The sequence below is a fragment of the Pseudonocardia sp. P-1 genome (genome assembly GCF_058111925.1).
In genome coordinates, this window is record NZ_CM176614.1 from 2,439,217 (window position 1) to 2,552,149 (window position 112,933).

Consider the following 112,933-nt stretch of genomic DNA (forward strand, 5'->3'; position numbering starts at 1 on the left):
ATCGGGCCTCGGCTAACGCCTTCCTCCGAGAAGCTGAGGACAGCGCTCACCGGATCGGGCGCGACACCAACGCGATGTGGACGGCGTTCGGACCAACGAACGTCGCGCTCCATCGCATGACTACAGCGCTGGAGCTCGGCGACGTCCAGGTAGCGGTCGACCTCGCCCCCACCATCGATGTCGCCGGCCTCCCGGCGGAGCGCCAGGCACGCCACGCCATCGAGACGGCCCGGGCCTACGCCGCCCGGAACCGGCGAGACGACGCGCTTGCCGTCCTGCTCCAGGCAGAACGGATAGCGCCCGAGCAGATCCGGCACCACGCCCTCAGCCGTCAGCTCGTCCTAAGCTGGGTCAAGGCGGCCCGGCCGCACCGGAATCCCGCGCTCGACGAGCTGGCCAGGCGTCTACGTCTCGCGTGAAGGCTGGGAAATTTCGACAAAGCGGAACGCGCGCAGAGCGCACGAGCCCGAACTTATCTAGTAACGCTAGTAACGAAGACCGAGCTGGCCGCGACTACCAGCAAGTGAACGCAACCACAAAGGCTACCGGACCCAGCGCACTGAAGCACGGGGAGTCAACCGGAGCCGACGAGAGTTCCGTGCTCGCCAGGAGAGCACGTCCTCTTCGACTTTCGTACCGTCTCAGTGTCGGTGTCGCACTCTCCCTCTTAATGGTCGCATGCAGCTCCAGCACAAACTCACCGCTCAACAACCCGCCTCAGACAGCAATTACCGACCCCTCAACGAAAGGCGCAAACGATACTCCCTCGAGCACTACGCCAGCTAACTTATTCAAGGAATCCGTAGACCTCGTCGACATGTCCGGATACTCCGTGAACGTGAGCTACGCGATCAGGTCCCTACCGTCAAACGTCACGATAGAAACGGCAGACTCTCCACCACAAATGGCACAACTTGAGGCCGATAAGGGATCGGCCCAGATTGAAGTCAGAAATACAACCCCGGGTCGCAACCTATCCCTGTTCGGATCTTTTCGAGTCGACGCCTTCTATGAATCCTCTAGGCCAGTCTGCACCTCCAAGGTGTCCAGTCTGGTAATCGAGTTTGAAAACCCGAAGGGTGCCTATTGTCACTACACTATTGAGTCAACCTCTCCCTACGACCACAGCTATAGCGTTGGCGAGATGCATTCGACAGAAAGTCAGAGTGATCGCCTTACGAGTCAGGTTGAAGAAAGCCAGGCAAAAGCTATTGAGAACGACCTCCTCGAAGGGCCTGACACGTACGGCATCATCACCGACTTCGCCGTGAAGGATGGGACCCTCACCTGCGACGATCCCGACTCACTGAGTCAAGTCTGGATTGCAAAGGTCGCGCATGTAGCGGCGCCTCGATGTTGAGCGGCCCAGCCTCAGAGGCGAGTCGAAGAGACCTTCAAGGTTACAGGGTTTCGGGATCTCACATTTCGCAATCTTGTCGAATACCCGATGGGCTCGTCCTGACTCCTACACGGGCCGTTCTGCCCAGTTTGTCATCCAAGGTACGACCGAATCAAGTAGAGACTACCTCCCATAGTTATACTCATAGTTCAGGGCGATCTGTCGCTTAGACGCGCCATTCGGTAGACGCCTCTTTCCGACCCACCGCTCACTCCACGCCGTTCCCGCATGGATATCGCGGATCCTGTCCATCTCGTGAAAGTCGTAGAGACGACCAGTCGGATGTCGGACCGAGTCCCGCGTGGTGTCGTAGAAGTGCCATCGGTCCGGGTTCGGCACTTTGGTCTCGAACACGTACTCGGTGCCGTCCGGACGGAGGTAGACCTCCTGTTGCCAATCACCCTCGCGCGGGGAGATCCCGGTAGGTGAGGTGTAGACCAGCCACCCGAAGAGCACCTCGCGGCGCCAGCCTCCGAAGGGCCCGTATCGGCCCAGTTCCTCGACGCGGACCCCGGTCGATGCGAACAATGAGGCGACGTCGCTGCTGTGCATCTCGTCGGGCGCACGACCTGCCTCCGGTGGAACTCCTCCCTGGAGCCAACGACCGAGTTCCGCCCCCTGCAGCACAGGCCGAGCCCGAAGGACTGCCAACCGCTCCTCTTCCTGCTGGCGTTCCTGCGCGCGTCGCTCGGCGATCGCCCGCCGGTTCTCATCGAGGAGAGCTCGCCTACCACACTCGCCGCATCGCCATTTCTCAACGTACAACCCGCCATGCAAACCACACAGGGTGCGGAAGCAGTCCTGACAGGGAGCAACACCGGGCAAGCCGCAACGACAGGTAGCAGTCTGCCCCGGACTGGTGTCAGCCAGGCCGACCACTATCCGCGTTCCGCAGACTCCGTACTCCGGGACAGAGGTCATCGCATAGGCATTCGGAGGTCCGAGCGGGAGATTGAAATCAGGCTCCAGCGTGTGGCCGGTCACTCGCCGAGTCTCACACACGTAGAAACTGTCGGACACCTTCGTGATATTCGTCCCGGGGCACCCCTCGGTAGGGCACGCTACGTTGGACACAGCTGACACCTCACACGCCTACAGTTCGGACGGATCTCGTTTGACTCAAATGCGGTTACAATCCTCATGCTGGATGTCGCCGTCCGCCCTTAGGGACGTTCCCGTCAGCAGAGTTGCGTCACATAGACACCAGTTGCATGAGTCAGCGCGCGGACTCATGGATCTGGTGTCAGATGACACGCTGCACGACTGGCACCCGAAAGAATCTCCTACAGTTGAGCGCATATTTTGGGCGATGCCATCGACCTAGGCCGGCAGCAGCAGACAGAAATCACCTCATCATGCTCCGGCGAAAGTTCGACACCGAGCGACCCGGCTGGAATGGCGACCATCATCACTGATTCAGTCCGAACTGATGCAGGTCCATTCTCTTCAGTAGCGACCAGGTAAATGCCTTACCGCTCTCATCGACCCCTTCACCAAAGAAGCTGCCATTCGGGGTCACATCCGCACTGACTCGAGTTTCGACGCAGCCTGTGAAGCATAGAGTCAGGGTCGTTCCTTCAACTTTCCATTCACCGCGCCCGTTGGAATTCAGCGGTATTCCACTGCCCGACGGTGTACCGACGAACGTCCCGTCCTCATAGAAGACCAGATCGGACTGGGACTTGTTGCTGACGTTGTACGTCCACGATCCGTCCAGCAAACTCGATCGGACGATCTGCTCGTTCGAGCTACACGAGCTGGAAGCCAAGAGCACAAGTACGGTGGCGATAACCCCCAAGTAGCGGGCGACCGGCTTCACGGTGCTACCTCCGGGTCGGCAAAGGAGACCTTCGCCTTGTCCACTTTGCAGCCGTCGGTCAGGACTGACGGGTCGTTCATCTGCAGACGGAGCCGCAGGACGCCGCTGACAGGAACTTCAACGGGGATTGCCTGGCCGAGCGACAGGTCTCCGGTCGAGATGGGCTTTCCATCCGCGAGGATCGTGTACGCAGCGCGGGACGCCGCTGGCGAGCCGTCCTCGAGTCCAACGACCGCGGTGAACGTTGAGTAGGAGCGACCTAGGTCGTAGTCGACCCAGTAGTCGCCACCGTCGCTGTTGCTGCACTTTGCTGAGAGGCTCATGGCTCGTCCGTATTGGACGCCGCTCACCCGGGCCGATCCTGAGACGTTGAAGCCTGCGGAGGCATTCCCGTGTTCGACGACGTCGACGTCCGTCAGATAAATCGCTTCGCGTGCTCGCCCGTCGGTCCCGGTCGGGGCGGGATCGGTGATCGCGGGGGGCGTCGTCCCGGATCCGGCCGTTCCGCCGGCGGCGGCGGAACCGGGTGTGGGCGACGCTCCTCCAGGCGAGCCGATCAGAAGCGCCAGTCCGATGACGGCGACGGTCAGGAGCGCGACAACGGAGCCCGCGAAGACGGCGAACCGGTTCTTCTTCCGACGCGATGGTGGCTGCGGAGGCTGAGGTCCGTCCATGGGATCGGTGACCGTCGGCCGCTCCGGAATCTGCGGCGACGGCCCGGAAGGAGCATTGGTGACCTGGGAGAGGGACTCCGACGCCGAGTCGAGCCAGATCCGCAGTCCGGTTGGCCGCGCGGCGGGGGGAGCCTCCAGCGCGGTCAGGACGTGCTTGACCAGTAGCGGACGCCTCATGGTCGCCGGGCTGCGCCGCAGATTCTCGGCCAACGCTGCCAGGTCGAGCCATCCGTCCGGCCCGGTCGGCACCGGCGTCCCGGTCAGGATCTGGGCGGTGGTGACGGCGAACGCGTAGCGGTCCGATTCCGGTGTCGCGGCGGGGAGACCCTGGCGCAGTTCGGGAGCCGCGTAGGGGGCGCTGAACCCGGCGACTCCAGTGCCGTCGCTCAGCCGGGCGAGACCCATGTCGACCAGCACTGTTCCGCCATCGGCGGATCGGACCACGATGTTGGCAGGTTTCACATCACCGTGGGCTACCGGGACGTTCGTCGCGGAACCGGAGTGCATGACGTCGAGTGCAGAGGCGACGGTGCGGAGCATGCCGAGTCTGGTGGCGGCGGTCGCGTCGGGGTTCTCGTCGCACCACTCCCTTAACGTCATGCCGGCGACGTGGTCCATGACTACGTAGTTGGCCCGACTCGCGGGATCAGCTCCGCCGCCACGGTGCAGGGCCGGGCCGCTGAACACCTCGACGACCCGGACCAGGCCGGGGTGGTGCAGCGAGCGCAGGAGCCGCCCGAACCCGTCGAGCTCGCGCTCGTCCCCGGGGCGGGCGGGAAGGATCTTCACCGCGACCCGGCTGCGTCCTTCCTGGGAGAGCTGGAGGACCGCGTCCCATACCTCGCCCTCGCCGCCCCCGCCAAGCAGGGAGACGAGACGGTAGCGATCGGGGTCGGCCGGCGGCCCGACCCAGAAGTCAGCGGAGGACAACGAGACTCCTCGAACGGCAGGCCCGCGGGCGGCGGGCAGGATGTGGATGAAGCGGAAGGGGTCCGGGGTGCAGCGGGACGAGCGGTGGGTGCTGGTTCACGAACACGGCGGCGGCCGTGTGCATGGACCGGTGGGGATGCCGGTTCAGGTCGGGGCAGAGGTGATCGTCGGGCGTGAGGGGGACCTGTCGCTCGGGATCGAGGTGGAGGACCGCGGAATCTCCCGACGGGCCGTGGTCGTCACCGCCGAGCCGGACGGCTGGTCGGTGGACGTACGCAACACGAACCGCGCGGTGCTCTACGCATGGGGTCAGCGGCCGGTGATGATCTCGGGGGTGCACCGCCTCTCCTGGCCTCGGATCGCGATCCACGTCCTGAACGGGAAGCCGCACGGTCGTGCGGATCCCCGCGTCCATTGGCTTCTCCTCGACGCGGACGCGATCTCCGTTACGCGAAACGGAGCCGAGTCGAAGCCGCTGTCGAGCCAGACGTTCCAGCCCGAGGACCCCTACCCATTGACCCCGGAGCAGGAAGAGACCGTCCGCGAGCTGTTCGCCGAACATCTGACATGGCCGCCCCGCATCGACCCCCGACCGGCGAAGATCTCGACCGTCGCGAGACGGCTGACCGTCTCGGAGGCGGCAGTGAAGGACCGGATCAAGAGGGTGCAGGCCAAGGCACAGCAACTGGGGCTGCACCGACACTGCGGAACGACCGATCCGGAGTACCTCCACACAATCGTGCGGGCCGGTCTCCTCGCTCCGCCGCGCGGGCGCACCACCGTCGAAGTGAAGCGCCGATCGGACTGAGCGCCCCTGCCGCGCAGCAGTCACCCGGACGACCCCTGCTGCACAGCAGGGTCGCGGCAAGGGGGTATTCAGCGATCTCCTTGCGGCATGACGAACACAACCGCATCCACCCCTGTTCCGATCCGTCGACGGGCGGTCGAGCTCCTCGTCGCCGCGCTGGCGGCCACCGCGGCGTCCGGGCTCGCTGCCGCGGCCCCGGCTGAGGCGGCCACGGGGTACTCGATCGGAGGGACCGGCGGTGACGGCGTCGCGCTCCGCTCCGCTCCGGCTGCGAACGCACGGATCTCGCCGCTGATCGTCCTGCGGGACGGCACCCCGATCTCGATCGTCTGCCAGGCCTGGTCCGGCGACGCCGTCGGGCCGCGGGCGAACCACGTGTTCAACCGGATCTCCTACCCCGGCCGCGCCGAGGCGTGGGTGCCCGACGCCTACGTGGCGGGCACTGCACCGGCCAACCAGTTCACTCCGGGTCTTCCGCGCTGCGGATCCGCCCCGGCCGGCAGCCCGACGGCGAGCCCCGCCGCGGAGCGGGCGATCAACTGGATGCGGGCCCGGCTGGGGAGTCGCGCACTGGACGGGCAGTGCCTCGCCGCCGTTTACCAGGCGTACCTGGCCGGTGGTCGCGACATCACCGCGGGGCTGCCCTGGGCCGCCTCGCACGGCTCGGCGTACAGCTACTGGACGGTCGCGCGGAACAAGCACGTCGGGGACCGCAACGCCCCACGAGGAGCGCTGGTGTTCTTCCGTTCCGGAGGCGGCGGGGCACCCGGACACGTCGCGATCAGCCTCGGTGGCGGCCAGATGATCACCACCTACGACGGCCGCACCCCGGGCATCCACATCATGCCGATCAGCGGCTACGACCCGAGCCGCTACCTCGGCTGGGCCGGGGTCTGAGCGATGGATCGACACCACTCGTGGCGCCGCAGCAGCTTCAGCCAGGGCTCCGACCAGACCTGTGTGGAAGTCGACTTCGAGCAAGATCGGATCCTGGTCCGTGACTCGAAGGACCCGGACGGTCCAGTTCTGCGCTTCAGCCCGATGGAGTGGGACGTCTTCCTGCTCGGTGTCGGGAACGGCGAGTTCGACCTCTCCACCTTCTGAGCACGTCACCACCCCTGTCTCCGCCAGGTGGAGAGGTAGGACCGGGACGCCGCCGCGTCGAGCGCGATAGCGGCGGCGTCCCGCAACGCCTCCTCGTAGCTGCGGGTCTCGTCCGGGTCGTCCATGAAGGCGTTCCGGGTGAGCTGCTCCCCGAAGACGACGGGCGTAACGCCGGGGTCGTCGAATCCGAACACCGTGAAGCTCACCCCGGCGGCCGCGTGGATCCCGCCCGAGAACGGCACCACTCTGATGTCCACAGTAGATTCGTCAGCGAATTCGAGGAGATGGTCGATCTGCTTGCCCATCACTTCCGGACCACCCACCGGACGGTGCAGAACGGCCTCGTCCAGAACCACATGCAGTGTCGGCGGGGACTCGCGGCGGAGGATCCGCTGCCGACGCAGCCGCAACTCCAACCGACGCTCGACGATCTCGCCTGGGACGCCACGCACCGACCCCAGGAGCGCCGAGGCGTACTCCCGGGTCTGCAGGAGTCCCGGCACCAGCGACGTCGAGTGCTGGGCAATCCGGTCCGCACCGTCCTCCAGCCCGTAGAACATGGCCGAGTCCGGAGGCACGACATCGGAGAAGTCCTGCCACCAGCCGCGGCTCCGCGCCGCCCGGACGAGTTCGACGAAGTGTTCACGCTCGGGACCGGGCAGATCCAACACGTCCGAAATCGCCTGGAGATCCGGGAGCCGCACCCCGACCGCGCCGGTCTCCATCCGACTGATCTTGGCCGGCGAACACTCGAGCGCACGGGCCATGTCCTCGATCGTCAGCCCTGCGCTCTGACGCCGCCGGCGTAATACCGAAGCCAACCGTCGTCTGCCCACCACGGCGTTGCTCGCCACAACGACCTCCTTGATCCCGTGCCCTGAGCACACCATACTGAGATGCAATTTGCATCGTGCACACTGCAGAAGCGAGGAAACATGAGTGTCCAGACCCGCGCCCAGCTACGTCTCACCGCGTCGACGGCCCTGAACCCCGACGACACCTTGAAGCACGTCAAGATCGCCGCAGGTCGCGTTCGAGGGGGCGGAGCCAGCCTTCTCACCACGGGCATCCAGAACGCCGGAGCCCAGGTCCACGTCGAACGTGAGACCTCCGGCCACCTCGCACTGTCGATCACGAGCGGCAAGCGACTCGTGGAGCTGTGCACCTTCGACGCGCGCGCCACCACGGACGGGTCTCGGACGACCGTGACCGTCGGCGGCCTCGAGACCTACAAGACGACCCAGTCCACGGTCCTCGGATTCATCCCGGTCGGGCCGAAGATGATCGCCGGCTACGCACCGTACAAGCGCCTGCTCGACGAGATCGCCACCGAGCTCCGCGCGGCCGATCCAACGGTTCAGGTGACGATCGGATGAGCACCTTCATCGGCACCGTCATCGGCGTGCTGGTGATCGGTGGCGCCCTCGCCGCGCCCCTGTCAGTGCTCCTGACCCGCCGCTACCCCCGACGACAAGAGAGGGACGACGACGGCCGGTGACATCCGGAGAGGAGTCACTCCCTGCGGGCGACGGCCGCCGATTCCGCAGGTCGATGCTGCACCACAGGCATGCCTACAAGCCGTGACGAGCACCGACCCGGCCCCCGAGGCGGCCGCCGCTACGCGCAAGCCAGTCCACAACAGTGGCCGCGCTACGAGTGCCGTGGTGATAATGCGTCCCTCTCAGGCACGAGCCTTGGAACGCCCCAGGATCCGCCGAGTCGCCGGATAGCGTGGAGCCGCAGCGTGTACGAAGCGGCGTCGTAGGCTTGAAGAGTGCCTGACCCCAGCGAATCCTTCGCGACCCCCCGCGTAGCCGCAGGTGCGCTGTTCCTCGACGAGGTCGGCCGCATACTTCTCGTACACCCCACCTATAAGGACACATGGGATATTCCGGGCGGGTACGTAGAGCGCGGCGAGTCGCCGGCCGCCGCGTGCCGCCGTGAGATCGCCGAGGAACTCGGTCTGGACCGGAACCCTGCCGCGCTGCTGTCGGTCGACTGGGCACCGAGCGATAAGGAAGGCGACAAGCTCCTGTTCGTCTTCGACTGCGGCCAGCTCGGCGACGACGCCGAGCGCATCCGGCTCGCCGACAACGAACTCGACCGCTGGGAGTGGGTCGCTCTCGAGGACCTGGAGTCGTACGTGATCCCCCGTCTAGCGCGGCGTATCCGGACCACGGCGTCGAGCGATGTCCGGTATCTGGAGCATGGAGAGGCGCTGACTGCGCGCTAACCAACGGTTCAGCACAGGGGAGGACCCCCGGTTGTGAAGTGGAGCTGTCTAGGAACCGCTTCACCAACCGGAGGCCCTCGTGACCCACGCTAACGCTGCGCTGACTCCGCGTGCCCGGCTACGGCTGGCCCGTCTGATCGTCGACCAGGACTGGACCTGCTCCACCGCGGCCAGAATGTTCATGGTCGCCCCTCGCACCGCCCGAAAGTGGGCTGACCGCTACCGCGCCGAGGGCCCGCCCGGGATGGTCGACCGCAGCTCCCGACCGCGGTCGATGCCGGCCAAGACCCCGCCCAGGCTGGTGAAGCAGATCGTGCGACTGCGGTGGCGCCACCGACTCGGACCAGTACAGATCGGCGGCCGACTCGCTCTCGCCGCCTCGACCGTGCACGCGGTCCTGCGCCGCTGCCGGATCAACCGGCTCTCCCACATCGACCGGGTCACCGGCGAGCCCCTGCGCCGCTACGAACACCCACATCCCGGCTCGTTGATTCACGTCGACGTCACCAAGTTCGGCAACATCCCCGACGGAGGCGGACACCGCTTCGTCGGACGCCGACAAGGCGCTCTGAATAAGCGGTCCACTCCCGGACTGCCCAAGGGAACCGACTACAAGCCGCGCACCGGCAGAGCGTTCGTCCACACCGTCATCGACGACCACTCCCGCGTCGCCTACGCCGAGATCCACAGCGATCAGAAAGCCGACACCGCCACCGGTGTGCTCCGCCGAGCCGTGGACTGGTTGAACGCCCGCGGCGTGACCGTGGAACGGGTCCTGTCCGACAACGGCAGCTGCTACCGCTCACACGCCTGGCGTGACACCTGCACCGAACTGGGCATCACCCACAAGCGAACCCGGCCCTACCGGCCTCAGACCAACGGCAAGATCGAACGTTTCCACCGCACCCTCGCCGACGGGTGGGCATACGCCCGCTTCCACCCCTGCGAAACGGCTCGGCGAGACGCGCTCCCCGGCTGGCTGCACTTCTACAATCACCACCGGCCCCACAGCGCAACCAACGGCCTACCGCCGATCAGCCGCCTGACCAACCTGCCTGGACATCACACCTAGGGCGTGGTCAGCCGGTTCGGCCAGCAGATTCTTGTAGTTCGATCTCGGCCTCTGTGTCGCGCGCGAGGTTCGCAGCGTGGTGGTGGGCGCGGATGATCGTAAAGTCCATCCTGGCGTCCCAGTTCACGACCCCCGCGGCGGCGCTGGTCAGCAGGGCAGCGAGAACCCGGTCCTGGGTCCCGTCGCCGGAGTACCGGCGGTGCCGCTTCCACAACCTCTGTCGCGGGCCGAACTCGCCGGGCACGTCACGCCAGGGCAGCCCGCATCGGTAACCGTAGATGATTCCTTCGACCACTCGGCGGTCGCCGAGGGCAACAACGGAGCGATCAGCGCCCACTGGGCGCCGGTCAGCAGCGCAGTCCGCGGCACCGATCAAGCATCACGCAGAAACCCGCCGAGCTTCGAGAGACACGCCCTAGCCTAGATCGGTCTCAGAAGAAGGGCGGTCCCATCGTCACCATAGGCCTCGACCGCGTCGTCAGCGCCGTGGGGGGATCGCGGTATTGCGGCAGCCCTACTCTGCGCTCTGCCGATATCCGCGGAATCTCCGAAGGACAAGGCATCATCGACGAAATCGAGCACACCGAGGACGGCCTCCAATCGCCCCCCTGGCAGCGTGACCGTATTTGATACACCCCGGATCATCGTTCCGTCTGGACGAGGGAACTCCTCCCGCGGGCGCCGAAGTTCCTCACCTCTCGAGCGAGCCGACAACGATCCCCACCGCCGCACACCATCGTCATTTCCGGACAAGTCTGCGATTTAAGCCCACGATGCAGACATTACCACTGCGGCGAGCGACTCCAAATCGTCGCTCGAACGATCAGACCAAGCTTCATCCACGGATTCGAAAGCTCGAACCTCAACATCAATCCGTTCCCGATCCAACGGCGGCTCCTCCAGCCCCCAGCCGGGAATTGCTAACCCGAAATCGCCTGCCACTCTATACGTTACGTCTCGTGAGCCTGGATCGCGAGCGATCGCGTTATACTTTATTCCGCCGTCTGCAAAGACTGAGCTTACAGCGAGGCCCGGCAGTTCCTCTGCATTTACCAGAAGACCCGCAAGCTGGTCGACGCCGCGTCCAAGCTGCCTGAGCGAGAGGCCCGGATTGCGAGTTCCCTTACATTCGAGTAGGCCAATTCTTACACTTGAATCGCTCGACTGACGAATGAGCAGGTAGTCCGGGCGCCGACTGCTCTGGGCCGAAAGCCGGAATCTAGGGTCACCGCCGCCAAGGAGAAGATCTACATCCATCGGCGTGACCGCCAGTTCCCCATAGAAACTCTCCGGCGCGAGCCATGAGCCAGCAAGTAGAACGGATAAGCCGATACCTAATTCTTCACTCATGACTCGTCGCTGATTGCCAGAGACGCGACTTCCGGCATCAGACAGGCCTAGAGCGGCAGGCCGCACGCCTTCGAGAGCTTGGAATACGCCGAGGTAGCGGAGCAGCCCCCACTGAGCATGAACATCGTGCACGTCGGCGTCGTATAGAGGTCGCGTCGCTATCGCAAGGGCAAGCAAGACATCAGCACCCCTGACCTCACCCCCACCAGCGAGTCGCGGAACCGGAACGAGGCGATGGGATGACGATGCAAGGGGGCGCACCTGCTCCGCAAGCTGCTGATCGCTCCGTCCGGGAAGACGCAGGGGGGTATGGACCGTCCGGAGCGCAGTTTCAAGATCCACAAGATTCGTCCTGCTCAGCTTCAGGCGCCGTCAATGGCGCCGGGGTAACGGGGGCTCAATCACACCAGGATCGTGTCGCTGATCAACGGCTGCGCAACTGCTGCAGCGCCGTTGGGCGCGGCGGGCACCAACTCTTGCGCTCCGTTCAGGTGACCGCCTGCCGGATGCCCTCGATCGCTGCTCGCAAGAGCGAAGCGGAACCACTGCCGTCCGCGTACGCGATACGCGCCGTGCGACTCGCATTCTCGGTAATGAAGCCAGTAGCGGCGTGCGTCGCACAGCGCGTAGCCAGTACTACGACGTCCGCACCGCGCGCCTTATGCCGCAGCGACTCGGTACCGACCTTGTCGTGCGAGCTCACCACCTTTACCGCGCTGGCCCGCTTGCCCAGTTGATTGGCCACCCGCGCCAAGACGGCCTCATCAAGGGAGTAGAGCAGCACCGATAGTCGTGGAACTCCGGCGAGGTCGAACCCGTCGTCTTCCTGGGAGGGAGTAAGCCACTCGAGCGCGACACCTAATTCGTTGCAGAGCCTTTCGGCAAGTGAGGCGTCTTCAGGAGCGAGCCGGCGCTGGTTGCGGTGAAGGGGCTCCAGCAGGGCTCTTGCAGTCTCGACCCTAGCGTCCTCGTCCGGGCTGGCGGCAATGACAAGTCGATCAGCGAAGTCGAGAACGATGTCAGCAGTTTGCACGCTGGCCCATTGCGCCGCCGACGCCCGCACGCCGTCGAGTAACTCGACGTAGTCCGACCGACTGGGGGCCGACCGAAAGACGATCTCAGTAAGGGCATAGAGGGACAGAAGGTCGCCTCGGCTCAGGTGGTCGAAGGTAAGCGCTGCGCCAATCAGGTCCATCGCTGTGCCGGGCGCCACCCCGCGGTCGCCGAGCGCATCGACGAACACGCCGACGACCTGCCAGATTTCCGCCCACTGCCAGTCCGTTAACGAGCCCAACAACTGGCGCACGCGCGCGTCTTCACGGGCGAGCGGGGGCCACGCGATCCAACTCTCGTCGCGGATCACCGCCGAGACCCGCTCGTCGTGCTCGACCACGGCGGTGACGAAGTCGGTCCAACCGGCCAACGGCCGTTTGTCAGGCGCCCTCTCCTTCTCGTTATCGGCATCGGTATGCGGCGCTGACTCGGCCTTCGCGCCGACAACCTGCACCGCATGCTCCCAGAGCACGTCGGCTGGCTCCGGGACTGGCCAGGATTCGCGCAGTGCGAGAGCCTCGGTCAACGCTGCTCGGTCGGCCCGCCCGATTGCTGCTACCAAGAGGACCGTTGGCGCCGGTCCGTTGTAGTCGCGAATCGCGTCATGCACTGGCAATCGCAGGGCCGGTTCTAGATCACGCAGGCGTTCGACGGCCGCTGCGACGTCCCCATCAGCCAGCGCCGGCGCCACCACCACCTGGTATACGGCGCTCAGCACCGCCTCGCGGATCCGGACCGGCGGGTCCTGCAGCAGTACCCCCGGCAGTTCGGGGAGCGCGAGGAGTTCAGCGCCCCGCCCTAGCCGATTGAGGCGCTTAATGCGAAGGTGAGCCAGGTTGCTCGCATTCAAACCGCCCCTGACGACAATCTCGGAGAGGACCGCCTCCGAGGTCGCCTCGCCCCCGCTGACGAGCGCCGCGTCGAACTCGCCGAGCAGTCGCCCCAAGGACTTGTCGACATGTCGGAGCCGGGTCGGTCGCAGCGACAATGTCGACTGCATGCGCTGCAGGGCGCTTCGGAGGTTTCGCCGGTGCTGAGCGTTGCTCCCCGCGCTGAGGACGTAGGTGTCGACGTCCGGGCCGTAGTGCTCGAGAAGCGCGGCCTCGACCGGATCGTCCGGGTCCAGCCCGGCCGGGACCAGGTCGACGGTCCTGCAGTACGTCGGACCTGCGAACGCATTGATCAGCTCCGGTACGTGCGGAGCCATCAGTGGGTCGTCCGCGATCACGTACATCGTGGCTTCCTGAGTGCTAGCGACGAACCGCGGCAACACGACCGGTGTGATCTTGTTGTGGACCGCGAACTGCTTGAAGACCTCGGTCACACCCGGGTACTGGTCGGCGTCGTTCCCCGGGCCGAAGAACACCCGCAGGAAGTCCTCGACTGCCGGCCGGCCGGACGACTCGACGCTCGAGACGTCGCTCATCGATCGGCACCGCCCCACCGGGCTGCGAAGTCCAGCCGCGCCTGGGCAACTTCGGCGTCGTCGACGACGTAACGGACATACTCTTCATTAACACCGATCCCGCTGACGGTGAAGTTCATGGAACCGCCCAGCATCCAGTCCCGTCCGCAGACCGTCTTCTCGTGCTCGACCGGGTCGAAGACGACCGAGATGGCGCTACTCGCGGCCGCGGCGGCCTGCAGGTGGTCAACGAAAAGGCGGTTGTGAGGGGTCGGGCGGGTCACGACGCGCACCGGGCTCCCGGCTCGGGCGATGCGCGCGAGGACGTCAGCCAGCCGGTACCGAGCGATGCCCTCGTCACCGAGCAGGTCGTCGAAGGCGCCCTGGGTGTTGTCGAGCACCTCGACGTTGCTGATCCAGGCCGATACGACCCAGACTACGGGTCCGGGAGCGACCACCTCGGACAGCAGCGCGTCAGCCAGGATCGTGTCCGCGCTCAACTGCAGCCTCGGTCCGGTCCGGACCGTCCGTTCCAGGGCACTCACCCTCCGACTCCACGCAACTCCACCCGCATGTGAAAGTCCGCGCCGTGTCGCACCACCTGGGTGACGGTGCCATACACACGCAGGACGTCCGCGTCGACCGCGAGCGCCGGGATCCGAGCCATGGCGCGCCCGAGCGCGCTGCGGTCGCCCGCCGCGCAGGACAACCACAGCGCTCCGGATCGCGGAAGTTCGACGCGGTAGCGGGCCTGCCAATCGGGCCAGCCAAGGTGAATCACTGGCAGGTCCTCCTCGAAGGCAGCAGCGAGCAGCAGCCGGTCGTGCACGGACGGGCGGTCGTGCGGGACGTAGGGCTGATAGTTGGCCAGGTGCTGGTTGCGGACCTGCGAACCCCGAGGCCACAGCAGGCTGAAGATCTGGTCGGCGTCGAGCGCCGGGCCGGACGCTCCGACCGACAGGCGCCCGGAGCCCACCGCGTACGCCAGCACCCGCGCGTCGACCTCCACGCCCAGTCGCTGTTCGAGCGCGGACCAGGCACCGAGCAGGGCAGCTGCGGCGCGGTCGGTCTGCCGGGTGCTGCCGGGGCGCAGCATGCGGACAGACAGCGCGGCCATCGAAGCCCTGCTAACCGGGCCGTCGAGATCGGACCAAGCTGCAAGCAGGTCGTGCAACGCTCGGTCAGTGTCCTGCGCGGAACCCGCCGCACGGATGTCGGCAATCGCCGACGCCGCTCGGCCGTTCGGTTCGGCGGTGACATGCTCGACCAGTCGCGTCAGCGCGACGTCGGTCCGCTCGAAGTCATTCGGCCGCAGCGCCCCCAGGACCAGCGACGAGAACCTGGCGGGGTCCTCCGCGTAGGACTCGGCCAGGTGCTCGACAACGCCGACGCCGCCAACGGCCGTCTCGGTCAGCCAGATCGTCGCCTCCTCGTCCTCGGCGGATCCGGGGACGACGTCGACGACCAGATCCTGCTCGCTGGCGTTCCGGCACACCCGGAACACGGCGTCGAGCACCGCAGCGGCGAAGGTGTCTACGTACGCCCGGCGCGCCAGCCCCCAGGTACGTTCGACGACGTCGTCGGCGAAGAGCAATTCACCGGCCCGGTTCAGCGCCTCCACCACAGCCCGGTTGTGGCTCAGTTCGGTCAGGCCGGCGAGCAGTCGGTCGGTAGCGGCCGGCTGGCCGTTGGTCGGCTCGTCGCTCCGGTACAGCACCGCGAGCACCTCGGGCAGGCGGTTCCGCCAGGAGCCGTCCCGCAGTCCGTTCCACAATTCCTCCGGACCGGCCGCCGAGTCGGTGCCAGCCAGGGCGAACGTGGTGAGGTAAATCAGCGCCAGCCAGGTCCGCTGGAAGTGGTTGGTGTCCTCGGCCAGTTGCGGGTCCTCGGTGACCGCCCGGTGGAAGGCGAGAGCACGCCATTGCGGTGAGCGCAGGTGCTCGCGCACTCGGGGGTCGGCCGGGTCGAGGTGCGCGATGCGCAGGCGCAGGCCGTCGACGTCAAGTTCGAACCCCATCGCGGCCGGTGCGCCCTCGTGGGTGTACGAGATGGTGTGCCGCTCCCCACCCGCAGTTGTAGTGACCTCGGACCGGGCGCTGGGCGTCATCCGGCGCATCAGCACAGGGTTACCCGCGGCGTGGGTAGCGAAGCCGACCGACCGGACGCAGCCGCTCAGCGGGGACGACGTCGGCGCTTGGGCGTCGACCAGGCCGTGTGCGGACAGCACGACCTGGGAAGCCCAGCGCGGGTAGCCCTGTGAGCTGTTCTTGACGTCCGGAGGCGGTGCGCTCAGCGTGATCCTGGTCGGGCGCAGAACGCAATAGCTCTCGTCGCCCTCCCCCCAAGGCCGCCACTGCCCGGCGACTGGCGCGTCCGGGGCGATTGTCTGCACCTCGATCGCGTGCTCGCCGGCTCCCGGAAGCGGCAGCCAGGTGCGGTGATCGTCGCGCTGGTAGCCGTAGCGCAGGCTCACCCGGCCGGGCACGGCTTCGCGTAGCGCCTTGCCGATAGGCAGGTGCTCGTCCTGGTCCGTCTCGAACGGCAGGTCCAGCACCACCTCGGGCAGGTTCAGCGGCTCGAACAGCGTGCTGGTCACGAACTCGGGGAGGAACCGCCCAGCGACAGCTCCAGGGTCCGCCCGCAGCGGTCGCCACTCGCTCTTCAGCCGACGCAAGACGGTCGGCACGACCGCCAGCAGGAGCGAGCGCGGCTGCTCCCACAACAGCGCCTGAACCGCCGCGTCGTCAAGTTGTAGGGCGGCCTTGAGGTGCCGCGCCAAATCGTCTTGACGCGCGGCGTCGGTGAGCAGTTCTTCAAGACGTCCGGCCACCCACTCCCACTGTTGGACGGCGTGCTGGTCCCGCCGCAGGGACGATCCCGGCGCCTGCAAGAGCTTGCGCAGGTCCGATCGCGGGAACCGCTGGTGGAAGTAGCGCGCGATCCAGTCGAAGAGCGACTGTGTGGCCTGGATCTTCAGCACATGGCGGTTCGTGACCGGCAGGGCGCGAGCCGCAATCTCGGGGGCGAAGAGCGTGTCATAGGCCTGGTAGCTGAGCCGGTCCCGGCCATACTCGGAAAGCACGACGACAGTAATTGGTCGGGTGCCCCGCCTGCGGCCCGCCCGACCGCGGCGCTGGACAAAAGCGGCCGTGTCGTGCGGTGCCTTGTGCTGCAGAACCAGGCCGACCCGCGCGTCGTTGAAGCCGACCTCCAGCGCCGCGGTCGCGACGATGAGCGCTGCGCGAGCGTCGACCCCGGTGTCCTGCGACGTCGTCCGCCCGACCGGCAACGCCCTGGTGGAGCCCGGGTCGCGGCCGAGGACGTGCCCAATCCGCTCCACCAGGTCCCAGGACTGGCCGTCGGCGTAGCGAGCGGACCGCTGCGGGAGGTCCGACGCCCGCAACCCCGCCAGCACCGGCTTGCGGCCCGAGGCCCCCCACCGGTTCTGCCCGCCCTCGGCGTCCCGCAGGTCGTTGTAGAAGCGGTTGGACACGTCCAGGTCGTCGGTGAAAAGGAAGCCGGTCGACCCGAAGGGCGAGCGCCGACGGTCGTCGGGTTCGAGGACGCGGCCGAACAGCATGGCGGTCTGGATGGACGTGGACAGCACGCTAGCTCCAGAGACTGGGTCGCTGCGAAGCGCGATCGCGTACTCGCGCCCCTCAGACTCCATGTCGGCGAGCCGCGGTTCGACGTGCACGACGTTGTCGAACGGCAGCCCGACCAACTCGGCGAAGAAGGCTCCCGCGTCGCGGAGGGTGGCACTCAGGCCGACGAACGACATCGGCGCGGCGACGGCGTGGCGCCACCGGCGCAGCACCAGCCCGGTCTGGGCACCGTGCGTACCCGAATAGGTGTGGACCTCGTCCAGCAGCACCAGTTCGGGGCCGCGCCCCGTCCAGCCGAGCAACTTGCCCAGGCGCGGGTCCGTACTCGACCGGTTGAGCATCTCGGTCGTCGTGAATAGCAGGTCCGGGGGGTCCTTCAGCAGCGAGTCACGGGTGAGCGCCAGCCGGCCGTTCGGGACACGGTGCCTGCACGACGTGCAGGTAAGCGTCTCGTCCGCCCCCGCGTCGCGGTCGGCCCACTTGAGCTTGCCTTGCTCGCAGGAGGGACAGGCCAAGTACGGACAGATCACCCCGTCGCGCTGGAACTCCCAGTTGCGGTACCAGGTCTTCGCGTTTTGGTGCAGGCTCTCCCGGGACTGGGGGGTATCGCCGTAGAGGACCCCAATGCGCGGTGGACGCCGTCCCGTCGAGGCCGCGTCCCGATCCAGGGCCGCCACGTTCTGGACGGCATCGCGCAGCTGGTCGCGCAGTAGTTCGGTCCTCGGGTACAGCGCGACTGTGTGCACCCGGCCGCTCGGGCGCTGGGTCGCGTGCTGCCGGATCGCGGTGAACGCCGGCAGATAAAAGGCCATCGTCTTGCCGCTGCCGGTACCCGCACCGACGACAACACCCTGGTTCCGGCCCGAACTCAGCCCGGTAAGCACGGCAGCGGTCGCGTCGACCTGGAAGCGGGCGAGGCGCAACTCGCCCACCAACTCCGTCACCGTCGCCTTGGCGACAGCGTCCCACCCCGGCACCTGCTCGAGTTCGGCGAGCGCTACGTCGAGGGGGATTTCCCGCTTCGGGTACCGGCGTTCGGCAACGTGCAGGCGGTAGTCGGCCACGAGCGACCGGTAGCGCCGCCACCACGGCGAGCCGTCAAGGTCGGCGCCCCGGCTAGGGAACACCTGGCGCAGGTGGGTCAGCAGCCGCAGGGCCTCCGCCATACGAGTGCGGTAGTGCAGCGGAGCGCTGTCCGGGACTGGGAAGATCAGTCCCGCGTCGATCAGCCCCTGCACGACGTGGGACGCCGGAAGGGCGGGTGCGTCCGAGCACGTGGCGAGCGCGGTCTCGACCGCCTCCAGCACCTCCTCCTCGGCGAGCGAGCCGGTGGTGACGCCCCATGACAGCAGCGGAAGTTCGATGTCCTCCAGCGCGTTGAGCAGGTGCGCAACGAACGGGCCGCCGGGATCGAGGGTCACTGCGGCTTCCTCCTGACCTCGACCTCGTTGTCCATGCCGTGCTCGCGCAACAGCGCGATGTCCGCGTCGGACAGATCCCGCAATGTCGTGGTCCGCGAGTCCAACCGGCTCAGCAAATCCAGCAACTCGTCTGACGCATCCGCTGCGGCGTCTAACTCCTCGAGCAATGCGGCGTGCTTGGCGCTGAAATCCTCGATGTCGGTGGCCGTCGGCTTCGGCCGGCCGCGTAGCCGGTCGAGTTCGTTGATCAGTCGCCGTGCAGTCGCCTGGTGCTCGCGATCGAGTCCGGCCACTCGATTCGTGGGGATCTGCGCGTGCGCATCCGTCGTCCACTCGTGCCAGGCTCGTTGGATGCGGTCAGCCACCCGCTCTGCCGTGGCAGCCACCTTCCGCCTGGCGGTGGAGACGACGCGGTCCTTCGGCAGCCCGACGGCCGCGTGCCGCTGCAGCTCCGCCAGACCGTCGTGCACGTCGTCGAGGTCGACCTCGACGCCAGCGCGCGCAGTTAACGCGCGCCCGACGCGAACGTGCGCGGCCAGATCCCCCAGTGCCGCCTCCAGCTCCCCGACGCGCTGGGCGGTACTGCGGGCCGCCTGCTCCTCGCTGGCGCTGGCGTCCAGCCGGCGCACTTCAGCCTGCATGCGCAGTGCTCTCTCGAATACCGAGCCATCGACGAGCTCAGTCATGATCGACTCCGATCTCTGACCAAGTCTGCAGCACCACCTGCACGGCCTTCAGCGCGGTGTCCCCCTCGGTCGAGGTGCGACTCGTCGCCTCGGGCAACTTCGCCGACAGCCAGTGGTCCGCAGCGACCAGGAACTTCGCAATGACGCCGAGGAAGGGACCGCGATCCTTCGCAGCGACCTGAAGCCCTACAACGGCTCGCCGGTCCGGATCAGCGTCGGCGTAGCGGCCCAGGTCGGCGCCCAGGTTCGAGACGGCCCGCCAGTCCGCGTCACCCGCCTTCGCGATCAAATCGCGCAGCTGCGCCTCCTCCTCGCGGCTGGCCGGAGCTAGTCCCACCCGGGGCGCCTCGTCCAGTGCGGTCTGCACTGCCTTGACCGTATTTGCTCCGCTGTCCTGCTCGGGCAGCAACTCGCGGATGCGCTCATACCGCGACGCCAAATCAGCCACCTGCGCGGCGGTCCACGCGTCGAGATTGCCGAACCCGATGACGCCCTGTACCCAGGAGGGTGTCGCCTGAGGCTGCCATCGCCACTCCGCCGTAGCCCGCTGCAGCAGCGGCAGCGCCCGCGCGGCATCGATCATGCGCGTCTCGCCGGTGCCCTGGGCCACTCCCAGGCTCGTGCGTAGGACCTTCACCAGCTCGGGGCGGGCGAGCAGGTGGCGGGCCAGCGCGTCGTTCCACTGGGCGGTGCGGACGTCGGAGTCCGTGCGCGTCCACTCCTGCCCATCATCGAAGACGACCGCGAGCAACTGCGCGCGGTTCATCCCAGGCCACGCCCGGCCCGCGAGCACGCCCCCCAGCAGCGCGGCGCGCATGCCAGTCACAAGGTGGTCGTCGGTGATGTCGCCGGACCTCGCTACGGCTGCAGTGAAGTCCGCCGCCCTGGACTCGGCGACGGAGGCCAATCTGCGCTGGTCAACCGCTCGCAGCCGGCCACCGGCCTCCGCCTGCAGGAGGCCCTTGAAGAACTGACCATGGACCGCGGTGCGGCCGAACTGCAGCGGAGCCGCCGCCCCGCCCTTCTGCCCGTACGCCTTCTCGATCCACACTGTGCGGCCGTCCTTCGGCCAGGCCTTGTTGGCGGCCGTCTTCGTCCATTCGCGCATGGGCGGGTCCAGCCACGGGAACCTCCGCTGCACCGCCTCAGCGATAATCCTGCGCAGGGTGCTGGCCACCGCTTGGTCGAGGTCATCGCCCCGGCCGGCCCACCTCTCGACGGCGTCGAGCCTCGACTGGACCCTCGCCGGCAGTTCACCGGACTGACGGCTCGCGCCGCTGTCCCGAGGACGGCTCGGCTCGGGATCCGCCGGACGCGGTCGTGGGGGGACCCCCGTCGGGGCGGCGACTGGTTGCGCGCGGAAGGTCCGCAGGACGTCGTTCAGGGTGCTGTCCACGGCGTCCGGCGAGTCGCCCCAGAACTCCACGACAAACTTCTGCCGGTCGGTGTCGGCGTCGTCGACCACCTCCAGCAGGCTCGACACCTCAGTGCTGAGCGCGGTGTCCTGCGACGCTCTTGGAAACCGTCGGCGCGCTTCGGCGTCCGGAAAGGTCCCGTCCTCCAGCGACTGCGCGTGGTCGACAAGGGTCGGCCGGATGATCTTCCCGAGGACCGTGCGCGGCACGAACGAGCCAGCCTTGTCCGCGGTCGAGTGCACCATCCGCAGCAGAGCGGACTTATTGAACGGGTACAGCCCGTACCCTTCGGTGGAACGTCCGAACTGCTCGTGGCACTGGGCCTGGAACGAGCACGCGTCGCACTGGTTCTTCCGCAGCCGCTCGGCGTCGGGCTCGACTCCGTCGTCCCCGACGCGAGCCACGTTCAGGTATCGACCGGCGAAGGAGGCGATCTGCTCGGCCTCGTCCTCGCGGTCGCTGAAGGTGACGTCCAGGCGAAACACGTGGCCCCCGCTGGCCGCCCCGACCCGAGTCAGCGCGGTCTCGGGCAGCAGGTCGGTGAAGTACCCGGTGGTGACCGCCATGAGCGTCCTGATTTTGGCCAATCGCTGCTCGCCGTGGCGGACGGCGGGCTCGGTCAGCGCGTCCAGCAGTTCGCCCTGAACCCCCTGGATCAGGGCGAAGTCCTCGATGAGGAGCAGGATTTCCCGCCCCTGCGCGGCGTAGACCTCACGCACCCGCAGGAACGCGTCGGTGAGCCGCCCCGCGGCGAGGTTTGCCGCTGAGCGCAGCGCTGCTTCGAGGTGGTCGTTGAGCAGGCCGATGGCTGCGGCCTTCAACCCCGGCTTGGTGTTAATGATCCCGACCAGCCGCTTGGACGCGTCCGCGGCCTTCTGCACGTCCTTGACGTCAAAAGGAAGGTCCTCAACTGAGAATCCGGGTGGCCGCTCGGAGAACTCGCCCGCGCTATCGCGAAGCAACTGATCGGCGAGTTGCATGATAAACCCGCCGGGCTTGAGGAGGTAGCCCTGGAACAGCGGGTCCTGCAGGACGAGCGCCAACCCGTTCGGCCCGACCAGCCCGCGTTCCGCGGCCGGCAGGCCAACCGGTCGGGTGCCGGCCAGTGACTCGTTGAGCGAGTTGACGATCCGCCGGGCTAGCGCCGCGGAGTCGACCTGGGCGCCGAACGAGGACACCTCGCGCTTAAGGCTGTCGAGCGACTCGTCGTCGACGTCGGCGAGCAGTGCGGTGATGACCGCCTTGAGGCTCGTCTGCGTCTTCTCGAGGTAGATCACCTTCTGCTCGGGGTTGGGATCGAGGTGCTCGTAGACCCAACGCACCAGGTGCGACTTGCCCGAACCAGACTCGCCGACCAGCGGCATCATCAACGCGCCGCTGTCGGCTTTACGGCCGGTGAACTCCCCCAGCACCGTGCGCTCGTCAACGATGTCGCCCGCGTCCACCAGGCCACGCTGGACCAGCCGCGAGCGACTGATTCGCAGGGGCGTGTGCGTGGCGAGAAACAGCGGTGAGGAGGGGATCACCGCTTCGGTACTGATCCGGGAGACTGCAGCGCCCGGCGTCCAGCACAGGTAGCCTGCCATCTCAGCCACGGAGCGCCTCCAGGACCGTGATCGAACTGAACGTCCTTGGGAAGCCGGGCTGGTCGGGATCGTGGAGGTACAACAGGGAGCGGGCGTCGTCGTCCTGTTCCAACCGGATCCACCGCTCGTCGTGGCCGCGCAGCAGCGCGAAGGATAGGGCCGCGCCGGCGTGGTTCGTCTCGGGCGCGGCCAGTCCCACCGCGCGCGAGTGGTCTCCGCCGGGCAGCACTGGCAGCGCGGTCCGCAGTTCGCGCAACGCCGTGGCCGGGTCAAGGGACTGGCCGGGCTGCCAACGCGCCCGCACTGTCCGGCGCACGGCCGTGGTGCAGTCGGGCGTGAGCCGGGCGGCCGTCGAACTGTCGGCGGAGGTGGTCAGCGCTGGCGTGCTGAAGCCGAGCGCGCTCGACCACGAGCAGAACGGGTTCCAGCGCGTGTCGTTCGTGATGGGGTTCCCCAGGTGCTCGTGGATCGCTCTGGACTGCCGGGACTGCACCTCCGACCACCCGAGCGCTGGCGCCGTCGGATCGTTCGTCAGGAACCAGCACAGCGCGCGGATCAGGTCCCGCGGGCCGACCTGCGTGGCGTCCTCACCGACGCCGGTGTTGTTGTCCGGAGCGAGCACCGCGAGGCGCAGCGCGTCGACGACGTCGTCGGGCTCGATCGTCGCGCAGCCCACCGACGTGATCCGGTCGTCCTCCCTGACCATCACGCCGAGCCTGGTGAGGCTGGACAACGACGTGTCGAAGACCTTCCTGCCGTCGACGGAGGGTGGGGTGAGGAGGGCTCGCGCCTCGTCGACGGGCATCGTGCCCCCCGCATGGACTAACAGCCGCAGCATCACCACGACGTACTGCGGCAGCGGGTCGTCAACGTTCAACAAGCTCACGTCAGAGGACCTTTCCCGCTACGTCGACGGAGATGCTGGCCGGGTGGATGTCGCAGAAATACCCCGGTTTGGCCGGGTGCGGCAGATCCCGAGGATGGAGCAGGTAGGTCGGGGCGGGTACCTCGAGCCGTGCCTCTAGGTGCGGGGTCCACCCGTCGCGCCCGACGACCCAGACGACGGGGGCGTCACCGGCCAGGAGGGCTTCGTCGGCATCCATGATCACCGGGTGCGGCCGCGCCAACTTCTGGACTGCGGTGCTCTCCTGCTCGGTGAGTCCGGGACCACCGACGATGACCATCCCCCGCTGGCACAGGCGGCCCACTAGGCCCGGCACCCGCTGCTGGCGCTCGGTGGCCGTGTCCCACCGGATACTGAGCAGGGGGGTCTTCGCGGACCGGAACCGCGCGAGCGGATCCGGTGAGCCGACAGGGAGCCAGGCGACGTCGGGGACCGGTTCCCACGGCGTGCGATACAGCCCGTCCGAGGCCGGCCCGCCCTTCCGGCACCGCGGACACCCCCGGCAGGCGGCGGCCGTGCTCAGTTCGAGACCGCGGTAGGCGGTTGTGTAGTAGTTCGCCAACTCCTCACCCATGCAGTGGTCGCCCGACATGGCTTGCCGCAAGCGCTCCAGCGCGGCCCACTGGCCGGTGAGGATCACGCTCCGGATCTCCTCGATGCGCTCCGCGAAGTACACCCGGTCGTTGGTCCGGCCGCCCAGCGAGACCCGCACCTTGGTCGCGAGGTCGGCGAAGTGCTGCCGCATGCGGGCGTCCCGGTCCTCGCCAGTCGCGTCGACGACTGGCGGGGCGGTGTCCGGCGGGTGCAGTTCGACGAGGTTTGCGCGGACCATCAGGTTGAGCGTTCGGATGTTCCACATCCGGTTCGCTTCCCCGGTCTCGGACAGGTGGGGCGGGCGGCTGTCGAGGTCGAGGTCGAAGATGACCTGCCCTTCGTCGTGGCGGCACTGCCGGAACATCGCCTCCCACCGGTCCCAGGCCTTGACCGGCCCGATGATGGCGTTGGCGTTCAGAGTCCGCGCGACGGGCTCGTCGGACTTCGCGGTGGCGATGTAGGCGAGCGACGGCCGGCCGTCGCGTCCGCCCCGGCCGACCTCCTGGTAGTAGCGGTCCACGGTCTCGGGCAGGCAGGCGTGGACCACCGACCGGACGTCGGGGAGGTCGATCCCCAGGCCGAACGCAGACGTGCCGACGATGACATCGAACCTGGTGGGGCAGGCACCGGCAGCCGACTGCCCGCCCCAGCCCTCGAGCGCGGCGCGTCGGTCCGCGGAGTCCGAGCCGCCGGTCACCGCGGCGACCCGCTCGCAACCGGCCTCCCGCAGCATTCCGACCCACCGCTGCGCGTCGTCGACCTTGGACACGTACAACGCCAGTGGTCGGGGGAGCCTGGTCACCGCCCCGAGGACCGCGGCGTCCCGCTCCCCCACCGTGGCGAACTGGTCCACGTACAGGCTGGGTTCGGTGCGGATCTGCGCCGCCCAGACGACGCGCGCCGGGTCCGATCCACCAAACAGTTGAGCGATCGTGTCCAACTGCAGGCCGGTGAGCGTGGCGCTCAACGCCACCACGCGCGGCGCGGACCCGGCCGGCGCGTGGCGCCGCCAGTTGCGCAGTTGGCTGGCGATGGTTTGGAACTCTGGGCGGAAGTTGTTTCCCCACTGCTCGACCAGGTGCGCCTCGTCGAGCACCAGCGTGTGAAAGGTGCCGGCCTCGGCGGCGGCCTGCAGGTGCCGCGACAGGCTGGTGCTGACCGCCTCCGGCGAGGTGAACAGGACGCGCTGACGACCGGCGCGGATGGCGTCGACGACACCGCGCTTCTCGTCCGCGCGCATGTCCCCGCTGTAGGCGAAGGCGTCGTTCGTGTCGGTCAACTGCCGCACGCGCCGCTCCTGGTCGATGGCCAGGGCAACCGTCGGCACGACGACCAGAACCAGGCCCGGGCGTCCGAGCATAGCCGGGGCCAGCACCGTCTCGGTCTTGCCCTGTCCGGTCGGCAGGCACACGACGGTGGTGCTGCCCGGCGGAGCCAGCACCACCGAGCGAGCGGCCTGCTGCTGCCCCGCGGACCGGTAGTGGGTGTACTTCGGTCCGAGCGCGGCGGTCCAGAAGGGGTCCGCGGCGGGACCAGACACGGACCTGCGCAGCCTCGAGTGCAGGCCGCGGTGCACCTCGCGCAGATCGGTGCGGGCCGCCTCGGCCTCTTCCGTGGACGCGTCGAGCGGCCGAGGCTCCCATTCCTGGGCCCAGACCCGCATGTCGCCGTCCGGCCCGGGCAGCGCGCTGCACCCCGCGCGCTCCCACTCGCGCTTGCTCGGCAGGTCGTTCCCGACCGGGACTGTGAGCGGCGAGTCGTTGCCCACGGCCGCGGCTTCCAGCAGCACCTGGCGCACGAGCAGGGCCACATCGAGGCGACCCGCTTCCCCGCTGGCTAGGCCGGACAGCGCATCGAACAGTCGGCGCGACGTACCGGCGAGTCCGGCCGGGTCGACGGGGCCCGGCCACCCGGTGCCAGCCCTCCACTGCGTGAACATCCGCTGCGCGGTGTACCAGCTGTCATCGGCCACGGAAGACCCCCGGGACGCGCACCACGCACACCGCCGCGACCAACTGGGTGGTGGGCCGGGACAGCCCACCGACCAGAGCGGCCGTGACCTCGGTGTCGACCAGGTAGCTCTCCACGTCGCCGAGCAGGTGCCCCGCGGCGCTGCGGGCCTTGGCCTGGGCGCGGGCGATGGCCATCCGCTGCTCCGCCGCCGCCTGCGCCTCCGAGCAGCGCCGGTGCAGGTCGGTCACCGCGGCCATGTGGGCCCTGCCCGTCCGCTCCGCACCTGTGAGGCAGGACTGGTACTCGTCCTGGCCGCCGAAGATGTCCAAGAACTCCCGCAGGCGTTCGCCGCTGTAGTTGCGGTCGCGTGTGTTCTTGTCGTAGGGGCGCTCGAGCCACCGCCGTTGGCCCTCGTCGACCACGGGCTCGCCGCCGAAGGCGGGCACCCACACGCGCACGACGAACGGCGGCAGGAGCCGATCCGCCTGGCGCCGCAGCGCCCGTTCGACCCGTGCGTCCCGCAGCGAGAGCGCCACCGCGGGGCCCGTGTCGGCGGAGACGAGGTAGTCGAAACCGAAGTAGGGGTCCGCTCCGCCGGTCTGGTGCGCGTACGGCCTGCTGAACGCGGTCGCCTGACCGCGATCGTCCTGCCACGCCCAGTCGGCGAGCGCATCGGTGAGCGGGTTGCCAGAGCGGAACAGGCGGGTCCCCGGCCTTCGCAACGAGACCGACCGGTTGAACACGCCGTTCACGACGGCTGGGGTGAGCCCGGCCCGCTTGCGCCTCCAGTGGTGCGGGTCGATCGACGGGCGGGAGTTGACGACGTCGTACGACTCGACCTCACCGCTCGAACGGTGGCGCACCCGGACACCGCCGTCGTGCTCCGAGGTGAAGCCGTGGAACGCCGTCCGCCACCGCGCCCAGTCGGTCTCGAACCGGCTCAGCCGGCCCGCCACGCCAGCGTCCGGGTCGGGCTGGTTATGGATGGATTCGAGAAGGTCCATCTTCTCAATCTCCAGGCGCGCCGCCTCAAGTGCGGTGAGGACGGACCCGGTGCAGGCGCCGAGGCCGGCCGGGCCGAGGTCCAGAGCCTGAGTCCACACGTCGTCAATGCCGTCGACGATGGCGTCCTGTAAGGGGGACACGGACTTGTCGAAGACCTCGTACCCGTCGGTGAGCAGTTCCGCCCAAGCGTCGCCAATGCTCGTCTCACCGTGAGCTGAGCTCAGCCGGTACTGCTCGGCGGGGGCCGACTGACTCACCGCGTCGACGCTGCGGTAGCGGTCGAGGCGACCGAGTCTCTGCTCGAGTTGGTTCGGCGACCAGGGCAACCGCAGGTGGAAGGCCGAGTGGGCCAGTTGAAGATTCAACCCGTCTTCGCCCGAACCGTCGAGCACAAGGAGCCGGGCGTGATCCTCCGGTCGTATCGATGCGCTCCACGTGCGCACAGCATCGTGGGAGTTCTCCGGCCCGGCGCTGCTCGTATGCGTCCCGACAACGACCATTGGGAACCGTCGGCGCAGGTGCGCCGCGAGAAGGTCTCCCAACTGCCCGGGGCCGCAAAAGAAGGCCGCACGGCGGCCCTTCCGCAGTACACGCGCCACCGCGCGGCAGGCGCCGTCGAGGGCCGACCTACGGATCTCACCGTCGTCAAGTTTCTCCAACTGCAGGACGAACTCCGGTTCGAACGGCAGCGCCGGCACAGCGCGTAAGGTCCGCCGCTCGTCCGCCGTGAGGCCGGCCCGGTCGGCCGCCGTGCGATCGGACCGGATCCGCCAGCGCAGGCTGTCGAGCAGGTCATCGACAATGATTCCCGTCCGCGACGCCAGGACCCGCAGCACGCCGCCGTAGGCGCCGCGATCGCCCGCCACGCCCTCCTGACCCAGGTGGTCGGCCGACTCCCGCTGCCACTCGAGCAGGTAGCTCTCCGCCGCGTCATGCGCCTCGGAGTCCAGGCTGAGCACAACGGGCGGACGCCGTCCACGGACCTCGTACTCGGCGAACTCGCCGTCCAGATCATCGGTCAGGACGGTTGCCCGGCGATGCCGGATGATCCGCCGATGCAGCCGATAGGTCTCGCTCAGGTGCGCTCGAAGTTCCTCCACGCGCACGGCCAAATCCGACTCAGCGACGCCTGAGCGCAACTCGCCGTCCCCGTCGATCGCTTCGAGCACCCGGGCGGCCAGGCCCTCGAAGAGGGGGTCGGACTCGCCAAGGATCTCCCGCACCTCCTCTATGGAGGACTCCAGGAACACCGAGAATCGCGCGTCGAGCGAGTAGATGCTGTCGGCCAGGGCGATTCGGCGCTCGTACCTCTCGGCGAACTGCTGCGCCCTCTCCCACGGGTAGAGGCCGGGGTCGAGCAAGTGCAGCAGCCCCAAGTGCGTCGTGTAGTGTGACGTCGTCGGGGTCGCTGAGAGCAACAGGACCTTGGGCACTGAATGCGCTAGCGCGCACAGCGCAGCGTAAGTCGGGTTGGCAGGCCCGTCGACCTGCGTGATCCGATGCGCCTCGTCAACGACCAGCAGGTCCCAGTCGTGGTGGTCCGCCCAACTGCCCGGATCGTCGTGCGACCGAAACTTGACCTTCGCTTGCGCGAAGTCGTCGATGAAGAACTTGGACAGAAGTTCCTCCACCCACTGCCGGCGCAGACTCTCCGGCGTCAGCACCACTACGCGCGCACGCGGGTCGTCCAGCAGCGTCTGCCGGATCACGTACCCGGCCTGCACCGTCTTGCCCAGGCCCACCTCGTCGGCCAGCAGGTAGCGCTGGACCGGGTCCGACAGCACCGTGAACGCGGCGTTGATCTGATGCGGGTAGATCTCCACCGCCGAGGAGAGGAAAGCCGCCGTGCTGGCACTCGCCCCGCGTTGCGCCACCAACCCCTCTAGAAACGGCAGGCGCGTGTTGCGGAAGTACCCCGACTCGTGGGCGCCCACGCCGAGCACCGCGAGAGGGTCCGAGCGGCCACCATCCCACCGGACCTGCAGGTGGACCTGAGGGATCGGGAAGTCATATCCGTGATTGGGGAAGTTGACGAAGTACTCGCCCCGACCGCCCGAGGTCACCCGGCCCGGCAGCCACCGGCCCGTGTCCGGGTTGCGCCAGTACACCCGGGTCGCCGGGTCGAGTACGACGGGCACGCATTCAATGGACGACACCCAGGTCGACCGCGCTACCGGCGTCGCGACGGAATTGAAGAAGTCGACCCGCACCATGGGGCCATCCACCTCGCCCACGGAGCCGATCCCGGGGCTATCCGGGTAGGAGACGAAATCCCCGACGACCAGCGGCGCCGTCATCGCGCGTTGGCGCTCGCGAGGTTCCGCTGGTGCCGACGCCGATATAGGCGAACCGTTCCAGTGGCGGTAGTGAAGGCCGTTCCCGTCATCTGCGCAACACCATCGAGACTCCGCCGGTACACGTGGATCATGCGACCTCTACCCCCACGGCTCACTGCCGACCACCCTAGTACAAGCGTCACCCGGAGTGACCGATGCAGCGAGGTCGCCGAGTAAGCCAGGCGATCCTATGCAGGACGAGCACGACGGATGACACCCGCATCATCACACACAGGATCGGCGTCGGACGCACTCGGGGCACGAGTGGGTGATAGGCCTGGTGCTGGTAGACCCGGGGCATCGCCCAACTCCCGCCGCCGCACTGCTCGCTCTCCGAGCAGTTTTAGGCGGGTCCGAGTGATAGAAAAACGACCGTTAAGGAGCTAGCCCCGCTCTACTAGTGTGACGGCAGGAGCAGTTGCTCGGTGCCCGCCGCCCGACGAAGGGCTTGCACGAACAGGTTCGTCAACTTCCGAACGTCATTCGGTGTATTCTGCAGGCCGTTCCATCGACGCTCGTCGCCAGGCGACAGACGCCAAGTTCCGTCGGTCCAAGCAATGACGGGGTCAAGAGCGTCCAGGCTGGTCTTGATATGCTCGAGCGAGATCTCCGAGACCGACCCATCCGAGGTTAACATGTCCATGATGTAGCCGATGGCTTGAATTCCAACGCCGTGCGTAAGTCGTGACTTGCGCGGCGGCAACTCCCACGCGCCTTGCCACCGCTTCCGGACCTGGTCCCAGAAGGTTACGAGATGGCGCAGCATCAGTTCTTCATCGCCCTCACCAGTTCGAGGGTCACGGTACTGATAGAGCGAGCCTTCGTAAAGACTGTTCTCAATCATCTTGAGAACACTATTATCTTTAATGTAGCCGTCGGGAGTCGTCGGAGTAGCGATGGCACCTTTGAAAGGACTGCCGTCAGCAGTATTGAGCTGCGTCATCAGTGACGCGGGCAGGCGGCGTCGCGCATAGCGTGCTGGCAACTCTCCAGACGTCTCGGGCAGGAGTTCGTGGATGAGGCCCTTGGGAAGTGGCTTTGTGCTATTGACGAGGATGAACTGCGATCGCTGTTCCTGCTCGCCCGCTGCGATGAATCCGACTGCAGCCACCGGGAACTCGGCAAGGTCTGCATCTCTGATGGCAGCAGTTCGCTGCTGGCCGTCGACGAGCCAGGCTGGTTTGTCCGCCTCGTCGCACGCCTCGTCAATGGGGATCACCAGCTCGCCGGGTTGAGAGTAGGTGACGAGGTTCTCCCCTGTCGTTGGCGCAAACGGTTCGAAGCGAACCTGCTCCGTGAACGCCAGGACTATCGCGTTCGGCAGCATCGCTCCGTCAGACTCAAGGTAGCGCCGGATCGCCCTGATGTGGGCAACGACCTCGGGCCTCTGGTAGCCCTGCAGGCCAGCATCGTCGCGGCGAGCGCGTGAAACGGTGGTAAAGTCGTCGAGGCGCTTGCCGTCAATACCGAAGACGTAGATGTGCTTGTGTCCCTGGGTGAGGCGAAGCGCTGGTACGCGCAAGAGGTATTGATCAGCCACTGATGCTCCCCACTTCGGCTAAGTTCGTCTGGCTTCCCGCCCGCCGCTCTGCGACTGCAGGTATCGCGTGCATCTTGGTGGCAAGTACCGACAGATTGTGGAAACCCCGCCGCTTGTTGCGCTCAGTCCCACGGAAGATGATCATTTCGATGCCATGGTGTTCGCAGAGCCCACACCGGCATCGTCTCCACGGGGCCGCTTCTAGGGTCCGGCGGTACTCCGGGACTCGAGACTTCTTGACGTTGATGATCGCCTCGTAGTCGGCGAGGACGGCGAGTACGTCGTCCACGTCGAGTCCTTCTCGGTCGTAGCGACGTAGGCGACTGAGGCACTCACGTTCTGTCTTGATGGCGTCGCGCTGGACCACTTTCCCAGCCAATATTGCACGCTTCAGTGAGGCATTACCGTCCACCTGAGGCACGCGGATGGCCACGAACGGCCCGGCCTCAGTGTGAAAGTTGTCGCGGTCATCCATGAAAGCTTGCTTGAATGGACTGGTGCTGTCGAAACTTGTCACGCCGTAGCGGGCGAACTCGCTCATGGACTCGAATCGGCTCACTCCCAGCAGATGGAGTTCTGACTCAGGCGCGCGGACCTCTGCAATCGCGTCCAGACACGCCAAGATGTCGGGAGTCCTTAATGGAACCATTCCACCGAGCGCGATCCGACGGAAGCCCAATTCTTGGAGCACACGGACCGACTCGGCATAACTGGCTGGCGACCAGCCTTGGGCCGAGGCTACCGGTTCCACCCCTGAACTCCGGCGACTTAGCGCCGAGATGAAGTCTTCTGCTAGACGTAGGGTTATGCCTTGTCGGCCACGCCAAGCCGGGTCAGCGGTTTCATCAGTAGCCTTCGCGTCATAGGCGAGGATGACGTGATCGACGCTAACGCCTGAGTCGAATCCGCAGCCTTCATAAAAGTCAATGACCTCGTCAACCGTGTAGGGAGGCTCGTACTCACTCACGTAGTTGAAGGCGCCACAGTCGCCAATGGTTGCCATATAGTCCGGCAACCGGAAGTAGCGCCGCACACCGAGCCGATAGATGCGTTGCCGTTGAGACTCAGAGTACTTGCCGGCGCCGTTGACAGAGCCATCCACGATGGCTTTCGAAACCAAGATTCCATCGTAGGGAACCTTTGTTAACACTTCGTGCGCATAGAGGTCATCACGCTGCCGAACTCGAAGGGGACTGTACTCATCATGCACAAAGTCGTAGCTCGGAGAAACCATGTCCTGGCTATCGGGGAAGTAGAACTTCATCGACCCGCCCCTCTGGACTCGATATATGCCCTTATGAGGTAGTTCGACAGGGCGTTTATATGCCTCGAAACATTCTGCACGCCGTTCCATGGAAGGCCGAGGTCCGCCCAGTCTCCTTCAGTCCAGTGACACAACGGCGCGATGCGCGCCAACTCCTTCTCGACAGCGGCTACAGGGTCCTTGCCGCGGAGGTCGACGTGGACGATTACCCGTTCTAACAGGCGAGACATCGCTCGGATTCCTGCTCCGTGCATGAGTCGCGACTCCGTCGGAGGGACACCCCAAGCACTAGGGAAGGTGTTCCGGACGGCTGTCCAGTACACGGTCAGGAGGTGACGTATGCCGTCCGTGTCAGTTGTACCTGCCACGATATTCCGGTATGGGAAGAGTGCGCCCGAAGGTGAGTCAAGGGACTCCTTGAGTGCTTCGATCAGGCTATTGTCGGTAACTACACGCAGCCGCGTCGACTCCGACTCACTGGATGCACGCTTGATCAGTCCATGGAAGGGTGACCCTGGATCTTGATTGAGCATGTCAACGAGCGCGGACGGCAGACGACGGGCCGACAAGCGAGGCGATGGGGGGGTGAAGATCTCCGGCAGCAACTCCGTCACGAGGTTCGCCGGAAGCGGATGGACATTGTTGACCCGCAGGAATTGATCACGTTGAAGTTCGAGATTGGAAGCCGCGAAGCCCGAAACAGGGACAGGGAAACGTCGATTCGCGGCTTTGGCTAGCGCCAGACTGCGCTGCTGTCCGTCGACGATCCACCCAGGACGTGGCGCCGCTGGGTCGTTAGGGATCGGGATCTCGAGCGTGCCGGCAGTTGCGAGCCCGTCCGACGTGCCGGGTCCGCGGCTCGACTTGAACTTGAGGTCATCGGGAAGTGCGATGATCAAGCCGTTGGGGAACAGGACATCCCCTGAGTCGAGGTAGTTCTGGATCTGGCGGACGTGCTGCTTCTTCTCGGGCCGCTGGTAGCCGATCAACCTGCCCGCCTCGTCGCGTGAGATTCGGGCGACGTCTGCGACTTGATCAATCTCCTCCGCAGCGAGGGTGAAGAGGTAGAGGGGCACCTCATTGTTCTGGAGAACTCGTAGCGCTCGGCGCTCCAGGATGCGGTACCCGTGGAGATCGTTCTTGGGGCTCACGGAGTATCGACCGCCTTCGAGTACAGGGCAGCGAACCTTCCCTGCTCGCACGCTCTACCGCTGTCACGAAGTCTACGGAGCGCCCTCGTACGCGACAGACTCGGCTCCTCAGCCAGAGCAGCGCGAATGAAGGCCAGCACCTGCTCGTCGTCGAGAGGTTCCCGGGACCAGAACTCCTCGCGTCGCACATGCTGTACCCAGCGCGACCAGTCCTCCAGCCTCGCACTGCTGGTCAAACGGCCGTGTTCGAGCCTCGCCAGCCACTCACGGGCCATCCGGATCGTCAGGCCGGTCGCAGTGCCGCCAAGGGCCCCCCGCAAGGCGCGATCCGCAGCAATCCTCGTGATCCCAGGGACGTCGACGGCTCCACCGAAGAGCAAGACATCGTCCCCCCGCGCGCCGAGTCGGAGGAGGTCCTCGTGGAGTGCAACCGCATAGGCCTGCGACAAGACGAGGAGAACGCTGCCTCGCAACTCGACGTCCGGGTCGAGGGCATGGGGAGCCCTGCGCAGGAGGTGCCACCACCTCCGCACCTCAGGGGCGCTGCTACCGACGCTGTCAGATTGTCCCGTTGCGAACGTGGCGGAGTAGGACGGCGCCGGGGCGTTGATGCACTGCAGGCCTAGCCCAGCAGACGCGACCAGCAGACGTGATACGAAGCCTGCTCGATGTGCCGCTTCGAGCAGAGTCGGCACGACGCTCCAACTCTCACCTCGGTACAGGTCACGCAGCACATGAGTCGGCGAACTCCCGCGGAGGTGAGATCGCCATACTGCCGACCGCGTAGGCAGGCCGGACGGAGGAAGGTTGCGGACCTGCAGTACCTCTCTCGGGGCTGCAGCCTTACGGTCGGTGCAAGGTACCACGATGGTCAGTTCTGCCACTCATTGACTCCCTCACGCGACACGGAAACTACGGTGACACCCTGACGCAGCCTACCGACAGTTTCCCGCTACGCTGCGGACAGCTGCCACCAAACTGCTGAGGAGCCCGCATGTCGAAGCCAGCGATCGTGCTGCTGTCCGGGGGCCTGGACTCCACCACAGTCCTCGCGATGGCCCGAGCGCAGGGGTTCGAGCCCTACGCGCTCTCCTTCAAGTACGGCCAGCGCCACAGCATCGAGCTCGACGCCGCCGCACGGGTCGCGAAGGCCTTCGATGTCAGCAGGCACGTCGTCGCCAACATCGACCTTCGCGCCTTCGGAGGGTCCGCCCTCACGGCTGACATCGACGTGCCGAAGCACTCCTCCGCAGCTGACCTGAGCGGCGAAGGCATTCCTGTCACCTACGTCCCCGCCCGGAACACCATCTTCTTGTCGTTCGCGCTCGCCTACGCCGAGACCGTCGACGCCTCGGACATCTTCATCGGTGTCAACGCTCTCGACTACTCCGGATATCCCGACTGCCGTCCCGAATTCATTGCGGCGTTTGAGAACCTGGCCAACCTGGCGACACGAGCCGGAGTCGAGGGCGCGCGCACGACCGTCCACACTCCTCTCATCAGCCTCTCAAAGGCCGAGATCATCCGTGCCGGCTTGGAACTCGGCGTTAACTATGGAATGACCTGGTCCTGTTACGATCCGACAGCAGAGTCCAAGGCCTGCGGCCAGTGCGACTCCTGCCTTCTCCGCCTGAAGGGCTTCAGCGAGGCCGGCGCAGAGGACCCCGTACCGTACCGGAACCGCTAACGATGTACCGCGTCAAAGAGATCTTTTACACCCTGCAGGGCGAAGGTTCACACGCCGGAAGGCCCGCCGTCTTCTGCCGATTCAGCCTGTGCAACCTGTGGACAGGACGGGAATCCGATCGGCACCGAGCCATCTGCCAGTTCTGCGACACAGACTTCGTCGGAACTGACGGCGTGGGAGGGGGTCGCTTCGACGATGCCGAGCAACTAGCACTGGCAGTGGCTAGGACATGGCCGCACAGCGACATAGAGCATCGGATGGTCGTGCTCACCGGCGGCGAACCCCTCCTTCAGGTCGACGAGACGCTCACCAAGGCTCTGCACGACCACGGCTTCTACGTAGCGGTGGAGACGAACGGCACGCGCCAGCCTCCACCGGGGATCGACTGGCTCTGCGTCAGTCCAAAGATCGGAGCCGACCTCGTCGTCTCACGCGGCGACGAGTTGAAACTCGTGTACCCACAGACTGGTGGGTCCCCGTCGCAGTTCGAGGGACTGGACTTCCGCAACTTCCGCCTGCAACCCATGGACGGCCCGGCAAGGGCAGCCAACGAAGAGGCTGCCGTCGAATATTGCCTCAAACACCCGCGCTGGATGCTCAGCCTTCAGACCCACAAGTACTTAGGGATACCATGACGAGCACCCATGAGATCTTCCGCGAGTTCACGTTCGAGGCGGCCCATCGGCTTCCATCTGTACCGGATGGACACAAGTGTGCCCGCCTGCATGGGCATTCCTACCGCGTTATCGTCTACGTGCAGGGAGCACTGGACCCAGAGAACCATTGGGTTCAGGATTTCGGCGAGTTGAAGGACGCGTGGAAGCCCATTGGTGATCAATTAGATCACTACTACTTGAACGAGGTCCCCGGGCTCGCTAACCCGACGAGCGAGGTTCTCGCCGCGTGGATCTGGGAGAGACTTATCAGTAGGCTTCCTGGGCTATCGGCCGTCACGGTGCGAGAAACGTGCACCTCAGGAGCGACGTTCCGCGGGTAGCGACCCCAGGTACGCTAACAGCAGCGCTCATTGGTCGTCTCACGCTCCGCCCTTACTCCGCACTAGTACTGCAACGGCGTTTCGGCGTGTCGTGAGAGGCTGATCCGGGTTCGGCGGTGATGATCGCCGGGTGGTGGATCTTGCTGGATGGGTAGCGGCGTTGGACCAGGTCATCGCGTCGATCGGGCCGCGGTTCTTCCGTCGTGAGCCCCGCGCGCGGGCCGGGGCGTATGTGCGCGGCCTGCTGGCCGGGTTGGAGCGCAAGAACGGGTGGACTCTGGCCGAGCATGCGGGGGCGGTCTCGCCGGACGGGACGCAGCGGATGCTGCGCACCGCTGACTGGGACGTCGACGGGGTCCGCGACGACGTGCGCGACTACGTCCTCGACGCCCTCGGCGACCCCGCAAGTGAGGTGTTCGTGGTCGACGAGACCGGGTTCATCAAGAAGGGCCTGCGTTCGGCGGGAGTGCAACGCCAGTACACCGGTACCAGCGGCAAGGTCGACAACTGTCAGCTCGGGGTGTTCCTGGCCTATGCCAGCTCGAAGGGGCGGGCGCTGATCGACCGCGAGCTCTACCTGCCGACCTCGTGGACCGAGGACCGGGACCGCTGCGCCAGAGCCGACGTGCCCGATGAGGTCGGGTTCGCCACGAAACCCCAGCTCGGGCTGGCGATGCTCGACCGCGCCCACGCCTGCGGGGCCCTCACACCCCGCTCGTGGGTGACCGCCGACGAGATCTACGGACAGAATCCGACCTTCCGCACCTGGCTGGCCGACCGGGAGATTCCGTTCGTGCTGGCCACTCGCAACGACGACGTCCTGACCAGCCCGGACGGGCATCGCCGCCAGGCCAAGGTCCTCGCCACGATCGCCGGCGCCCGCGACCCCGACACCGGCCGCAGCGGGTGGGAACGGCGCCAGGTCGGCGCGGGCGCGCACGGAGAGCGGATCTATGACTGGACCACCGTCGCCCTCGACCCGGCCGGCCTACCCCACGGCTGGGGACACTGGCTGCTCGTGCGCCGCCAGACCGAACCCGGGCAGGGCAAGACCACCCGGGAGCTGGCGTTCTACCGCTGCGCCGCCCCCGCGGCCACGCCGCTGCGCGAGCTGGTCCGCGTCGCCGGCGCACGCTGGGCGATCGAGGAATGCTTCCAGACCTCCAAGAACGAAGCCGGCCTCGACCACTACCAAGTCCGCTCCTACCGAGCCTGGTACGCCCACATCACACTGGCCATGCTCGCCGCCGCCTACTTGTCCGTCACCCGCGCACAGGAGGCCGAAAAGGGGATCTCCAGCCGAGCGGACCGGCCTGATCCCGCTGAGCGGCAACGAGATACGGCGTCTGCTCGCCACCCTCATCCTCACCCCAGCCGCCTGCCTGGCCAGCACACTCGCCTGGTCCACCTGGCGCCGACGACGCCAGCACCAGGCCCGGACCTGCCACTACCGCCGCCGCGGCCAACGCCCACCAGCCTGACAAAACGCCGTTGCAGTACTAGGCCCGAAAGTCGTCGATGAGGAGCATGTCAAGGTGCAGTGCCCGCAGCGCAGCGAGGACGAACGACCTTGACGTGTGACGAGCGACGACCACGATAGAACAGCGGAGAGGGACTCATAAGGCTTGTAGCCACTGGGCGGAAAGCCGCCCGAAGGTCCATGGGTCTCGACCACCTGCGCGCCCTTGAGCGTGTCGGCACCACCGAGGCGGTCCGGCTGTCGGCTTATGAGTTGCCCCGGTGCTCACCTACCGGGGCGCGTTTCTACTGAGGACCGGGCCGACGTCCGGCGATCAGGAATAACTAACGCAGGAAAGGAACAGCACTTCCCTTCTGCAGCAGTAATACCAAAGCACTCCCCCAGGCAAGCTACTAACACCTTAGGGGAGTGCTTTTTATATGGCCTACAGCAGGGCAGGGGACTAAGAGAACTTGCCCTCCATCACGAGCATAGCCGTACCTGAGTACGTCACGCCCCACGCTATGCAGCCGACATAACCGAACATCCGCACGACTGGGTTCTCGTTCGCGACCAGGAAGCCGAAACCAAGACCGCCCAAGTAGAACAGGCAGACAAACGCAAACAGCGCCAAGATAATCAGAACCGAGATCAAGGCGACGAGCGCTCCATCATTGCCGCTCGCGGGGGCAAGCAACGCATCCGGTGCGCTCAGAAGCGCATACACGATGTCGCGGTTCTGCTGCGGAAATGCGAGGGCTAGGAATAGCCCGATGGCCGGGGCCAGGATCGCATCTCGGACCACGGACCAGTCACCAGTCGCGATGCCTACCGCGAACGCTATGCCACCCATGATCAGGTAGATCACCGAGCCGATGACCACCACGACGATGCCCACCAGTACCGCAGCCATCACCATCGCCGCGCCCACTGCCAGCCAGTAGACGAAGCCGACCGCTACGAACGTGCCTACCGCCGCACCGAGGCCGTCGTCATCGCTCACTTGGTCCTCCTAGACCACACGCCGGTGCTGATCACCGGATGCGCGCAATATAGCGGCACGCATGAAACATGCCTAGATGATCCAGGCTATATTTCGGCAAGACTGCTTGGCATGTTAAACGGCGCGTTCATCATCCTGATCGTTGCAATATATATAAGACGCGTTCATTATATCCATATGAGCAACACCGACGAAGACACGCAGAAGCACCCTGACGGCCGGCCATTGAAGTTTGCCACGGCAGAAGAACTTAGATCACAAATCGACAGCTACTTTGCAATGTGCGATCCGCACATCGTTAAACGTCTTACTGACGCAGGAGTCAACGAGCGTGGGGAGACGATATGGGTTACCCGTGAGGTGATGACCGAGCAACGGCCGTACCTGATATCCGGACTAGCCAGGGCACTGAAAACTACGCGTGAAACTCTCCTAGATTATGAGTCTGGCAAGTATGATGATCGTGATAAGTCGGCCGCAGCTAATGCGAAGTTTTCTGACACGATACGCGAAGCCAAGCAGCGATGCGAAGAGTACACAGAGGAACAGCTCTACGGTCCTTACTCTGCCGGCGCTCGGTTCAGCCTGTCCAACAACTTTCAAGGTCGCCATCAACCATGGTCAGAGCGCCAGGTCGTCTCAGGTGACCCGGAGGCTCCACTTAGCAACCCCATGGCAGCACTGACAACCGAACAGCTCATGAAGCTTGCTAACAGCAACGTCGAGCTCATCTACGACCAGACTGGCCGGGAGTCCGCTATCGGACTCACCAGGTCCGTCCTGCTCCGGCACCTGGCTGCGACCCATCCCGGCGACCTACAGATCACCTTCTTCGACCCCGTCGGGCTTGGACAGTCCGTCGGGGAGCTGCTGGACCTCGCCGAGTACGACCCCGCGTTGGTCGGGGGCAAGGTCTGGTCCGCTGCGGCCGATCTAGCCACCCGGCTTGCCGAGCACACCGCACACATCGAGCTCGTGATCCAGAAGTACCTACGGGCGACCTACGACTCCATCGACGAGTTCAACCGCGAGGCCGGTGAGGTAGCTGAGCCCTACCGCCTCCTCGTCGTCTACGACTTCCCGCTCGGCTTCAGCGAGGAGACCGTGCGCGCTCTCAGCTCGGTCATTCAGAACGGGCCGCGTTGCGGAGTGGACACCCTCCTGCTGCGCAACACCGCCATCGAAGCCCCCCACGGCACGGATGCCGCCCTTCCCGTCGACAGCACCTGGAGCATCGACCTCCGGCTGCCGTTCATCTACACGCACGAGAGCTACAAGCTCGTCTCCCAGTTCGTGCCGGACGACAGCATGGTCCCGTCTGCTGTGTCCACAAGGATCGTCGACACGGTCGGCAGGCTGGCGATCGCGCGAACCGAGGGCACCGTGGCCTTCGCCAAGTCGATGCGGATGTTCACCGAGACCCGCCGGCGCGGGCTCCGCCCCGAACTCTCCGGAGTTCCAGAGAACGTGTCCCCGCAGGAGCCGGGAACCTGGTGGGCGGGCGACAGCACCCGGGGTCTCTACGCCCCTGTCGGGCAGAAGGGCGCCCGGGACGTGGCCGTACTCGGCTTCGACTCGAGCGACGCCTCCGGTGCGTTGCTCGTCGGCAGACCGGGCTCCGGTAAGTCGACACTGCTGCACGTCTACATCGCAGGGCTCACCACCGTCTATGGGCCGGACCAGCTGGAGCTGCACCTGATCGATTTCAAGGAAGGCGTCGAGTTCGCGGGCTACGCCGCCGAGGGGCTCCCGCACGCTCGTACTGTCGCGATCGAGTCGGACCGTGAGTTCGGTCTATCGGTCCTGCAGTCGCTGGTCGACGAGCTGGCGCGGCGAGGCGGCCTGCTCCGGGCCACCGGGGGCCGACACACCGGGCTTCAGGCGTTGCGCGAGGCGACCGGGGAGACCCTGCCCCGGGTATTGCTTGTGTTCGACGAGTTCCAGGTCCTGTTCGCGCGTAACGACAAGGTCGGCATCGCCGCATCGGACCTGCTCGAGACTCTCATCCGTCAGGGCCGCGGGTTCGGCATCCACCTGCTGCTCGGCTCGCAGAGCCTGTCGGGTCTCGACGCGCTGGGTGCTCACGTCCCGCAGCTGCTGCCGACCCGGATCCTGCTCGCCGCCGCCGATCTCGACCAGCGGAGGGTACTCGGCGACCACAACGACGGCGGACGCTATCTCACGACCCGCGGCCAGGGGATCCTGAACACGGCAGGTGGCGCCGTCGAAGCCAACGAACGCTTCACCGGTGCCCTACTCACGGAGACCGAGCGCCTCGACCTCCTCCGCGCCCTACGGGCAAAGGCGGACGCGGCGGGCTTCACCCGCACACCGGTGGTATTCGAGGGCAACACGCGGGCGCGGCTCGACGCTGTCGAGCCCGTTGTCTTCCAAGAGGAGCTCGCTTCGTCTGGCGCCATGCCCGTCCGGCTCCGCGTCGGCTCCGCGTCGACGCCGAATGGGATCGGGGACATCCAGCTCCGTCGAGAGGCAGGTGCCCACGTCCTCGCCGTGGTGCGGGACAGCGAGTCGGAGGCTGCTGAGCTGGAGCCGAGCCAAGGGCCGGCGTACGCCCTGCTCACCGCGGCCGTCAGCGCGGCGGCCCAAAGCAATGCGCTCATCACCGTGATCGACTTCCTCTCCGCAGACGACGGACTCGACGCCACCCTTGAGCCGCTGCTGGAAGCGGGCCGAATCACCCTGCGCCGTCGCCGCGCGTTCGCCCCCCTCGTCCAGGACACCCTCGCCGAGGTACGCGGGCGCGTCGAATCAGACGATGGCCGCGCGCCCGCGCGCATGATGTTCCTCTTCGGCATCCACCGTGCGCGAGACCTCGACTCGGACCTCTCCAGCCTCGACGCGGACTCCGAGCTCGCGGACGCGCTCAAGGAGATCCTGCGGGACGGACCGGAGGTTGGCGTGCACGTGTGGATGTGGGCGGGCAGCGTGAGCGGGGTGTCACGACGGCTCTCCTCCCGGATGATCCGGGAGTGCGGCTGGCGGGTGGCGGGGCGAGTGAGCGCGGACGATTCACACTCCCTGCTCGGCACGGAGATCGCGGCGGATCTCAGAGAGACCCAGCTCGTCCTTTCCCACGACGACCACGGCGTACTCAGCCGCGTCGTCGGATTCGAGGTCCCGCCCACCTCGTGGCTCCGCGCCATCTCCGCTGGGAGGAACACTCATGCCGTCTGACGTCCACGCCGACCCCGAGAAGCTGCGCCAGTTCGCCAAGACGCTGAGCTCATCGGCGGGGAAGATCGATGAGATCGCTCGCCAGCTGCGCCGCAGCCTCGACGCGACCCAGTGGAAGGACAGCGAGCGGCAGCGGTTCGAGGACGGCTTCAAGCAGACGCTCAAGGCGTTGAGCTCGGTCAGCAGCCACCTGCGGGACACGGACGCGCCGGGCATCCACAAGAAGGCCGAGGCCCTCGACCGGTTCCGCGGGTAGCGGCATGGCCGAGATCCGCACGCGGGACGAGGCGTTGACGGCCGTCGCGCGCGCCATGAGCCGGTGGTCCGACACCTCCGCTGGCGTTCTCGTCCAGGCCGCGACCGCGGCCGCGGCGGCACAGCGGCAGGGAGAAGACGTCGTCCGGCGCTTGCAGAGCAGGGTCGGTGCACTGCAGAGCAGGCTCGCCGCCCTGCCCGAGGACGCCGATCCCCGACCGCTGCTGGGCCAGCTCGCCGAGGCCCGTCGGTCGTTGGCGACGGCGAAGGACGCCGTACGTCGGCTGGCAGGCGTCTGCACTGGTGCCGTTGCCCTGGAACGGGCCCACGCCCGAATGACCCCGAGCCTCGCTGACGCGGCTCGTGCCGACCTGGCTCGCAAGGGGGCCGACCTCACCTCCTACCGGGCTGCCGGGAGCGGTGGGGGGTCGGCGTTCTTGGCGCCTTCCGGTGGTGGAGGAGCCTGGTTGGTGGGGCACGCGATGTCGAACGTCGACCTCGCGGAGGTGGACTACTCGGATAACCCGATACGCCCGCCGTTCTCAAAGAGCCAGGACGTGTCCCGCGCGGACTACCGATGGGCCGTGCAGACCTGGGACGAGGTCGTTCAGCCGGGCCTGGACAAGGGCATGACCAGGAGCGACTTCGTCGAACGGGACGCCGAACGCAGTGCCCCTCCGCTACGTCGGACCGCGGACGTCTACGACATGTTCCTCGGCAGCGACCCGATCGCATTGAGCCGCAGGTCGGACGGCAGCCTGGGCGTCACCTCGGGTAGACACCGCATCGAGATCGCACGTGACCTCGGCGTGACACACCTCCCCGCGAAGGTCTTCGGCTGATGCGCGTACTGGCTTCTGCCGCAGGGGCGTTCGAGGAGGCGTGCCGTGTCTTCGACCGCGCCCTGGCAGAAACCCGCAGCCAGTGGGACGACGCGACCCGGCGCTCCTTCGACCGGGAGTTCTCCAAGGTCTTGCTGTTCGAGGCCAAGCGGACCGCCACCGAGCTGCAGAACTTCGCCCAGGAAGCCGACGCGGCCCTGGCCGCACTCGACAGCCTCCGCTAGCACTTTGATCGATAGGAGATTCACGTGGTGTTCTTCATTCTCGTCGCCCTGACAATCATCCTCGGCCTCTTCTTGTTCCGGGTGCTCACCCGGCGAAACGCGCCGAGGTCCGTCCCCCCGGCCCCGGTAATCGCGCAAAGCACCGTCGGCACCACCACCCCTGCCGTCTCAGCGCCTCAGGCGCTCGACGCCAAGTGGCTCGGCCCGCTGACCGACGCCGGTTTCACCCCGTCCCTAGCCCCGTTCGTCCGAGTCATCGAGCACGGCAACCTCATCGCCGACCGGGGTAGGCGCTTCTCCGACGGGAGCCCCTTCCTCCGCGCCGCTCCCGCGGTCCTGATCGTCGAAGACAATCGGGTGGCCATCGCAGCCGAGGACGGCCAGAAGATCCGCGTCATCACCCGCAACACCGCCGACGGCCGACTCATGGTCAGCCGCTTCGGAGCCCTCCAGATCGTCTTCGGCAACAACGCCGGCGTCGACGGTTGGACTTTCGATGGACTCCGCACCGACACCCCAGAAGGCCGCGAGGTCGGCAACGCCCTAAGAGAATGGATTGTCAGCGGCTGACAGGGCAGTCCCAGAGACCACTTGCGAGATCCTCACGGAAAGCGTCGCCAGCCTCGCGCCATGGGGGCGATCGTGGGGCGAAGTGCAGCGCACCAGGGATCACCATGGACAATCGGCGAGAACCCTGGCCCCTGGCAGGACCGCCGAGGGCGGTCCAGATCACGCACCGTCCCGGCCTCCTAAAGCGGGTGCCGCAGGTTCGAATCCTGCCGGGGGCACTACACCGTGACCAGCGGCAACGCTGTTCGCGATCGCGAACGACTTCGCGCCGTGGAACGAAACCCGCCTACGCTGCGGCGGGGAAGCGCAGGTCACGGGGACACATCGAGGAGCTGCCGAGCGGCGCGTCCCGAGCCATCGTCGTCGCGGGCGTCGATCCGCTGCCGGTGCGCAGCCGCCGGCTCAGGGAGACGGCGCGGACCCGCACGGAGGCCGAGAACAGCGCTGAACTCGTGAGTCGGGCGGGGAACGGGTCCGCGGGCGCGGCCGGAACCGTGGTGCCGTGCTCGGCCCGTGTGTGCCGACCCGATCGAGCAGGCCGGGGACGCCGCGATCCTCGACACGCTGCGGTCCTGCGGCTGGGAGACGAAGGCTGCGGCATCGTCGACGGCCGCGCTCGGGGTTACCGCACGAGTTCGCCGCGGGCACCACTCACGGCAAGCACGGGTACGACTGCGTCACCTGCCTGCCGCCCGAGGCCGGCGACACCGCCGGCCGGTCCCTCGGGGAGCGGACCGGCGTAGCCGATCGCCGATTACACCCCGTCCGCAGTGGCGGTCACTCGCGACGACGTCTGCTCGGCGTGACCGAGGCGGTCAGTCCCTCTCGTGCGGTCGCGCGGCGTGGCCGGGGCGCCCGCGCGTGCGGCGCTGCTCCTTCATCTCCGCCTCCATCAGATGCCGCCGCCCACCGACCAACTCGTCGCGCACCGCGCGGTCCAGGTCCAGCGTGGTGCGGTAGTAGCCGTCGTCGTACTCCTCCACGACCTGGAAGCTCCACCGCCCCGCGACGACGTTCAGCCCGATCAGCTCGGTGGTGATCCGGTCCGCCAGGTCGTCGCGACCCATCCCCCGCAGGCCGCCGACGACCTCGTCGAGCATCTCGTCGGCGTACCCGGTCATCTGGTGGAAGGCGTAGAGGTGCCCGCGGGCCCGTTCGATCGTCTCGACGGCCTCGGCCAACTTGCCCACCGTGGCCACCGCCTCGTCCGACACACCGTCCGGTCGGCGGTGTTCCGGGGCCGGTCGGTCGTCGTCGCGGCGGTCCTGCTGGTGGTTCTCGGACATGCGGGGGTCTTCCCGGTTCCAGCGGCCGGGAACCGTCCTGCCGACTCGAGCAGGGACCGTCATCGCTCCGTCCAGACGAATTGCCCGGACCGTTCCTGCTGGTCGCGAGGCTGAACTGCGTGCGGCGGGCCGGACGGGCCGACGCCGGTGCCGGGGGGCCGCGGTCCGGCGTCCAGCCGGTGTCAGAGCCAGCCGCGTTCGTGCGCGTGGCGCGCGGCGTCGTGGCGGGTGGCGGTGCCGGTCTTCTGCATCGCGCTGGACAGGTAGTTGCGAACGGTCCCGTGGGCGAGGTGCAGCCGGCGGGCGATGTGTGCCACGGAGTAGCCCTCGCGGGTCTCGGCGAGGGCGTCGATCTCGCGGTCGGTGAGCGGGCAGTCGTCGATCACGGATGCCTCGAGGACCTCGTGGGCGATCCACCGACGCCCGGCCCGCAACTCGTGGACGACCGCGACGATGTCCTCGGGGTCGGCGCTCTTGCTCATGAACCCCTGCACCCCGAGCTTGAGCACCCGGCGCAGGACACCCGGGCGGGCGTGCCGGGTGAGCATGAGCACCGCCTGCCCGGGGTGGTGTTCCCGGATCCGCGCGACGGCGTCGAGGCCGTTGGCCCCGGGCATCTCCAGGTCGACGACGAGCACGTCGGGACGGTGCTCGAGGGTCTCCCGCACGGCCCCGTCGCCGTCCTCGGCCTGGGCTACGACGACGATCGTCCCGTCCTGGGGCAGCAGCGCCGCCATCGCGGTGCGCAGCAGCTTCTCGTCGTCGGCCAGCACGATGCGGACGGGCTCAGCGCCGGTCATGGTCCCCGCCTCCCGTCGGTCGGGCCGCGCCGCCACCGCGCGTGCCCGCCCCGGGGCTCGCGAGCCGGGCCGCGACGGTGAACGTCGTCGGGGTGGTGGTCACGTCCAGGTCGCCGCCGGCCGCGGCCAGGCGGTCCCGCAGGCGGGCGAGGCCGCGCAGCTCCGGCCCGGCGTCCGCGGCGGGGGCGACCCCGTCGTTGGTGATCTCGACCCGGGTCGCCGACGTGGTGATGCGCACGGTGCTCGGGCGGGCGTGGCGGAGCAGGTTGGTCGTGGCCTCGCGCAGCACCTGGGCGAGCAGCGGGTGGACGGGGGCGGCGCCGGGGTCGTGGTGGACCTCGACCGTGATCCCGGCGGCCTCGCCCAGCCGACGGGTGTTCTCCAGCTCGGCGGTCAGGTTGAGCTGGTGGCGCGCGTGGGCGAGCTCGCGGGTCCGGGTGAGGGCGTCGTCGACGAGTCCCCGGATCTCACCGAGCTCGGCGACGGCCGTCGCGGCGGCGTCCTCGCCGCCGCCGCGGACGAGGGTCTGCGCGTAGGCGGCCTTGAGTTTGATGACGTGCAGCGAGTGTCCGTGGATGTCGTGCAGGTCGCCCGCGAACCGCATCCGCTCGTGGCGATCGCCAGCTCGCGCTCGGCCTCGCGGGCCCGTTCCAGACGACGCACGACGACCCACGCGTACTCGGAGACGACGATGACGCCGGCGACGAACAGGGTGCCGAACAGGGGCAGGAGCACGTACTGGCCGGCGAGGGTCACGGTGGGCGGCCGGGGCAGGAGCGCCGCGGCACCGGACGCCGCGACGACCACGGCGAGCGCACCGACCCACATCCGCCGGTGACGCGGGCGGGCGGACACCAGCAGCGACCCGATGAGCGCGAAGGGCACGAAGGTGATCGGGCTCGCGGCGCTCAGGGCCGCGACGAGCCGGTTCACCCCGGTGAAGCCCAGGGTGAACACGGCGCCGCGCGAGTAGCCGTCCAGGCTCCACTGCCGCAGCACCCCGAGGGCCAAGACCAGCCCCACGGCGACGATCAGGCCCTCCCACCAGCTGTGCGCCGTGAGCACGACACCGACCACGCACAGCGGGGCGAGGGCGGCGAGGGCGGTGAGCATCGCGGCCCGGCGCGCCCGGGCGGCCGCGGTCCCCGCTGCCGCGCCGGTGTCGGCGCCATCGCTCACGACGACATCGGTCACGGCGGCGGCATCGGAGTCGGTCACGGGGCTCCCGGTGGGGCGGTCGGTCACGACCGCGTCGGCTGCGGGCGGCGCTGCTTCAGCGTGCGCCCGACCAGAGTCTTGCCGATCAGCCCCACGACGAGCACGGCGAGCGCCACCCACTGCAGGGATCCGTTCCGCAGGAAGAACGCGGTGACCGGCTCGGGCAGGACGGTGAACAGCCCGGTGTCGTAGGCGAGTCCGACGTAGGCGATGACCACGGTCACGGAGAGGACGGTGACGGCGGTGAGGACCAGGTCCAGCAGCTTCATGGTCGTCAACGGTCCGGCACGCTCCTCGGCGACGGTAGTGACACGGCGTCATGTGCTGCGGTGACCTCACGCCACTGTGCCACCGGTGCGTGCGCGGGTGCGATGGGACACGACCCGATCGACCCGAGGAGACGACATGTTCCGGTCACACCTGCTCCGGCTCGCCGTGGGAGTGGTGTCGCTGACCGCCGTCGCCGCCTGCGGCGCCCCCGCCCCACCCGGAGCAGCCGCCGCGGCCGCGACCAGACCGCCACCACAGCTCGCCGCCGTCCACGACCAGCAGATCACCTGGCAGCCCTGCGACGGGTTCGCCACCTCGGCGGCCGACCGGGCCCTCTACGCGAACGAAGCAGTTTCCACGAAGTGAGAGAGACGGTCGGCCCGTCCCCGGCTCGCTGGCGGGACGGACCGACCGTCCGGTCCGAGGCGGCTCGGCGGACACCGCCCCGGAGCGTTCCCGGGGAGGGCGGTCAGCCCTTCAGCTCCGGGAAGTCCTCGTAGCGCCACTCCCCGCCCGCGGCCGCCCCGGCCTCGTCGCGCTCGCGGGCCCGCAGCTCCACCCGCCGGATCTTGCCCGAGATCGTCTTCGGCAGCTCGGAGAACTCGATCCGCCGCACCCGGAGGTAGGGCGCCAGGTGGTCCCGGGCGTGGGCGAAGATCGCGGCCGCGGTCTCCCGGGTCGGCTCGTGGCCGGGGGCGAGCGCGACGTAGGCCTTCGGCACGGCGAGCCGGACCGGGTCGGGCTGGGGCACCACGGCCGCCTCCAGCACCGCCGGGTGCTCGACGAGCACGCTCTCCAGCTCGAACGGCGAGATCTTGTAGTCGCTGGCCTTGAACACGTCGTCGGTGCGGCCGACGTAGAACAGGTAGCCGTCGGAGTCGCGGGTCGCGGTGTCACCGGTGTGGTAGAAGCCGCCCGCCATGGCGTCGGCGGTCTTCTCCGGCATGTCCAGGTACCCGACCATCAGGCTGGTGGGCCGCCGGGACAGGTCGATGCAGATCTCGCCCTCGGTCCCCGAGACCTCGCCGGTGAGCTCGTCGACCAGCACCACCGGGACACCGGGCAGCGGACGCCCCATCGACCCGGGCTTCACGACGGAGCCGGGCGTGTTGCCCACCGACGCCGTCGTCTCGGTCTGGCCGAACCCGTCGCGCAGGGTCAGGCCCCACTGCGCCCGGACCTGCTCGATGATCTCCGGGTTGAGCGGTTCGCCCGCCGCGATGACCTCGCGCAGCGAGCCCGGCCCGCCGGACAGGTCGGCCTTGATCAGCATCCGCCAGACCGTCGGCGGGGCGCAGAACGTGGTGACGCCCTTGTCCCGGATCTGGCCGAGCAGCGACGCCGCGTCGAAGCGGGTGTAGTTGTAGAGGAAGATCGTCGCCCCGGCGATCCACGGCGCGAAAAAGCAGCTCCAGGCGTGCTTGGCCCAGCCCGGCGAGCTGATGTTGAGGTGCACGTCGCCGGGGGTGATGCCCAGCCAGTACATGGTCGACAGGTGCCCGACCGGGTACGACGCCTGGGTGTGCTCGACCAGCTTCGGCCGGCTGGTGGTGCCGGAGGTGAAGTACAGCAGCAGCCGGTCGTCGGCGGTGGTGCCCGGGTGCTCGACGGGCGCGTCGTCGACGTCGTGGGAGTCGGCGAGGTCCAGCCAGCCCTCGGCGGACCCGCCGACCGAGACCGCGGTGAGCCCGTCCAGCAGGCCGTCGAACTTGCCCGTGCAGGACGCGTCGGCGATCACGAACCGCGCTCCCCCGCGCTCCAGCCGGTCCGGCAGGTCGACGGCGCCGAGCGCGGTGGTCGTCGGCATGATCACCGCGCCGAGCTTCATCACCGCCAGCATCGACTCCCACAGCTCGACGCGGTTGCCGAGCATGACCAGCACGCTGTCCCCGCGGCCGACGCCGTGCGAGGCGAGCCAGCGGGCCACCCGGTTGGAGCGGCGGCGCAGCTCGTCGAAGGTCCAGGCGCCCTCGGCGCCGTCCTCCTCCACGATGCGCAGCGCGGTCCGCGACTCGCCGTCGGCGATCACGTCGAACCAGTCGTGCGCCCACTGGAACGCGCCGTCGAACTGCGGCCAGGTGAAGTCGGCGACGGCCTTCTCGTGCTCGCCGTGCAGCGCGACGAGCCGGTCACGGGCGTCGCGGTAGATGTCGTGGTTGGCCATGGGGCGGACGACCTCCGGGTCGGTGGTGCGGGTCAGACCGTCGTCGGGGCGGTCGCGGGGCGCTCGTGCTCGAGCGCGACGTTGCGGGTCTCGTGCAGCAGCGACACGCAGACCAGGGAGATCACGCCGATCAGCGAGAGCATCACGCCGATCGCGATCGAGCCGTACGCCGCGGCCAGACCGGGCGCGACCAGCGGCGGGATCGCCCCGCCGAGGACGCCGGCGAGGTTGTAGCCGAGCCCGGCGCCGGTGTAGCGGTGCCGGGCCGAGAACAGCTCGGGCAGGAAGGAGCCCGCCGGACCGTAGGCGACCGCGAAGATCACCAAGGTCCCGCAGAGGCCGACCGCGAACGCGGTGGCGCTGCCGGTGTCGAGCAGCGGGAACAGCACCAGCGCCCAGACGATCCCGGCGACGCAGGACGTCCGGATGACCGCGCGACGCCCGAACCGGTCCGACAGCATCCCGGCGGCCACGGTCGCGAGCCCGAACACGGCGGCCGCGGCGATGCCGATGCCCAGCACCACCGGGCGGTCCAGGGCCGCACCCTGCGGGTTCGTGCCGTAGGCGGTCAGGTAGGCCGTGCCCATGTAGAAGAACGCGAACAGCATCGACAGCGCACCGGCCGACAGCAGGACCTCACGCGGCTGCGCCCGGACGGCCTCCAGGAACGGCAGCCGCTTCGAGCGGTCGAGCGCGGTCGCCTCCGCGGCCGCGCGCCGCCGGGCCTCGGCGAACGCGGGGGTCTCCTCGATGGAGAGCCGCACCCACAGCCCGACGCCGACGAGCAGGATCGACAGCAGGAACGGGATCCGCCAGCCGTAGGTCAGGAACGCGTCGTCGGTGTCACCCATGACCAACCCGGTGACCAGGAAGGTGCCCGAGGACAGCGCGAACGCGATGGCCGGGCCGAGCTGGGGGAACACGCCGTACAGGCCGCGCTTCTCCTTCGGCGCGTACTCCGCGGTCAGCAGGGTCGCACCCGCCCACTCGCCGCCGACGGCGAAGCCCTGGCAGAACCGCAGGAAGACCAGGATCAGCGGGGCCGCGACGCCGATCGTCTCCGCGCCCGGGAGCAGTCCGATCAGGACGGTCGCGATGCCCATCAGCAGCAACGTCGAGATCAGGGTCTTCTTCCGGCCGATCCGGTCGCCGTAGTGGCCGAACACGATCGCGCCGACCGGGCGGGCGAAGAACGCCACGGCGAACGTCGCGAAGGAGGCGACGGTGCCCGCGGTGGAGCCCAGGGCCGGGAAGAAGACCTTCGGGAACACCAGCGCCGCGGCCGTCCCGTAGATGAAGAAGTCGTAGAACTCGATGGTGGTGCCCGCGCAGCTGGCCGCGGCCACCCTTCTCAGTGGGACCGGTGCGGGGGTGGTGGTCATGCGTGGCTCCTCGTCGAGCGCGGCCTGGTGGGAGCACCGAGACTCGCCGCAGCGGTCCACCGTCCGCTACCAACCGAAGTCAGTGTTCGGGTCCACGGAGCGGGTCCCACGGCCCGGACGACGTGCCCGCCGCCGTGAGGTCGCCGGTGGCAGGTGACAGGCTGGAATCGACCGGGCCGATTGACGCGCCGGGGCGTGTCTGGCACAACAACCCCGCCGGGCATGACTCGTTGCACGTGACGAGGTGGTCCGGAGCCGGCGACGACGCCGCCAGGACGGGGAGGAGCACTCGTGCAGGACGACGACGCAGTCGCGCGGGCCCTGGACCGGGTCATGCCCCGGCGTCTGCACGAACTCAGCGCGACGACCGGCCTGCCCGTCGTCTTCGGCGGGACCACCCGGACGGTGGGCGACGAACAGCAGCTCTCGATCAACCAGCTGATCGGCACCTTCGGCGACTCACTGCGACTGCTCAGCGTCCTGACCGGACGCGGACTCGGCGGCGCCGCGATGGCCCGCCGGATCCCGTGCCGGGTGAGCGACTACGCCTCGACCCCCGGGATCACCCACGACTACGACCACGTCGTCGTCGAGCACGAGCGGCTCGCGTCGATCCTGGCGTACCCGATCGTCGTCCGCGGCTCGGTCCGCGGGGTGATGTACGCGGCGATGCGCGAGCACCGGCCGATCGGCGACGTCGCGGTCCGCAACGCCGGCATCGTGGCCGCCACCATCGCCCGGGACGCCACGACCCTGCTCGACCAGCACGCTCCCCCGGCCGTTGCGTATCCGGCCGCCGCGGACGCCGGGAGCCGGACCGACGCACTGCTGGAGCTCGCTGCGCTGATCGAGAGCACCGGTGACCCGGAGCTGCGCGAGAGACTGCGCCGGATCCACACCGGCCTCGCCGGGGTGCGCCCGACCGCGGGCCGGACGGTCGGGGAGACACCCGCACTCTCCCCACGGGAGATCGAGGCGCTGCAGCACGTCGCGGTGGGCGCGACCAACGCCGAGATCGCCGCGCAGCTCGGGATCACGGTGGGGACGGTCAAGGCCTACCTGCACAGCGCGATGCGCAAGCTCGACACCCAGAACCGGGCGCGGGCGGTCATCGCGGCCCGCGCGGCGGGCCTGATCTGACCGCGGCACACGGCCGGGGCCGCCCGTGACCGGATCCCGGCAGCATGCCGCCACCGGTCCCCCGGGGGGACCGCCGTCGCCGGGGCCCGCCGGGTCCGTCGCCGGGCCGGGGTGAACCCCTCGCGCCCCGCGCACGAACCCAGGGGTGGAGGTGAGGCGGATGCTCCTGACCCGCGACGAGTCACGGGCCCTGGAACTGCTCGACGCGCGCGAGGTGGACGTCGACCTGCTGCGCCCGGCGGTGGCCCGGCACCTGCTCGCCCTCGGCCTCATCGACGCCGACGGGAGCGTCACCGCGGCCGGCGCGGCCGCCGTCGAGGAGGTCTACGCGAGGCGGTTCGCCGACGGCGTCGCCGAGATGAAGGCCCGCATCCGACACCACGAGCTCGGCCACCCCGGGGGCTGAGCTCCGCCGCACACGCTCCGCTGCCCGGGGTCCGGAACACGTCACCGGCAGTGATATCCGGGCCCCGGGACATTCTTTCCCGCATTTCTCCGAACCCCCGCGCTCCGGCCGTCGAATACAGGAGCAGAGGTCGCCGGGAATCGCCCGTCGGTCGGTGTGATCCGAGGAGAACCACCATGGCGAATTCAGTTCGACGTGTGATCGGTCTGGCCACGATCGGCCTGGTCGCCGCCGCGACGACCGCGCTGGGCGCCGGGGTCGCCTCCGCGCAGGAGACCCCTCCCCCGGTCGCGATGATCTCCAGCCTGACCGGCAAGAGCACCTCGGTCGCGCTGGACAAGGGCTTCACCGACGCGCTGACCTCGCTCGACGTCACCCCCGGCCCGTTCGGGTCCGCCTCGATCTCCGACGGCACCGCGTCGTTCCCGATCACCGGTGGCAACGTGACCGTCTACAAGCCGAACGAGGTCCTGCCCTACGTGCAGGGCAGGATCGAGCACATGGGCAGCGGGCTCACCCTCACCAAGGGTGACACCGAGGTCACGCTCGACAACTTCGTGATCGACCCGGGCGACCCCGCCGTGCTGACCGGCCGGGTCCGCGCCGGCGGCCAGACCGTCGCCGAGTCGACCACCCTGTTCGACCTCAACGGCTCGACCCTGAAGCCCATCACGATCGACCAGTCGGCGGGCACCGCGACGCTGACCGGCACGACCGTCACCCTGAACGCCGGGGCCGCCGAGGCCCTGAACGGCGCCTTCTCCACCGACGCCCTCAAGGGCGGCACCACCATCGGCATCGCGACGATCGTCGTCAACACGACGAGCGGGTCCATGCCGATGCCGCAGGGTGGCGTCGAGACCGGCGGTGGCAGCACCTCCGGCACCGACACGGCGCTGGTCGTGACCGGTGTCGCGCTGCTCGCCGGCTCCGCGCTGGTGCTCGTCGTCCGCCGTCGCGGCGTCCGCGGGCACTGATCCACCCCGGGTGTGCCGTCCGCACAGGCGGGCGGCACACCCGGCTCCGGTCGTGGTGGACCACCACGACCGGTTCCCCGACCGGCACCAGGACCGGAGCACCCGATGACCGCACCACACCCGTCCCGCGTCCGGCGGCTGCTCGCTCCGCTGGGCGCGCTGCTGCTGGCCGTCGCAGGTGTGGTCGTCCTGGTGTCGGCGCTGACCGCGGGCGGTCCCCCGGAGCCGGTGGCCGCGGCCGCAGGCCCGGTGGGACCGGCCGTGGTGGGCACCGCGCCGGCCGGGGCCCGGCCGGTGGGCGAGGTGCTCCCGCCCTCCCCGCCCCGGTCGATCTCGATCCCGTCGATCGGGGTCGAGTCGGTCGTCGACCAGTCCGGTCTCGCTCCGGACGGCACCCTCGAGGTCCCGGCCCCGGGCCCCGGCTACGACCGGGCGTCCTGGTACCGCGGGTCGTCGGCGCCGGGCTTCCGCGGCCCGTCGGTCATCCTCGGCCACGTCGACTCGGCCGCCGAGGGACCGTCGGTGTTCTACGACCTCGGCCGGATGCGTCCGGGCGAGGACATCGTCGTGACACGGGCCGACGGGATCGCCGCGACGTTCCGCGTCGACGAGGTCCGGTCGTTTCCCAAGAATGCGTTTCCGACCGACTCCGTCTACGGCGACGTCGACCGCGCGGAACTGCGCCTGATCACCTGTGGCGGATCTTTCGACTCGAGCGCGCGGAGTTATCGGGACAACACCGTGGTGTTCGCCCATCTCGTCGGCAGCAGCCGCGCCTGATCATTACGGTCGGTCCGCGGACGGCGCCTTGACGCCCCCTCCTGCGGCCGGGTTGTCTGGTACGCCCGGCGCACCACGTCCGAGGTGCCGCCCGCCACCCCGTCGGAGGCACCATGCCGCCCCCTGCCACCGACCGGCTCCCGGTCCTCGACCTGTCCCGCTCCCGTGCCGATCCGGATGAGCGGGCGGCCTTCCTCGCCGAACTGCGTCGCGCCGCGCGCGAGGTCGGGTTCTTCTACGTCACCGGTCACGGCGTCCCCGACGACGTCCTGACCGGTATGGACGCGCTCGCCCGCCGCTTCTTCGCGCTGCGGACGGAGGACCGTCTCGCGATCGAGAACGTCCACTCCCCCCAGTTCCGCGGCTACACCCGGGCCGGGACCGAGCACACCGGCGGCACCGCCGACTGGCGCGAGCAGATCGACATCGGGCCCGAGCGCACGGCCGTCGAGCCCGGTCCCGGGGACCCGGACTGGCTGCGGCTGATCGGACCGAACCAGTGGCCGGCCGCCCTGCCCGAGCTGCGCGAGGTCGTCCTGCGCTGGCAGGCCGAGGCGCTGCGGGTCTCCCGCGAGGTACTGCGTGCGCTCGCCGCCGCGCTCGGCCAGCAGGAGGGCTACTTCGACGGCTGGTTCGACGAGGAGTCCTCGCTGCACCTCAAGATCGTGCGCTATCCCGGGCGGCCGGACCCGGACTCCGACCAGGGCGTCGGCGCCCACAAGGACTACGGCTACCTCGCGCTGCTGCAGCAGGACGACGTCGGCGGTCTGCAGGTCGAGGGCCCCGACGGCGGCTGGATCGACGCCCTCCCGGTGCCGGGCTCGTTCGTGGTGAACATCGGCGAGATGCTGGAGATCGCCACCCGCGGCTACCTCACCGCGACGCGGCACCGCGTGGTGTCGCCACCGCCCGGCGTCGACCGGATCTCGGTGCCGTTCTTCCTCGCGCCGCGCCTGGACGCCGTCGTCGCGCCGCTCGACCTGCCTGCCGAGCTGGCCGCGGACGCCCGCGGGATCAGCGAGGACGCCGACAACCCGCTCGACGCGCGCTACGGGGAGAACGCGCTGACCGGCTGGCTGCGCTCGCACCCCCGGGTCGCGCAGCGGCACTGGTCCGACGTGCTGGCGCGACGTGTCTGACCCGGCGCCGCCGTGGGGCGCACCGTCACCCGGCCCCCTCGGCGACCGCGCGCCGCAGTCCGCCCCCGATGCGCTCCATCGTGGCGCCGTAGGCCTCGGGGAGGTCGACGTCGAGCCGGTCGGCGAGCACGAACAGCCACCACAGGCACTCGGCGAGCTTGTGCCGCAGCTCGGCGTCGGTGTCGCCGTCGATGTCCCAGGTGCGCTCGGCCGCGAGCACCAGCCGTCCGACGTAGGCGGCGTCGTGGGTGAACCCGAGCGCCAGCTCCGGGAGGGTCCAGGTGCGCCCCAGCAGCCGGTCCTCGAGCTGCTCGTAGAGCGCCCGCACCTCGCGGGCGCGGCTGCGTGCGTCGGCCAGTCCGTCGTCGGCCGGCCCGGTGTCGTCGGTCATGGTCACGCCCTTCGTCTCGTGTGACCACGACGCTAGGTCCGGTTCCGGACCGCTCCTGTCCGGAACCGGCGACGATGGCCCGCGTCACGGGTCGCCCTGCAGCGCCAGCAGCCCCTCCAGCCGGGCCACCACGTGCTCGCGGACCTCGTCGGGTCCGAGGACCCGGAACGGGACCCCGAGCCGGAGCAGGAACTCCGCGATCCACCGGGCGTCGAAGCCGCCGACAGTGCTCAGGGTCCGGTCCGGGCCGTCGGCGCGGTGCCGCGCGATGGTGGCCGGGAGCAGGGCTCGGGTCTCGTCGAGGGAGCGGTGGATCTCGACCTCGGCGTAGGTCGCGTAGGGCGTGGTGGTGATCGCCTCCTCGACCAGCGCCGTCGCGTCGACCTCCCTGCGGCGCGGGTCCGCCGGCCGGTGAGGGCGACGGCCGCGACGCGGTCGACCCGGAACACCCGCCAGTCCCGGCGGTCGAGATCCCAGGCGACGAGGTACCACCGGTGCGCGCTGCGGACGACCTGCTCCGGCTCCACCGCGCGGGTGCTCTCCGCCCCGCTGCGGTCGTGGTAGCGGAACCGGACCCGGTCGCGGGTCCGGGAGGCGCCGGCGAGCGCGGTCAGGGTGTCCGGGTCCACCTCGCCGGGGGCGTCCGGCCGCACCCCGGCCTCGGCGATCGCGAGGTCGAACCGGCCCAGTGCCTCGGCGGCCCGGGGCGGCAGGGACCGGCGCAGCTTGAGCAGGGCCGCCGGCGCCGCGCGTCCCTCGCCGTCGGGGTGGCTCCACGCGAGCCGGCGGAGCGCGATCGCGGTGGCCAGCGCCTCGTCGTCGTCGAGGCTCAGCGGGGGCGTCCGTGACCCGGCGACGAGCCGGTACCCGCCGAACGGTCCGGTCGACGTCTCGACGCCGTACCCGAGCTCACGCAGCTTGACGACGTCGGGTCGCGGCGGACGGTCCGCTCGTGCACGCCCAGCCGGTCCGCCAGCTCGGCACCCGACCACTCCGGGCGGGTCGACAGGACCGTGAGGAGCTGGAGGAGCCGGTGCGAGGCGCTGAGCACCGTCGCAGGATAGGTCCGGGTTCCGGACGGGAACGGTCCGCAACCGCTCCTACCGTCGGCGGTACCGCGACTCCCCACCGGAAGGACCCCGATGACCACCGACGCCGTGCCCACGACCCCGCACCTGGCCGCCGCCGACGAGCCGGAGCTGGTCGTGGCGCCCGCCACGACCTTCGTCTCGCTGCACGGCAGCGGGCGCCCCGGCACCGAGGCGTTCCACCGGGCGAAGCGGACCGTGCGCACGGTGGAGCGCGCGCTGCCTCCCGCGCGGCGGGTGCCCGGTGCCGGGGCCGTCGTGGAGATCCTCTACCGGTACCCCGAGGGCTCGGTCCCGGTCGGGATCGCGGACTTCTACTGGGTCAACCCGGTCGACGACCTGGAGTACCTGGTGCTCGCACAGGTCGACCCGGCGACGACCGACGAGGAGCTCGCCGCCGCGGCGGACGGGGCGGACGTCGAGCTGTACACGCTGCCCGAGCGCCTGGTCGTGCAGGTCCTGCACCGCGGGCCGTTCGCCGACGAGCGGCGGACCCTCGCCGAGCTGGGCTCGTTCGCCGCGGGCCACGGCCTGCGCCGGGTCGCCGACCACCACGAGATCCACCTCGATCCGTTCACCGCGAGCACGCCGCAGGACCACCTGCGGACGATCCTGCGCGACCCCGTGGCCCGGTGAGGGCCCGTCGTCCCGCCCGTGGCGGTCGACGACCCGGTGACGACGGCGGGCGATGCAGCCGGGGGCGGCCCGCCGGATGGTGACGATCGCCGTCACGATGATCGAGTTCCCGGTCCGCTCATACCGAGGGTGCGGTGGTGCCGAAGATCGGCCAGCAGATCTCCGTGGCGGTGAACCGGGCCGGATCCGTGGGCGTACCGCCGCGATAGTGCTCGCGGATCGGCCCCTGGCCGCTGATCAGATGCTCGTTGACGTAGATCCCCAGGGCTGCGTAGCTGCGGTCGATGCCGTCGTGGCCGCCGGGATGGGTGAGCACCGCGAACTCGGTCCGGGGGAGCACCTCGGCCCGGACACCCTCCGGCGGCTCGACGGAGGGTGGCGCGGGGACGAACAGGGTGGCGCGGCCGTGCTGTTCGAGGAACAGCGCTCTCTCGTAGAGGCCGCCCGGCACCACCGCGCCAGGCGCGCCCGTGGCCGCGGCGACGGCCCGGTGCAGTGTCCGCAGTGCCGCTGCGAACCAGTCGTCGATCCCGAAGACGTCGACGGTGGCGCCGACGGACCACACGGCGAGCGCCGGCTCGCGGCGCAACGTGACGTCGGCGGGAGGGCTCGCCGGGGCGAGCAGTTCACGCAACGCCCCCACGGTGTCACGGGTCTGCGCGAGCGCTGCCTCCATCTGCTCGAGATGGGTGGTGATGATCGCGGTGCGGGCCCCGGCGTCGTCGGTGCTCAGGAGCGCCTTGATGTCGGGGATGGACATGCCCAGGGAGCGGAACCGGCGGATGATATGCGCACGGTCGACCTGGCCGGTGTCGTAGAAGCGGTAGCCGGTGCCGGGGTCGACATGGGCCGGTTCGAGAATGCCGATGTCGTGATAGTGGCGTAGTGCCTTACGGCTCAGACCGGTCATCAACGCGAAGTCACCGATCGAGACCTGGGCCCCCATGGCGCCCTCCTCCACGTCGCGTCGCCTGCCGGACGAGGCGATCCTGAAGCCTCCCCCCGGGGCAAGGTCAACGTCGCGGGATGCTCGCGACCACGGGTTGACCTTCCCCTGACAGGAAGCTCCATCGTGGGGCCATGTCCACAGCAGAATGGGAAGCACTCCCGGAAACCGTGCAGACGTTCATGACCGCACTCGACTCCCAGGAGTTCGATCGGGCACTCGCCACCTTCGCCTCCGACGCCGTGGTGACCGACGACGGGCGCGACCACGCGGGCACCGAGGAGATCGGGGCCTGGCTGGCGACCGCGGTCACCGAGTACACCTACACCGCCGAATTCACCGGTGCGTCCACGACCGACGGAGGCGTCGACGTCGGGCAGCATCTGGAGGGCGACTTCCCGGGCGGGGTCGTCGACCTGAACTACCGTTTCACCCTCGATGGTGCAGTGATCAGTCGGCTGGTGATCGAGCCGTGACGCGGCGATGGTTCATCACCGGTGGCACGCCCGGCAACTTCGGGATGGCCTTCGCCGAGGCGGCGCTCGACACCGGTGACCGCGTGGTGGTGACCTCCCGCCGCCCGCAGGAGCTGGCGACGTGGGCGGACCGGTTCGGTGACCGCGTTCTCGTCGTGCCGCTGGAACTGACCGACGCGGCACAGGTGCAGCGCGCGGTACGAGCGGCCGAGGAGCACTTCGGCGGTATCGACGTGCTGGTCAACAATGCCGGCCGAGGCTGGTACGGATCCATCGAGGCGATGGACGAGTCCGCGGTGCGGTCGATGTTCGAGCTGAACTTCTTCGCCGTGCTCTCCGTGACCCGCGCAGTGCTGCCGGGGATGCGCCGCCCGCGGCGACGGGTGGATCGTCACCGTGTCCTCGGTGGCCGGGCTCGTCCCGGCGCCCGGGTTCGGCTACTACAGCGCGACCAAGTTCGCCGTCGAAGCCGTCACCGATGCGCTGCACGACGAGGTCGCCGCACAGGGGATCTCCGTGCTGACCGTCGAACCGGGAGCGTTCCGCACCAACGCCTACGCCGGATTCGCCGACGAAGCCGTCGAGGAGGCGATCCCGGTGTACCACGGGATGCTGGAGCAGGTCCGGGCCGTCTTCGTCGGAATGGACGGCGTGCAGCCCGGCGACCCGCACCGCGGTGCCCGGTGTGCTCGCCGGGAACGTACGGCCGGGCGACACCGTCGCCGTCGTCGGCGCGGGCGCGGTCGGCCTCTCGGCGATCCTCACCACCGGCCTGTGGGGCGCGTCGAAGGTCATCGCGATCGACTCCAACAAGTTCCGGCTGGAGAAGGCCGTCGAGTTCGGCGCGACCGACAGCGTCGAGGTCGGGCCGGGCACCGTCGCCGACGTGACCGCGCTGACCGACGGGCTCGGCGTGGACGTGGCGATCGAGGCCGTCGGCTACCCGGAGACGCTGCTGACGGCGGCGTCGCTGGTGCGCCCGGGCGGCACGATCGCCAACGTGGGCGTCCACGGCACCCCGGTGGAGCTGCCCATGCAGGACATGTGGATCTCCAACGTCACGCTCACGATGGGCCTGGTCGACACCGTGTCCATCCCGACGCTGCTCAAGATGGTCGCGGGCGGGCGGATCCCGGCGGAGAAAATGGGCACCCACTCGTTCACCTTCGACCAGATGGACGAGGCGTACGACGTGTTCAAGAACGCCGCGGCGAACCAGGCGCTCAAGGTGGTCATCACGCCGGGCTGACGCCGATTCACCGGGGCCCCGCCCGCGTCGGGGCCCCGCACCCGGCAGCCGTCCACCGGCCGGCGGTCGCCCGGACATGTGAGGACCGCTTGCGCTCCCGGCGCGACGGACTTGACCCTGACACCGTGACAGGTACTGGGGTGGCGGTCATGACACCACCGGAGATCACCGCGTCCCTGTCCGCCGCCGACCCGTCGGTCCGGCTGCGGGCCGCGCTCGCCGCCGGGTCGGCCGCCGACCCGGACCTGCTCGACGCCCTGGTCGAGCGCTGCGGGGCGGAGCCGGACTTCTTCGTCCGCGACATGCTGTCCTGGGCGCTGACCCGGCTTCCCGCCGCGACCGTGCTGCCCCGGCTGGACGTCGAACTGGGCTCGCCGCGGCCGCGGGCCAGGGCCCAGGCGCTGCACACCCTGTCCAAGATCGCCGATCCGGCGACCGCGGACCGGGTCTCCCCCGCCCTGCTGCGCGACCCCGACGACGAGGTCGCCCGCACCGCGTGGCGCACCGCCGTCGTGCTCGTCGCCGCGGGCGGCCGTGCCGCGCTCGCCGCGGAGCTGGGTCGTCAGCTGGGCCGCGGCGACCGGGCGGTCCGGCTGAGTCTGTCCCGGGCGCTGGCCGACCTGGGTGAAGCGGCCGACGGCGTCCTCGACCGGGCCGCGACCGACCCCGACCCGGTGGTCGCGGCGCACGCACGGGCCACCCTGCTCCTGCGCGCCGATCCCGACGCCGGGTTCGACGACGCCGTGGAACAGGCCCGCCGCGTGGTCGCGCTCGGCCCGGGACACGAGGTGGCGTCGTGCTGATCGGCGCCGTACCGGGCGGGCCGCCGTGCTGATCGGGGAGGTCGCCCGACGCAGCGGGGTGAGCGTGCGGATGCTGCGCCACTACGACGCGGTCGGACTGCTGCGACCGACCGGGCGCACCGTCGGCGGCTACCGGGAGTACTCCCCCGGCGACGTCCGCAGGCTCTTCCACGTGGAGGGCCTGCGGACGCTCGGACTGTCGCTCGCCCAGGTCGGCGAGGCCCTGCACGACCCGGGTTTCGCCCCGTCGGCGCTGGTCGCGGACCTGGTCCGGGCCACCGAGGAGCGCCTGGAACGGGACCGGGAGCTGCTCGCCCGACTGCGCACCGTGGACGCCGCCGGGCCGGAGACGTGGGCGGAGGTCGTCGACGTCGTCGGGCTGCTGCGGGCGTTCGGCTCCCCGACGGCGGGGCACCGCCAGCAGGCAGCGCTGGCCGCGGGGGACTGGCCCGCGCTGCCCGCGGAGATGCTGGCCCGCACGCTGCTCGCCGAGACCGATCCGCACGCCGCGGGCGCGCTGCGCTGGGCCCTGCGCCGGACGGTGGCCCGCGCGGGCGACCCGGACGGGGCGGCCGTGGCCGCGCTCGCGGCGGGTCTGCGCTCGGGCGAGCCCGGGGTCCGGCGACGGGCGGCCGACGCGCTGACCGACGCCGCACCGGCCGCGGCCGCGGCGCTCGCCGACGCCCTGGCCGACCCGGACCCGGGGGTGCGGCGCCGCGCCGCGACGGTCGTCGGGCGGGGCGGCGGCGCCGGGGCCGTCCCGGAGCTGGTGGCGATGGTGCGCGCGGGCGTCGACGACGTCGAGGCCGCGGAGATCCTCGCGGCGCTGTCGCACGACGATCCGGTGACCTCCGGGATCGTCCTCGACGCCCTGACCCGCGACCTGGCCGGCACCGACCCCGCGACCCGGATCCGGGTCGCACAGGCCCTGGTCGAGCTGCCCGGTTCCGGCCCGGAGAAGGTACTGCGCCGGCTCGCCGACGATGCCGACCGGACCGTCGCGCTCGTCGCGGGGGCGTTCGTCCGGCGCCGCACCTGAGCGCCCCGGACCCGCCCGTGGCTACCTGCGGCCGTGGCCGGCGCAGCGGGCCCGACCGGTCAGGCCACCGCGGTCCCCTCCAGCTCGACCAGCTGGCCGGGGACCGCGAGCCGGGTCACCCCGAGCAGCGTGGTGGCCGGGGCGACATCCGACGCGCCCAGCCGGCCGGCGAGCACGCCGTGGTGACCGAGCAACTGGTCGACGTCGGTGGTGTACACGGTCAGCCGCACCAGGTCGGTCAGGCCCATGCCCGCGGCGGCGAGCACGCCCTCCAGGTTGTCCAGGCTCGTCGCCAGTTGTGCCGCCAGGTCGCCCTCGTGCAGCGGGACACCGTCCGCGCTCATCGCGGTCTGCCCCGAGCAGTACAGCGTCCGGCCGCCGGACACGAGCACCGCCTGGTCGAAGCCCATCGCCGCCGACCAGGTCACCGGGTTGATCGAGGTCCGTTCCACTGTGATCTCCGTTCGTCGTGGTCCGTGCAGCTCCAGCCTCGCCGGAGATCACGACATCTCCTGTCGGGTACGGCGGCTACGTTTCCGGCGTGCGCGCCGACCGGTTGGTCTCGCTGGTCCTGCTGCTGCGTCAGCGCGGCCGGATGCCGGCGTCCGCGCTGGCCCGCGAGCTGGAGGTGTCGACGCGCACCGTGCTGCGCGACATCGACGCGCTGTCCTCCGCCGGCGTCCCGGTGTACGCCCGGCGCGGGCCGCAGGGCGGCTTCGCGCTGCTGCCGGGCTTCCGCACCGAGCTCACCGGGCTGACCCACGACGAGTCCGTCGCGCTGCTCGTCGCCGGATCGCGGCGCGGGGTGCAGGCGTTCGGCCTCGGGTCGGCGCTCGCCTCGGCGGTGCTCAAGGTGGTCGACGCGCTGCCCGACGGGCACCCGGCCGTCGCCGTCGCGGAACGGCTGCTCGTCGACCCCGACACCGATCTCCTCGCCCGGCGTCTGCACCCCGACGAGGTGCCCGACGACGTCGCCGGACCGGTCCGGCGAGCCGTCCTGGACGGGCGCCGGCTCCGGATCCGCTATCGGGCCGCCGACGAGGAGCCGCGCTGGCGCACGGTCGACCCGGTCGGGCTCGTCACGGTCCGCGAGCAGGGCTATCTGCTGGCCACCCGGGCCGGGGAGGACCGCACCTACCCGGCTCCGGGCGGTTCAGACCCCCGGGCGCCCATTCTGTGCGTCTTGTCGGACCGTCCTGGGCTGGTGCGCGTCCTGGTGGTCGAGGACGACGACCGCGGGGTCAGCTCGGGTCGATCCGCAGGATCCGGTCGTCGTCGCCGTTCGAGGTCGTGACCAGCAGCGGACCGCCGGGCACGGCGTACACCCCGCGCAGCCGGCCGGAGTTCCCGTCGAGCGCCGCCGGGATCTCGACGTCGGAGACCGCGCCGTCGGTGCCCTCCGGGCCGACCCGCATCAGCAGCAGCTTCTGCCCGCGCAGCGCGGCGACGGCGAGCATCCCGTTCCGCTGCCCCCACGCGGCGCCGTCGAGGAACGCGGCGCCGGCCGGCGCCTCGGGCGGGCTGCCGGAGGCCCACACGGCGGGGACGGCGTCGGGGAAGCGGTCCCGGTCGGTCATCGGGACCGACTCGTCGTAGGTGGTCACCGTGCCGCCCTGCGAGGGGTCCCAGCCGTAGTTGCCGCCCGGGCGCAGCAGGTTCACCTCGTCGTCGCGGGTGGGGCCGTGCTCGGCGGTGAAGACCCGCCCGGTGCCCGGCTCGACCGCGACGCCCTGCACGTTGCGGTGCCCGGAGGTGTACACGAGCCGCTGGGCCGGGTCGGCGGCATCGGCGAAGGGATTGCCGGCCGCGGGCCCGCCGGTGGCCGGGTCGACCCGCAGCGTCTTACCGCCGAGCGAGGTGAGGTCCTGCGGGGTGGCGGGCATGGCCGCGTCGCCGGTCCCGACGACGAGCGCCCCGGTGTCGTCGACGGCGACCCGGCAGCCCGAGTGCCGTCCGCCGGAGGCGATCGGCAGTCCGCCGACCAGCGGGTCCGCGACCCGGGTCGCGGTGGCCCCGTCCGCGGACAGCGTCCACGTGACCAGCCGGACGTCGACCGGGCTCCCGTTCTCGGCGTGGGTCTGGCAGGTGGTGAACCGGTTCGACGTCGCGAAGTCGGCGTGCACGGCCAGGCCCATCAGCCCGCCCTCGCCGCGGGCGAACACGTCGCCCAGGTCGGCGGCGACCGGGGTGACCGCGGTGCCCGGGTCGAGCGAGGCGAGCAGCGACAGGCGCCCGTCCCGCTCGGTGACCAGCGCGCGCCCGTCGGGCAGCACGCCGACGCTCCAGACGTGGGAGAACCCGGCCGCGACGGTGGTGATCCGCAGACCGTCGGTCCGTGCCGGGACCGGCGCGGGCGGTGCAGGGGCCGGTGCCGTGGGCGACGCGGCACCACACCCCGCCGCGCCCATCAGGACGACGGCCGCCACCGCCGTCCCGGCGCGGCGGACACGGGATACGAGGTGATCACGGGGCACATCGGACATCCTGGCCGACACCGCCCGATCCGGCAGGGTGGTCGTCGTCGTGCAACGACCACCACCCGGCGCGGTGGGATTCCGGCCACCCGGAAGAGGGGGTCGTTCGTCCCGGACCGCTGCGACGGTCGGGCGTGACCCACCCGCTCGTCGACGGAGCTGAGCAGCCATGCCCGAGATGATGAACGCGTTCGTGATGCCGGAGGTCGGGAAGACCGCGGTCACACAGAAGCCCGTCCCCGAACCCGGCCCGGAGGAGGCGATCGTCCGCACGACGGCCGCCCTGATCTGCACCTCCGACGTCCACACCGTGAAGGGCGCCCTGCCCGTCGCCGCCGGGGTGACCCTCGGGCACGAGGCCGTCGGCGTGGTCCACGCGCTCGGCTCGGCCGTCGAGGGCTTCACCGAGGGCCAGCGCGTCGCGGTGAACGCGGTGACCCCCTGTTTCCGCTGCCACTACTGCCAGAGCGGCTTCACCAGCCAGTGCGGCGGGCCGCTCGGCGGCTACCGCTACACCGCGCAGATGGACGGCAACATGGCCGAGTACTTCGTCGTGCCCGCGGCGCAGGGCGACCTCGCGCCGATCCCGGACGAGCTGTCCGACGAGAAGGCCGCCTACTGCTGCGACATGCTCTCCACCGGTTTCCTGGGTGCCGAGCACGCCCGGATCGGGCTCGGCGAGACCGTGGCGGTGTTCGCACAGGGCCCGGTCGGGCTCTGCGCGACGATCGGCGCAGGCCGGGTGATCGCCGTCGAGGCCCGACCCGAACGCCAGGAGCTGGCCCGCCGGTTCGGCGCAGACGACGTCGTCGACTTCACCGCGGGCGACCCGGTCGACCAGATCATGGACCTGACCGGCGGCGAGGGCGTCGACGCCGCGATCGAGGCGTTCGGCTTCCCGCAGACCTTCGAGGCGTGCGTACGCGTCACCAAGGCGGGCTGGCGCGTCTCCGACATCGGCTACCACGACGAGAACCCCGAACCGCTGAAGCTGCCGCTCGACGCGTTCGGACTCGGTATGGCCGACAAGTCCATCCATCGGACTCTGCCCGGGCGGCAACACCCGGATGGCGCGGCTGTTCCAGCTACTGCTCTCCGGCCGGGTCGATCCGACCCCGATGACCACCCACCGCTTCGGCTTCGACGACATCGAGAAGGCCTTCACGATGATGCAGGACAAGTCGGACCGCATCGTCAAGCCGCTCATCACGTTCCCGTGACCCCCCGGACCGACCAGCAGGAGGGTCTCCGATGAACGACCCGACCACTCCCACCCGGACCGTCGACGCCGTCGTGCTCGGCGCCGGCGTCGCCGGGCTCTACCAGCTGCACCAGCTCCGCGAGCAGGGACTGACCGTGCAGGCGTTCGACGCCGCCGGCGACGTCGGCGGGACCTGGTGGTGGAACCGTTACCCGGGCGCCCGCTTCGACTCCGAGGGCTACATCTACCAGTACCTGTTCGACGAGAAGCTGTACAAGGACTGGTCCTGGAGCCAGAAGTTCCCCGGCCAGCCCGAGATCGAGAGCTGGCTGCACTACGTCGCCGACCGGCTCGACCTGCGCCGCGACATCCGCTTCGACACCCGTGTCACCGCCGCGCACTTCGACGAGGACCGCGACCGGTGGCTGGTCCGCACCGACCGCGGCGACGTCGTCGACTGCCAGTTCTTCGTCTCCTGCGCCGGGATGCTGTCGGCTCCGCTGCACAACATCGAGGGCGCGCAGGACTTCGCCGGGCAGCTGGCCTACAGCTCGTCCTATCCCGCCGGGGGGCTCGACCTCGCCGGGAAGCGGGTCGGCGTGATCGGTGTCGGTGCGACCGGTATCCAGATCATCCAGACGATCGCCCCCGAGGTCGGGCACCTCACGGTGTTCGCCCGCGGCCCGCAGTACGCACTGCCCATGAAGAACCCGAGCTACTCCACCGAGGACAAGGAGCGCTACCACGCCCGGTTCGACGAGCTGCGCGAGACGATCCCGCACACCTTCACCGGGTTCGAGTACGACTTCGAGCACGTGTGGGCCGACAACACCCCCGAGCAGCGTCGCGCGATCCTCGAGGAGATCTACGCCGACGGCTCGCTCAAGCTGTGGCTGGCGAGCTTCGGGGAGATGTTCTTCGACCAGGAGGTCAGCGACGAGATCTCGGAGTTCGTGCGCGAGAAGATGCGCGCGCGGCTGCGCCACGACCCGCACCTGGTCGAGACGCTCGTGCCGACCGACTACGGCTTCGGCACCCACCGCGTCCCGCTGGAGAACGGGTACTTCGAGGTCTACCACCGGGACAACGTCGACCTGGTCAACTGCCGCACGAACGCCGTCGCGCGGATCCGGCCCGAGGGCGTCGAGCTGGCCGATGGGACCGTGCACGAGTTGGACGTGCTGATCCTGGCCACCGGGTTCGACGCCGGGACCGGCGCGCTGACCCGCATCGACATCCGCGGCCGCGACGGACGCTCGCTGGCCGAGGAGTGGGGCCGCGACATCCGCACCACCATGGGCCTGGCCAAGCACGGCTACCCGAACCTGCTCACGACCGCGACCCCGCTGGCACCGTCGGCGGCGCTGTGCAACATGACCACCTGCCTGCAGCAGCAGACCGAGTGGATCACCGAGGCGATCGCGGCGCTGCGCGCCGAGGGGAAGTCGGTGATCGAGCCGACCGCAGAGGGTGAGGACGCCTGGGTCGCCCACCACGAGGAGACCGCGGGCGCGACGCTCGTGGCGAACACGACCTCCTGGTACCTGGGCTCGAACGTGCCGGGCAAACCGCGGCGCGTCCTGTCCTACATCGGTGGGGTGGGCACCTACCGGCAGAAGTGCGCCGACGAGGCCGCACACGGCTACCCCGCCTTCACCCGGACCTGAGAGGAACGCGCCATGGGAACAGCCATCCACGGCTCCGTCGACCGCGCCGCCGTCGACGCGGTGCTGCGCAACGGCGTCGACGGCGGGGCGGTGCCGCACGTCGCGGCGATCGTCGCCGACCGCGACGGCGTGCTCTACGAGGGCGGCGCGGGCCCCGCGACCGTCGGTGGGACCGGCGGCGACGTCGGCGCCGGCACCCAGTTCCGGATCATGTCGATGACCAAGATGGTCGCGACGACCGCGGCGCTGCAGCTGCGCGACGCCGGGACACTCGACCTCGACGCCCCGGTCACCGAGTACCGGCCGGAGTTCGCCGAGGTCCAGGTCCTCGACGGCTTCGACGGCGACACCCCGCGGCTGCGGGCGCCCCGGACCCCGGCGACCGTCCGGCACCTGATCACCCACACCACCGGCCTGGGCTACTGGTTCTTCGACGCCGACCTCGCCCGCTACGAGCAGGTCACCGGGACGCCGAACGTGCTGGGCGGTCTCGGTGCGTTCCGCGCGCCGATGCTGCACGATCCGGGCGAACGGTTCACCTACGGCATCAACACCGACTGGCTCGGCAAGGTCGTCGAGACCGTCGCCGGGGCCGGCCTCGACGTCGTGGTCAAGGACCGCATCACCGGCCCGCTGGGCATGGACGACACGATGTTCCTGCTCGACGGGGCGCGCACCGCGAACGCGGTGACCGTGCACGTCCCGGGCGAGGACGGCGGGTGGGTCTCGGCAGGTGAGCTGCTGCCGCAGGAGCCGGAGTGGTGGGCGGGCGGGCACGGCCTGTACTCGACCCCGCGCGACTACGTCCGCTTCCAGCGGGCGCTGCTGCGCGGCGGCGAGCTCGACGGCGAGCGGATCCTGTCGGCGGCGTCCGTCGACGAGGCGTTCAGCAACCAGATCGGCGAGCTGGACTTCCCGCCCGCGATCCCGTCGGCCGACCCGGCGATCACCTTCCCGTTCGACGCCGGGCCCGGCTGGAAGTGGGGACACGGCCTGCTGCTCAACACCGCCGACGTCCCGGGTGGTCGCCGGGCAGGCTCCGGCGCGTGGGCGGGCCTGTTCAACACCCACTTCTGGGTCGACCGCACCGCCGGCGTCTGCGCGTCGATCTACACGAACTCGCTGCCGTTCGTGTCGCCCGGGGCGTTCGCGCTCTACGGCGAGTTCGAGCAGGCGGTCTACGCCTCGCTCCGGTGACGCACCGGCCCGCCGCCGCGGTCAGCCGAGCAGGCCGCGGCGGCGGGCCACCGACACGGCCTCGGTGCGGTTGCGCACGCCGAGCGCGCCGTAGATGTGCTTCAGGTACCACTTCACGGTGTTGACGGTGACGCCGAGCCCGTCGGCGATACCGCGGTTGTCCCGGCCGAGGTCGAGCATCACGAGGATCTCCCGCTCCCGCGCGGTCAGCCCGGCCTCCTCGGCCGATCCGGCCGCGGCGGCCCCGCCGTCGAGCAGCGACGCCAGCCGATCCGGCGCCGGATCGCCCGCACCGTCGGTCGCCACGCGTGCCCGCAGCCGGGCGACGACCGCACGGACCTCGCGCCCACCGTCGAGGACCAGCTGGGGGGCGCCGGCGGTCACCGCCCGTTCCAGCGCCGGGGCCAGGATCCGCTCGGCCGCGAGCCGCCGTGACGCGCTCTCCAGCACCCCGGCCAGGCGTACGGTCAGCTCGGTCTCCTCCCGCACCCGGCCCCGGCGGCGGGCCTCGGCGGCGAGCTCCTCCAACAGCGCGATCGCGCGGTCGGTCTCGCCCTCGGCCGCGAGCACCGCGGCCAGCGCGGCGACGCGGACGGAGTCCACCCGGACGGCGATCCCGCCGTCGAGGTCGGCGCCGGTCGGCAGCTCCTGCGCGGCCCGGCGGGCCTGCCGGATGCGGCCGCGAACGATCAACTGGTCGATCCGCTCCGCGCCGACGGCGGCCCGCAGCCGGGGCAGCCCGAGCCGGTCCGCGACCCGGGCCCCCTCGGCGAGCAGCTCGGCCGACTCGTCCCCGGCGCCGGTTGCGGCCCGGATCCGGGCCAGCAGCGCGTAGCTGGCGACCATGAAGTCGACGACGCCGCTCTCCGCGCCCAGCTCCGCGCTCTCGGTCAGCAGCCGCTCTGCCTCCTCGCGCTCGCCCCGCAGGTGGCACAGCTCCCCCAGCAGCGCCCCGGCGAGCTGTGCGGCGTGCGAGCGCCGCCCGGCCATCTCCCGGGCCAGCGCCACCGCGTCGCGCAGCTGCCGTTCGGCCCCGTCGACGTCGAGGGTCGACAGCGCGGCGATCCCGGCGAAACAGCGGCCGTAGACCCCGGCGAACGGTCCGCCGGCGCGGTCGTGGACGCGGCGTGCCCACCGCTGACGCTCCCGGGCGCGCTCGAAACGTCCCGCGTGCAGGTCGCAGAAGGACTGGATGTTCGCCGCGACCGCGACCACCCACGGCCGGTACACGAGTGACCGGTCCAGGCTGCGCCGGACCAGCAGCTCGGCGCGGTCGGTGCGGTCGGCGTAGACGTCGATGCACGCCTGTACGACGTCGGCCTCGCTGTGCAACTCGTCGTGGGCGTCGTCGGCCGGCAGCGCCGCGCGCAGGACGTCGAGCGTGGCCTGCGCGGCGTCGCTGCGTTGCAGCAGGCAGTTCGCCCAGGCCACGGCCATCAGCAGCCGCGGACGCCCGTCGGCGGCGGTCGGCGGCAGCCGACGGACCAGCCCGAGCAGGCTCACCATCCGGCTGTGCTCGACCAGCGGCATGGCGTGCCGTTCGACGAGGTCGGTGGCCCCGGCGACGTCGCCGCCCGCGAGCGCGTGGACGACGGCCTCGGTGACCAGGTCGTGCCCGGCGAACCAGGCCGAGGCACGCCGGTGCAGCTCCGCGGCCCGGCCCGGGCGGTCGCGCTCCAGCCTGCGGCGCAGGTACTCGGCGAACAGGTGGTGGTAGCGGAACCACTCCCGCTCGGGATCCAGCGCCCGCAGGAACAGGTCCCGCGACTCCAGCTCGGCCAGTGCCACCCCGCCGTCGGGCCGCCCTGCCAGCGCCCCGGCGAGGCCGCCGCAGAGCCGGTCGCACACCGAGGTCGCCAGCAGCAGGTCGAGCAGGTCGGCGGGCAGCGCGTCGAGCACGTTCTCCGCGAGGTACTCCCCCACCGAGTGGTGGCGGCCGGAGAAGCCGCGGATCAGCGTCTCCGGGTCGTCGGTGTCGCGCAGCGACAGCGACGCCAGCTGCAGGGCCGCGACCCAGCCGTCGGTCCCCTCCGACAGCCGGGCGACGTCGTCGCCACCCAGGCACAGTCCGTTCAGCTCGACCAGGAACTCCCGGGTCTCGACCAGGTCGAAGCGCAGGGCGTCGGCGTCGATCTCGGTGAGCCGGGCGCCGACCCGCAACCGGCTCAGCGGCAGCCGTGGCCGACGGCGGCTGGTCAGCACGACGACCAGGTTCGGCGGGGCGAGGTCGAGCAGCTGCATCAGCGTGCGGTGCACCTCGGGGCTCTCGACGAGGTGCCAGTCGTCGAGAGCCAGGACGAAGGGCCCGGGGTGCGCGCCGAGGATCTCCAGCAGGGCCGAGACCGTGTACGTGCGGGTGTCCTCGGCGTTCTGCTCGATGAGCCCGAGCAGGTCGTCGACCGAGGCGGGGTCGGGCAGGACCCCGCGGACGGTGCCCAGCAGGTGCGAGAGGAACCAGTGCGGTGTGTCGTCGTCGCGGTGCAGACCCATCCAGGCGACGGTGGCGCCGCGGGCGTGGAGCATCTGGAGCCACTGGACGGCCACGGTGGTCTTGCCGTACCCGGCCGGGGCGTGGATGACGGTCAGCGGGCGCGGCCCCTCCCGGTCGAGCAGGTCGGTCAGCCGCCGCCGGGCGATGACCTTGTGGACATGGCCGGGGCCGCGGAAACCCGCGGGCCGGGCCGGATAGTCGTGGACCGCCCGCACCACCGACGTCGCCGTCATCCCCGACCGCCCCCGCTCCGGTCCGACACCCGGCCGCCGCGGCGCGACCGGTGACCCACATCACTGTCTCAGGACGGCGGTGGATGCGCGCCACCCGAACGGGTGGGGACCGGGTTCACCCGCACCTCCACCGCGCCGGTCCGCACGAACCCCAGGTCGGCGGGGCCGTCGGCGGGTTCGGCGAGGCGGAGGGCGGGGAACCGGGTGACCAGCGCTCGCAGCCCGATCTCGAGCTCGGTACGGGCCAGCGCGGCCCCCAGGCAGTAGTGGGCGCCCTGGCCGAACCCGAGGTGCCCCTCACCGCGGCCCGGGTCCCGGGTCACGTCGAGCTCGTCGGGCCGGTCGTACCGGCGCGGGTCGAAGTTCGCGGTGACCAGCCCGGCCGTCACCGACTCCCCCGCCGCGATCCGGGTGTCGCCGACGACGACGTCGGCGCTCGCGTACCGGGGCGTGCTCACCGGGACCGCGCCGCAGGTCCGCACGATCTCGTGCACCGCGGTGGGCCACCGCCACGGCTCGGCGCGCAGCGTCGCGAGCTGGTCGGGGCGGGTCAGCAGGGCCAGCGTCGACCGGGACAGCACGTGCGCGGTCGTCTCGAACCCGGCGACGACCAGGTCGAACAGCAGGACGTCCAGCTCGTCGGCGGTGAGCCGGTCGCCGTCGTCGTGCACCGCGACGAGCACGTCGACCAGGTCGTCGCGCGGGTCGGCCCGCCGGGCCGCGACGAGCTCGTGGATCTGTGCGACGACGGCGCGCGCCACGTCGGGCATCCGCTCCGGGTCGGGTGCGACGAGCAGGGCGGCCAGCTCCCGCCAGAGTCCGCGCTGCTCCACCGGGACGCCGACGAGCTCGCAGATCACCGCGATCGGCAGCGCGCGGAACACCGTGGGCAGCAGGTCGACCGGGCTGCCGTCGGCGCCGGCGGCCGCGACGTCGTCGAGCAGCTCGGCGGTGAGCTGCTCCACGCGCGGGCGCAGCGCGGCGACCCGGCGCACGGTGAACGCCCGCGAGACGAGCCGGCGCAGCCGGGCGTGGTCGGCGCCGTCGCGGACGAGCAGGCCCCGGCCGAGGTGGTCGAGCTCCGGCGGCAGCCCGAGCCCCGTCAGGAGCGGGCCCATGACGTCCCCGGCGCCGGGCACCCCGGTGGGGTCGTTGCGGAACCGCGGGTCGAGGAGCAGGGCGTGCACGTCCTCGTGCCGGGTGACGAGCGATGCGGCGATCATCGGCGACTCCGGCATCGCGACGACGGGCCCCTGTTCGCGCAGGCGCCCGAAGGCGGCAACCGGGCAGGTGGTGCGGTCCACGACGTACTCCCTCGACGGCGTCAGCAGGTCCGGGCCATCGGACACCGTGCCGTCGCGGCAGGGTCAAGCCCGCGGCGCCGACCCGTCTTCGTGGCGCCACACTCTTGACGATGGCGCCATCGTGCGCCATCAATGCGCCATGGAGTTGGACGGATATGTCGACCGCCTGCGCACCGAGTTCGCCGCACTGGGCGAGGCCGCGGGCGAGGACACGCGGGCGGCCGCGGAACGGCTGCTCACGCCCCTGACGTCGACGACCCGTCTGGTCCTGCTCGAGGCGCTGGCCGCGGCGGCCGACGAGATCACCCTCGAGCTCGCACCGGGGTCGGTGCACGTGCGGCTGCGCGGCAGCGACCCCGAGTTCGTCGTCACCGCAGGGTCGGCCCCGCCGTCGGCACCCCCGGCGACGACGGAGGCGCCACCCGTGGCGCCATCGCCACCGGCGGGCGCCGACGGCGAGTCCGGGCCGGTCGCCCGGATCAACTTCCGGCCGCCGGAGACGCTCAAGACCCGGATCGAGGAGGCCGCCGGGCGGGACGGCCTCAGCGTGAACACCTGGCTGACCCGTGTGGCCGCGGCCGCGCTGGACCGCCCCGCCACCGCGCCCGACCGTCCCGACGCCGCCCGCCGCGGCCGCGTCGGCTGGTTCGGCTGAGCCACACGACCTCTGCCACCCACCCCTGACTCACGGCGTCACCGCGACGCCGAGGAGGCGATGCCCCGTGCCCACCTACGACACCCCCGAGCCCGTCACCGCGATCGTGGACCTCGCCATCGGCGAGCTGCGGGTGACCGCGTCGGACCGCACCGACACCGTCGTCGAGGTCCGCAGCGCCGACGCCGACCGCGCCCACGCCGACCGGGTCCGGGTCGAGCTGACCGGGCGGGAGCTGCGCGTCACCGGCCCGCAGCTCGGGCTGCTGCAGAAGCTCACCCCGCGCACCCCCGGCCGCTCGATCGAGGTCGGGATCGCCCTGCCCGCCGGGTCGGCGCTGACCGCCGCCACCACCTACGGCGGGATCGTCGTCGAGGGCCCGCTCGGGGCCTGCGAGGCCCGCACCCGCTTCGGCGACGTCCGCGTCGACGACGCCGCCTCCGCCGACCTGAGCACCGGCTTCGGTCACGTCCGGATCGGCGGAACCGTCACCGGGGACGCCACGGTCCGCTCCGACCACGGCGGCATGCAGATCCACCGCGTCGGCGGAACCGCGACGCTCAGCAGCAAGCACGGCGGCATCCGCGCCGACGAGCTGACCGGCGACGCCGAGCTGACCGGCACGCACGGCCCCATCGACGTCGACGAGCTCGGCGCGGGCGCCCGCGTGCGCACCGCCTACGGCGACGTCCGGCTCGGCCGCGTCCACCGCGGCGAGGTGTCGCTGACCAGCACGCACGGCCGGCTGGAGATCGGCGTCGCGCAGGGCAGCGCCGCCTGGCTCGACCTCGACACCACCGGCCGGGTCGGCAACGACCTCGCACCGCGCGAGGCCCCGGACGGCGACGCCGTCGACACCGTCGCCGTGCACGCCCGGTCCCGCGAGGGCGACATCGTCGTCCGCCGCGCCTGAGCACCGCCGTCCACCGTCACCACCACGAGAGGAACCACCGTGCCCACACCCCCGCCCGCCGTCGCCGTCGCCGCCCTGCACAAGTCCTACGGCGACCACGCCGTGCTCCGCGGCATCGACCTCGACGTCCCCGCCGGGACCGTGCTCGCCCTGCTCGGCCCGAACGGCGCCGGCAAGACCACCCTGGTCCGGATCCTGTCGACGCTGCTCGCGCCGGACTCCGGCCGGATCCGCATCGCCGGGAGGGACCCGGCGACCGACCCCGACGGCGTCCGCGCCGCGATCGGGGTGACCGGCCAGTTCTCCGCCGTCGACGGCCTGCTGACCGGGGCGGAGAACCTGCGGCTCATGGCCGACCTGCACCACCTGCCCCGCGGGCGGCGCCGGGAACGGGTACGCGAGCTGCTCGACCGGTTCGACCTCGCCGACGCCGCGGACCGCCGGGCCGGGACCTACTCCGGCGGGATGCGCCGGAGGCTGGACCTGGCCATGACGCTGGTCTCCGACCCGCAGGTGCTGTTCCTCGACGAGCCGACCACCGGGCTGGACCCGCGCAGCCGCCGCGGCCTGTGGGACGCCGTGCGCGACCTCGTCGGCCGCGGCGTGACCGTGCTGCTGACCACCCAGTACCTGGAGGAGGCCGACCAGCTCGCCGACGAGGTGGCCGTCCTGGACGGGGGCCGGCTCGTCGCCCGCGGCACCCCGGCGCAGCTCAAGGCTCGGGTCCCCGGCGGGCACGTGCGCCTGCGCTTCGCCGACGACGACGCCCTCGCCGCCGCCCGCACCGTGCTGCCCGCCGCCGTCGCCGACACCGCCGCGGTGACGCTGCAGCTGCCCGCCGCCGGGGCCCGCGACCTGCGGGACCTGCTGGACCGCCTCGCCGGGACCGGGGTGGAACCCGAGGAGCTGACCACCCACACCCCCGACCTCGACGACGTCTTCCTGGCCCTCACCGGCCACCCGATCACCCCGGAGGTGGCCGCGTCATGAGCGCCGCCGTCATGGACACCACCGCCCTCGACCGTCCCCGCCTGCTCACCGACTCGGTGACGATGCTGCGCCGCCGCATCCGGCACCTGCGCCGCTACCCGTCGCTGACGATCATGCTGATCGCCCAGCCGCTGGTGTTCCTGCTGCTGTTCGTGGTCGTCCTGGGCGGCACGATGGGCGCCGGGCTGGGCGGTGACCGCAGCGACTACCTGGCCTTCGTCACCCCCGCGGTGCTGCTGCTGACCGTCGCGAGCGTCGCGATGGGCACCGCCATCGGGGTCGCCACCGACATGACCGAGGGCGTCGTCGCCCGCTTCCGGACGATGGCGATCGCCCGGTCCAGCGTCCTCACCGGGCACGTCGTCGGCGCGTTCGTGCAGACCGCGGTCGGTCTGGTCGTCGTGCTCGGGGTGGCGCTGGCGCTCGGTTTCCGCAGCGGTGCCGGGCCGCTCGCCTGGCTGGGCGTCGCCGGGATGTTGATCCTGCTCACGGTCGCCCTGACCTGGCTGACCGTGGCCCTCGGGCTCGCCGCCGCCAGTGTGGAGACGGCCGGCAACACCCCGATGTTCCTGATGCTGCTGCCGTTCCTGGGCAGCGGGTTCGTGCCGGTGGACTCGATGCCGGCCGGGCTGCGGTGGTTCGCGGAGTACCAGCCGTTCACCCCGGTCATCGACACCCTGCGCGGTCTGCTCGGTGCCGGGCCCGGCAGCGGGGCCGGGCTCGGCGCCGACGCCGCGCTCGCCGTCGGCTGGTGCACGGTGATCACCGTCGGGAGCCTGCTGTGGTCGCGCCGGCTCTACGAGACCCGCGCGGCGCGCTGAGCGTCAGCCTTCCGGCGGGCGGTCGACGTGGACGGGCAGGGCGGGCAGCCGCTCGAACCCCAGCCGCGACGGGCCGTCCGCCGGTTCGGCGAGCCGGAGCCCCGGGAAGCGTGTGACCAGCGCCGACAGCACGACCTCGACCTCCTGGCGGGCCAGCGCGGCGCCGAGGCAGTAGTGCGCGCCGTGCCCGAACCCGAGGTGCCCCTCGCCGCGTCCGGGGTCGCGGCGCACGTCCAGCTCGTCGGGCCGGTCGACGACGCGTGGGTCGAAGTTCGCCGGCAGCAGGCCGGGCAGCACCGCGGTCCCGGCGGGCACCGGTGTCCCGGCGATCTCGGTGTCCTCGGCCGCGTAGCGCGGGGCCCCGGCCGGGATCGGGCCGCAGGTGCGGACCAGCTCGTGCACCGCCGTCGGCCACAGCTGCGGGTCCGCCCGCAGCGCGGCGAGCTCGCCCGGGCGGCTGAGCAGTGCGAGGGTGCCCTTGGCCAGCACGTGCGCGGTCGTCTCGAACCCGGCGACGGTCAGGTTCACCGTCATGTCGACGAGCTCCTGCTCCGAGAGCCGGTCGCCGTCCTCGTCGTGCGCCGCGACCAGCCCGGACAGCAGGTCGCCGGCAGGCTCCCGGCGACGGGCCTCGATCAGGTCCCGGACGTGGGCGACCATCCCCCGGGCGACGTCGGGCATCCGCGCGGGGTCGGGCTGGATCAGCAGCCGGGCGAACTCCCGCCAGCGGTCCCGGTCGCCCTCCGGCACGCCGACGAGCTCGCAGATGACCGCGATCGGCACCGGGTAGGCCAGCGCCTCCACCAGGTCGACCGGGGTGCCGTCGGCACCGGCCGCGGCGACGTCGTCGAGCAGGCCGTCGACGATCGCCCCGACGCGGGGGCGCAGCCCGTTCACCCGGCGCACCGTGAACGCCCGCGACACCAGCCGGCGCAGCCGCGCGTGGTCCTCGCCGTCGCGGCCCAGCATCGGACGGCGGAGCAGGTCGAGGTCCTCGGGCAGCCCGATCAGGCCGGTCTGGGCGTTGCGCAGGAAGTTCGCCGCCTCCGGCACCGCGGCGGCGTCGTGCCGGAAGCGGTCGTCGGTGAGCATCGCGCGGACCTCGGCGTGCCGGGTCACCATCAGCCCCTGTTGGGTCGGCCGCCCGGGCACCTCCAGCGGGATCTCGACGGCCGCGGCCACCTCGCGCAGCGCGGAGAAGCCGGCGACCGGGTCCGACGGGTCCACGGTGTCCGGGCCTGCGGTCGTCGCGGTCGGCGCGGCGGTGGTCGTGTCCTCTGCCATGGGCCCAGTCGACACCGTGCCGTCGCGGCATGGTCAAGCCCCGCGATCGGGCGGGTTCGGTCCCGTTCGTCCCGCTCTCCCCGTAGGCTCCGCGCGTGCGCACGGATTCGGCCATGCAACGGACGGTGACCCGGTGAGCGGACTGTTCGCCCTGCTCGACGACGTCGCGGCGCTGGTGCGCCTGACGACGGCCTCCCTCGACGACGTCGCCGGCGCGGCCGGGCGCGCGGGGGCCAAGGCCGCGGGTGTGGTCGTCGACGACGCCGCGGTCACCCCCCGCTACGTGCAGGGGCTCAAGCCCGAACGCGAACTGTCGATCATCTGGCGGATCGCCAGGGGCTCGCTGATCAACAAGATCGTGTTCATCCTGCCGGTCGCGCTGATCCTCTCCCAGTTCGCGCCGTGGCTGCTGACACCGATCCTGATGGTCGGCGGCTGCTACCTGGCCTACGAGGGCGCGGAGAAGCTCTGGGAGTACTTCTCCGGGCACTCCGAGCATCCCGAGGAGCGCGACGAGAAGGCCGCCACCGACCCGGCCGAACACGAGCGGACCGTCGTCTCCGGCGCCGTGCGCACCGACTTCATCCTCTCGGCCGAGATCATGGTCATCGCGCTGAACGAGGTGGCGGCCGAGGGCATCGTGTCCCGGGCGATCATCCTGGCCGTCGTCGCCGTCGCGATCACCGCGCTCGTCTACGGCGCGGTCGCGCTCATCGTGAAGATGGACGACGCCGGCCTGGCCCTGGCGAAGCGCGGCTCCGGCCCCGTCGCGTCGTTCGGGCGCGGGCTGGTGAAGGCCATGCCGATCGTGCTGACGACGCTGTCGGTCGTCGGCGTCGCGGCGATGCTGTGGGTCGGCGGGCACATCCTGCTCGTCGGGATGGATGAGCTGGGCTTCTCCCCGATCTACGACCTGGTGCACCATCTGGAGGTGGCCGTCGCCGACGCGACCGGTGCGCTGGGCGGGTTCCTGGGCTGGCTCACCAACACCGTCGGCTCGGCGATCCTCGGGGTCGTGGTCGGCGCGGTGATCGTCGCCGTGGCGCACCTGGTGCCGAAGCGGAAGAAGAAGAACGACACCGACGACGACGCCGAGGCCGCCGGGACCGCCGGCGCCTGAGCCGGGAGGCCGCCGTGAGCCGCATCGAGATGCCGTCCGGCGAGACGATCGACGTGCTGCACAGCGGCGCCCCGGCCTTCGAGTTCGAGGCCGTCGTACCGCCCGGGGTGGCCGGTCCCCCGCCGCACCGGCACCGGGGCGCCACCGAGTCGTTCACCGTGCTCGAGGGCGTCCTGCGGGTACGGGCCGGGGGCTGGACGAGCCTGCTGCACCCCGGCGACGGGATCGTGGTGCCGCCAGGCGTCACACACTCGTTCGGCAACGGGGGCGACGGCCCGGTGCGCGTGCGCACCGTCGAGACCCCCGCCGGGCCCCTGGAGGAGCAGTTCCGGATCCTGGCGACGGCCGGGCGACTGCCGCCGCTGCGCCGCCTCGCGCGACTCAACGTCGCCCACGACCTGGACTTCTCCCTCGCCGGGATCCCCGACGCGGTGCAGCGCCCGCTGTGGCGGTTGCTCGCGGCGCTGCCCGGTCCGTCATGATCGGGCGATGGGAGACACCGGCGTCTTCGTGCCCTACGGCGCGACCCACTGGGCCGCGCTGACCGTCGGGGTCCTCGGCGCCGTCGCGCTGGTGGCCCTGGGACGACGGCTGCGCGGCACCCCCGCCGAGCCGGGCGTCTCGCGGGCGTTCGCCGTCGTGGTCGTCGTGCTGCTGGTGCCGCTGCAGCTGCGGCTGCTGACCCCGCAGACCTTCGACGTGCACATCTCGCTGCCGCTGCAGCTGTCGGACCTGTCGTGGATCACCGCCGCGGTCGCCCTGTGGACACGGCGCTGGTGGGCGTGCGCACCGCTGTACTACTGGGGTCTCACGCTGACCCCGCAGGCGCTGCTCACCCCGGCCACCGACTCCCCCGACTTCCCGCACGTCGCGTTCCTGCACTTCTGGGCGCTGCACCTGCTGGTGACGTGGGCCGCGGTGTACCTGACCTGGGGCGCCGGGGTGCGGCCGACCTGGCGCGGGATGGCCGTGACGCTGGCGGCCACGATCGCCTGGGCGGCGGTGGTGCTGCCGTTCAACCTGGCCGCGGGCACCAACTACGGCTTCCTCGCCCACAAGCCGACCAACGCCTCCGCCCTGGACCTGCTGGGCCCGTGGCCGGTCTACCTGGTCGTCGAGCTCGTGCTGGTCGCGGTGGGGTGGGCGGCGATCACGTGGCCGTGGACGCGGCGGCGGGAACGGGAGCCGGCCTGACCGGCAGCCGCTCCGCCAGCCCGTCGACGAGGTGGTCGAGCACCGCGCGGACCCGCCGTGGCGGGTCCGCCCCGTGCACCGCCAGCAGGTCCGCCGACGGCGTCGGGATGTCCGCCAGCACCTGCACCAGCTCCCCCGACGCGAGCAGCGGCGCGACCTGCCACAGCGAGCGCATCACCAGCCCGCGGCCGGCCCGGCACCACGCCGTCGCGACCTCGCCGTCGTTGCAGGTCATCGCGCCCGTCACGCGGACCCCGGCGGCGTCGGCGTCGGTCCCGAAACGCCAGTGGGCGTAGGCGGTGTCGTTCTCCCGGATCACGATGCAGTCGTGTCCTGCCAGGTCGGCGGGGGTGCGCGGGGCGCCGCGGCGGCCCAGGTACGACGGCGCCGCGCACACCACGCGCCGGTTGCGGTGCAGAACCCGGGCGTGCAGCCGCGAGTCGGGCAGCGGTCCGACGCGCACCGCGAAGTCGTAGCCGGACCCGCCGACGGCGACCGGCAGGTGTGACAGTTCCAGGTCGATGCGCAGATCCGGGTTGGCCGCCTCGAACGTGCCGAGCAGCGGCGCGACGTGCGCCCGGCCGAACCCCATCGACGAGTGCACCGCGATCCGCCCGTGCAGCCCCGAGCGACGCCGGCCGATCTCGTCCTCCAGGTCGTCGATCCGGCCCAGCACGTCGCGGGCGCCCTCGGCGTAGCGGCGGCCCTCGTCGGTCAGGGTGAGACGTCGGGTGGACCGGTTGACCAGGCGGACGCCCAGACGTCGTTCCAGGCGGGCGAGGCGCTTGCTGACCGCCGACACCGACACACCCCACTGGCGCGCCACCTCGGTCAGCGTGCCCGCGGCGGCGACCCCGGCGAAGAAGCGCAGGTCGTCGAACTCGGGCAGCTCCACACCCACTCCTTTCCCCTACGGAAAGACTGTCCGGTCCGGACGACGGTTCACCGCGTCCGGTTCGCCGATCAGGATAGAAGCAACCGAGTCGAGGAGGACACGACATGACCGCGCACCGCATCGCCGTCATCCCGGGCGACGGGATCGGCAAGGAGGTCGTCCCGGAGGGCGTCCGCGTGCTGACCGCGGCCGCGGAGCGGTTCGGGATCGGGCTGGAGTTCACCGAGTTCGGCTTCGCGAGCGCCGACCACTGGCTCGAGCACGGCACGATGCTGCCCGGGGACTGGTTCGAGCAGCTGCGCGGCTTCGACGCGTTGTTCTTCGGCGCCGTGGGGTGGCCGGAGGTGCTGCCCGACCACGTGTCGCTGTGGGGCAGCCTGCTGCAGTTCCGCCGCCGCTTCGACCAGTACGTCAACCTGCGCCCGGCCCGGCTGCTGCCCGGCGTCGCCGCCCCGCTCGCCGGCCGCTCTCCCGGCGACATCGACATGCTGATCGTCCGGGAGAACACCGAGGGCGAGTACTCGTCGGTGGGCGGGCGGATGTTCTCCGGCACCGACCGCGAGATCGTGATCCAGGAGACCGTCATGACGCGCACCGGCGTCGACCGGATCCTGCGCTACGCCTTCGAGCTCGCGCGGCGGCACCCGAACCGGCACCTGACCTCGGCGACGAAGTCCAACGGCATCGCGATCACCATGCCGTACTGGGACGAGCGGGTCGCGGCGATGGCGGCGCAGTACCCCGACGTCGACGTCGACTCCTCCCACATCGACATCCTGGCGGCGCGGTTCGTGATGAGCCCGGAGCGCTTCGACGTCGTGGTCGCCAGCAACCTGTTCGGCGACATCCTGTCCGACCTCGGGCCGGCCTGCACCGGGACGATCGGCATCGCGCCGAGCGCGAACATCAACCCGGAGCGGGAGTTCCCGAGCCTGTTCGAGCCGGTGCACGGGTCCGCACCGGACATCGCCGGGAAGGGCGTCGCGAACCCGGTCGGCCAGATCTGGTGCGGGTCGATGATGCTGGAGCACCTCGGCGAGCACGAGGCCGCGGCGGCCGTGCTGGCCGCGGTCGAGGACGTCGTCGGGCGGGGCGGCGCGACCGTCACCCCGGACCTGGGCGGCACCGCGACGACCGCCGAGCTGGGCGCGGCGATCGCCGAGGTCGTGCGGGGATGAGCCCGTCCCGACCCGGCCGGCGCGCCCCGGCGGCAGGGCGTCGCGGCTCAGCCCGCGAGGAGCGCGACCAGGCGACGGGCCGCGTCGGGCGGCAGCCTGCGACGGCCGCGCAGGTGCCGGAACACCGGCGCGAGCACCGGGTCGGCCAGCAGCTCGGCCCGCGGCACCGGCCGTCCGACCGGCACGACGACGCCCGCCGCGTGCCGTCCCCCGGGGTGCGGCTCGGCGGGACCAGTGGACGCGAACAGCGCCGTCACGCCGCCGCCCGGCCCGGTGCGGTAGACCGCGGCCCGGTCGCCCGGCGCGGTCCCCGCCAGGCAGCAGGGCTCCGGGGGCGGGTCGGCGACCTCGTCGGCGTCCCAGAGCAGGACGGTGTCCGGCAGCGCGGCGCCGGGTCGCACGGGGTCGGTCGGCTCGGGGTCGGTCGGTACGGGGTCGGTCGGCACGGGGCTCGGCAGCGGCATGCCGCCCGTCCTACCCCAGCCCACGGGGGTCCGGCACGATGAGCCCGCGGACCCTGCTGCCCGCCCCGTTCACCGCCCGCACGGTCGACGCGGCGGGGACGGCGGTGCACACCGTGACCGGCGGATCCGGGCCGCCGCTGCTGCTCCTGCACGGCTACCCGCAGACCCACGCGATCTGGCACCGGGTCGCGCCGTTGCTCGCCGACCGGTTCACCGTCGTCGCGACCGACCTGCGCGGCTACGGCGACAGCGCCAAGCCGCCCCCGGGTCCGGACGACGCCGCCTACGCCAAGCGTGCCATGGCCGCCGACCAGCTCGCCGTCATGCGGGAGGTGGGGTTCGACCGGTTCGCCGTCGCCGGGCACGACCGCGGCGGCCGGGTCGCGCACCGGCTGGCCCTCGACGCACCGGACGCGGTGTCGGCGCTGGCGGTGCTCGACATCGTCCCGACCCGGCACGCGTTCGACACCGCCGACGCCGGCTTCGGGCTGGGCTACTGGCACTGGTTCTTCCTCACCGCCCCGGCCGGGATCCCGGAGCGGCTCATCGGGGGCGACCCGGAGTTCTGGATCACCGCCCGGATGCGGTCGCGCCACCACGGCGGCACCCCGTTCGACGACCGCGCCGTCGCCGAGTACGTCCGCTGCTTCGCCGACCCGGCCGCGATCGCCGCGTCGTGCGCCGACTACCGCGCCGCGGCCGGGATCGACCGCGTCCACGACGGCGTGGACGCCGGCCGACGGGTGACCGCGCCGCTGCTGGCGCTGTGGGGCACGCACTCCTTCGTCGGGCGGTCCTACGACGTCCCCGCGGTGTGGGCCGGCTACGCCACGGACGTGCACGGGACGGCCCTGGACGCCGACCACTACCTGCCCGAGGAGCGCCCCGAGGAGGTGGCGCGGGAGCTGACCGCGTTCCTGACGGGGTGATGCGGCCCGCTCAGTCCGTGATCCGGTACTGCGCGATCTTCCGGTAGAGCGTCGACCGGGCCACCCCCAGCGCCGCGGCCGCGGCGGCCCGGTTCCCGTCGGTGTCGCGCAGCGCGGCGACGATCGCATCCCGCTCGGCGCGGTCCACCGCCCGCAACGTCCCGGACGGCGCGCTCTGGCAGGACTCGGGCAGGTCGGTCGCCTCGACCACGCCCACCGGCCGCCGGCCCAGGGCCGCGGTCAGCGCGTCGCGCAGCTCGGTCACGTTCCCCGGCCACGGATGCCTGCTCACCGTCCGCAGCGCCCCGGCGGACAGCCGCACGTCGCGACCGGGGGCGAGCTCGGCGAGCAGCGCGGCGACCAGACCGGGGAGGTCGCCGGGGCGGCCGCGCAGCGGCGGGACCGGCACCGACACCCGGAACCGGGCCAGCACGGCGTCGCGGACGGGGTCGGGGACGGCGGTGTCCGCGCGGGTGCCGGCCGTCGGCAGACCCCCGCGCGCGACGGCGGGCGGCATCCCGGCGTCGCGCCGGTCGAGGTCGCGCAGCAGCACCAGCGCCCGCCGCCCGGCCCGCCGGACGCGGTCCTCGAGATCGGCGCCGTCGTCGTCCGGGCCGACCTCGACGACCGGGCCGGGCCAGGAGTCCGTGACCAGCCGCGCCCGGCCGGAGCCGGGCTCGCCGGTGACCAGCAGCGGTTCCCCCGCCCCCAGCGCCCGGGCGACGGCGGCCCGCGCCGCCCGCCAGGCCGGGCTCACCCCGCCGGCGTCGGACCGCGGGGTCGCCGCGACCGGTCCGGCGGGGCCGCCGCCGTCGGGCTCGCGCAGCAGCGTCACCACCGCCACCAGGCCGGCGACCGACCCGCCGACCGGGACGACCGCGCCGCGCAGCCGCGCCCGCGTCCCCGACGGCAGGTCCACCCGGTCGTCGACGCCGGGGCCGCGGAGCAGCAGGAACCGGGCGTGGTCGGTGAGCGCGGCGTGGTCGCCCGCGTCCAGCAGGGTCTGCATCGCGGTGTTCGCCAGCACCGTGCGGCGCCCGACGGCGAGCACCGCCCGCCGGGTGCGGGACTCGGTGCGGGCGTAGGCGTCGAACAGGGCCTGCTGGGCGGGGTCGCGGTCGTGGAGCAGGGCGTCGGAGATGCGCGCGGCCGCGGAGCGCACCAGCGACAGCAGCAGCGGCGAGGAGTGCTCGGCGCGGCAGGACAGGTCGAGTACCGCCTCGATCCGCCCGGTCGCCGGGTCGCGCACCGGGGCGCCGGCACAGGCGTAGTCGTGGAGCTGCTCGACGAAGTGCTCGGCGCCGACGATGTGCACCGGCCGGCCGGACTCCAGCACGGTCCCGACCCCGTTGGTGCCCACCGCGCCCTCGGCGTAGCCGAACCCGGCGGCGAACGCGTTGACGTCCGCGGACCGGGCGATCACCGCGTCGGTGTCCAGCCGCACCAGCAGCCGGGCCCGGTGGTCGGTGAGCGCGACGCACACCCCGATCCCGGCGACCTGCTCGACCAGCTGCTCCATCACCGGGCGCGCGCAGCGGACCAGCCGGGAACCGGTGTCGAGGTCGGGGTGGAACCGGTTCACGATCATCGCCGGGTCCACCCCGCCCGCGATGCTGCGCCGCCACGACGCGACGACGTGGCCGGGCACGCCGGGCAACGCGACGTCGGGCCGGTCGAGCAGCTCGGCCCGCGCGGACACGAGCTCGCGGCGGCGTGCGAGCAGATCCCCCATCGACGCACCTCTCTGTGCTCGTCCTCACATGATGCGTCACCGGTCAACACCCGCCGGTGTCCGAAGTTCGGACACCCGAGGAACCGACCGATCGTCCTAGCGTCGGGAGACCGTCGTCACACCCACACCCGGAGGACCCATGGCCGCCACGACCACCGAGCACGTCGACGTCCTGATCGTCGGGGCCGGGGTGTCCGGCATCGGCGCCGCGCACCGGCTGCGGGAGGAGTTCCCGGAGCGGAGCTTCGTGCTGCTGGAGGCCCAGGACGCCCCCGGTGGGACCTGGTGGACGCACCGCTTCCCCGGTGCCCGCTCGGACAGCGACCTGTTCACCTACGGCTACCGGCACAAGCCGTGGAAGGGACCGTCGATCGCAGCGGGCGGGGAGATCCTGTCCTACCTCCGCGAGGTCATCGACGAGGACGACCTCGCCGGGCACATCCGCTACCACCACCGCGTCGCCGCGCTGAGCTGGTCCTCGGAGGAGAACCTCTGGACCGCGGACGTCACGCGCACCGAGACCGGCGAGACCCTGCGGATGACCGCGTCGTTCCTGTGGATGTGCCAGGGCTACTACAACCACGACGAGCCCTACACCCCGGAGTGGCCGGGCACCGAGCGCTTCGCCGGGACGGTCGTGCACCCGCAGTCCTGGCCGTCGGACCTCGACGTCACGGGGAAGAAGGTGCTGGTCATCGGATCCGGCGCGACCGCGGCGACGGTCGTCCCGGCGACGGCCGCGACCGCCGAGCACGTGACGATGCTGCAGCGCTCGCCGTCGTACTGGTTCCCGGCGCCGACCGTGCACGAGCTCGCGACGATGCTGGAGCCGCTCGACCTGCCCGGCGAGTGGACCCACGAGATCCTGCGCCGCACCTACGTCCAGCAGCTCGACTGGCTGGCGACCACCGGCCGCGACGACCCGGACGCGCTGCACGAGTTCCTGGTCGAGTCCATCCGGCCGCTGCTGCCCGAGGGCACCGACGTCGAGAAGCACTTCGTCCCCCGCTACCGGCCGTGGCAGCAGCGCATCGCGTTCGTGCCCGACGGCGACTTCTTCGCCGCGATGCGCGAGGGGAAGGCCTCGGTCCTCACCGACACCATCTCCGAGTTCACCGAGAAGGGCGTGCAGGTCTCCTCCGGCGAGGTGATCGAGGCCGACGTCGTCGTCACCGCGACGGGCTTCGACCTGGCGGTGTTCGGCGACATCCCCTTCACCGTCGACGGCGAGCCGGTCGACTTCACCCGGCACGTCACCTGGCGCGGTCTGATGATCAGCGACATCCCGAACATGGCCTACGCCTTCGGGTACTTCCGGCACAGCTGGACGCTGCGGATCGACCTGGTCAACGACCTGATCGGCCGCATCCTGGCGCGCATGGACGAGCGGGGGGACCGGGTCGTCGTGCCCACGCTGCGGGCCCAGGACGCCGACATGCCACGGCTGCCGTGGGTCTCGGAGGACAACTTCAACCCCGGCTACATCGGACGCTCCCAGCACCGCATGTTCGGGCAGGGCGACCGCGAGCCCTGGACCCACATGCACGAGCACGACGTCGACCGGGTCGAGCTGCCGAAGGCCGACCTCGACGACGGCCTGCAGTACCGCTGACCCCGACCGACCGCACACCCCGAGGAGAACCACCGTGCCCCGCATCCCCGTGTCCACCGGCGTCGAGCTGAACTACGAGACCGCAGGCGACGGCGACCCCCTGCTCATGATCATGGGTACGTCCGGCGCGATCCCGCTGTGGGGCGAGCTCGCGCACCGGCTGGCCCAGACCCATCGGGTCATCACCGTCGACAACCGGGGGCTGGGCGGCAGCGACCGCGGCTCCGGGCCGATCACGGTCGGCTCGATGGCCGCCGACACGTCCGCGCTGCTCGACGCCCTGGAGATCCCGCGCGCGCACCTGCTCGGCTGGTCGCTGGGCTCGGCCGTCGCACAGGAGATGGCGCTGGCCCGCCCCGAGCAGGTCGCCTCGCAGGTCCTCTACGGCACCTGGGGCCGCACCGACGGCTTCCAGCGCGCAGTGCTCACCGCGCTGCGCCTGCCCTACGTGCACCGTGACATGGAGTCCGCACTGGCCGCGTCGGGGCTCGCGTTCTCCCCACAGGCCCTCGACGACCCGAACGTGGGCGCCCTGCTGGAGGCGCTGCTGCCGGCGTTCCCGCAGGACGAGGCGCAGATGCAGGTGACCGTCGAGCAGTGGGACGCCGACCTCGTGCACGACACCCTCGACCGGCTGGACGCGATCACGGCACCGACGCTGGTCGTGGTCGGCGAGCAGGACCTGCTGACCCCGCACTGGCAGTCCCGCGCGGTGGCCGAGCGCATCCCGGGCGCCCGGTTCGAGCTGGTCACCGGGCCGGGGTCCAGCCACTGCATGCACCTGGAGCGGCCCGAGGACCTGACGAAGCTGGTCACCGGGTTCCTCGGCGAACAGCGGATCTGAACGGAGCGGCCGGGCGGACCCTCCCCGCCCGGCCGGCCATCAGGACTCGCGGTGCGCCTTGGGGGACCGCCCGAACCGGTTCCGGAAGGCCCGGCTGAACGCCGCCGGGTCCGGCATGCCCCATCGCGCGCCGATCGCGCCTACCCCGACGTGGGCGGACTCCGGCCGGCGCAGGTCGGTCCACGCGCCCTGCAGGCGTTCCTCGCGGATGGCCCCGGCCACCGTGGTGCCCTCCTCGGCGAACAGCTTGTGCAGGTAGCTCACCGAGATCGCGCAGGCGGCGGCGACACCCGCGGGGTCGAGGTCACGGTCGGCGATGTGCTCGCGGATGTGCCCGCGGGCCCGCGCGACGTGCAGGTTCTCCGGCGCGGACGCGGGCACGGTGCTGCGGACCAGCGCGACGAACACGTCCCCGATGGTCCGTGCGACGGCCTCCTGCGCGGCCACGGGGACGTCGTCGCCGATCGCCCGGTCCAGCGAGGACAGCAGCGGCGGCAGCATCGCGCCGACGCCGCGACGGCCGTCGAGGGCGACCGCGGTGGCCTCGGCCATCTCCGCCCGGGACAGCGGCAGCGCGCTCTTGGGATGCAGGCAGACCTGGTACTCGAAGCTGTCGGTGGTGACGAAGGTGAACGGCCTGCTGCTGTCGTAGATCACGAACTCGCCGGGGCCGATCACCGCCTCCCGCCCGTCCTGTGCGACGAGTGTGCGGCCACGGCGGGCCAGCGCGATCTGCAGATAGTCCTCGTCTGCGGCGCGAACCTGGCCTACCGTCCTGTCGAAGCGGTGTGGAAACGAGGAAATCCGCCGCAGATACGTGCCGGACACCGACGAGGCGGTGACCCGTCCGGAGACCAACCCGGTGGTGGACGGTGTCACGTCCAGCGCGACGAACTGGTCGCACACCGTCGCGCGCCAGAAGTCCAGCCGGTCGGTCTCGGCCACGGTGGTGGTGTCGATCGTGACCAATGCCATACCCGAGCATCGCACGTGGACGTCACGGACGTGTTGCTCCGATGTGAGGAGATCGTCGCGCGGCCCGCTCGGCCGCCCGGGCCCGCACCCCCTCGACCGTACAGAAGCCGGCCCCGGACCGCTTGAGGCAGAGCAGACCGAGCAACCGGCCGTGCCCGTCGACGACGGCGAGCCGCCTGCGCCCCTCGGCCCGCATCCGGTCGCGCGTCGCGGTCGCCGGCGCGGTGGGGGCGACGGTGTGCCCGGCCAGCGTGCCGAGCCAGCGGACCGGCGCCGCGGCGGGACGGCCGGCGAGGTCGCCGCGCTCCACCACAGCCAGCAGCACACCCCGGTCGACGACGAGCAGCGCGTGCACGTGGTCGTCGCGGAACACCTCCCGGGCCTGGTGCACCGTGGTGGTGCGCCCGCACGTGCGGGGGTGTCCGATCATCGCCGCGCCGGTGCTGCCGGGGGCCCGCCCCACCCCGGACCGATCGGGCGCCGCGCCGGTCATGCCGCGTCGCTCGAGTGTCCGGGCACCACCGGGAGGTCGGGCCGCACCAGCGGAACGAGGTTGTTGACCGCCAGCGCGGCCTCGCCGAAACCGACCGAGATCAGCCGGACCTTGCCCTCGAAGTCGGTGATGTCCCCGGCCGCGAACACCCGGGGCAGCGTCGTGCGCATCGACCGGTCGACGGCGATGTGCCGGCGGCTCATCCCGATCCCCCAGCTCGACAGCGCCGCGAGGTCGGCCTTGAACCCCAGCGCGGCGACGATCTCGTCGACCCGCAGGGTCTCGACGCCGTCCGGGCCGGACACGTCGACCTCGGAGACGCGGCCGTCGCCGCGGACGTCGTGCACCTCGTAGGGGGTCAGGATCCGCACCGACGAGGCGCGCAGCTCGGTCACGCTGCGCTCGTGCGCGCGGAAGGCGTCCCGGCGGTGCACCAGGGTCACCGAGGCGGCCAGCGGCTCCAGGCACAGCGCCCAGTCCACCGCGGAGTCCCCGCCGCCGACGATCAGCACGTCCGTGCCCGTCAGATCGGCCGGGCGCGGCACCGCGTAGCGCAGCCCGCGCCCGACGAACTCGCCGCCCGCGGGCAGCGGGCGCGGGGTGAACCGGCCCATGCCGCCGGTGACCAGCAGCGCACCCGCCCGGACCCGCACGCCGCGGTCGGTGGTGACGGCGACGCCGTCGTCGAACTGCTCCAGCTCCACGGCGTCGTGCCCGAGCAGGTAGGTCGGCTCGGCCAGGGCTGCCTGCTCGACCAGGGAGTCGACCAGGTCCTGCGCCCGGACCCGGGGGAAGCCCGCGACGTCGAACACCGGCTTCTCCGGGTAGAGCACCGACATCTGCCCGCCCAGCTGGTCGAGCGCGTCGACGACGACCACGGACAGCCCGCGGAAGCCCGCGTAGTACGTGGCGTAGAGCCCGGTCGGCCCGGCGCCGACGACGACCAGGTCGGCGGTGAGCTCGCCGCTCATCGTGGCCTCCGCTGCGCGACGATCGGGTGGTCGCCGTCGGCGGGATCGGCGTCCTCGCCGCCGCCGGAGAAGCCCTGCTCGCGCACGAACAGCGCGTTGGCCTCGACGACGTCCTGGTGCTCCGGGGGCATCCTGTGCTCCCAGTGGATGGCCTCACTGGGGCACGCGGGCATGCACTTGCCGCAGTCGACGCACTCGTCGGGGTGGATGTACATCATCCGCTCGCCGGGGTAGATGCAGTCGACCGGACACTCCTCCATGCAGGAGCGGTCCTGGATGTCGATGCAGGCCTCGGTGACGACGTAGGCTACGAGTCTTTCCTCCGATGTGGACGGTCGGGGTGGGGCACGGCCCGGCCGGGCCGAGAAGGGCAATCCGGCCGGGCCGTGCGGCTCAGGCGGTCTCGACCTCGACGAGCGTGTCGGAGAACGTGGGCGCGTTGCCCAGGTCGCCGAACACGGTCGGGTTGACCGCGGCCAGGGTGGTGCCGGCCTTGGAGTTCTTGCGCCAGCCGCCCATCGGGCTCACCACGACCCCGCGGGACACGGTGTCCTGCAGGGACGCGACGACGGTGAACTCGCCCCGGTCGTTGAACACCCGCACCGGCGCCCCCTCGGCGATGCCGCGGGCGGCGGCGTCGTCCGGGTGGATGATCAGGGTGTGCTCGTTCGCGACGCGGCGGTGGAACTCGTGGCTGCCGAAGCTCGAGTTCAGGAACGCGTGCGACTTGGGCGTGAGCAGGTTGAGCGGGTAGCGGGCGGCGAGCTCGGGGTCCGCGGCGGCGGACTCGCGCGGCGGGATGTAGTGCGGCAGCGGGTCGACCGGCTGGCCGGGCTGGTGGTCGTTGGAGCCCTGCCGGAACAGCGGGACGACGAAGTTGCCGCCCGCCGCGGCGGCGGAGACGAACTCGGCCTTGCCCGACGGCGTCGGGAAGTTCCCCTCGGCGTGCGGGGCGTAGGCCTCCGGCGGGGCCACGTTGAGCCGCTGCCAGCCCTGCTCCTTCAGCGACTCGACGGTGATCCCCTCCATGTGCGGGTGGGACCAGTCGAACGCCTCGGCGATCATCTCGGAGTCGGTGCGCCGGAAGACCGGGTCGTCGAAGCCCATCGCGGCAGCGAGCCTGCGGAACATCTCGGTGTTCGGGACGGCCTCGCCCAGCGGCTCGATGGACCGGTGGTTGTAGGTCACGAAGAGGTGACCCCAGGAGAACATGATGTCGTCCTGCTCGAGCTGCGTCGTGGCCGGCAGGACGATGTCGGCGTACTCCGCGGTGTCGGTCATGAACTGCTCCGACACGACGGTGAACAGGTCTTCGCTCTCCAGACCCGTGATCAGCCGGTCCTGGTCGGGCGTGGTGACGACCGGGTTCGAGTTGTAGACCATCAGGCCCTTGATCGGCGGGCCGGCGGGCAGGTCACCGGCGAGCGCGGCACCGAGCCGGTACTGGTTGATGACCCGGGTGCCGGGGGTGAGCATCTCCGGGTGCATGAAGGCTCCCCAGTTGACGGGGAACGCCCACAGCGGCAGCTGCAGGATTCCGCCGCCGGGCCTGCGCCAGGCGCCGACGAGGCCGGGCAGACAGGACAGGGCGCGCACGGTCTGGCCGCCGCCGGCGTGCCGCTCGACGGCGACGCCGATCCGGATCACCGACGGCTGCGCACCGGCGTACTCGCGGGCGAGCACCCGGATGGTCTCGGCGGGCACGCCGGTCTCGGTCTCGGCCCACTCGGGGGTGTAGCGGGAGACGCGCTCGGCGAACTCGTCGTAGCCGACGGTGTGGTTCGCGATGTAGTCGTCGTCGGTGAGGCCCTCGGCGATGATCACGTGCGCCATGGCCAGGGCGAGTGCGCCGTCGGTGCCGGGGCGGATCGGGATGTGCTGGTCGGCGGCGGCCGCGGTGCGGGTGCGGACCGGGTCGACGACCACGACCTTGGCGCCGTTCTTCCTCGCCTTCGCGATGTAGGGCCAGAGGTGCAGGTTGGTGCTCATGATGTTGCAGGCCCACACCAGGATGAACGTGGAGTGCACGAGGCTCTCCGGGTCCACCCCGGCGGTGTCGCCGATGGTCATGGCGTAGGCGGTGCAGGAGCCGGAGTCGCAGTAGGTGCGCTCGGCGACGGTGGCGCCCAGCTTCGCGAAGAAGGGGTCACCGACGTTGAGGCCGTTCAGGATGCCCTGGGTGCCCAGGTAGCTGACCGGCATGATCGCCTCGGGGCCGTGCTCGGCGGCGATGGCCCTGAAGCGGGTGGCGATCTCGGTGACGGCGTCGTCCCAGGTGATCCGCTCGAAGCGGCCGCTGCCCTTGGGCCCGGTCCGGCGCATCGGGAACAGCACACGGCCCGGGTCGTACACGCGGTCGAGGTAGTTGTTGACCTTCACGCAGAGGCCGCCGTTGGTGTACGGGTGGTCCGGGTCGCCGACGACCGAGGTCGCCGTCCCCGAGCCGTCGACGGTCACCAGCATCGCGCAGGTGTCCGGGCAGTCCTGGGGACAGGCGGCCTTGACCACCTTCTCGGTCAGCGGCGTGGCCGGGGCCTCGTGCGTCGCGGTCATGGGTGCTCCTCGCCTCGTGGTGGGATGGCGTCACCCACGAGACTGGTCGCCCGCCGCGCGCCGGTCTTGGCACCGGGAGCACTGACGTTGTCCCGGGGAGCACAATCGCGCCCCCCGGGACGCCCGGTCAGGCGTAGGTGTGGAAGCCCCGCCCGGTCTTCTTGCCGAGCAGGCCGGCGTCGACCATGCGGGCCAGCAGCGGCGGCGGCGCGTACAGCGGCTCCTTGAACTCCGCGTACATCGACTCCGCGACGGCCTGCACGGTGTCCAGGCCGATCAGGTCGGACAGCGCGAGCGGGCCCTGCGGGTGCGCACAGCCGCGGACCAGTCCCTCGTCGATGTCCTCGGCGGTGGCGAAGCCGGACTCCATCATCCGGATCGCCGACAGCAGGAACGGCACCAGCAGCGCGTTGACGACGAAGCCGGCGCGGTCCTGGCAGTCGATCGCCTTCTTGCCCAGACCGTCGGAGACGAAGCTCCGCGCCCGGGCCAGGGTGTCCTCGGAGGTCATCAGGCTCGGGACGAGCTCGACCAGCGACAGCACCGGCACCGGGTTGAAGAAGTGGATGCCGACGACCTGCTCGGGACGCTTCGTCGCCACCGCCAGCTTCATGATCGGGATGGACGACGTGTTCGACGCCAGCACCGCGCCGGTGTCGGTGACGAGCCGGTCCAGCTCCCGGAAGACACCGGTCTTGAGCGCCTCGTCCTCGGCGATCGCCTCGACGACGAGCTCCCGGTCGGCCAGCGCGTCCAGCCCCTCGACGACCTCGAGGCGGGCCAGAACCTCCTCGGCGGAGTCGATCCGGCCGCGCTTCTCCGCCCGGGCCAGCGACGACTCCAGGCGGGCCCGGCCCGCCTGCACCGCGGCGGCGGAGGTCTCGACGACCCGCACCCCGTACCCGGCCCGTGCCGCGACCTCCGCGATCCCGGATCCCATCTGACCGCAGCCGACGACGCCTACGCGCTCCATGAGCACCTCAGTTCCCTCTGCGCGTCCCGGGATCTCCGGGACGCGGTCGAACCGTCGAGACTTCCGTCGGCGGGGGGCGGGGCACAACCCGGCGCGACGACGGGTGCCCGGCCTCACTCCGCCGGCGCGGCCGGTGCGGCGGCGGCGTACGCGTGCCGCGGTCCCGGACGCCGTCCTGCTCCGGCGTAGGCCGCCGGCTCAGCGACGGTCGGCCGGGTTCCCCACGGGGCGGGGCGCGTCCCCGCGACCGACGGCGGGCAGCTGCACGGTGGCGTCGTCGGGGAGGCGGTGATGGCCCCGGGCGCCGCCGGACCGGCGTCGGACGCGGAGACGGCCGGGGCGGGGCGGTCCGGCCTCGGCCCGCGCGGCGCGCCGCCCCCGCGCAGGCTCCGCACCACCGACAGCTCGGCGGCGAAGCGGGCGCGCAGCACGACCAGCGTGCCGACCGACGCGACCCCGCCGGCCAGGGCCGCGGCGGCCAGGGTCACCAGGTCGATCCCGAGCGGGCGGACCAGCACCGCCACGCCCCAGGTCGCGGCCACGGTCAGCACCAGCGCCGGGACGTGCTTGACGTACATCCGCAGCACCGCCCCCATCAGGCCGGGCGAGACGCGTGCGGAGAACTGCAGCATCACCAGGAAGTGGACGACGATCGCCAGCGACGCCCCGGCCGCGACGCCGACCAGGCCCCACAGCAGCCCGCCGGTCACGGTGAGCACGACGACGTAGCCGGCGTAGAGCCACTGCCGCCAGGCCGCCCGGTAGACGGCGCCGGTGGCCCGGGTCAGCGAGGTGCTGATCTTGTACGAGGTGCGCGGCAGCAGGACCAGCGCGAACAGCTGCACCAGCGGCACGACGGCGTCCCACTGCGCCCCGAGCAGCACCCGGACGACCTCGGGGGCGAGCACGCAGAGCAGCACCGCGGCCGGCGCGGTGACCAGCGCGACCAGGCTCGCGCTGCGCACGTAGGCGGCGCGCAGGCGGGGGCCGTCGTCGCGGACCCGGGCCATCGCCGGGAACAGTGCCTTGTCGGCGGCGCCGCCGATGATGTTCGCGGGTTCGGAGAGCAGGTTGTAGGCGCGGCCGTAGACACCGAGCGGACCGGTGCCCAGCGCGTTGGCGACGACGAGCTTGTCGGCGTTGAGCGCGAACCAGTTGCCGAGCTGGGCGATGGAGAACCCGGCGCCGTAGCCGAGCAGCGGCCGCAGCCGGCCCCAGCTCGCGGTGGGCCCCTCGGGGCGGAACCGCGGCCGGGTCAGCGCGAGGTAGCCCGCGCACTTGGCGACGGCGGCGGCGATCTCGCCGAACGCGAGCGCGGAGGCGCCGAACCCGGCTGCGGCCAGGACGACGCTGACCCCGATCAGCGCGGGGCCCGCCGCGAGCAGGTCGACCGTCGCCATCGAACGGAACCGCAGGTCGCGCTGGAGCAGGCCGAGCGGGGTCGCCGAGGCCCCCGCGAACAGCAGCGCGATCGACAGCAGCGGCAGCAGCGCGGAGTCGGCCGGGAGCCCGACGAGCGGGCTGATCACCGGCGAGCCGAGGGCCAGCACCGCGGCGAACGCCGCCGCGACCAGCACCGAGAACCAGAACGCCGCCGTCACGTCGCGGTCGTCGAGGTCCTCGCGGTGCACCAGGGAGGCGGCGACGCCGAGCTGGGTGACCAGCTGGGTCAGCCCGACGATCAGCAGCGCGGCCGCGGCCGCACCGAACTCCTCCGGGGTGAGCAGCCGGGCCAGCGCGACGGTGGCGCCGATCTGCAGCACCGCCTGTCCGACGGTGCCGGTGAACGCCCACGCGAACCCGCGCGCGGTCCGCGCGGTCAGCGACGACCCGGACGACCCCGACGGACCCGCCGCACCCGGCGGGCCGGGGGCCGGTGCGGGCTCCGGGGCACGGGCCGCAGCGGCCGGGTCGGGTCCTCGGGCAGGTCGCCACCGGGTCCGGTCACGCGGGTCCTCCGGTCGTCGGGGCGGGTCGGCGCGTCGGGGGACGCGCCGTCAGTGCCGCTTCCCGCGGAGTGCGGGATGCAACCGCCCGACGGTACCGAGGGCGCTGAACCAGGCGAGCTGGGTGGCCCCGCTGTGCGCGGCCTCGCCCCGGCGCGGCTCGGCGAGCAGCCGGGCGCGGCGCATCCCGGAGATCGCCGGGTGGAACACCGAGTTGCCGACACCACGGGTCAGGACCAGGTCGGGCAGCCCCTCCACCGACGCCCGGTAGGCAGGCGGCACGCCACGCAGGCTCCAGCAGTCCGACCACGCCGGCGGCTCGCCCGGGTACTCGAGGACGAACTCCAGGTCGAGGACCTTGAGCCCGGCCCGCTCGTCCCACACGAGGTTGTGCGGGGACAGGTCGAGCACGAAGCGGCCGCGCTCGTGCAGGTCGCGGCAGAACCGCAGCAGCGTCCGCACGACCTCAGGGCGCAGCTGGGCAAGCTCGCCGGGCAGCCGGCGCACGACGTGCCGGCCGGTGTCGCCGTAGAACGGGGTGAGCAGCCAGTTCGGGCCGTGCTCGAGCAGCTCCGGGACCTCGGGAAGGTCGCCGAGGTCGAGGCGGGCCCGCAGCTCGCGGTCGTAGGCCTCGTGCGCCCCGGGCCGGAACACCTTGCACACCGACGGCCCGTGCACCGGGTGGTGGACCAGCGCGACGCGGGCACGGAACCCGGGCGAGGTGCCGCCGAGCATCCGCACGACCGGGAAGGGCATCGCGCACCGGCGGCCGAGGTCCTCGACCGGTCCGGCGATGCGGTGCAGGATCCCCGGGTCGCCGAGCGCGTCGAGCAGGGCGAGGGCGTGCTCCGGCGACGACGACGCCTGCACCGGCAGGTAGTGCTCGCGCGGCGGGACGCGGCGCAGGACACGCTTGTCGGTGTAGTCCAGGACGGCGGCGACCCGGTCGGCGACCGCCCGCACGCCCGACGTCCCGACCGGGGCGACGACGTCGCAGGCCACGATCAGGGCGTACGGCGCACCGGACGGGACCGGGCGCGACGCCGGCGCGGGCAGTGTGCCGCGGACCCGGGCGACCTGCGCGTCGTCCAGGACGACGACGTCGAGGATCTCCAGCCCGCGGGCGACACCGGCGACGGCCTCGTCGAGCAGGGGCGCGGCCGCCGATCGCACGACGAACACGGCCAGACCGCGCCAGCGGTCGGCCGCGGCAGGTGCGCCGCGCCGTGTCTCCTCGAGGGTCACCGGCTCGTCCCGAAAGGTTGCGCCATGAGCGAATGATAGGGCCCCCTTGAACAAGGGGTTAACTCGACCGGTCCCGTGGTTGTCCCTGGGATGGCGGATTCACCGGTCCGTGTGACGGCATCGGAGGGACCTCGTCCGGCCCAGCCACCTCTGGCACCTGCCGCCTAGGTTCACTCGGGTGAGCAGCGCCGAACTCGCCGACCTGTACCGCGACCTGCACCGTCACCCGGAGCTGTCCTTCGCCGAGACCCGCACCGCGGGCATCGCCGCGGCCCGGTTGCGCGACGCCGGCTACGACGTCGCCGAGGGGGTCGGACGCACCGGTGTCGTCGGGGTCCTCCACAACGGCGACGGCCCGACCGCGCTGCTGCGGGCCGACATGGACGCGCTGCCGGTCGCCGAGGACACCGGCCTGGACTACGCCAGCACCGCCCGCGCCGTCGGCCGCGACGGGGAGGAGACCGCCGTCGCCCACGCCTGCGGGCACGACATGCACGTCACCTGTCTGGTGGGCGCCGCCGCCGAGCTGGCCGCCGCCCGCGACAGCTGGCGGGGCACGCTGCTGGTGGTGTTCCAGCCCGCCGAGGAGTTCGGCGCCGGCGCCGACGCGATGCTCGACGACGGTCTGTTCGCCCGCTTCGGCACCCCCGACGTCGTGCTGGGCCAGCACGTCGCGCCGCTGCCCGCGGGGCTGCTGGCCCTCGCCGCCGGCCCGGCGTTCGCGGGCAGCGACACCGTGCGGGTGACCCTGCACGGCTCGGGCGGGCACGGCTCGCGCCCGGAGACGACGGTCGACCCGGTGCTGCTCGCCGCCGCGACGGTGCTGCGCCTGCACACCGTCGTGCCGCGGGAGGTGGCCGCGACCGAGACCGCCGTGCTCAGCGTCGGCATGCTGCGGGCGGGCACGAAGGAGAACGTCATCCCCGACTCCGCCGAGCTGGGCCTGACCGTGCGGTCCTACACCCCGGGCGTCCGGGACCGGGTGCTCGCCGGGATCGAGCGCACCGTGCGCGGCGAGGCCGCGGCCTCCGGGGCGCCGAGCGACCCCGAGATCCGGCTGCTGGAGTCCTTCCCGCCGGTCGTCAACGACGCCGACGCCGCCGAGCGCACCCGGGCCGCGCTGGCCGCGGTCACCCCGCTCCCGGTCGTCGACCCGGGGCCGGTCACCGGCAGCGAGGACGTGGGCCGGTTCGCCGTCGCCGCCGGGGTGCCGTGCGTGTACTGGCTGCTCGGCGGGGCCGACCCGGCCGCGTTCGAGGGCGCGGGCACCGTCGCGGAGATCCGGGAGCGGACCGCGTCGCTGCCGTCGAACCACTCCCCCCGCTACGCGCCGGTGGTCGAGCCGACGCTGTCGGTCGGCGTCGCGGCGCTGGTCGCGGCGGCGCGGGAGTGGCTGCCGGTCGGCTGACCGGGGTCAGAGGGCGGGGGCGCGCAGCGCGTGCACCGCGACCCGCGCGGCGGCCCCGATCGCCGCGTCAGCCCGCGGGACGGCGGCATCGCTGCGCGCGGCGTGGGTGTAGACGGCGACGGCGACCGGGTGCTCCCCGGGGTAGGTCACCACGCCGACGTCGTTGCGCACGGCGCCGACGGTGCCGGTCTTGCCCGCCACCCGCGCGGCCGCGGGGAACCCGGCACGCAGCCGGTGCGGCCAGATCTGGGCGCCGAGCACGCGGCGGGCGAAGGCGGTGGACCCGTCCGAGGCGAGCTCGCCGCGCCAGAGCATCCCGAGCAGCGCGGTGGTGTCCGCCGCCGTGGTGGAGGAGCCGTAGACCGGGCTGAGCGCGCGGGTCTCGACGGGGACGTCGTTGTCGGCGAGCACCCCGAAGGCCGCGGCGACGTCGTCGGTGCCGGTGTCGGCGAGCAGGTCGGCGAACACGTCGTCGGTGCCGCCCCGGATCCGCGTGCCGCCCAGGCCCAGCTCGGCGGGCAGCGCGGCCACCCGATCGCGCCCCACCCGGGTGTGGACGACGTCGGCCGCGGCGTTGTCCGAGGCCGTCACCATCGAGGTGACCAGGTCCCGCCAGCTCATCGTCACCGGGTCGGCGAGCGCGGAGATCCCGGTGATCCCGGGTGTGCGCCGCACCGGGACGACGACGGGCTCACGTGGGTCGATCGTGCCGGCGTCGACCGCCCGGCAGTACGCGACCAGCACGAACACCTTGTAGACCGACGCCATCACGACCGGCACGTGCGCGCCGACGCCGACCTCGCGCGCCGTCGGGCGGGTCCCGTCGCCGGTGACCGGGCGGGCGTGCAGCCAGCCGCGCACCCCGGCGTCGCGGAACACCGCGCGGACCTCGGCGGCCGGGGTCACGCGCCCTCCCGCAGCGCGTCGGCGAGCGCCCCGACCAGGCCGTCCGGGACGCCGTCGCGGTGCACCACCCGGACCCGGTAGGGCACCGGTTCCCCCGCCACCGGCCTGCGGACCACACCGTCGCCGGCGAGGCCGGGGTCGGCGGTGAGGAGGAACGCGGCGCCGGTCGCGACCAGCGCCAGCGCCTCCGCCGGGGACGCCGCGTCGGCCGGGCCGGCCGGGCACCCGCGGGCGTCGAGGGTGTCGAGCAGCAGGTCGTGGGCGGCCGGGGCGTGCGCCCGCGGCGCCGTGGCCGGCGCCGTCCCGCGCAGGGTGCGCAGCACCACCGGCCCCGGCCCGGCCGCAGCGGGGTGGCCTGCGGACAGCAGGACCTCGGTCGGCAGCGCGACGACCGGCCCGGCCCGCGCCGACTCCAGCACCGTCGGGTGCGCGACGACGGCGACGTCCACCGTCCCGTCCGACACCGCGTCGACCAGCGCGACGGTGGTCGCCACGGTCGGCGCGACCCGCAGGCCGGTCGCGGCGGCGGCGCGGACCGCCAGCCGGGCGGTGGCGGCCGGGCCGAGGTCGGCGACGACGCCGAGCCGCAGCACCCGGGCCGCCTCCGCGTGCCGGGCGGCGGCGCGGCCGAGCGCCGCGGCGTCCTCGATCAGGGCACGGGCGCGGGGCAGCAGGTCGCGACCGGCCGCCGTCGGGGAGACGCCGCCGGGTCCGCGGTCGAACAGCGGGGTGCCGAGCCGGGCTTCCAGCCGTCGCAGGCCCTGGGACAGCGGCGGCTGCGTCATCCCGAGCCGGGCGGCGGCCCGCCCGAAGTGCCGCTCCTCGGCGACGGCGACGAAGAACGTCAGGTGCCGCAGCAGGTCCACCGGCCTCGCCCCATATCGAACGGCTATCACACGCGAAGCACGATTGTATTCGCGCTATCGGTGCGGATGCGACACGGTGCGACCATGACGATCACCCGCCGCTCCCTGCTCCTGGCCGGTGCCGCACTGGGCGGCGCCGCGCTGACCGGCTGCGCACCGGCGGCACCGGCCGCACCCGCGGCGCCCGCCCCGGCGGGCCCGGGCGCCGGGAGCGCGCCGATCCCCGCGCTGGCCGACGTCGAACGCGAGTACGCCCGCACGATCGGGGTGCACGTGCTCGACACCGGTACCGGCGCGGCGGCCGGGCACCGCGACGGCGACCGCTTCCTGATGTGCTCGGTGGTCAAGGCGCTGATGGCCGGTTTCGTGCTGCACCGCTCGCTGTCCGAGCCCGGCCTGCTCGACCGCCCGGTCCGCTACGGGCGCGCCGACCTGTTGGAGTACGCGCCCGTCACCACCCGGAACCTGGCGACGGGGATGACGGTGGGCCGGCTGTGCGAGGCCGCCGTCACCGTCTCGGACAACACCGCGCACAACCTGCTGCTGCGCGAGGTCGGATCCCCCGCCGAGCTGACCGCGTGGCTGCGCACGACCGGGGACGGCGTCACCCGCGCCGACCGGTCCGAGACCGCGCTGAACGACCGCGACGGCGAGCGCGACACCTCGACCCCGGCCGCACTGGCCGCCACGCTGCGCACCCTGGTCCTCGGCGACGCCCTGCCGCTCGCGCAGCGCGACCGGCTGACCGGCTGGCTGCGGGCGAACACCACCGGCGACCGGCAGATCCGCGCGGCGGTCCCGGCCGGCTGGACCGTCGGCGACAAGACCGGCTCCGGGCCGCTCGGTGAGCGCAACGACTCCGGGGTGCTCCACCCGCCGGACGGCGCACCGCTGGTCCTGACGGTCTTCACCGTCCCGGCCGACCCGGCCGACACGGCGCGCGGGGAGGCCGCGGTCGCCGCCGCGGCCCGGGCGGCGATCGCCGCGCTGCGCGGCTGAGCGTGCCGGGTCAGATCCGGGCCAGGACCGCCCGCAGGATCGCGACCTGCCCGATCGGGCTGGGGTGCAGGCCGTCGTCCTCCCAGAAGTCGGGCCGGATCGGCATCCGGGACAGGTCGACCGCGTCCGGGTCGACCTCCCGGACCGTCGCGACGAGCCCGGGGACGTCGGCCGGGTCCCACCACTCGCCGGTGAGCTCGCGGGTGGCGGCCACCCGTCCGGGGTCGACCGGCGGCGGGACGACGAACCGCACCCGGGCGCCGCTCTCGGTCTCCAGCAGCAGGCGCAGCGCCCGCAGGTTCCGGGCCGTCTCGCTGATCGACACCATCCGGATCCCGGTGGTCGCGCCCTCCCGGCGGATGTCGTTGGTGCCCAGCATGACCAGCACCCGGGTCGGCACCCGGGAGACCAGGACCGGGCCCAGTGCGAGTGCCTCGGAGCTGGTCCGCCCGGACAGCGCGAGCACCTCGACCGAGGCCTCCGGTTCGACCATCGGGACCAGCTCGGCGAACAGCCGCGCCCAGCTCAGCCGGTCGGCGGACAGGGAGTCGCCGACGACCACGATCCGCTCGCCCGGACGCAGCGCCATCCGGTGCAGGCCGTCCGCGACCGGCGGCTCGTTCCGCAGCGCCCGCGCCGCGGCGCGGACCCGTCCGGCGAGCCCGGCCCGCACCCCGGCGACGGCCGACGGGTCCAGGCCCGCGGTCGTCGCGAGCAGCCGGTCGATCGACTCCTCCTGTACCCCGAACGCCGCGAACGCCGGCCAGGCGGTCAGGTCGGCGAACCGGATGAGCCGGCCCATCAGGTCCTCGTCCACGTCGCCTCCCTCTCCGGCCCGGTCCAGCGGGTCCGGCGGGGGGATCATCGCCCACCGCGGGTCGGCGGCCACGCACGGCTCCGGCACCGTCGTCGCACCGGGCGGGACCGTGCGACGGACGGCCGCCGCCACCGGGCGACCGCACGGTCGGGTGTCGTCGCCGGCCGGCCACCTCCGTGACCGAAACGGATCACCCGTCCGGCGGGCGTGCAATGTGATTCACGCCACACAGGTGCCGCGCTTGCCGCACCGATCGCCCAGGTGGAGGGCGCAAATGAGGCGCCCCGCACCGCCGGTCAGGCGAGCCTCTGTTGCCTGGCGCGCACCGCACGACCCCGACAACCTGAGCGTCATGACCACGGCCCAGGACATGCCCCAGGTTCAGCAGTGCTCCGCCACCAGCTGCTCCTACAACTCCGACTCCAGCTGCGGCGCGGGGGCGATCACGATCTCCGGTGAGCACGCCCACTGCGGCACCTTCGTCGAGATCTCGTTCCGCGGCGGCAGCGGCAACGGCCTCGTCGGTGCCTGCCACCGTTCGGACTGCCGGTTCAACGAGAAGCTCGAGTGCACGGCGTCGTCGGTGAACATCGGCGCGGGCGCCGACGCCGCCGACTGCCTCACCTACGAGGCCAAGTAGGCCAGCTCCTCCGCCCGGACCTCGCCACGCTCGTCGACGCGCAACGCGCCGTCGGCGACGGCGAGGGCCGCGACGGGGTCGATGTCGTCGACGAGGACGGCGACCCCGTCCGCAGCAACGGCCCGCAGCGCGGACAGCACCGTGCTGCGGTCGTGTGCGTCGAGACCGTCGGTCAGGCGGTCGGCGAGGACCATCGCGGTGGGGCCCCGGCGGGCCGCGTCGACGGTGGCCAGCCGGTCCGCCGCCGACTCGGTCGCGCGGGCCCCCAGCCTGCGGACCACGGCGTCGTGCCCGTCGGCACACCGGCCGCTCGCGTCGTCCAGCCGGTTCATCATGCGGCGACGCTGCACCGACGGCCCGAGCAGCACCGTGATGCTGCCGGTCGGCAGACGCAGAGACATGGAAGCCCTCCCTCACCGGTACTGAGGCGAGGCTAACCGACGATTGCGGTCAGGTGAAGGCCCTGCGGTAGGTCTCACGCAGCTCGCGCTTGAGGATCTTGCCGCTCGGGTTGCGCGGGAGCGCCTCCACGACGTCGACCGAGCGGGGCCGCTTGAAGCCCGCGATCCGCGGCCGGACCCACTCGACGAGGGCGTCCGGATCGATCGTCGCCCCCGGCCGCGGCACGACGACGGCCTTCACCGCCTCGCCCCAGCGCTCGTCGGGGACCCCGATCACCGCGACGTCGGCGACGTCCGGGTGCTCGGACAGCACGCTCTCCACCTCGATCGGATACACGTTCTCCGCGCCGGTCACGATCATGTCCTTGATCCGGTCGGTGAGGAACAGGTAGCCCTCGGCGTCGAGGTAGCCGCCGTCGCCGGTGCGCAGCGTGGCGTCGTCGCCGAGCGCGGCCGCGGTGTCCTCGGGCCGGTTCCAGTAGCCGGCGGTGACCTGGTCGGACCGGATCCGGACCTCTCCCACCTCGCCGGACGGCAGCTCCCGGCCGGTCGCCGGGTCCACGATCGTCAGCCGCACCCACGGGTACGCCCGTCCGGCCGAGCGCATGAGGTGCGCCCGGGGGCCGTCCGGGTCGTGGTCGGCCGGGTCGAGCTGGGTGATCGCACCGGTGGTCTCGGTCGCGCCGTAGACCTGGAACAGCGGCGCCCGGAAGGTCTCGACGACCGCCCGCAGCGCGCCGACGGTGATCGGCGAGGCGCCGTAGGCGATCGACCGCAGCGCGGACCAGTCGCGGTCGGCGGCACCGGGCACCGCGGAGAGCATCTGCAGCACCGCCGGCACGAGGAAGGCGTTCGTGACGCGCTCGTCGGACATCGTGTCGAGCAGCGGCCCGGGGACGATGTCGGCGACGAGCACGCACCGCGCCCCGGCGGCCAGGCAGACCAGGGCGTAGCCGACGCCGCCGATGTGGAACAGCGGCATCGCGACCAGCGCGGTCGAGGTGGGGTCGATCGACCAGTGCCCGGCGGCGAGCAGCAGCGCCGAGAACTGCCGGTGCGCGAGCAGCACGCCCTTGGGCAGCCCCGTGGTGCCGGAGGTGTAGAGCTGCAGCACGGTGTCGTCCGGGGTGGACCCGGCCGGCGACGACGGCGGCAGCACGTCGGCGGCCGCGTCACGCCAGTCCGCGTGGTCCTCCCCCACGACGACGACCCGGCGCCCCTCGAGCGCATCGCGCAGCCCCGCGAAGTCCGGCCCCAGCACGACGAGACCGGCCCGGGCGTCGGCGACGAGCGCCAGCAGATCGGCCTCGGTGAGCCGGGTGTTGAGCGGGACCGACACCGCGCCGATCCGTGGCGCGGCGAAGAGCAGCTCCAGGAACTCCGGCCGGTTCTTCCCGATCCACACGACGCGGTCCCCGGCCCCGAGGCCGAGGTCGCGCAGGGCCGCCGCGGTGCGCCCGGCGCGCTGTTCGAGCTCGCCGTAGGTGGTCGTCGCGCCGTCGGACGACAGCGCGACGAGGTCGGCGCGGTCGGGATCGGCGAGGATGTCGGTCAGGCGGAAATCCTCGGCAGGGCTCTGACCCGGCACGTTCTTCTCCCTCGGTCGTCGGCGACGCAGGTCCGGCGAAATCGTATATGATAGTTGCCGTGTCGACGGCCGACTTCGTGCGTGAGCTCGCCCCGGGCCGCGCCCCGCAGCTGCCCGACCGCATCGCGCTCGTCCTGCGGGACCGCATCCTCTCCGGTGAGCTGCGCCCGGGCACCTTCCTGCGGATGGACCGGATCGCCGCGGACCTGGGCGTCAGCCACACCCCGGTCCGCGAGGCCCTGCAGTCGCTGCGCGCCGAGGACATGGTCCACGCGGTGCCGCGGCGCGGGTTCGTCGTCGCCGAGCTGACCCGGGACGACGTCGCGGACCTGTTCGAGGTGCAGGCCGACCTGACCGGGACGCTGGCCGCGCGCGCGGCGCAGCGGCTGTCCCCCGCCGACCTCGCACCGCTGCGCGAGCTCGCCGACCGGATCGCCGCGCTGTGCGAGCGCACCCCCGAGACCCACGACCCGGCCGAGCTGGACCCGCTCGTGTCCGCCGAGCACCGGCTGCACGCCGAGGTCAACCGGCTGGCCGGCTCGCGCAAGCTCGCCTGGCTGGTGGGGCGCTCGTCGCACTACCTGCCGGCGCACTTCTACACCGGCTCGCCCGAGTGGCGGGCCGGCGCGGTCGACGCCCACGTCGTCCTGCTCGACGCGCTCGGCGCCGCCGACCCCGACGCCGCGCGGGCGGCGATGCGCCGTCACGTGCTCGACGGCCGGGACCTGCTGCTCACCCACCTGGACCGCACGGGAATGTGGTCCGACGACCGAGGAGACCCCTGATGCCCGTCACCCTGACCGAGGATCAGACCGACCTGGCGAAGGCGATCGGCGACTTCTGCCGTCGCGAGATCGGCAGCAAGGAGCGCCGCGACGAGCTGACCGGCGGCGGGCGGCACGCCCACTCCGACGAGATCTACCGCAAGATGGCCGACCTCGGCTGGCTCGGCATCGCCACCCCCGAGGAGTACGGCGGCGCCGGCCAGGGCATGCGTGACCTGCTGGTCTTCCTGGAGGAGTCCGCGTACGGCCAGGCCCCGATCGCCGGGTTCGGCACGACCACCATCACCGCCGCGGCGATCGAGAAGTTCGGCACCGAGGCCCAGAAGCAGGAGCTGCTGGGCGGGATGTGCCGCGGCGACGTGCTGTCGATCTCGATGTCCGAGCCGGAGGCCGGGTCCGACGTCGGCGGACTGAAGTGCAAGGCCACGAAGACGGAGACCGGCTGGCGGATCGACGGCCAGAAGACCTGGTGCTCGAACGCGCACATCGCGTCGCACATCCTGCTGGTCGCCCGCACCTCCACCGAGGGCGGCAAGCACGACGGCCTGACCATGTTCGTCGTGCCCGCCGACGCGGCGGGCCTGTCGATCCACGGCATCGAGACGATGGGCGGCAAGGAGGTCAACGACCTCTACTTCGACGGGTGCGAGCTGCCCGCCGACGCCGTCGTCGGCGTCGAGGGCCAGGGCTGGCGCCAGCTCATGGCCGGGCTGAACCTGGAGCGGATGATCCTGGCCGGGCTCATGCTCGGACTGGCGCGGCGCGCCTTCGACGACACCGTCGCCTACGTCAAGGAGCGCACGCAGTTCGGCCGCCCCGTCGGGAGCTTCCAGGCGATGCGCCACCGCATCGCCGACAACGCCACCGAGCTGGCGGCCACGCGACTGCTGGTGCACGACACCGCACGGGTGATCGACGAGGCCCCCGCGGGTGCGCTGTTCCCCCGCGAGGCGTCGATGGCCAAGCTCAAGGCCACCGAACTCGCCAAGCACCTGTCCCTGGAGGGGATGCAGATGCTCGGCGGCTACGGCTACGCCACCGAGTACGGCATGGAGCGGCTGCTCCGCCAGAGCGTCGTCTCGACGGTGTACGGCGGGACCAGCGAGATCCAGCGCGACATCATCGGGAAGTCCTACGGGCTGTAGCGGCTCAGGCCGCGGAGTTCCGGGTGAGCTCGGCGGCCCCGCGGTCGTCGCCGGCCTCGGCCTCGGCCTGCCGGTCGGGACGCGGAGCCGGGACGGCCGTCGGGCCGACGTGGGCGCCGGCCCCGGTCCGGACCCGCGCGGCCTCGGCGGCGCGCCGGATGTGCGCCGGGACGAGCGCCGAGCGCGCGGGCAGCAGCATCGGCGGGACCGCGCCACCGTTGCGCCGCACCTCGCGGGACCGCTGCAGGTAGGCCCAGCCGCCGCGGGCGATCCGGCCGCCGCGCTCCAGCAGTCCGCTGTCGGGCATCGCGTCGCCGGCGCCTGCCTCGCGGTCGGAGATGTGGCGCAGCCGGGCGACCGCCGCCGGGAGCCGGCGCAGCGCGACCGACCGGCCCTGCGGCGACAGCGCCACCTTCGCCAGGAAACTGCCCAACCCGATCGCGTAGCCCTCGAGCTGGGTGTTCAGCGCGGCCTGGTCGGGGCGGTGGTGGTGCCACAGGTAGGCGCCCGGGGCGTAGCCGAGGACGTTGCCGGCCAGGATCATGCGGACCAGGAACTCGCAGTCCTCGCCGCCGTGGGTGGGGGTGCCCGGGCCCATGGCCTCGTCGAAGCCGCCGACGGCGCGGGCGGCCCCGGCCCGCACGGCGAGGTTGGCGCCGATGCCGAACAGGCCGGGTGCGAACGGGAAGATCGGGGAGTCCGCGGGGGGCTCGGCGAGGGTGAACCGGCGCGGGGTGAAGCCCTTGTTCCAGGCCAGGGCGACGTCGGCGGCGCGCTCCTCGGGGCTGCCCAGGCGGGCGGCCAGTACCGGGCCGGAGACGCAGGCGAGCTCGGGGTCCGCGGCGAAGGCGCCGGCGATGCGCGAGGCCCAGGCGGGGTCGACCTCGGTGTCGTCGTCGGTGAAGGCGACGATCTCGGTGCGGGCCTCGGCCAGGCCCCGGTTGCGCCCGATGGACGCACCGCGCCGCGGCTCGCGGACGTAGCGGACGCGGTCGGAACCCGCGGCCCGCACGGCCACCTCGGTCCGCTCGTCGTCCGGGTCGTTGTCCACGACGACGACCGACAGCGCCGGGTGGTCGGAGGCGAGGACCGCGCGCAGGCAGCGGGCCAGCGACTCGGGCCGGTTGCGGGTCGCGACGACCACGGTGACCGGGTCGGCCGCGGACGGCGCGACGGCGACGGTGCCGGCCGCGGGCAGCGCGGCGACTGCGAGCGAGAGCTCCGCGGCGGTCGCGCGCCCGGTGCGCAGCGGCACGGTGACCTGACCCTGCGGGGTGCCACCGACGGTGACCAGCAGCCGCGCGGCGGCGAACCGCCGGTCGACCTCGAGGTCGCGGGCCGGGGCGAGCCGGTCGAGCTCACCCACCCAGGTCGGTACGTCGGGAGTCATCGCCATGGACCCCATCGTGCTCACCGTCGCTGTGACGACGCTGAGATCGACCTGTGGGACAACGGAGTGTGGGACGCGCCACCCCGGACGGGATCCGGGCCCCGCACCGCAGACCCTCCCCTCGCGTGAGAGTACGGTCGGGCCGTTCGCGCGCTCCCGCCGACGTGGCCCGCGGGCCCACCCCTCCCCCGACGTGAAAGCGACCGTCGTATCGTGCCCCGCTCCGCCCTGCCCGACCTCGCCACGCTGCGTGCGCGCTGGACACCCCGCCTGGTGCGCACCGAGGTGCTCGCCGGACTTGTCGTCGCGCTCGCCCTGATCCCCGAGGCCATCGCGTTCTCGATCATCGCCGGGGTGGACCCCCGGGTCGGCCTGTACGCCTCGTTCACCATGGCCGTGGTCATCGCGGTCTGCGGCGGGCGACCGGCGATGATCTCGGCCGCCACCGGCGCGATCGCCCTGGTCGTGGCCCCGCTGTCGCGGGAGTACGGCGTCGAGTACCTGTTCGCCGCGGTCGTGCTGGGTGGGGCGCTGCAGATCGCGCTGGCCGCCGCGGGCGTCGCGCGGCTGATGCGCTTCCTGCCACGCAGCGTCATGGTCGGCTTCGTCAACGCACTCGCGATCCTGATCTTCACCTCGCAGGTGCCCCAGCTGGTCGGCGTGCCCTGGGCGGTCTACCCGCTGGTCGCCGTCGGCCTGGTGGTCATCGTCGGACTGCCGCGGCTGACCCGCGTCGTCCCGGCACCGCTGGTCGCCATCGTCGGGCTGACCGTGGTCACGGTGACGGCCGCGGTCGCCGTGCCGACCGTCGGCGACCAGGGCGCGCTGCCGGACACGGTGCCGCTCCCGCATCTCCCCGCGGTGCCGCTCACGTGGGAGACGCTGCGGATCGTCGCGCCCTACGCGCTCGGCGTCGCGCTGGTCGGACTGATCGAGTCGCTGATGACCGCGCGCCTGGTCGACGACATCACGCAGACCGGCTCGGACAAGACCCGCGAGTCGTGGGGCCAGGGCGTCGCGAACATCGTCACCGGCTTCACCGGCGGCATGGGCGGCTGCGCGATGATCGGCCAGACGATGATCAACGTGAAGGCGTCCGGGGCCAGGACGCGGCTGTCCACGTTCCTGGCGGGGGCGTTCCTGCTGGTCCTCGTGGTCGCACTCGGCGACGTCGTCGCGCTGATCCCGATGGCCGCCCTGGTCGCGGTGATGGTCATGGTGTCGGTCGGGACGTTCGACTGGCACAGCATCCGTCCGGCGACACTGCGCCGGATGCCGCGCAGCGAGACGGCGGTGATGCTGACGACCGTCGTGGTCACCGTCGGCACCCACAACCTCGCCTTCGGCGTGGGCGCCGGCGTGCTCGTCGCCTCGGTGCTGTTCGCGAACCGGGTGTCACGGCTGGTCGGGGTGGACCGCACCGTCGACGGCGGCGGGGCGGTGGTCTACCGCGTCACCGGCCAGCTGTTCTTCGCCTCCAGCAGCGAGCTGAGCACGGCGTTCGCCCCCGACGGGGACCCCGACGAGGTGACCGTCGACCTGTCCGGCGCGCACGTGTGGGACGCCTCGACCGTCGCCGTCCTCGACGACCTGCGGCGCCGCTACGCGCGGTCCGGCCGCACGCTCGTCGTCACCGGGATGAACGACGACAGCCGCGACCGCCACGAGCGGCTCGCCGGGCACCTGGGCGGCGGGCACTGACCACCGGGACCTAGGCCCGCTCGCGTGCCGCCAGCACCTCGGGGATCCGGTCCTCGATCCAGCCGACGAGGCCGGCGAGGTGGCCGGTCACGCCGTGGCCGAGCTCGGTGAGGCCGTAGCTGACCTGCGGCGGGGTGGTCGCGGCGACCTCGCGGTGCACGAAGCCGTCGCCCTCCAGGGTGCGCAGGGTCTGGGCCAGCATCTTCTCGCTGATCCCGCCGACGGCGCGCCGCAGCGCGGAGAAGCGGTGGTCCTCGCGGGACAGGACGACGAGCACGAGGACCGCCCACTTCGACGTCACGTGGTCGAGGACCGACCGCGAGGGGCAGCTGCTGTCGAACGCGTCACCCGAGAACAGGCCCGTGGGCCGTTCCACCTGCGTGCTCACCGTCCACCCACCTACTTACCAGAAGGTACGTACTTACGAAACGTAAGTCTATCCGGCAGGGTCGGCACCGTCCACGACGAGATGGGGAGACAGCGATGATCATCGTGACCGGGGCGAGCGGGAAGCTAGGCGGCGCGGCCGTACGGGCGCTGCTGGAGACCGTGCCGGCGGAGCAGGTGGGCGTCCTCGCCCGGTCCGCGGAGAAGGTGGCCGATCTGGCCGCGGCCGGGGTCCGGGTGCACGTCGGCGACTACGAGGACCCGGCCTCGCTGAAGGCGGCGTTCACCGGCGCCGACGGGCTGCTGTTCGTGTCCGGCTCCGACGTGACCCCCGGGGTGCGCGAGCGCCAGCACGGCAACGTGGTCCGCGCCGCCGCCGACGCGGGTGTCGGCCACGTCGTCTACACCAGCGCCATCGGCGCGGACCGGCCCGGCGCGCCCGCGTTCCTCGCCGACCACACCTTCACCGAGGAACTGCTGCGCGACTCCGGACTGCCGGCGACGCCGCTGCGCAACACCTTCTACTCGGACATGTTCGTCAACCCGGGCGTGGTCGCCACCGCGCTGGAGGCCGGGGAGACGGTCGCCGCGGACGGCGGCCGGGCGCTCAACACCGCCACGATCGCGGACCTCGCGCGGGCCGCCGCCGTCGTCGTGGCCGGGGGCCGCAGGAGCACGCCGGGCGCGCCTACGAGCTGCGCGGACCGCTGTGGACCTACGACGAGCTGGCCGCGACGATCGCCGCGGAGTCCGGCCGGCCGGTGTCGCACCGCCGGGTACCGCTCGACCAGGGCCCGGCGCCGGCCTTCATCGGCGAGTTCGTCTCGTCGGGGATGTTCGCCGAGCCGTCGGAGGACCTCGCGACGCTGCTCGGCCGCCCGGCGACCGGGATGCCCGAACTGGTCCGCGCCGCCCTGGCCTGAGCCGGGAACAGAACACCCGGCGCCGCGGTTGTGGTTGACGTATCAACCGAACGGGCCGGAAGGAGGCCGCACCGATGAGGATCGACGCGCTGTCCTGGATGACCGGGACGGAGGCAGAGCCTGCCGACCGGTGGGAGCACGCCGGGTTCCTGTTCGACTCCGGCGACCCCGCGGGGGCCGCGACGGTGCTCGCCGAGCTCGTCGCCGAGCAGCCCGAGGCCGCCGCGGTCCGGCTGCTGCTGGCCCGCGCGTACTACCACTCCGCGCAGCTCGGCCGGGCCGAGACCGAGCTCCGCGAGCTGGTGCGCCGCGAGCCGGCCGACGGGTACGCCCACCTGCTCCTCGGGCGCACCCTGCAGCGCCGTTCGCGCCACGACGAGGCCGCGCCGCACCTGCGGCTGGCCGAGGCGATGGGCGTCAGCGCCGGGACCAGCACCGAGTCCCACGTCCAGGACGCCAGCCCGTTGCCGGACAGGAAGTCCGGACGGATCTTCGAGATCGCGGCGTAGAAGTAGACGATCGTGATCTGCGCCCGCAGCACCAGCACCGGCGCCGCCCACACCCGGTCGGCGCCGTGTCCGCGCCGGGACCGGAGCGACCAGGCCGCGTCGCAGTCGGAGAACGACAGCAGCACCGCCGCGGTGAACAGCAGGTAGGTGTGGTTGGAGTAGTAGCCCGCACCCCAGACGAAGCCGGCGGTGCACAGCCCGACCAGCAGGGCCGCCGCCCGCGCGTTCCACCCCACGACGACGGCCAGCGCCGCCAGGCCCATCACCGCGCCGAGCGCGAGCCAGACCGGGGCGGGCAGCACCGGGCCGACCCCGAACAGCGGCCCGGCCCGGGTCCCGAGCAGCGGGCTCGCGCCGAGCTCGACGGCCTTCAGCCCGGCGACGAGCCCGACCAGGATCCGGTACCCGGCCAGCGGGCGGGCGGGGAGCGTGTCGGGGAGCCTCAGCACGGCTGCTCCCACTCCGGGGCGCCGTCCCGGGTCCGTGACACCGAGACGAGGTCCGGGATCGCCGCGCACAGCAGCCCCGGGACCGTGGCTCCGTAGTGGACGGTCCGCTGCGGCCACGGCAGGGCCCCGGTGTCGAGGGCGCGGGACGCGCCGTCAGCGGTCCGTCCGGTGTAGGCGTACTCCGTCGACGACGCGACGAACATGCTCCAGGAGTAGCGACGCGGCGGCTCGGTGGTGGCCAGGCCGACCGCGGGGATCGCGACCTCCAGGGCCACGACGCCCGCGAGCAGCCACCCCGCGGTCCTGCGTGTAAGAAGCGGCACGTCCACTCATCGCCCCGCAACGGTCCGGCGTTAGCCGGTCACTTCCCGTCGAGGGAGTAGATCCGGACCCAGTCCACCTCGTACGTCGCCGGCTGCATGTTGCCGCCGAAGAAGTTGTCGAGCTGGATCGTCAGGTGCCCGCTGGGCATGTCCTGGATGTTCTTGCGGCCGGGCCGGGCACCGCCGGAGAAGGAGAACCACTCCTTGCCGTCGATGAAGCCCTTCACGTGGTCGGGCGTCCACTCGACGGCGACGTTGTGCCACTCGCTCAGCGGTGCGCCGCAGTTCTTCTCCTTGGCGTACTCCTGCTGGACCGCGCCGCGGCCGTGCGGGTAGTGGATGAACGCCTCGGCGCACTGCTCGCCGGGCGCGCCGTTCTCGAGGAAGTCGTACTCGCCGTCCTGGGGCCAGCGGTCCGACTGCGGCCAGATGATCAGCAGCGGGTGGTACTGCCTGCCGTTGTCCGGGCCGGTGGCCTCGGAGCGGACGCGGGCCTCCCAGCGGCCGTACTGCTGATTGAACTTCGACGAGATCCACGCCGAGTCGCCGTTGCGCAGCCCGGTCTGGATCAGCTTGCCGTCCTTCACCGTGGACCGGCTGGCACAGCGGCCGCCGTTGCCCGCGTGACCGGGCCAGCACTCGCCCGCCTGGTTCCACTTCGCCGGGTCGGGCGGTCCGGTGTAGTCGAACTCGTCCGACGCCGGCAGCGGCGCGCCCCAGCCGTAGCGCTCGCCCGCGCTGGTGGCGCCGGGGCGGGGCGTGCTCTGGTCGGCCGGTCGGGCCGAGGGGTCGGCGGGCGCGGCGGGCGCGGCCGCGGGGTCGGTCGGCGTCTCGACGGGGGTGTCCGCGGGGTCGACGGGTTTCTCCTCCGGGTCGGTGGGCTTCTCGGGAGCGGCAGGGTCCGTCCCCGTGCCGGCGGGCTCCGTCCCGGCGTCGGCGGGTGCGGGCGCCGGGTCGGCCGGGGTCTCCCCAGTATCCGCCGGCTTCTCGGCAGGCCCGCCCGGTGTCCCCGCGGGAGCAGCGGGCTCGTCCGCGGGAGCGGCGGGGCCTCCTGCGGGACCGGCGGGCTTCTCCGCGGGAGCGGCCGGTCCGGCCGCGGGACCGCCGGGCTCGTCCACGGGCGGCGCCGGGTCGGCTGCGGGACCGGCGGGCTTCTCGGCGGGGGCGACCGGTGTCGTGGGTCCGTCCGCGAGGCCGGACGGCCCGGTGGCGGCCGGGCGGGCCGGTCCGGCGTCACCGGAGCCCTCGGCCCCGCGGACGGCGTCCGTCCCCGTCTCCGCGGATCGGGCAGCCGTCGCGGCACCGGAGCCCCCGGCGGCCTCCGACGACGACCGCAGAGCGGAGTCGGTCGGGAACGCCGCGGCGCCCGACGGGGTGGTCGCCGGCCCGGCGAGCACGCTCGGTGCCTCCGGGGCCGCGGCCTGCGCGACGGCGCCGGGCACCGTGGGTGCCGCGGCCGCGGACACGGCCGCACCGTCGGCGAGAGCCAGGACCCCTCCGGTGAACATGACAGCACTCACCGTCACCACTGCCGCCGCGCTCATCACCGTACGTCGTGCCAGTCCGCGCCTCATGGCTTCGTTCCCGTCCCCATCCGTGTCCGGCTTGTCCGA

Annotated in this window: 105 protein-coding genes and 5 pseudogenes (1 of these 110 cut by a window edge); 55 read left to right on the forward strand and 55 right to left on the reverse strand. The window is 71.4% G+C overall.

What is annotated here, in order from left to right; all coding sequences use genetic code 11:
• Both AC0GKK_RS11805 and AC0GKK_RS11810 read left to right on the forward strand, forming a co-directional pair.
• A protein-coding gene (locus AC0GKK_RS11805) for a helix-turn-helix domain-containing protein (RefSeq protein ID WP_489883817.1) crosses the window boundary here: on the forward strand, positions 1 to 419 show its final stretch. It extends 790 nt beyond the left edge of the window; the window shows 419 of its 1,209 coding nt (coding positions 791-1,209); the start codon falls outside the window, past its left edge; its stop codon occupies positions 417 to 419.
• 419 nt (positions 420 to 838) lie between these two features.
• Positions 839 to 1,360, forward strand: coding sequence for a hypothetical protein (locus AC0GKK_RS11810; RefSeq protein WP_489883818.1), 522 nt, complete (start codon positions 839 to 841; stop codon positions 1,358 to 1,360).
• A gap of 162 nt (positions 1,361 to 1,522) precedes the next feature.
• On the opposite strand, the gene AC0GKK_RS11815 is transcribed toward AC0GKK_RS11810, so the two are convergent.
• The 3 genes from AC0GKK_RS11815 to AC0GKK_RS11825 all read right to left on the reverse strand — a co-directional run bounded on the left by AC0GKK_RS11815 (position 1,523) and on the right by AC0GKK_RS11825 (position 4,822).
• Positions 1,523 to 1,951: a hypothetical protein gene (locus AC0GKK_RS11815; protein ID WP_489883819.1), complete on the reverse strand. Its 429-nt coding sequence runs from the start codon at positions 1,949 to 1,951 to the stop codon at positions 1,523 to 1,525.
• A gap of 856 nt (positions 1,952 to 2,807) precedes the next feature.
• Complete coding sequence (locus AC0GKK_RS11820; protein ID WP_489883820.1) at positions 2,808 to 3,218, reverse strand: hypothetical protein; 411 nt, start codon at positions 3,216 to 3,218, stop codon at positions 2,808 to 2,810.
• Positions 3,215 to 4,822, reverse strand: coding sequence for a protein kinase domain-containing protein (locus tag AC0GKK_RS11825; protein WP_489883821.1), 1,608 nt, complete (start codon positions 4,820 to 4,822; stop codon positions 3,215 to 3,217). The genes AC0GKK_RS11820 and AC0GKK_RS11825 overlap by 4 nt, the downstream gene beginning before the upstream one ends.
• 67 nt (positions 4,823 to 4,889) lie before the next feature.
• On the opposite strand from AC0GKK_RS11825, the gene AC0GKK_RS11830 reads away from it, so the two are divergent.
• The 3 genes from AC0GKK_RS11830 to AC0GKK_RS11840 all read left to right on the forward strand — a co-directional run bounded on the left by AC0GKK_RS11830 (position 4,890) and on the right by AC0GKK_RS11840 (position 6,734).
• Entirely contained in the window at positions 4,890 to 5,630 is a 741-nt protein-coding gene (locus AC0GKK_RS11830) for a hypothetical protein (RefSeq protein ID WP_489883822.1), read from the forward strand.
• Between the two features lie 87 nt (positions 5,631 to 5,717).
• Positions 5,718 to 6,527 (forward strand): NlpC/P60 family protein, encoded by an 810-nt coding sequence (locus AC0GKK_RS11835; protein ID WP_489883823.1) that lies wholly within the window; start codon positions 5,718 to 5,720, stop codon positions 6,525 to 6,527.
• Between the two features lie 3 nt (positions 6,528 to 6,530).
• Positions 6,531 to 6,734 carry a DUF397 domain-containing protein gene (locus AC0GKK_RS11840; protein ID WP_489883824.1) on the forward strand — a complete coding sequence of 68 codons (204 nt, stop codon included), beginning with the start codon at positions 6,531 to 6,533 and terminating at the stop codon, positions 6,732 to 6,734.
• A gap of 5 nt (positions 6,735 to 6,739) precedes the next feature.
• On the opposite strand, the gene AC0GKK_RS11845 is transcribed toward AC0GKK_RS11840, so the two are convergent.
• A complete protein-coding gene (locus AC0GKK_RS11845; RefSeq protein ID WP_489883825.1) occupies positions 6,740 to 7,588 on the reverse strand; it encodes a helix-turn-helix domain-containing protein in 849 nt (282 codons plus the stop codon).
• Between the two features lie 81 nt (positions 7,589 to 7,669).
• Between AC0GKK_RS11845 and AC0GKK_RS11850 the strand changes: the two genes are divergently transcribed.
• The 4 genes from AC0GKK_RS11850 (at position 7,670) to AC0GKK_RS11865 (ending at position 10,039) form a co-directional block, all read left to right on the forward strand.
• Positions 7,670 to 8,110: a hypothetical protein gene (locus AC0GKK_RS11850; protein WP_489883826.1), complete on the forward strand. Its 441-nt coding sequence runs from the start codon at positions 7,670 to 7,672 to the stop codon at positions 8,108 to 8,110.
• On the forward strand, positions 8,107 to 8,232 hold the full coding sequence (locus AC0GKK_RS11855; RefSeq protein ID WP_489883827.1) for a hypothetical protein: 126 nt from the start codon (positions 8,107 to 8,109) through the stop codon (positions 8,230 to 8,232). Before AC0GKK_RS11850 ends, AC0GKK_RS11855 begins: the two co-directional genes overlap by 4 nt.
• A 276-nt stretch (positions 8,233 to 8,508) precedes the next feature.
• Positions 8,509 to 8,967 (forward strand): NUDIX domain-containing protein, encoded by a 459-nt coding sequence (locus AC0GKK_RS11860; protein ID WP_489883828.1) that lies wholly within the window; start codon positions 8,509 to 8,511, stop codon positions 8,965 to 8,967.
• A gap of 79 nt (positions 8,968 to 9,046) precedes the next feature.
• Positions 9,047 to 10,039, forward strand: a complete 993-nt coding sequence (locus AC0GKK_RS11865; RefSeq protein ID WP_489883829.1) for an IS481 family transposase — start codon at positions 9,047 to 9,049, stop codon at positions 10,037 to 10,039.
• A 7-nt stretch (positions 10,040 to 10,046) separates the two neighbouring features.
• Here the strand turns inward: AC0GKK_RS11865 and AC0GKK_RS11870 are convergent, their stop codons facing one another.
• The 13 genes from AC0GKK_RS11870 to AC0GKK_RS11930 form a co-directional block, all read right to left on the reverse strand.
• On the reverse strand, positions 10,047 to 10,283 hold the full coding sequence (locus AC0GKK_RS11870; RefSeq protein WP_489883830.1) for a hypothetical protein: 237 nt from the start codon (positions 10,281 to 10,283) through the stop codon (positions 10,047 to 10,049).
• 1,593 nt (positions 10,284 to 11,876) lie between these two features.
• Positions 11,877 to 13,868, reverse strand: coding sequence for a protein DpdD (gene dpdD, locus AC0GKK_RS11875; protein WP_489883831.1), 1,992 nt, complete (start codon positions 13,866 to 13,868; stop codon positions 11,877 to 11,879).
• A complete protein-coding gene (gene dpdK, locus AC0GKK_RS11880; RefSeq protein ID WP_489883832.1) occupies positions 13,865 to 14,392 on the reverse strand; it encodes a phospholipase D-like domain-containing protein DpdK in 528 nt (175 codons plus the stop codon). Before dpdK ends, dpdD begins: the two co-directional genes overlap by 4 nt.
• Positions 14,389 to 18,873 (reverse strand): protein DpdJ, encoded by a 4,485-nt coding sequence (gene dpdJ, locus AC0GKK_RS11885; protein WP_489883833.1) that lies wholly within the window; start codon positions 18,871 to 18,873, stop codon positions 14,389 to 14,391. The genes dpdK and dpdJ overlap by 4 nt, the downstream gene beginning before the upstream one ends.
• Positions 18,870 to 19,559 carry a hypothetical protein gene (locus tag AC0GKK_RS11890; RefSeq protein ID WP_489883834.1) on the reverse strand — a complete coding sequence of 230 codons (690 nt, stop codon included), beginning with the start codon at positions 19,557 to 19,559 and terminating at the stop codon, positions 18,870 to 18,872. The genes dpdJ and AC0GKK_RS11890 overlap by 4 nt, the downstream gene beginning before the upstream one ends.
• Positions 19,552 to 22,560 carry a protein DpdH gene (gene dpdH / locus AC0GKK_RS11895; RefSeq protein ID WP_489884014.1) on the reverse strand — a complete coding sequence of 1,003 codons (3,009 nt, stop codon included), beginning with the start codon at positions 22,558 to 22,560 and terminating at the stop codon, positions 19,552 to 19,554. The genes AC0GKK_RS11890 and dpdH overlap by 8 nt, the downstream gene beginning before the upstream one ends.
• A gap of 1 nt (position 22,561) precedes the next feature.
• Entirely contained in the window at positions 22,562 to 23,446 is an 885-nt protein-coding gene (gene dpdG, locus AC0GKK_RS11900) for a protein DpdG (protein WP_489883835.1), read from the reverse strand.
• A 1-nt stretch (position 23,447) separates the two neighbouring features.
• Positions 23,448 to 26,030: a protein DpdF gene (gene dpdF / locus AC0GKK_RS11905; protein ID WP_489883836.1), complete on the reverse strand. Its 2,583-nt coding sequence runs from the start codon at positions 26,028 to 26,030 to the stop codon at positions 23,448 to 23,450.
• Entirely contained in the window at positions 26,020 to 29,313 is a 3,294-nt protein-coding gene (dpdE, locus tag AC0GKK_RS11910) for a protein DpdE (RefSeq protein WP_489883837.1), read from the reverse strand. Before dpdE ends, dpdF begins: the two co-directional genes overlap by 11 nt.
• Before the next feature lie 436 nt (positions 29,314 to 29,749).
• Entirely contained in the window at positions 29,750 to 30,892 is a 1,143-nt protein-coding gene (gene dbpB / locus AC0GKK_RS11915; RefSeq protein ID WP_489883838.1) for a DGQHR domain-containing protein DpdB, read from the reverse strand.
• Positions 30,885 to 32,156, reverse strand: a complete 1,272-nt coding sequence (dpdA, locus tag AC0GKK_RS11920; protein WP_489883839.1) for a tRNA-guanine transglycosylase DpdA — start codon at positions 32,154 to 32,156, stop codon at positions 30,885 to 30,887. Before dpdA ends, dbpB (AC0GKK_RS11915) begins: the two co-directional genes overlap by 8 nt.
• Complete coding sequence (dbpB, locus tag AC0GKK_RS11925) at positions 32,153 to 33,307, reverse strand: DGQHR domain-containing protein DpdB (RefSeq protein ID WP_489883840.1); 1,155 nt, start codon at positions 33,305 to 33,307, stop codon at positions 32,153 to 32,155. The genes dpdA and dbpB (AC0GKK_RS11925) overlap by 4 nt, the downstream gene beginning before the upstream one ends.
• Positions 33,304 to 34,002, reverse strand: coding sequence for a hypothetical protein (locus tag AC0GKK_RS11930; protein WP_489883841.1), 699 nt, complete (start codon positions 34,000 to 34,002; stop codon positions 33,304 to 33,306). Before AC0GKK_RS11930 ends, dbpB (AC0GKK_RS11925) begins: the two co-directional genes overlap by 4 nt.
• A 299-nt stretch (positions 34,003 to 34,301) precedes the next feature.
• Here AC0GKK_RS11930 and queC point away from each other — a divergent pair, with 299 nt between their 5' ends.
• From queC to AC0GKK_RS11950, 4 genes are all read left to right on the forward strand, one after another.
• Complete coding sequence (gene queC / locus AC0GKK_RS11935) at positions 34,302 to 34,994, forward strand: 7-cyano-7-deazaguanine synthase QueC (protein WP_489883842.1); 693 nt, start codon at positions 34,302 to 34,304, stop codon at positions 34,992 to 34,994.
• Between the two features lie 2 nt (positions 34,995 to 34,996).
• Complete coding sequence (gene queE / locus AC0GKK_RS11940) at positions 34,997 to 35,629, forward strand: 7-carboxy-7-deazaguanine synthase (protein WP_489883843.1); 633 nt, start codon at positions 34,997 to 34,999, stop codon at positions 35,627 to 35,629.
• A complete protein-coding gene (queD, locus tag AC0GKK_RS11945; protein WP_489883844.1) occupies positions 35,626 to 35,991 on the forward strand; it encodes a 6-carboxytetrahydropterin synthase QueD in 366 nt (121 codons plus the stop codon). Before queE ends, queD begins: the two co-directional genes overlap by 4 nt.
• 130 nt (positions 35,992 to 36,121) lie before the next feature.
• Complete coding sequence (locus AC0GKK_RS11950; RefSeq protein WP_489883845.1) at positions 36,122 to 37,513, forward strand: IS701 family transposase; 1,392 nt, start codon at positions 36,122 to 36,124, stop codon at positions 37,511 to 37,513.
• Positions 37,514 to 37,913: 400 nt separating this feature from the next.
• Here the strand turns inward: AC0GKK_RS11950 and AC0GKK_RS11955 are convergent, their stop codons facing one another.
• A complete protein-coding gene (locus tag AC0GKK_RS11955) occupies positions 37,914 to 38,453 on the reverse strand; it encodes a hypothetical protein (RefSeq protein WP_489883846.1) in 540 nt (179 codons plus the stop codon).
• Between the two features lie 111 nt (positions 38,454 to 38,564).
• Here AC0GKK_RS11955 and AC0GKK_RS11960 point away from each other — a divergent pair, with 111 nt between their 5' ends.
• The 5 genes from AC0GKK_RS11960 to AC0GKK_RS11980 are packed head-to-tail and all read left to right on the forward strand — an operon-like array spanning position 38,565 to position 43,539.
• Positions 38,565 to 41,648, forward strand: a complete 3,084-nt coding sequence (locus tag AC0GKK_RS11960; RefSeq protein ID WP_489883847.1) for a terminase small subunit — start codon at positions 38,565 to 38,567, stop codon at positions 41,646 to 41,648.
• On the forward strand, positions 41,638 to 41,904 hold the full coding sequence (locus tag AC0GKK_RS11965; RefSeq protein WP_489883848.1) for a WXG100 family type VII secretion target: 267 nt from the start codon (positions 41,638 to 41,640) through the stop codon (positions 41,902 to 41,904). Before AC0GKK_RS11960 ends, AC0GKK_RS11965 begins: the two co-directional genes overlap by 11 nt.
• A 4-nt stretch (positions 41,905 to 41,908) precedes the next feature.
• The gene (locus AC0GKK_RS11970; RefSeq protein WP_489883849.1) at positions 41,909 to 42,745 is read left to right on the forward strand and encodes a hypothetical protein; all 837 of its coding nucleotides are present in this window, start codon (positions 41,909 to 41,911) and stop codon (positions 42,743 to 42,745) included.
• Positions 42,745 to 42,969: a hypothetical protein gene (locus AC0GKK_RS11975; protein WP_489883850.1), complete on the forward strand. Its 225-nt coding sequence runs from the start codon at positions 42,745 to 42,747 to the stop codon at positions 42,967 to 42,969. Before AC0GKK_RS11970 ends, AC0GKK_RS11975 begins: the two co-directional genes overlap by 1 nt.
• 24 nt (positions 42,970 to 42,993) lie before the next feature.
• The gene (locus AC0GKK_RS11980) at positions 42,994 to 43,539 is read left to right on the forward strand and encodes a hypothetical protein (protein ID WP_489883851.1); all 546 of its coding nucleotides are present in this window, start codon (positions 42,994 to 42,996) and stop codon (positions 43,537 to 43,539) included.
• 815 nt (positions 43,540 to 44,354) lie between these two features.
• Here the strand turns inward: AC0GKK_RS11980 and AC0GKK_RS11985 are convergent.
• The 4 genes from AC0GKK_RS11985 to AC0GKK_RS12000 all read right to left on the reverse strand — a co-directional run bounded on the left by AC0GKK_RS11985 (position 44,355) and on the right by AC0GKK_RS12000 (position 47,112).
• On the reverse strand, positions 44,355 to 44,825 hold the full coding sequence (locus AC0GKK_RS11985; RefSeq protein ID WP_100879564.1) for a hypothetical protein: 471 nt from the start codon (positions 44,823 to 44,825) through the stop codon (positions 44,355 to 44,357).
• Positions 44,826 to 45,007: 182 nt separating this feature from the next.
• Complete coding sequence (locus AC0GKK_RS11990; protein WP_489883852.1) at positions 45,008 to 45,625, reverse strand: response regulator transcription factor; 618 nt, start codon at positions 45,623 to 45,625, stop codon at positions 45,008 to 45,010.
• Positions 45,612 to 46,229: a sensor histidine kinase gene (locus tag AC0GKK_RS11995; RefSeq protein ID WP_489883853.1), complete on the reverse strand. Its 618-nt coding sequence runs from the start codon at positions 46,227 to 46,229 to the stop codon at positions 45,612 to 45,614. Before AC0GKK_RS11995 ends, AC0GKK_RS11990 begins: the two co-directional genes overlap by 14 nt.
• Before the next feature lie 637 nt (positions 46,230 to 46,866).
• On the reverse strand, positions 46,867 to 47,112 hold the full coding sequence (locus AC0GKK_RS12000) for a hypothetical protein (RefSeq protein WP_073577552.1): 246 nt from the start codon (positions 47,110 to 47,112) through the stop codon (positions 46,867 to 46,869).
• 136 nt (positions 47,113 to 47,248) lie between these two features.
• On the opposite strand from AC0GKK_RS12000, the gene AC0GKK_RS12005 reads away from it, so the two are divergent.
• Positions 47,249 to 47,479, forward strand: coding sequence for a hypothetical protein (locus tag AC0GKK_RS12005; protein ID WP_476653799.1), 231 nt, complete (start codon positions 47,249 to 47,251; stop codon positions 47,477 to 47,479).
• Between the two features lie 103 nt (positions 47,480 to 47,582).
• On the opposite strand, the gene AC0GKK_RS12010 is transcribed toward AC0GKK_RS12005, so the two are convergent.
• Both AC0GKK_RS12010 and AC0GKK_RS12015 read right to left on the reverse strand, forming a co-directional pair.
• Positions 47,583 to 49,277 carry an AMP-binding protein gene (locus AC0GKK_RS12010; protein ID WP_489883854.1) on the reverse strand — a complete coding sequence of 565 codons (1,695 nt, stop codon included), beginning with the start codon at positions 49,275 to 49,277 and terminating at the stop codon, positions 47,583 to 47,585.
• 32 nt (positions 49,278 to 49,309) lie between these two features.
• Positions 49,310 to 50,659 carry an MFS transporter gene (locus tag AC0GKK_RS12015; RefSeq protein WP_489883855.1) on the reverse strand — a complete coding sequence of 450 codons (1,350 nt, stop codon included), beginning with the start codon at positions 50,657 to 50,659 and terminating at the stop codon, positions 49,310 to 49,312.
• A 291-nt stretch (positions 50,660 to 50,950) separates the two neighbouring features.
• Here AC0GKK_RS12015 and AC0GKK_RS12020 point away from each other — a divergent pair, with 291 nt between their 5' ends.
• The 5 genes from AC0GKK_RS12020 to AC0GKK_RS12040 all read left to right on the forward strand — a co-directional run bounded on the left by AC0GKK_RS12020 (position 50,951) and on the right by AC0GKK_RS12040 (position 55,101).
• Positions 50,951 to 51,799, forward strand: a complete 849-nt coding sequence (locus AC0GKK_RS12020) for a helix-turn-helix transcriptional regulator (RefSeq protein ID WP_489883856.1) — start codon at positions 50,951 to 50,953, stop codon at positions 51,797 to 51,799.
• A 160-nt stretch (positions 51,800 to 51,959) separates the two neighbouring features.
• On the forward strand, positions 51,960 to 52,205 hold the full coding sequence (locus AC0GKK_RS12025) for a hypothetical protein (RefSeq protein WP_489883857.1): 246 nt from the start codon (positions 51,960 to 51,962) through the stop codon (positions 52,203 to 52,205).
• Between the two features lie 176 nt (positions 52,206 to 52,381).
• Positions 52,382 to 53,182 (forward strand): GVDTG sorting domain-containing protein, encoded by an 801-nt coding sequence (locus tag AC0GKK_RS12030; RefSeq protein ID WP_489883858.1) that lies wholly within the window; start codon positions 52,382 to 52,384, stop codon positions 53,180 to 53,182.
• Positions 53,183 to 53,287: 105 nt separating this feature from the next.
• Complete coding sequence (locus AC0GKK_RS12035; protein WP_489883859.1) at positions 53,288 to 53,962, forward strand: class F sortase; 675 nt, start codon at positions 53,288 to 53,290, stop codon at positions 53,960 to 53,962.
• Between the two features lie 113 nt (positions 53,963 to 54,075).
• The gene (locus AC0GKK_RS12040; RefSeq protein ID WP_489883860.1) at positions 54,076 to 55,101 is read left to right on the forward strand and encodes an isopenicillin N synthase family dioxygenase; all 1,026 of its coding nucleotides are present in this window, start codon (positions 54,076 to 54,078) and stop codon (positions 55,099 to 55,101) included.
• 25 nt (positions 55,102 to 55,126) lie between these two features.
• On the opposite strand, the gene AC0GKK_RS12045 is transcribed toward AC0GKK_RS12040, so the two are convergent.
• The 4 genes from AC0GKK_RS12045 to AC0GKK_RS12060 form a co-directional block, all read right to left on the reverse strand.
• Entirely contained in the window at positions 55,127 to 55,492 is a 366-nt protein-coding gene (locus AC0GKK_RS12045; protein ID WP_489883861.1) for a hypothetical protein, read from the reverse strand.
• Between the two features lie 84 nt (positions 55,493 to 55,576).
• On the reverse strand, positions 55,577 to 55,807 hold the full coding sequence (locus AC0GKK_RS12050; RefSeq protein WP_489884015.1) for a WCX domain-containing protein: 231 nt from the start codon (positions 55,805 to 55,807) through the stop codon (positions 55,577 to 55,579).
• Positions 55,723 to 56,145, reverse strand: a complete 423-nt coding sequence (locus AC0GKK_RS12055) for a helix-turn-helix transcriptional regulator (protein ID WP_489884016.1) — start codon at positions 56,143 to 56,145, stop codon at positions 55,723 to 55,725. Before AC0GKK_RS12055 ends, AC0GKK_RS12050 begins: the two co-directional genes overlap by 85 nt.
• Before the next feature lie 176 nt (positions 56,146 to 56,321).
• Complete coding sequence (locus AC0GKK_RS12060; protein ID WP_489883862.1) at positions 56,322 to 56,750, reverse strand: HTH domain-containing protein; 429 nt, start codon at positions 56,748 to 56,750, stop codon at positions 56,322 to 56,324.
• On the opposite strand from AC0GKK_RS12060, the gene AC0GKK_RS12065 reads away from it, so the two are divergent.
• Positions 56,635 to 57,216, forward strand: coding sequence for a GyrI-like domain-containing protein (locus tag AC0GKK_RS12065; RefSeq protein ID WP_489883863.1), 582 nt, complete (start codon positions 56,635 to 56,637; stop codon positions 57,214 to 57,216). The genes AC0GKK_RS12060 and AC0GKK_RS12065 overlap by 116 nt on opposite strands.
• 118 nt (positions 57,217 to 57,334) lie before the next feature.
• Here the strand turns inward: AC0GKK_RS12065 and AC0GKK_RS12070 are convergent, their stop codons facing one another.
• Positions 57,335 to 58,177, reverse strand: a complete 843-nt coding sequence (locus AC0GKK_RS12070; RefSeq protein WP_489883864.1) for a MerR family transcriptional regulator — start codon at positions 58,175 to 58,177, stop codon at positions 57,335 to 57,337.
• Positions 58,178 to 58,296: 119 nt separating this feature from the next.
• On the opposite strand from AC0GKK_RS12070, the gene AC0GKK_RS12075 reads away from it, so the two are divergent.
• From AC0GKK_RS12075 to AC0GKK_RS12100, 6 genes and pseudogenes are all read left to right on the forward strand, one after another.
• Positions 58,297 to 58,638 (forward strand): nuclear transport factor 2 family protein, encoded by a 342-nt coding sequence (locus tag AC0GKK_RS12075; RefSeq protein WP_224403608.1) that lies wholly within the window; start codon positions 58,297 to 58,299, stop codon positions 58,636 to 58,638.
• 44 nt (positions 58,639 to 58,682) lie between these two features.
• A pseudogene (locus tag AC0GKK_RS12080) lies at positions 58,683 to 58,946 on the forward strand (SDR family NAD(P)-dependent oxidoreductase); the annotation flags it as partial.
• A 97-nt stretch (positions 58,947 to 59,043) separates the two neighbouring features.
• Positions 59,044 to 59,163: pseudogene (locus AC0GKK_RS12085) on the forward strand (SDR family NAD(P)-dependent oxidoreductase); the annotation flags it as partial.
• 160 nt (positions 59,164 to 59,323) lie between these two features.
• The gene (locus AC0GKK_RS12090; RefSeq protein ID WP_405419557.1) at positions 59,324 to 59,887 is read left to right on the forward strand and encodes a zinc-binding dehydrogenase; all 564 of its coding nucleotides are present in this window, start codon (positions 59,324 to 59,326) and stop codon (positions 59,885 to 59,887) included.
• A gap of 149 nt (positions 59,888 to 60,036) precedes the next feature.
• Positions 60,037 to 60,690, forward strand: a complete 654-nt coding sequence (locus AC0GKK_RS12095) for a HEAT repeat domain-containing protein (protein ID WP_208822228.1) — start codon at positions 60,037 to 60,039, stop codon at positions 60,688 to 60,690.
• A gap of 25 nt (positions 60,691 to 60,715) precedes the next feature.
• Positions 60,716 to 61,729 carry a MerR family DNA-binding transcriptional regulator gene (locus tag AC0GKK_RS12100; RefSeq protein ID WP_476653792.1) on the forward strand — a complete coding sequence of 338 codons (1,014 nt, stop codon included), beginning with the start codon at positions 60,716 to 60,718 and terminating at the stop codon, positions 61,727 to 61,729.
• 59 nt (positions 61,730 to 61,788) lie between these two features.
• On the opposite strand, the gene AC0GKK_RS12105 is transcribed toward AC0GKK_RS12100, so the two are convergent.
• Complete coding sequence (locus tag AC0GKK_RS12105; RefSeq protein ID WP_208822224.1) at positions 61,789 to 62,181, reverse strand: RidA family protein; 393 nt, start codon at positions 62,179 to 62,181, stop codon at positions 61,789 to 61,791.
• Between the two features lie 89 nt (positions 62,182 to 62,270).
• Here AC0GKK_RS12105 and AC0GKK_RS12110 point away from each other — a divergent pair.
• Positions 62,271 to 62,867, forward strand: a pseudogene (locus AC0GKK_RS12110) (helix-turn-helix transcriptional regulator); the annotation flags it as partial.
• 103 nt (positions 62,868 to 62,970) lie between these two features.
• Here the strand turns inward: AC0GKK_RS12110 and AC0GKK_RS12115 are convergent.
• A complete protein-coding gene (locus AC0GKK_RS12115; protein WP_489883865.1) occupies positions 62,971 to 64,212 on the reverse strand; it encodes a PQQ-dependent sugar dehydrogenase in 1,242 nt (413 codons plus the stop codon).
• A 160-nt stretch (positions 64,213 to 64,372) separates the two neighbouring features.
• Between AC0GKK_RS12115 and AC0GKK_RS12120 the strand changes: the two genes are divergently transcribed.
• Genes AC0GKK_RS12120 through AC0GKK_RS12130 form a run of 3 tightly spaced genes read left to right on the forward strand, consistent with a single transcriptional unit; the run spans position 64,373 to position 68,268 of the window.
• Entirely contained in the window at positions 64,373 to 65,458 is a 1,086-nt protein-coding gene (locus AC0GKK_RS12120; protein WP_489883866.1) for an alcohol dehydrogenase catalytic domain-containing protein, read from the forward strand.
• Positions 65,455 to 67,071 (forward strand): flavin-containing monooxygenase, encoded by a 1,617-nt coding sequence (locus tag AC0GKK_RS12125; RefSeq protein ID WP_489883867.1) that lies wholly within the window; start codon positions 65,455 to 65,457, stop codon positions 67,069 to 67,071. Before AC0GKK_RS12120 ends, AC0GKK_RS12125 begins: the two co-directional genes overlap by 4 nt.
• A gap of 12 nt (positions 67,072 to 67,083) precedes the next feature.
• Positions 67,084 to 68,268: a serine hydrolase domain-containing protein gene (locus tag AC0GKK_RS12130; RefSeq protein ID WP_346101811.1), complete on the forward strand. Its 1,185-nt coding sequence runs from the start codon at positions 67,084 to 67,086 to the stop codon at positions 68,266 to 68,268.
• Between the two features lie 21 nt (positions 68,269 to 68,289).
• Here the strand turns inward: AC0GKK_RS12130 and AC0GKK_RS12135 are convergent, their stop codons facing one another.
• Both AC0GKK_RS12135 and AC0GKK_RS12140 read right to left on the reverse strand, forming a co-directional pair.
• Positions 68,290 to 70,992, reverse strand: a complete 2,703-nt coding sequence (locus AC0GKK_RS12135; protein WP_489883868.1) for a winged helix-turn-helix domain-containing protein — start codon at positions 70,990 to 70,992, stop codon at positions 68,290 to 68,292.
• 68 nt (positions 70,993 to 71,060) lie between these two features.
• Positions 71,061 to 72,296 (reverse strand): cytochrome P450 family protein, encoded by a 1,236-nt coding sequence (locus tag AC0GKK_RS12140; protein ID WP_489883869.1) that lies wholly within the window; start codon positions 72,294 to 72,296, stop codon positions 71,061 to 71,063.
• Positions 72,297 to 72,435: 139 nt separating this feature from the next.
• Here AC0GKK_RS12140 and AC0GKK_RS12145 point away from each other — a divergent pair, with 139 nt between their 5' ends.
• The 4 genes from AC0GKK_RS12145 (at position 72,436) to AC0GKK_RS12160 (ending at position 75,675) form a co-directional block, all read left to right on the forward strand.
• Positions 72,436 to 72,951, forward strand: coding sequence for a hypothetical protein (locus AC0GKK_RS12145; protein ID WP_346101817.1), 516 nt, complete (start codon positions 72,436 to 72,438; stop codon positions 72,949 to 72,951).
• Between the two features lie 67 nt (positions 72,952 to 73,018).
• The gene (locus AC0GKK_RS12150) at positions 73,019 to 73,864 is read left to right on the forward strand and encodes a DUF4097 family beta strand repeat-containing protein (protein ID WP_489883870.1); all 846 of its coding nucleotides are present in this window, start codon (positions 73,019 to 73,021) and stop codon (positions 73,862 to 73,864) included.
• Between the two features lie 39 nt (positions 73,865 to 73,903).
• Positions 73,904 to 74,854 carry an ABC transporter ATP-binding protein gene (locus tag AC0GKK_RS12155; RefSeq protein WP_489883871.1) on the forward strand — a complete coding sequence of 317 codons (951 nt, stop codon included), beginning with the start codon at positions 73,904 to 73,906 and terminating at the stop codon, positions 74,852 to 74,854.
• Positions 74,851 to 75,675, forward strand: coding sequence for an ABC transporter permease (locus AC0GKK_RS12160; RefSeq protein WP_489883872.1), 825 nt, complete (start codon positions 74,851 to 74,853; stop codon positions 75,673 to 75,675). Before AC0GKK_RS12155 ends, AC0GKK_RS12160 begins: the two co-directional genes overlap by 4 nt.
• Positions 75,676 to 75,678: 3 nt before the next feature.
• On the opposite strand, the gene AC0GKK_RS12165 is transcribed toward AC0GKK_RS12160, so the two are convergent.
• Positions 75,679 to 76,959, reverse strand: coding sequence for a cytochrome P450 family protein (locus AC0GKK_RS12165; protein WP_489883873.1), 1,281 nt, complete (start codon positions 76,957 to 76,959; stop codon positions 75,679 to 75,681).
• Between the two features lie 133 nt (positions 76,960 to 77,092).
• Here AC0GKK_RS12165 and AC0GKK_RS12170 point away from each other — a divergent pair, with 133 nt between their 5' ends.
• Genes AC0GKK_RS12170 through AC0GKK_RS12180 form a run of 3 tightly spaced genes read left to right on the forward strand, consistent with a single transcriptional unit; the run spans position 77,093 to position 79,273 of the window.
• Entirely contained in the window at positions 77,093 to 78,079 is a 987-nt protein-coding gene (locus AC0GKK_RS12170; protein ID WP_476653783.1) for a DUF808 domain-containing protein, read from the forward strand.
• 14 nt (positions 78,080 to 78,093) lie between these two features.
• Complete coding sequence (locus AC0GKK_RS12175) at positions 78,094 to 78,561, forward strand: cupin domain-containing protein (protein ID WP_405419603.1); 468 nt, start codon at positions 78,094 to 78,096, stop codon at positions 78,559 to 78,561.
• 7 nt (positions 78,562 to 78,568) lie between these two features.
• Positions 78,569 to 79,273: a YwaF family protein gene (locus AC0GKK_RS12180; protein ID WP_489883874.1), complete on the forward strand. Its 705-nt coding sequence runs from the start codon at positions 78,569 to 78,571 to the stop codon at positions 79,271 to 79,273.
• Here the strand turns inward: AC0GKK_RS12180 and AC0GKK_RS12185 are convergent.
• The gene (locus AC0GKK_RS12185) at positions 79,230 to 80,168 is read right to left on the reverse strand and encodes a LysR family transcriptional regulator (RefSeq protein ID WP_346101833.1); all 939 of its coding nucleotides are present in this window, start codon (positions 80,166 to 80,168) and stop codon (positions 79,230 to 79,232) included. The genes AC0GKK_RS12180 and AC0GKK_RS12185 overlap by 44 nt on opposite strands.
• A 104-nt stretch (positions 80,169 to 80,272) precedes the next feature.
• On the opposite strand from AC0GKK_RS12185, the gene AC0GKK_RS12190 reads away from it, so the two are divergent.
• Positions 80,273 to 81,346 carry a tartrate dehydrogenase gene (locus tag AC0GKK_RS12190; RefSeq protein WP_405419610.1) on the forward strand — a complete coding sequence of 358 codons (1,074 nt, stop codon included), beginning with the start codon at positions 80,273 to 80,275 and terminating at the stop codon, positions 81,344 to 81,346.
• Between the two features lie 47 nt (positions 81,347 to 81,393).
• On the opposite strand, the gene AC0GKK_RS12195 is transcribed toward AC0GKK_RS12190, so the two are convergent.
• A complete protein-coding gene (locus AC0GKK_RS12195) occupies positions 81,394 to 81,810 on the reverse strand; it encodes a hypothetical protein (protein ID WP_489883875.1) in 417 nt (138 codons plus the stop codon).
• Between the two features lie 38 nt (positions 81,811 to 81,848).
• Here AC0GKK_RS12195 and AC0GKK_RS12200 point away from each other — a divergent pair, with 38 nt between their 5' ends.
• Positions 81,849 to 82,739: an alpha/beta fold hydrolase gene (locus AC0GKK_RS12200; RefSeq protein WP_489883876.1), complete on the forward strand. Its 891-nt coding sequence runs from the start codon at positions 81,849 to 81,851 to the stop codon at positions 82,737 to 82,739.
• A gap of 10 nt (positions 82,740 to 82,749) precedes the next feature.
• Here AC0GKK_RS12200 and AC0GKK_RS12205 read toward each other — a convergent pair whose 3' ends face one another.
• On the reverse strand, positions 82,750 to 84,471 hold the full coding sequence (locus AC0GKK_RS12205) for a sigma-54-dependent Fis family transcriptional regulator (RefSeq protein WP_482636425.1): 1,722 nt from the start codon (positions 84,469 to 84,471) through the stop codon (positions 82,750 to 82,752).
• A gap of 139 nt (positions 84,472 to 84,610) precedes the next feature.
• Between AC0GKK_RS12205 and AC0GKK_RS12210 the strand changes: the two genes are divergently transcribed.
• The gene (locus AC0GKK_RS12210) at positions 84,611 to 86,083 is read left to right on the forward strand and encodes a flavin-containing monooxygenase (protein ID WP_489883877.1); all 1,473 of its coding nucleotides are present in this window, start codon (positions 84,611 to 84,613) and stop codon (positions 86,081 to 86,083) included.
• A 34-nt stretch (positions 86,084 to 86,117) separates the two neighbouring features.
• Positions 86,118 to 86,927 carry an alpha/beta fold hydrolase gene (locus tag AC0GKK_RS12215; protein ID WP_073577504.1) on the forward strand — a complete coding sequence of 270 codons (810 nt, stop codon included), beginning with the start codon at positions 86,118 to 86,120 and terminating at the stop codon, positions 86,925 to 86,927.
• Between the two features lie 39 nt (positions 86,928 to 86,966).
• Here AC0GKK_RS12215 and AC0GKK_RS12220 read toward each other — a convergent pair whose 3' ends face one another.
• The 8 genes from AC0GKK_RS12220 to AC0GKK_RS12255 form a co-directional block, all read right to left on the reverse strand.
• Positions 86,967 to 87,902: an AraC-like ligand-binding domain-containing protein gene (locus tag AC0GKK_RS12220; RefSeq protein ID WP_489883878.1), complete on the reverse strand. Its 936-nt coding sequence runs from the start codon at positions 87,900 to 87,902 to the stop codon at positions 86,967 to 86,969.
• A gap of 22 nt (positions 87,903 to 87,924) precedes the next feature.
• Entirely contained in the window at positions 87,925 to 88,332 is a 408-nt protein-coding gene (locus AC0GKK_RS12225) for a CBS domain-containing protein (protein ID WP_489883879.1), read from the reverse strand.
• 59 nt (positions 88,333 to 88,391) lie between these two features.
• Positions 88,392 to 89,366: an NAD(P)/FAD-dependent oxidoreductase gene (locus AC0GKK_RS12230; RefSeq protein ID WP_489883880.1), complete on the reverse strand. Its 975-nt coding sequence runs from the start codon at positions 89,364 to 89,366 to the stop codon at positions 88,392 to 88,394.
• Positions 89,363 to 89,626, reverse strand: coding sequence for a ferredoxin family protein (locus AC0GKK_RS12235; RefSeq protein WP_489883881.1), 264 nt, complete (start codon positions 89,624 to 89,626; stop codon positions 89,363 to 89,365). The genes AC0GKK_RS12230 and AC0GKK_RS12235 overlap by 4 nt, the downstream gene beginning before the upstream one ends.
• Before the next feature lie 133 nt (positions 89,627 to 89,759).
• The gene (locus AC0GKK_RS12240) at positions 89,760 to 91,919 is read right to left on the reverse strand and encodes a molybdopterin-containing oxidoreductase family protein (protein WP_489883882.1); all 2,160 of its coding nucleotides are present in this window, start codon (positions 91,917 to 91,919) and stop codon (positions 89,760 to 89,762) included.
• A gap of 127 nt (positions 91,920 to 92,046) precedes the next feature.
• Positions 92,047 to 92,892, reverse strand: coding sequence for a 3-hydroxybutyryl-CoA dehydrogenase (locus AC0GKK_RS12245; protein WP_489883883.1), 846 nt, complete (start codon positions 92,890 to 92,892; stop codon positions 92,047 to 92,049).
• Between the two features lie 113 nt (positions 92,893 to 93,005).
• Entirely contained in the window at positions 93,006 to 94,655 is a 1,650-nt protein-coding gene (locus tag AC0GKK_RS12250) for a lipopolysaccharide biosynthesis protein (protein ID WP_489883884.1), read from the reverse strand.
• Positions 94,656 to 94,889: 234 nt separating this feature from the next.
• Complete coding sequence (locus tag AC0GKK_RS12255; RefSeq protein ID WP_405419640.1) at positions 94,890 to 96,083, reverse strand: hypothetical protein; 1,194 nt, start codon at positions 96,081 to 96,083, stop codon at positions 94,890 to 94,892.
• Positions 96,084 to 96,261: 178 nt separating this feature from the next.
• Between AC0GKK_RS12255 and AC0GKK_RS12260 the strand changes: the two genes are divergently transcribed.
• Entirely contained in the window at positions 96,262 to 97,491 is a 1,230-nt protein-coding gene (locus tag AC0GKK_RS12260; RefSeq protein WP_489883885.1) for an amidohydrolase, read from the forward strand.
• Between the two features lie 6 nt (positions 97,492 to 97,497).
• On the opposite strand, the gene AC0GKK_RS12265 is transcribed toward AC0GKK_RS12260, so the two are convergent.
• Positions 97,498 to 98,397 (reverse strand): serine hydrolase, encoded by a 900-nt coding sequence (locus AC0GKK_RS12265; RefSeq protein ID WP_405419645.1) that lies wholly within the window; start codon positions 98,395 to 98,397, stop codon positions 97,498 to 97,500.
• A complete protein-coding gene (locus AC0GKK_RS12270) occupies positions 98,394 to 99,263 on the reverse strand; it encodes a LysR family transcriptional regulator (RefSeq protein WP_062399970.1) in 870 nt (289 codons plus the stop codon). The genes AC0GKK_RS12265 and AC0GKK_RS12270 overlap by 4 nt, the downstream gene beginning before the upstream one ends.
• Before the next feature lie 84 nt (positions 99,264 to 99,347).
• Between AC0GKK_RS12270 and bla the strand changes: the two genes are divergently transcribed.
• A complete protein-coding gene (gene bla / locus AC0GKK_RS12275; protein WP_489883886.1) occupies positions 99,348 to 100,262 on the forward strand; it encodes a class A beta-lactamase in 915 nt (304 codons plus the stop codon).
• A 10-nt stretch (positions 100,263 to 100,272) separates the two neighbouring features.
• Here the strand turns inward: bla and AC0GKK_RS12280 are convergent, their stop codons facing one another.
• Entirely contained in the window at positions 100,273 to 101,151 is an 879-nt protein-coding gene (locus tag AC0GKK_RS12280; protein ID WP_178374646.1) for an SGNH/GDSL hydrolase family protein, read from the reverse strand.
• Positions 101,152 to 101,431: 280 nt separating this feature from the next.
• Here AC0GKK_RS12280 and AC0GKK_RS12285 point away from each other — a divergent pair, with 280 nt between their 5' ends.
• A complete protein-coding gene (locus AC0GKK_RS12285; RefSeq protein WP_062399966.1) occupies positions 101,432 to 101,719 on the forward strand; it encodes a DUF1540 domain-containing protein in 288 nt (95 codons plus the stop codon).
• Here the strand turns inward: AC0GKK_RS12285 and AC0GKK_RS12290 are convergent.
• Complete coding sequence (locus AC0GKK_RS12290) at positions 101,704 to 102,120, reverse strand: hypothetical protein (RefSeq protein ID WP_346109212.1); 417 nt, start codon at positions 102,118 to 102,120, stop codon at positions 101,704 to 101,706. The genes AC0GKK_RS12285 and AC0GKK_RS12290 overlap by 16 nt on opposite strands.
• A gap of 49 nt (positions 102,121 to 102,169) precedes the next feature.
• The gene (locus tag AC0GKK_RS12295; protein WP_489883887.1) at positions 102,170 to 103,708 is read right to left on the reverse strand and encodes a long-chain-fatty-acid--CoA ligase; all 1,539 of its coding nucleotides are present in this window, start codon (positions 103,706 to 103,708) and stop codon (positions 102,170 to 102,172) included.
• Between the two features lie 59 nt (positions 103,709 to 103,767).
• On the opposite strand from AC0GKK_RS12295, the gene AC0GKK_RS12300 reads away from it, so the two are divergent.
• Entirely contained in the window at positions 103,768 to 104,493 is a 726-nt protein-coding gene (locus tag AC0GKK_RS12300) for a GntR family transcriptional regulator (RefSeq protein ID WP_251786942.1), read from the forward strand.
• On the forward strand, positions 104,493 to 105,638 hold the full coding sequence (locus tag AC0GKK_RS12305) for an acyl-CoA dehydrogenase family protein (protein ID WP_489883888.1): 1,146 nt from the start codon (positions 104,493 to 104,495) through the stop codon (positions 105,636 to 105,638). Before AC0GKK_RS12300 ends, AC0GKK_RS12305 begins: the two co-directional genes overlap by 1 nt.
• A 4-nt stretch (positions 105,639 to 105,642) precedes the next feature.
• Here AC0GKK_RS12305 and AC0GKK_RS12310 read toward each other — a convergent pair whose 3' ends face one another.
• Positions 105,643 to 107,034 (reverse strand): glycosyltransferase family 2 protein, encoded by a 1,392-nt coding sequence (locus AC0GKK_RS12310; RefSeq protein ID WP_489883889.1) that lies wholly within the window; start codon positions 107,032 to 107,034, stop codon positions 105,643 to 105,645.
• A 207-nt stretch (positions 107,035 to 107,241) separates the two neighbouring features.
• On the opposite strand from AC0GKK_RS12310, the gene AC0GKK_RS12315 reads away from it, so the two are divergent.
• The gene (locus AC0GKK_RS12315; protein ID WP_489883890.1) at positions 107,242 to 108,729 is read left to right on the forward strand and encodes a SulP family inorganic anion transporter; all 1,488 of its coding nucleotides are present in this window, start codon (positions 107,242 to 107,244) and stop codon (positions 108,727 to 108,729) included.
• 10 nt (positions 108,730 to 108,739) lie between these two features.
• Here the strand turns inward: AC0GKK_RS12315 and AC0GKK_RS12320 are convergent, their stop codons facing one another.
• On the reverse strand, positions 108,740 to 109,117 hold the full coding sequence (locus tag AC0GKK_RS12320) for a winged helix-turn-helix transcriptional regulator (protein ID WP_062399957.1): 378 nt from the start codon (positions 109,115 to 109,117) through the stop codon (positions 108,740 to 108,742).
• A 95-nt stretch (positions 109,118 to 109,212) separates the two neighbouring features.
• Here AC0GKK_RS12320 and AC0GKK_RS12325 point away from each other — a divergent pair.
• From AC0GKK_RS12325 to AC0GKK_RS12335, 3 genes and pseudogenes are all read left to right on the forward strand, one after another.
• Positions 109,213 to 109,686: pseudogene (locus AC0GKK_RS12325) on the forward strand (SDR family oxidoreductase); the annotation flags it as partial.
• A gap of 191 nt (positions 109,687 to 109,877) precedes the next feature.
• Positions 109,878 to 110,039, forward strand: coding sequence for a hypothetical protein (locus AC0GKK_RS12330; protein WP_178374653.1), 162 nt, complete (start codon positions 109,878 to 109,880; stop codon positions 110,037 to 110,039).
• 98 nt (positions 110,040 to 110,137) lie between these two features.
• Positions 110,138 to 110,548, forward strand: coding sequence for a tetratricopeptide repeat protein (locus AC0GKK_RS12335; RefSeq protein ID WP_489884017.1), 411 nt, complete (start codon positions 110,138 to 110,140; stop codon positions 110,546 to 110,548).
• Here AC0GKK_RS12335 and AC0GKK_RS12340 read toward each other — a convergent pair.
• From AC0GKK_RS12340 to AC0GKK_RS12350, 3 genes and pseudogenes are all read right to left on the reverse strand, one after another.
• Positions 110,509 to 110,811, reverse strand: a pseudogene (locus AC0GKK_RS12340) (HTTM domain-containing protein); the annotation flags it as partial. The gene AC0GKK_RS12335 and the pseudogene AC0GKK_RS12340 overlap by 40 nt on opposite strands.
• 179 nt (positions 110,812 to 110,990) lie before the next feature.
• Positions 110,991 to 111,320, reverse strand: coding sequence for a hypothetical protein (locus tag AC0GKK_RS12345; protein WP_405419671.1), 330 nt, complete (start codon positions 111,318 to 111,320; stop codon positions 110,991 to 110,993).
• Between the two features lie 38 nt (positions 111,321 to 111,358).
• Complete coding sequence (locus AC0GKK_RS12350; protein WP_489883891.1) at positions 111,359 to 112,828, reverse strand: glycoside hydrolase family 16 protein; 1,470 nt, start codon at positions 112,826 to 112,828, stop codon at positions 111,359 to 111,361.
• Positions 112,829 to 112,933: the final 105 nt, after the last annotated feature.

Excerpts from the sequence above, each read along its gene's own strand:
- AC0GKK_RS11815 (WP_489883819.1), bottom strand. The coding sequence starts at position 1,951 with ATGCACAGCAGCGACGTCGCCTCATTGTTCGCATCGACCGGGGTCCGC.
- AC0GKK_RS11835 (WP_489883823.1), top strand. The coding sequence starts at position 5,718 with ATGACGAACACAACCGCATCCACCCCTGTTCCGATCCGTCGACGGGCG.
- AC0GKK_RS11840 (WP_489883824.1), top strand. The coding sequence starts at position 6,531 with ATGGATCGACACCACTCGTGGCGCCGCAGCAGCTTCAGCCAGGGCTCC.
- AC0GKK_RS11850 (WP_489883826.1), top strand. The coding sequence starts at position 7,670 with ATGAGTGTCCAGACCCGCGCCCAGCTACGTCTCACCGCGTCGACGGCC.
- AC0GKK_RS11855 (WP_489883827.1), top strand. The coding sequence starts at position 8,107 with ATGAGCACCTTCATCGGCACCGTCATCGGCGTGCTGGTGATCGGTGGC.
- dpdD (WP_489883831.1), bottom strand. The coding sequence starts at position 13,868 with ATGAGCGACGTCTCGAGCGTCGAGTCGTCCGGCCGGCCGGCAGTCGAG.
- AC0GKK_RS11890 (WP_489883834.1), bottom strand. The coding sequence starts at position 19,559 with ATGACTGAGCTCGTCGATGGCTCGGTATTCGAGAGAGCACTGCGCATG.
- dpdH (WP_489884014.1), bottom strand. The coding sequence starts at position 22,560 with ATGGCAGGCTACCTGTGCTGGACGCCGGGCGCTGCAGTCTCCCGGATC.
- dpdE (WP_489883837.1), bottom strand. The coding sequence starts at position 29,313 with ATGACGGCGCCGCTGGTCGTCGGGGATTTCGTCTCCTACCCGGATAGC.
- dpdA (WP_489883839.1), bottom strand. The coding sequence starts at position 32,156 with ATGAAGTTCTACTTCCCCGATAGCCAGGACATGGTTTCTCCGAGCTAC.
- queC (WP_489883842.1), top strand. The coding sequence starts at position 34,302 with ATGTCGAAGCCAGCGATCGTGCTGCTGTCCGGGGGCCTGGACTCCACC.
- queE (WP_489883843.1), top strand. The coding sequence starts at position 34,997 with ATGTACCGCGTCAAAGAGATCTTTTACACCCTGCAGGGCGAAGGTTCA.
- queD (WP_489883844.1), top strand. The coding sequence starts at position 35,626 with ATGACGAGCACCCATGAGATCTTCCGCGAGTTCACGTTCGAGGCGGCC.
- AC0GKK_RS11960 (WP_489883847.1), top strand. The coding sequence starts at position 38,565 with ATGTTAAACGGCGCGTTCATCATCCTGATCGTTGCAATATATATAAGA.
- AC0GKK_RS11965 (WP_489883848.1), top strand. The coding sequence starts at position 41,638 with ATGCCGTCTGACGTCCACGCCGACCCCGAGAAGCTGCGCCAGTTCGCC.
- AC0GKK_RS11970 (WP_489883849.1), top strand. The coding sequence starts at position 41,909 with ATGGCCGAGATCCGCACGCGGGACGAGGCGTTGACGGCCGTCGCGCGC.
- AC0GKK_RS11975 (WP_489883850.1), top strand. The coding sequence starts at position 42,745 with ATGCGCGTACTGGCTTCTGCCGCAGGGGCGTTCGAGGAGGCGTGCCGT.
- AC0GKK_RS11985 (WP_100879564.1), bottom strand. The coding sequence starts at position 44,825 with ATGTCCGAGAACCACCAGCAGGACCGCCGCGACGACGACCGACCGGCC.
- AC0GKK_RS11990 (WP_489883852.1), bottom strand. The coding sequence starts at position 45,625 with ATGACCGGCGCTGAGCCCGTCCGCATCGTGCTGGCCGACGACGAGAAG.
- AC0GKK_RS11995 (WP_489883853.1), bottom strand. The coding sequence starts at position 46,229 with ATGCGGTTCGCGGGCGACCTGCACGACATCCACGGACACTCGCTGCAC.
- AC0GKK_RS12000 (WP_073577552.1), bottom strand. The coding sequence starts at position 47,112 with ATGAAGCTGCTGGACCTGGTCCTCACCGCCGTCACCGTCCTCTCCGTG.
- AC0GKK_RS12005 (WP_476653799.1), top strand. The coding sequence starts at position 47,249 with ATGTTCCGGTCACACCTGCTCCGGCTCGCCGTGGGAGTGGTGTCGCTG.
- AC0GKK_RS12010 (WP_489883854.1), bottom strand. The coding sequence starts at position 49,277 with ATGGCCAACCACGACATCTACCGCGACGCCCGTGACCGGCTCGTCGCG.
- AC0GKK_RS12015 (WP_489883855.1), bottom strand. The coding sequence starts at position 50,659 with ATGACCACCACCCCCGCACCGGTCCCACTGAGAAGGGTGGCCGCGGCC.
- AC0GKK_RS12025 (WP_489883857.1), top strand. The coding sequence starts at position 51,960 with ATGCTCCTGACCCGCGACGAGTCACGGGCCCTGGAACTGCTCGACGCG.
- AC0GKK_RS12030 (WP_489883858.1), top strand. The coding sequence starts at position 52,382 with ATGGCGAATTCAGTTCGACGTGTGATCGGTCTGGCCACGATCGGCCTG.
- AC0GKK_RS12035 (WP_489883859.1), top strand. The coding sequence starts at position 53,288 with ATGACCGCACCACACCCGTCCCGCGTCCGGCGGCTGCTCGCTCCGCTG.
- AC0GKK_RS12040 (WP_489883860.1), top strand. The coding sequence starts at position 54,076 with ATGCCGCCCCCTGCCACCGACCGGCTCCCGGTCCTCGACCTGTCCCGC.
- AC0GKK_RS12045 (WP_489883861.1), bottom strand. The coding sequence starts at position 55,492 with ATGACCGACGACACCGGGCCGGCCGACGACGGACTGGCCGACGCACGC.
- AC0GKK_RS12065 (WP_489883863.1), top strand. The coding sequence starts at position 56,635 with ATGACCACCGACGCCGTGCCCACGACCCCGCACCTGGCCGCCGCCGAC.
- AC0GKK_RS12075 (WP_224403608.1), top strand. The coding sequence starts at position 58,297 with ATGTCCACAGCAGAATGGGAAGCACTCCCGGAAACCGTGCAGACGTTC.
- AC0GKK_RS12095 (WP_208822228.1), top strand. The coding sequence starts at position 60,037 with ATGACACCACCGGAGATCACCGCGTCCCTGTCCGCCGCCGACCCGTCG.
- AC0GKK_RS12115 (WP_489883865.1), bottom strand. The coding sequence starts at position 64,212 with ATGTCCGATGTGCCCCGTGATCACCTCGTATCCCGTGTCCGCCGCGCC.
- AC0GKK_RS12120 (WP_489883866.1), top strand. The coding sequence starts at position 64,373 with ATGCCCGAGATGATGAACGCGTTCGTGATGCCGGAGGTCGGGAAGACC.
- AC0GKK_RS12125 (WP_489883867.1), top strand. The coding sequence starts at position 65,455 with ATGAACGACCCGACCACTCCCACCCGGACCGTCGACGCCGTCGTGCTC.
- AC0GKK_RS12130 (WP_346101811.1), top strand. The coding sequence starts at position 67,084 with ATGGGAACAGCCATCCACGGCTCCGTCGACCGCGCCGCCGTCGACGCG.
- AC0GKK_RS12135 (WP_489883868.1), bottom strand. The coding sequence starts at position 70,992 with ATGACGGCGACGTCGGTGGTGCGGGCGGTCCACGACTATCCGGCCCGG.
- AC0GKK_RS12145 (WP_346101817.1), top strand. The coding sequence starts at position 72,436 with ATGGAGTTGGACGGATATGTCGACCGCCTGCGCACCGAGTTCGCCGCA.
- AC0GKK_RS12160 (WP_489883872.1), top strand. The coding sequence starts at position 74,851 with ATGAGCGCCGCCGTCATGGACACCACCGCCCTCGACCGTCCCCGCCTG.
- AC0GKK_RS12165 (WP_489883873.1), bottom strand. The coding sequence starts at position 76,959 with ATGGCAGAGGACACGACCACCGCCGCGCCGACCGCGACGACCGCAGGC.
- AC0GKK_RS12180 (WP_489883874.1), top strand. The coding sequence starts at position 78,569 with ATGGGAGACACCGGCGTCTTCGTGCCCTACGGCGCGACCCACTGGGCC.
- AC0GKK_RS12190 (WP_405419610.1), top strand. The coding sequence starts at position 80,273 with ATGACCGCGCACCGCATCGCCGTCATCCCGGGCGACGGGATCGGCAAG.
- AC0GKK_RS12195 (WP_489883875.1), bottom strand. The coding sequence starts at position 81,810 with ATGCCGCTGCCGAGCCCCGTGCCGACCGACCCCGTACCGACCGACCCC.
- AC0GKK_RS12200 (WP_489883876.1), top strand. The coding sequence starts at position 81,849 with ATGAGCCCGCGGACCCTGCTGCCCGCCCCGTTCACCGCCCGCACGGTC.
- AC0GKK_RS12205 (WP_482636425.1), bottom strand. The coding sequence starts at position 84,471 with ATGGGGGATCTGCTCGCACGCCGCCGCGAGCTCGTGTCCGCGCGGGCC.
- AC0GKK_RS12210 (WP_489883877.1), top strand. The coding sequence starts at position 84,611 with ATGGCCGCCACGACCACCGAGCACGTCGACGTCCTGATCGTCGGGGCC.
- AC0GKK_RS12220 (WP_489883878.1), bottom strand. The coding sequence starts at position 87,902 with ATGGCATTGGTCACGATCGACACCACCACCGTGGCCGAGACCGACCGG.
- AC0GKK_RS12225 (WP_489883879.1), bottom strand. The coding sequence starts at position 88,332 with ATGATCGGACACCCCCGCACGTGCGGGCGCACCACCACGGTGCACCAG.
- AC0GKK_RS12230 (WP_489883880.1), bottom strand. The coding sequence starts at position 89,366 with ATGAGCGGCGAGCTCACCGCCGACCTGGTCGTCGTCGGCGCCGGGCCG.
- AC0GKK_RS12235 (WP_489883881.1), bottom strand. The coding sequence starts at position 89,626 with ATGGAGGAGTGTCCGGTCGACTGCATCTACCCCGGCGAGCGGATGATG.
- AC0GKK_RS12240 (WP_489883882.1), bottom strand. The coding sequence starts at position 91,919 with ATGACCGCGACGCACGAGGCCCCGGCCACGCCGCTGACCGAGAAGGTG.
- AC0GKK_RS12245 (WP_489883883.1), bottom strand. The coding sequence starts at position 92,892 with ATGGAGCGCGTAGGCGTCGTCGGCTGCGGTCAGATGGGATCCGGGATC.
- bla (WP_489883886.1), top strand. The coding sequence starts at position 99,348 with ATGACGATCACCCGCCGCTCCCTGCTCCTGGCCGGTGCCGCACTGGGC.
- AC0GKK_RS12285 (WP_062399966.1), top strand. The coding sequence starts at position 101,432 with ATGACCACGGCCCAGGACATGCCCCAGGTTCAGCAGTGCTCCGCCACC.
- AC0GKK_RS12290 (WP_346109212.1), bottom strand. The coding sequence starts at position 102,120 with ATGTCTCTGCGTCTGCCGACCGGCAGCATCACGGTGCTGCTCGGGCCG.
- AC0GKK_RS12305 (WP_489883888.1), top strand. The coding sequence starts at position 104,493 with ATGCCCGTCACCCTGACCGAGGATCAGACCGACCTGGCGAAGGCGATC.
- AC0GKK_RS12310 (WP_489883889.1), bottom strand. The coding sequence starts at position 107,034 with ATGGCGATGACTCCCGACGTACCGACCTGGGTGGGTGAGCTCGACCGG.
- AC0GKK_RS12335 (WP_489884017.1), top strand. The coding sequence starts at position 110,138 with ATGACCGGGACGGAGGCAGAGCCTGCCGACCGGTGGGAGCACGCCGGG.
- AC0GKK_RS12350 (WP_489883891.1), bottom strand. The coding sequence starts at position 112,828 with ATGTTCACCGGAGGGGTCCTGGCTCTCGCCGACGGTGCGGCCGTGTCC.